At 70.4% G+C, this 114,090-nt stretch carries 95 protein-coding genes and 4 pseudogenes; 45 read left to right on the top strand and 54 right to left on the bottom strand.

What is annotated here, in order from left to right:
• Position 1 precedes the first annotated feature (1 nt).
• The 5 genes from OG510_RS35480 to OG510_RS35460 all read right to left on the bottom strand — a co-directional run bounded on the left by OG510_RS35480 (position 2) and on the right by OG510_RS35460 (position 6,585).
• A complete protein-coding gene (locus OG510_RS35480) occupies positions 2-931 on the bottom strand; it encodes a dihydrodipicolinate synthase family protein (RefSeq protein ID WP_406142124.1) in 930 nt (309 codons plus the stop codon).
• Positions 928-1,923, bottom strand: coding sequence for an oligopeptide/dipeptide ABC transporter ATP-binding protein (locus OG510_RS35475; protein WP_406142123.1), 996 nt, complete (start codon positions 1,921-1,923; stop codon positions 928-930). The genes OG510_RS35480 and OG510_RS35475 overlap by 4 nt, the downstream gene beginning before the upstream one ends.
• Complete coding sequence (locus OG510_RS35470) at positions 1,920-3,965, bottom strand: dipeptide/oligopeptide/nickel ABC transporter permease/ATP-binding protein (RefSeq protein ID WP_406142122.1); 2,046 nt, start codon at positions 3,963-3,965, stop codon at positions 1,920-1,922. The genes OG510_RS35475 and OG510_RS35470 overlap by 4 nt, the downstream gene beginning before the upstream one ends.
• A 1-nt stretch (position 3,966) precedes the next feature.
• Positions 3,967-4,917 carry an ABC transporter permease gene (locus OG510_RS35465; protein ID WP_406142121.1) on the bottom strand — a complete coding sequence of 317 codons (951 nt, stop codon included), beginning with the start codon at positions 4,915-4,917 and terminating at the stop codon, positions 3,967-3,969.
• Between the two features lie 66 nt (positions 4,918-4,983).
• Entirely contained in the window at positions 4,984-6,585 is a 1,602-nt protein-coding gene (locus OG510_RS35460) for an ABC transporter substrate-binding protein (RefSeq protein WP_406142120.1), read from the bottom strand.
• A gap of 122 nt (positions 6,586-6,707) precedes the next feature.
• On the opposite strand from OG510_RS35460, the gene OG510_RS35455 reads away from it, so the two are divergent.
• Complete coding sequence (locus OG510_RS35455; protein ID WP_406142119.1) at positions 6,708-7,451, top strand: FadR/GntR family transcriptional regulator; 744 nt, start codon at positions 6,708-6,710, stop codon at positions 7,449-7,451.
• A 119-nt stretch (positions 7,452-7,570) separates the two neighbouring features.
• The gene (locus OG510_RS35450; RefSeq protein WP_406142118.1) at positions 7,571-8,533 is read left to right on the top strand and encodes an acetylxylan esterase; all 963 of its coding nucleotides are present in this window, start codon (positions 7,571-7,573) and stop codon (positions 8,531-8,533) included.
• A gap of 82 nt (positions 8,534-8,615) precedes the next feature.
• Here OG510_RS35450 and OG510_RS35445 read toward each other — a convergent pair whose 3' ends face one another.
• The 5 genes from OG510_RS35445 to OG510_RS35425 all read right to left on the bottom strand — a co-directional run bounded on the left by OG510_RS35445 (position 8,616) and on the right by OG510_RS35425 (position 14,871).
• Positions 8,616-9,713 (bottom strand): right-handed parallel beta-helix repeat-containing protein, encoded by a 1,098-nt coding sequence (locus tag OG510_RS35445; protein WP_406142117.1) that lies wholly within the window; start codon positions 9,711-9,713, stop codon positions 8,616-8,618.
• 129 nt (positions 9,714-9,842) lie between these two features.
• Positions 9,843-11,693, bottom strand: coding sequence for an exo-alpha-sialidase (locus tag OG510_RS35440; protein ID WP_406142116.1), 1,851 nt, complete (start codon positions 11,691-11,693; stop codon positions 9,843-9,845).
• A 264-nt stretch (positions 11,694-11,957) separates the two neighbouring features.
• Positions 11,958-12,851 (bottom strand): LLM class F420-dependent oxidoreductase, encoded by an 894-nt coding sequence (locus tag OG510_RS35435; RefSeq protein ID WP_406142115.1) that lies wholly within the window; start codon positions 12,849-12,851, stop codon positions 11,958-11,960.
• Positions 12,852-13,006: 155 nt separating this feature from the next.
• Positions 13,007-13,765, bottom strand: a complete 759-nt coding sequence (locus tag OG510_RS35430) for an FMN reductase (protein ID WP_406142114.1) — start codon at positions 13,763-13,765, stop codon at positions 13,007-13,009.
• Positions 13,762-14,871 carry an LLM class flavin-dependent oxidoreductase gene (locus OG510_RS35425; RefSeq protein ID WP_406142113.1) on the bottom strand — a complete coding sequence of 370 codons (1,110 nt, stop codon included), beginning with the start codon at positions 14,869-14,871 and terminating at the stop codon, positions 13,762-13,764. Before OG510_RS35425 ends, OG510_RS35430 begins: the two co-directional genes overlap by 4 nt.
• A gap of 239 nt (positions 14,872-15,110) precedes the next feature.
• Here OG510_RS35425 and OG510_RS35420 point away from each other — a divergent pair, with 239 nt between their 5' ends.
• Both OG510_RS35420 and OG510_RS35415 read left to right on the top strand, forming a co-directional pair.
• The gene (locus OG510_RS35420; RefSeq protein ID WP_406142112.1) at positions 15,111-16,310 is read left to right on the top strand and encodes a hypothetical protein; all 1,200 of its coding nucleotides are present in this window, start codon (positions 15,111-15,113) and stop codon (positions 16,308-16,310) included.
• A gap of 217 nt (positions 16,311-16,527) precedes the next feature.
• Positions 16,528-17,754: a nitrate/nitrite transporter gene (locus OG510_RS35415; protein ID WP_406142111.1), complete on the top strand. Its 1,227-nt coding sequence runs from the start codon at positions 16,528-16,530 to the stop codon at positions 17,752-17,754.
• Here the strand turns inward: OG510_RS35415 and OG510_RS35410 are convergent, their stop codons facing one another.
• Positions 17,755-18,753: a LacI family DNA-binding transcriptional regulator gene (locus OG510_RS35410; protein ID WP_406142110.1), complete on the bottom strand. Its 999-nt coding sequence runs from the start codon at positions 18,751-18,753 to the stop codon at positions 17,755-17,757.
• 198 nt (positions 18,754-18,951) lie between these two features.
• Between OG510_RS35410 and OG510_RS35405 the strand changes: the two genes are divergently transcribed.
• The 11 genes from OG510_RS35405 to OG510_RS35355 all read left to right on the top strand — a co-directional run bounded on the left by OG510_RS35405 (position 18,952) and on the right by OG510_RS35355 (position 30,215).
• On the top strand, positions 18,952-20,325 hold the full coding sequence (locus OG510_RS35405) for an NCS2 family permease (protein WP_406142109.1): 1,374 nt from the start codon (positions 18,952-18,954) through the stop codon (positions 20,323-20,325).
• Between the two features lie 67 nt (positions 20,326-20,392).
• On the top strand, positions 20,393-22,117 hold the full coding sequence (locus tag OG510_RS35400) for an adenine deaminase C-terminal domain-containing protein (protein WP_406142108.1): 1,725 nt from the start codon (positions 20,393-20,395) through the stop codon (positions 22,115-22,117).
• A gap of 336 nt (positions 22,118-22,453) precedes the next feature.
• A complete protein-coding gene (locus OG510_RS35395) occupies positions 22,454-23,518 on the top strand; it encodes a glutathione S-transferase family protein (RefSeq protein WP_406142107.1) in 1,065 nt (354 codons plus the stop codon).
• Positions 23,519-23,618: 100 nt separating this feature from the next.
• Positions 23,619-23,945: a hypothetical protein gene (locus OG510_RS35390; protein ID WP_164266656.1), complete on the top strand. Its 327-nt coding sequence runs from the start codon at positions 23,619-23,621 to the stop codon at positions 23,943-23,945.
• Positions 23,946-24,015: 70 nt separating this feature from the next.
• The gene (locus OG510_RS35385; protein WP_406142106.1) at positions 24,016-24,417 is read left to right on the top strand and encodes a nitroreductase family deazaflavin-dependent oxidoreductase; all 402 of its coding nucleotides are present in this window, start codon (positions 24,016-24,018) and stop codon (positions 24,415-24,417) included.
• 73 nt (positions 24,418-24,490) lie between these two features.
• The gene (locus OG510_RS35380) at positions 24,491-25,042 is read left to right on the top strand and encodes a cupin domain-containing protein (protein WP_406142105.1); all 552 of its coding nucleotides are present in this window, start codon (positions 24,491-24,493) and stop codon (positions 25,040-25,042) included.
• Positions 25,043-25,228: 186 nt separating this feature from the next.
• The gene (locus OG510_RS35375; protein WP_406142104.1) at positions 25,229-26,314 is read left to right on the top strand and encodes a phosphatidylinositol-specific phospholipase C domain-containing protein; all 1,086 of its coding nucleotides are present in this window, start codon (positions 25,229-25,231) and stop codon (positions 26,312-26,314) included.
• Between the two features lie 204 nt (positions 26,315-26,518).
• Positions 26,519-27,583, top strand: a complete 1,065-nt coding sequence (locus tag OG510_RS35370) for a chitinase (protein WP_406142103.1) — start codon at positions 26,519-26,521, stop codon at positions 27,581-27,583.
• A 100-nt stretch (positions 27,584-27,683) separates the two neighbouring features.
• Complete coding sequence (locus OG510_RS35365) at positions 27,684-28,304, top strand: TetR family transcriptional regulator (protein WP_406142102.1); 621 nt, start codon at positions 27,684-27,686, stop codon at positions 28,302-28,304.
• A gap of 40 nt (positions 28,305-28,344) precedes the next feature.
• Entirely contained in the window at positions 28,345-29,112 is a 768-nt protein-coding gene (locus OG510_RS35360; protein ID WP_406142101.1) for an SDR family NAD(P)-dependent oxidoreductase, read from the top strand.
• A 62-nt stretch (positions 29,113-29,174) separates the two neighbouring features.
• Positions 29,175-30,215, top strand: coding sequence for an NAD(P)-dependent alcohol dehydrogenase (locus OG510_RS35355; protein WP_406142100.1), 1,041 nt, complete (start codon positions 29,175-29,177; stop codon positions 30,213-30,215).
• An 85-nt stretch (positions 30,216-30,300) separates the two neighbouring features.
• Here OG510_RS35355 and OG510_RS35350 read toward each other — a convergent pair.
• Positions 30,301-30,699 (bottom strand): annotated as a pseudogene (locus OG510_RS35350) (hypothetical protein); the annotation flags it as partial.
• A 555-nt stretch (positions 30,700-31,254) separates the two neighbouring features.
• On the opposite strand from OG510_RS35350, the gene OG510_RS35345 reads away from it, so the two are divergent.
• Complete coding sequence (locus OG510_RS35345; RefSeq protein ID WP_406142099.1) at positions 31,255-32,694, top strand: PP2C family protein-serine/threonine phosphatase; 1,440 nt, start codon at positions 31,255-31,257, stop codon at positions 32,692-32,694.
• 64 nt (positions 32,695-32,758) lie between these two features.
• On the opposite strand, the gene OG510_RS35340 is transcribed toward OG510_RS35345, so the two are convergent.
• On the bottom strand, positions 32,759-34,258 hold the full coding sequence (locus tag OG510_RS35340) for a hypothetical protein (protein WP_406142098.1): 1,500 nt from the start codon (positions 34,256-34,258) through the stop codon (positions 32,759-32,761).
• Positions 34,259-34,490: 232 nt separating this feature from the next.
• Between OG510_RS35340 and OG510_RS35335 the strand changes: the two genes are divergently transcribed.
• Complete coding sequence (locus tag OG510_RS35335; protein ID WP_406142097.1) at positions 34,491-35,630, top strand: phosphotransferase; 1,140 nt, start codon at positions 34,491-34,493, stop codon at positions 35,628-35,630.
• Between the two features lie 179 nt (positions 35,631-35,809).
• On the opposite strand, the gene OG510_RS35330 is transcribed toward OG510_RS35335, so the two are convergent.
• From OG510_RS35330 to OG510_RS35305, 6 genes are all read right to left on the bottom strand, one after another.
• A complete protein-coding gene (locus OG510_RS35330; RefSeq protein WP_406142096.1) occupies positions 35,810-37,141 on the bottom strand; it encodes an N-acetylmuramoyl-L-alanine amidase in 1,332 nt (443 codons plus the stop codon).
• 244 nt (positions 37,142-37,385) lie between these two features.
• Positions 37,386-37,886: a hypothetical protein gene (locus OG510_RS35325; RefSeq protein WP_164267725.1), complete on the bottom strand. Its 501-nt coding sequence runs from the start codon at positions 37,884-37,886 to the stop codon at positions 37,386-37,388.
• A 334-nt stretch (positions 37,887-38,220) separates the two neighbouring features.
• The gene (locus OG510_RS35320) at positions 38,221-39,420 is read right to left on the bottom strand and encodes a thiolase domain-containing protein (protein ID WP_164267724.1); all 1,200 of its coding nucleotides are present in this window, start codon (positions 39,418-39,420) and stop codon (positions 38,221-38,223) included.
• Positions 39,417-40,463, bottom strand: coding sequence for a thiolase domain-containing protein (locus tag OG510_RS35315; RefSeq protein ID WP_406142095.1), 1,047 nt, complete (start codon positions 40,461-40,463; stop codon positions 39,417-39,419). The genes OG510_RS35320 and OG510_RS35315 overlap by 4 nt, the downstream gene beginning before the upstream one ends.
• Positions 40,463-41,434, bottom strand: a complete 972-nt coding sequence (locus OG510_RS35310; RefSeq protein ID WP_406142094.1) for a Zn-ribbon domain-containing OB-fold protein — start codon at positions 41,432-41,434, stop codon at positions 40,463-40,465. The genes OG510_RS35315 and OG510_RS35310 overlap by 1 nt, the downstream gene beginning before the upstream one ends.
• A gap of 112 nt (positions 41,435-41,546) precedes the next feature.
• On the bottom strand, positions 41,547-42,347 hold the full coding sequence (locus tag OG510_RS35305) for a crotonase/enoyl-CoA hydratase family protein (protein ID WP_164267548.1): 801 nt from the start codon (positions 42,345-42,347) through the stop codon (positions 41,547-41,549).
• A gap of 206 nt (positions 42,348-42,553) precedes the next feature.
• Between OG510_RS35305 and OG510_RS35300 the strand changes: the two genes are divergently transcribed.
• Entirely contained in the window at positions 42,554-44,176 is a 1,623-nt protein-coding gene (locus tag OG510_RS35300) for an acyl-CoA synthetase (RefSeq protein ID WP_406142093.1), read from the top strand.
• Positions 44,177-44,379: 203 nt separating this feature from the next.
• Here the strand turns inward: OG510_RS35300 and OG510_RS35295 are convergent, their stop codons facing one another.
• Positions 44,380-45,591, bottom strand: a complete 1,212-nt coding sequence (locus OG510_RS35295; RefSeq protein ID WP_406142092.1) for an NAD(P)/FAD-dependent oxidoreductase — start codon at positions 45,589-45,591, stop codon at positions 44,380-44,382.
• Between the two features lie 258 nt (positions 45,592-45,849).
• Between OG510_RS35295 and OG510_RS35290 the strand changes: the two genes are divergently transcribed.
• The 3 genes from OG510_RS35290 (at position 45,850) to OG510_RS35280 (ending at position 49,322) form a co-directional block, all read left to right on the top strand.
• Positions 45,850-46,578 (top strand): TetR/AcrR family transcriptional regulator, encoded by a 729-nt coding sequence (locus tag OG510_RS35290; protein WP_406142091.1) that lies wholly within the window; start codon positions 45,850-45,852, stop codon positions 46,576-46,578.
• Between the two features lie 133 nt (positions 46,579-46,711).
• Positions 46,712-48,022 carry a phenylacetate--CoA ligase PaaK gene (gene paaK, locus OG510_RS35285; protein WP_406142090.1) on the top strand — a complete coding sequence of 437 codons (1,311 nt, stop codon included), beginning with the start codon at positions 46,712-46,714 and terminating at the stop codon, positions 48,020-48,022.
• Between the two features lie 169 nt (positions 48,023-48,191).
• On the top strand, positions 48,192-49,322 hold the full coding sequence (locus OG510_RS35280) for an FAD-dependent oxidoreductase (RefSeq protein ID WP_406142089.1): 1,131 nt from the start codon (positions 48,192-48,194) through the stop codon (positions 49,320-49,322).
• 148 nt (positions 49,323-49,470) lie between these two features.
• Here the strand turns inward: OG510_RS35280 and OG510_RS35275 are convergent, their stop codons facing one another.
• Positions 49,471-50,376, bottom strand: a complete 906-nt coding sequence (locus OG510_RS35275; RefSeq protein ID WP_406142088.1) for a class I SAM-dependent methyltransferase — start codon at positions 50,374-50,376, stop codon at positions 49,471-49,473.
• 182 nt (positions 50,377-50,558) lie between these two features.
• Complete coding sequence (locus OG510_RS35270; protein ID WP_406142087.1) at positions 50,559-51,140, bottom strand: helix-turn-helix domain-containing protein; 582 nt, start codon at positions 51,138-51,140, stop codon at positions 50,559-50,561.
• 100 nt (positions 51,141-51,240) lie between these two features.
• Between OG510_RS35270 and OG510_RS35265 the strand changes: the two genes are divergently transcribed.
• Entirely contained in the window at positions 51,241-52,323 is a 1,083-nt protein-coding gene (locus OG510_RS35265; protein ID WP_406142086.1) for an NAD(P)/FAD-dependent oxidoreductase, read from the top strand.
• Positions 52,324-52,376: 53 nt separating this feature from the next.
• Here the strand turns inward: OG510_RS35265 and OG510_RS35260 are convergent, their stop codons facing one another.
• The 4 genes from OG510_RS35260 to OG510_RS35245 all read right to left on the bottom strand — a co-directional run bounded on the left by OG510_RS35260 (position 52,377) and on the right by OG510_RS35245 (position 57,801).
• Positions 52,377-53,906 carry a fatty acyl-CoA synthetase gene (locus OG510_RS35260; RefSeq protein ID WP_406142085.1) on the bottom strand — a complete coding sequence of 510 codons (1,530 nt, stop codon included), beginning with the start codon at positions 53,904-53,906 and terminating at the stop codon, positions 52,377-52,379.
• A gap of 44 nt (positions 53,907-53,950) precedes the next feature.
• Positions 53,951-55,048 (bottom strand): calcium:proton antiporter, encoded by a 1,098-nt coding sequence (locus OG510_RS35255; protein WP_406142084.1) that lies wholly within the window; start codon positions 55,046-55,048, stop codon positions 53,951-53,953.
• 84 nt (positions 55,049-55,132) lie between these two features.
• A complete protein-coding gene (locus tag OG510_RS35250; protein WP_406142083.1) occupies positions 55,133-56,695 on the bottom strand; it encodes an acyl-CoA synthetase in 1,563 nt (520 codons plus the stop codon).
• Positions 56,695-57,801, bottom strand: a complete 1,107-nt coding sequence (locus OG510_RS35245) for an NAD(P)H-dependent flavin oxidoreductase (RefSeq protein ID WP_406142082.1) — start codon at positions 57,799-57,801, stop codon at positions 56,695-56,697. Before OG510_RS35245 ends, OG510_RS35250 begins: the two co-directional genes overlap by 1 nt.
• 170 nt (positions 57,802-57,971) lie before the next feature.
• Here OG510_RS35245 and OG510_RS35240 point away from each other — a divergent pair, with 170 nt between their 5' ends.
• Both OG510_RS35240 and OG510_RS35235 read left to right on the top strand, forming a co-directional pair.
• A complete protein-coding gene (locus tag OG510_RS35240) occupies positions 57,972-59,840 on the top strand; it encodes a serine hydrolase (protein ID WP_406142081.1) in 1,869 nt (622 codons plus the stop codon).
• 165 nt (positions 59,841-60,005) lie between these two features.
• Positions 60,006-60,743 (top strand): DUF4232 domain-containing protein, encoded by a 738-nt coding sequence (locus OG510_RS35235; protein ID WP_406142080.1) that lies wholly within the window; start codon positions 60,006-60,008, stop codon positions 60,741-60,743.
• Positions 60,744-60,838: 95 nt separating this feature from the next.
• On the opposite strand, the gene OG510_RS35230 is transcribed toward OG510_RS35235, so the two are convergent.
• The 9 genes and pseudogenes from OG510_RS35230 to OG510_RS35190 form a co-directional block, all read right to left on the bottom strand.
• Positions 60,839-63,073 carry a protein kinase domain-containing protein gene (locus OG510_RS35230; protein WP_406142079.1) on the bottom strand — a complete coding sequence of 745 codons (2,235 nt, stop codon included), beginning with the start codon at positions 63,071-63,073 and terminating at the stop codon, positions 60,839-60,841.
• Entirely contained in the window at positions 63,055-64,005 is a 951-nt protein-coding gene (locus OG510_RS35225) for an oxygenase MpaB family protein (protein WP_406142078.1), read from the bottom strand. Before OG510_RS35225 ends, OG510_RS35230 begins: the two co-directional genes overlap by 19 nt.
• Positions 64,006-64,131: 126 nt before the next feature.
• Positions 64,132-65,047, bottom strand: a pseudogene (locus OG510_RS35220) (IS982 family transposase).
• Positions 65,044-66,372 (bottom strand): annotated as a pseudogene (locus OG510_RS35215) (NF041680 family putative transposase). The pseudogenes OG510_RS35220 and OG510_RS35215 overlap by 4 nt, the downstream one beginning before the upstream one ends.
• Positions 66,373-66,624: 252 nt before the next feature.
• Positions 66,625-66,762 (bottom strand): hypothetical protein, encoded by a 138-nt coding sequence (locus OG510_RS35210; protein WP_406142077.1) that lies wholly within the window; start codon positions 66,760-66,762, stop codon positions 66,625-66,627.
• Positions 66,763-66,895: 133 nt separating this feature from the next.
• The gene (locus OG510_RS35205) at positions 66,896-67,531 is read right to left on the bottom strand and encodes a hypothetical protein (protein WP_406142076.1); all 636 of its coding nucleotides are present in this window, start codon (positions 67,529-67,531) and stop codon (positions 66,896-66,898) included.
• Entirely contained in the window at positions 67,518-68,813 is a 1,296-nt protein-coding gene (locus OG510_RS35200) for an ABC transporter permease (protein ID WP_406142075.1), read from the bottom strand. The genes OG510_RS35205 and OG510_RS35200 overlap by 14 nt, the downstream gene beginning before the upstream one ends.
• Positions 68,807-69,583, bottom strand: coding sequence for an ABC transporter ATP-binding protein (locus OG510_RS35195; RefSeq protein ID WP_406142074.1), 777 nt, complete (start codon positions 69,581-69,583; stop codon positions 68,807-68,809). The genes OG510_RS35200 and OG510_RS35195 overlap by 7 nt, the downstream gene beginning before the upstream one ends.
• An 89-nt stretch (positions 69,584-69,672) precedes the next feature.
• Positions 69,673-70,008, bottom strand: coding sequence for a hypothetical protein (locus OG510_RS35190; protein WP_406142073.1), 336 nt, complete (start codon positions 70,006-70,008; stop codon positions 69,673-69,675).
• Between the two features lie 712 nt (positions 70,009-70,720).
• On the opposite strand from OG510_RS35190, the gene OG510_RS35185 reads away from it, so the two are divergent.
• Positions 70,721-71,938 carry an IS110 family transposase gene (locus tag OG510_RS35185; RefSeq protein WP_406142072.1) on the top strand — a complete coding sequence of 406 codons (1,218 nt, stop codon included), beginning with the start codon at positions 70,721-70,723 and terminating at the stop codon, positions 71,936-71,938.
• A 2-nt stretch (positions 71,939-71,940) separates the two neighbouring features.
• On the opposite strand, the gene OG510_RS35180 is transcribed toward OG510_RS35185, so the two are convergent.
• On the bottom strand, positions 71,941-72,375 hold the full coding sequence (locus tag OG510_RS35180) for a hypothetical protein (protein ID WP_406142071.1): 435 nt from the start codon (positions 72,373-72,375) through the stop codon (positions 71,941-71,943).
• A gap of 76 nt (positions 72,376-72,451) precedes the next feature.
• Here OG510_RS35180 and OG510_RS35175 point away from each other — a divergent pair.
• Together OG510_RS35175 and OG510_RS35170 are read left to right on the top strand one after the other, a co-directional pair.
• Positions 72,452-73,367 (top strand): annotated as a pseudogene (locus OG510_RS35175) (IS982 family transposase).
• A 32-nt stretch (positions 73,368-73,399) separates the two neighbouring features.
• Positions 73,400-74,146, top strand: coding sequence for a class I SAM-dependent methyltransferase (locus OG510_RS35170; RefSeq protein ID WP_406142070.1), 747 nt, complete (start codon positions 73,400-73,402; stop codon positions 74,144-74,146).
• Between the two features lie 121 nt (positions 74,147-74,267).
• Here the strand turns inward: OG510_RS35170 and OG510_RS35165 are convergent, their stop codons facing one another.
• Entirely contained in the window at positions 74,268-74,570 is a 303-nt protein-coding gene (locus tag OG510_RS35165; RefSeq protein ID WP_406142069.1) for an excalibur calcium-binding domain-containing protein, read from the bottom strand.
• A gap of 132 nt (positions 74,571-74,702) precedes the next feature.
• Here OG510_RS35165 and OG510_RS35160 point away from each other — a divergent pair.
• Positions 74,703-75,559, top strand: a protein-coding gene (locus OG510_RS35160) for an IS5 family transposase (RefSeq protein ID WP_406142068.1) whose coding sequence is annotated in 2 segments (ribosomal slippage) — positions 74,703-75,059 and positions 75,062-75,559 — 855 coding nt in all. Because the reading frame shifts where the segments join, the coding sequence is not laid out codon by codon here.
• A 16-nt stretch (positions 75,560-75,575) separates the two neighbouring features.
• Here OG510_RS35160 and OG510_RS35155 read toward each other — a convergent pair.
• Positions 75,576-77,147 carry a prepilin-type N-terminal cleavage/methylation domain-containing protein gene (locus tag OG510_RS35155; RefSeq protein WP_406142067.1) on the bottom strand — a complete coding sequence of 524 codons (1,572 nt, stop codon included), beginning with the start codon at positions 77,145-77,147 and terminating at the stop codon, positions 75,576-75,578.
• Positions 77,148-77,215: 68 nt separating this feature from the next.
• Positions 77,216-77,809: a hypothetical protein gene (locus OG510_RS35150; protein ID WP_406142066.1), complete on the bottom strand. Its 594-nt coding sequence runs from the start codon at positions 77,807-77,809 to the stop codon at positions 77,216-77,218.
• A 422-nt stretch (positions 77,810-78,231) separates the two neighbouring features.
• Between OG510_RS35150 and OG510_RS35145 the strand changes: the two genes are divergently transcribed.
• The gene (locus OG510_RS35145; RefSeq protein WP_406142065.1) at positions 78,232-79,380 is read left to right on the top strand and encodes a hypothetical protein; all 1,149 of its coding nucleotides are present in this window, start codon (positions 78,232-78,234) and stop codon (positions 79,378-79,380) included.
• Between the two features lie 259 nt (positions 79,381-79,639).
• On the opposite strand, the gene OG510_RS35140 is transcribed toward OG510_RS35145, so the two are convergent.
• The 3 genes from OG510_RS35140 to OG510_RS35130 all read right to left on the bottom strand — a co-directional run bounded on the left by OG510_RS35140 (position 79,640) and on the right by OG510_RS35130 (position 81,675).
• Positions 79,640-80,188: a PadR family transcriptional regulator gene (locus tag OG510_RS35140; RefSeq protein ID WP_203599396.1), complete on the bottom strand. Its 549-nt coding sequence runs from the start codon at positions 80,186-80,188 to the stop codon at positions 79,640-79,642.
• A gap of 135 nt (positions 80,189-80,323) precedes the next feature.
• Positions 80,324-81,148, bottom strand: a complete 825-nt coding sequence (locus OG510_RS35135) for a prepilin peptidase (protein WP_406142064.1) — start codon at positions 81,146-81,148, stop codon at positions 80,324-80,326.
• A 149-nt stretch (positions 81,149-81,297) separates the two neighbouring features.
• Positions 81,298-81,675, bottom strand: coding sequence for a type IV pilin protein (locus tag OG510_RS35130; protein WP_406142063.1), 378 nt, complete (start codon positions 81,673-81,675; stop codon positions 81,298-81,300).
• A 267-nt stretch (positions 81,676-81,942) separates the two neighbouring features.
• On the opposite strand from OG510_RS35130, the gene OG510_RS35125 reads away from it, so the two are divergent.
• The 6 genes from OG510_RS35125 (at position 81,943) to OG510_RS35100 (ending at position 91,015) form a co-directional block, all read left to right on the top strand.
• Complete coding sequence (locus OG510_RS35125; protein WP_406142062.1) at positions 81,943-83,790, top strand: GspE/PulE family protein; 1,848 nt, start codon at positions 81,943-81,945, stop codon at positions 83,788-83,790.
• A gap of 131 nt (positions 83,791-83,921) precedes the next feature.
• On the top strand, positions 83,922-85,133 hold the full coding sequence (locus OG510_RS35120; protein WP_406142061.1) for a type II secretion system F family protein: 1,212 nt from the start codon (positions 83,922-83,924) through the stop codon (positions 85,131-85,133).
• On the top strand, positions 85,130-85,564 hold the full coding sequence (locus tag OG510_RS35115; protein WP_406142060.1) for a type II secretion system protein: 435 nt from the start codon (positions 85,130-85,132) through the stop codon (positions 85,562-85,564). Before OG510_RS35120 ends, OG510_RS35115 begins: the two co-directional genes overlap by 4 nt.
• Positions 85,561-86,085, top strand: a complete 525-nt coding sequence (locus OG510_RS35110) for a type II secretion system protein (RefSeq protein WP_406142059.1) — start codon at positions 85,561-85,563, stop codon at positions 86,083-86,085. The genes OG510_RS35115 and OG510_RS35110 overlap by 4 nt, the downstream gene beginning before the upstream one ends.
• Complete coding sequence (locus OG510_RS35105; protein WP_406142058.1) at positions 86,082-89,906, top strand: hypothetical protein; 3,825 nt, start codon at positions 86,082-86,084, stop codon at positions 89,904-89,906. Before OG510_RS35110 ends, OG510_RS35105 begins: the two co-directional genes overlap by 4 nt.
• Positions 89,903-91,015: a type IV pilus twitching motility protein PilT gene (locus OG510_RS35100; RefSeq protein WP_406142057.1), complete on the top strand. Its 1,113-nt coding sequence runs from the start codon at positions 89,903-89,905 to the stop codon at positions 91,013-91,015. The genes OG510_RS35105 and OG510_RS35100 overlap by 4 nt, the downstream gene beginning before the upstream one ends.
• A 12-nt stretch (positions 91,016-91,027) precedes the next feature.
• Here OG510_RS35100 and OG510_RS35095 read toward each other — a convergent pair whose 3' ends face one another.
• Positions 91,028-92,218, bottom strand: a complete 1,191-nt coding sequence (locus tag OG510_RS35095; RefSeq protein ID WP_406142056.1) for an acyl-CoA dehydrogenase family protein — start codon at positions 92,216-92,218, stop codon at positions 91,028-91,030.
• Positions 92,219-92,453: 235 nt separating this feature from the next.
• Here OG510_RS35095 and OG510_RS35090 point away from each other — a divergent pair, with 235 nt between their 5' ends.
• Positions 92,454-93,293 (top strand): aldo/keto reductase, encoded by an 840-nt coding sequence (locus OG510_RS35090; protein ID WP_406142055.1) that lies wholly within the window; start codon positions 92,454-92,456, stop codon positions 93,291-93,293.
• Positions 93,294-93,558: 265 nt separating this feature from the next.
• Here OG510_RS35090 and OG510_RS35085 read toward each other — a convergent pair whose 3' ends face one another.
• A complete protein-coding gene (locus OG510_RS35085; protein WP_406142054.1) occupies positions 93,559-94,620 on the bottom strand; it encodes a medium chain dehydrogenase/reductase family protein in 1,062 nt (353 codons plus the stop codon).
• A 104-nt stretch (positions 94,621-94,724) separates the two neighbouring features.
• Between OG510_RS35085 and OG510_RS35080 the strand changes: the two genes are divergently transcribed.
• Positions 94,725-95,411 (top strand): TetR/AcrR family transcriptional regulator, encoded by a 687-nt coding sequence (locus OG510_RS35080; protein ID WP_406142053.1) that lies wholly within the window; start codon positions 94,725-94,727, stop codon positions 95,409-95,411.
• 42 nt (positions 95,412-95,453) lie between these two features.
• Entirely contained in the window at positions 95,454-95,669 is a 216-nt protein-coding gene (locus OG510_RS35075; RefSeq protein WP_406142052.1) for a hypothetical protein, read from the top strand.
• Here the strand turns inward: OG510_RS35075 and OG510_RS35070 are convergent.
• A complete protein-coding gene (locus tag OG510_RS35070; protein WP_406142051.1) occupies positions 95,664-96,587 on the bottom strand; it encodes a LysR family transcriptional regulator in 924 nt (307 codons plus the stop codon). The two genes, OG510_RS35075 and OG510_RS35070, sit on opposite strands and share 6 nt — an antisense overlap.
• Positions 96,588-96,657: 70 nt before the next feature.
• Here OG510_RS35070 and OG510_RS35065 point away from each other — a divergent pair, with 70 nt between their 5' ends.
• The 3 genes from OG510_RS35065 (at position 96,658) to OG510_RS35055 (ending at position 98,053) form a co-directional block, all read left to right on the top strand.
• Complete coding sequence (locus OG510_RS35065) at positions 96,658-96,975, top strand: hypothetical protein (protein WP_406142050.1); 318 nt, start codon at positions 96,658-96,660, stop codon at positions 96,973-96,975.
• Entirely contained in the window at positions 96,972-97,718 is a 747-nt protein-coding gene (locus OG510_RS35060; protein WP_406142049.1) for an SDR family NAD(P)-dependent oxidoreductase, read from the top strand. Before OG510_RS35065 ends, OG510_RS35060 begins: the two co-directional genes overlap by 4 nt.
• A gap of 134 nt (positions 97,719-97,852) precedes the next feature.
• Entirely contained in the window at positions 97,853-98,053 is a 201-nt protein-coding gene (locus tag OG510_RS35055; RefSeq protein ID WP_406142048.1) for a DUF1918 domain-containing protein, read from the top strand.
• Positions 98,054-98,238: 185 nt separating this feature from the next.
• Here the strand turns inward: OG510_RS35055 and OG510_RS35050 are convergent, their stop codons facing one another.
• Together OG510_RS35050 and OG510_RS35045 are read right to left on the bottom strand one after the other, a co-directional pair.
• Positions 98,239-100,287: a SpoIIE family protein phosphatase gene (locus tag OG510_RS35050; protein ID WP_406142047.1), complete on the bottom strand. Its 2,049-nt coding sequence runs from the start codon at positions 100,285-100,287 to the stop codon at positions 98,239-98,241.
• 95 nt (positions 100,288-100,382) lie between these two features.
• The gene (locus OG510_RS35045; RefSeq protein WP_406142046.1) at positions 100,383-100,889 is read right to left on the bottom strand and encodes a DinB family protein; all 507 of its coding nucleotides are present in this window, start codon (positions 100,887-100,889) and stop codon (positions 100,383-100,385) included.
• Between the two features lie 475 nt (positions 100,890-101,364).
• Here OG510_RS35045 and OG510_RS35040 point away from each other — a divergent pair, with 475 nt between their 5' ends.
• Complete coding sequence (locus OG510_RS35040; protein WP_406142045.1) at positions 101,365-103,797, top strand: GH92 family glycosyl hydrolase; 2,433 nt, start codon at positions 101,365-101,367, stop codon at positions 103,795-103,797.
• Positions 103,798-103,964: 167 nt separating this feature from the next.
• Here the strand turns inward: OG510_RS35040 and OG510_RS35035 are convergent, their stop codons facing one another.
• The 4 genes from OG510_RS35035 to OG510_RS35020 form a co-directional block, all read right to left on the bottom strand.
• On the bottom strand, positions 103,965-104,390 hold the full coding sequence (locus OG510_RS35035) for a hypothetical protein (protein ID WP_406142044.1): 426 nt from the start codon (positions 104,388-104,390) through the stop codon (positions 103,965-103,967).
• A gap of 163 nt (positions 104,391-104,553) precedes the next feature.
• Positions 104,554-105,225: a DNA polymerase ligase N-terminal domain-containing protein gene (locus tag OG510_RS35030; protein WP_406142043.1), complete on the bottom strand. Its 672-nt coding sequence runs from the start codon at positions 105,223-105,225 to the stop codon at positions 104,554-104,556.
• Between the two features lie 20 nt (positions 105,226-105,245).
• Positions 105,246-106,745, bottom strand: a complete 1,500-nt coding sequence (locus OG510_RS35025; protein WP_406142042.1) for an MFS transporter — start codon at positions 106,743-106,745, stop codon at positions 105,246-105,248.
• A gap of 260 nt (positions 106,746-107,005) precedes the next feature.
• On the bottom strand, positions 107,006-107,209 hold the full coding sequence (locus OG510_RS35020) for a cold-shock protein (RefSeq protein ID WP_164262258.1): 204 nt from the start codon (positions 107,207-107,209) through the stop codon (positions 107,006-107,008).
• 467 nt (positions 107,210-107,676) lie between these two features.
• Here OG510_RS35020 and OG510_RS35015 point away from each other — a divergent pair, with 467 nt between their 5' ends.
• The 3 genes from OG510_RS35015 (at position 107,677) to OG510_RS35005 (ending at position 111,057) form a co-directional block, all read left to right on the top strand.
• Positions 107,677-108,879 carry a S1 family peptidase gene (locus OG510_RS35015; RefSeq protein WP_406142041.1) on the top strand — a complete coding sequence of 401 codons (1,203 nt, stop codon included), beginning with the start codon at positions 107,677-107,679 and terminating at the stop codon, positions 108,877-108,879.
• 294 nt (positions 108,880-109,173) lie between these two features.
• Complete coding sequence (locus OG510_RS35010; RefSeq protein WP_406142040.1) at positions 109,174-110,004, top strand: PP2C family protein-serine/threonine phosphatase; 831 nt, start codon at positions 109,174-109,176, stop codon at positions 110,002-110,004.
• 48 nt (positions 110,005-110,052) lie between these two features.
• On the top strand, positions 110,053-111,057 hold the full coding sequence (locus OG510_RS35005; RefSeq protein ID WP_406142039.1) for an MASE1 domain-containing protein: 1,005 nt from the start codon (positions 110,053-110,055) through the stop codon (positions 111,055-111,057).
• Between the two features lie 39 nt (positions 111,058-111,096).
• Here OG510_RS35005 and OG510_RS35000 read toward each other — a convergent pair whose 3' ends face one another.
• From OG510_RS35000 to OG510_RS34990, 3 genes are read right to left on the bottom strand one after another with little or no spacing between them, the layout of a single operon-like run.
• Positions 111,097-111,666: a cysteine hydrolase family protein gene (locus OG510_RS35000; RefSeq protein ID WP_406142038.1), complete on the bottom strand. Its 570-nt coding sequence runs from the start codon at positions 111,664-111,666 to the stop codon at positions 111,097-111,099.
• On the bottom strand, positions 111,663-113,429 hold the full coding sequence (locus OG510_RS34995) for an MFS transporter (RefSeq protein ID WP_406142037.1): 1,767 nt from the start codon (positions 113,427-113,429) through the stop codon (positions 111,663-111,665). Before OG510_RS34995 ends, OG510_RS35000 begins: the two co-directional genes overlap by 4 nt.
• On the bottom strand, positions 113,429-113,887 hold the full coding sequence (locus OG510_RS34990; protein ID WP_406142036.1) for a MarR family winged helix-turn-helix transcriptional regulator: 459 nt from the start codon (positions 113,885-113,887) through the stop codon (positions 113,429-113,431). Before OG510_RS34990 ends, OG510_RS34995 begins: the two co-directional genes overlap by 1 nt.
• Positions 113,888-114,090 lie beyond the last annotated feature (203 nt).

Raw genomic sequence — 114,090 nt, 5'->3', positions numbered from 1 at the left:
CTCACATCAGGCCGGCCCGGTCGAGGATCCCGGTGATGGCCTTGGCCTCCTGCTCGTCGAGGGGCCGCATGGGCGGGCTCACCGTGTTGTGGGCGATGACGCCGCGTGCCCGGAGCGCGGTCTTGAACGCGCCGAGGCCCGCCGCCGTACCGGACGAGTCGGCCGGGTCGGCAGCCAGGACGATGTCGAACAGCTCGGCCAGCCGGTCCTGTTCGGCCTTGGCGGCGGCCCAGTCGCCGCGGTCCGCCGCGTCCTGGAGGCGGCGGTAGCCGTGCGGGTCGACGTTGCCGAGACCGGGGACGCAGCCGTCGGCGCCGCCGAGCAGCATGGCGTCGACGACGACCTCGTGTCCGGTCAGCAGGGCGAAGCCGGGCAGCTCCCGCAGGTCGATGGCCAGCCGCCGGAAGGACACGTCGTCGCCGCTGGAGTCCTTGACGCCGGCCAGCACCCCGTCCCTGGCCAGGGACATGATGAGCGAGCGGTCCAGTTTGTTGTTGACGCAGACCGGGATGTCGTACGCGAAGAGCGGCAGGTCGACGGCGGCGGCGATCAGCCGGAAGTGCCGGTCGATCTCGGTGGGGTGGGTGCGGGTGTAGAAGGGCGCGGTGGCGACCAGCGCGTCGACACCCTGGGCGGCCGCGGCGTGGGCGCGCTCGATGACCTTGTTGGTGGTGGTCTCGATGACTCCGGCCAGCACCGGCACCTGACCGGCGGCCGCACCGGTGATCACATCGAGGACGGTGGCCTGCTGCTGGTCGGTGAGGTAGGCGACCTCGCCGGAACTGCCGAGGGCGAACAGGGCGTTCACTCCGCCGTCGATGAGGAAGGCGACCAGCTTCTCCAGGGAGTGCGTGTCGACCTGCCCATCGGGGGTGAGCGGGGTGACGACGGGCGGGACGACTCCGTGGATGCCGGGCGTACGGGAGGTCAAGACGTGCTCCTTGCGTGGGTGTCGGAAAGGGCGGCGGCCTGCTGGGGGTGGACGCAGTGCCACTGGTGCCCACCGCCGCCGCCTTCGGTGGCCGCGGGGAAGGCGGTGGCGCAGTCGTCCTCCGCCTTCCAGCAGCGCGTACGGAACGGGCAGCCGGTCGGCGGGTTGGTCGCCGAGGGCACCGGGCCTGTCAGCACGATGCGCTCGGTGTCGGTCAGCAGGCTGGGCGTGGCCGACAGGAGTGCCTCGGTGTACGGATGTGCGGGCGCCGCTGTAACGGTGGAGGCGGCGCCCTGTTCCACGATCCGGCCGAGGTAGAGCACCGCGAGGCGGTCCGACAGGTAGCGCACGGTCTGGATGTCGTGGGAGATGAACACCATGCCGAGGCCGAGCCGCGCGCGCAGGTCCATGAGCAGGTTGAGCACCTGTGCGCGGACCGAGACGTCCAGCGCGCTGGTCGGCTCGTCGGCGACGATCAGCTCGGGCTCCAGGGCGAGAGCGCGTGCGATGGCGACGCGCTGGCGCTGACCGCCCGAGAGCCGGCCGGGCAGCGACCGGACGGTGTGGCCCGGCAGCCCGACCAGGTCGAGCAGTTCCTCCACGCGCTGCTCACGCTCGCGTACGGTGCCGCGCCGGTGCACGTCGAGCGGGTCGCGCAGGATCCGGCCCACCGGCATCCGCGGGTTGAGCGCGGTCGCCGGGTCCTGGAAGACCACGCCGACCGACGAGCCGAACTCCTGGCGCCTGCGGGCCGCGGGCATCTCCCAGAGGTCCTCGCCGCGGAACAGCATCCGTCCGTCGGTGGGCTTCTGGAGCCCGGTCAGCACCCGCGCCAGGGTGGATTTCCCGCAGCCGGACTCGCCCACCAGGCCGACGATCTCCCCCTGTCCGACCCGCAGGGTGGCGTCCGTCAGGGCGTGGACGGAGTCCCGGTGGAACAGGCCGCCGCTGCGGGCGCGGTGCCGGACGTGAACGCCTTCGAGCTCGATCATCGGGCACTCTCCTCCAGCAGCGCCGGGGCCGCCGGGTGGTGGCAGGCGAAGCCGTGGTCCCCGGCGTCGCGGTCGGTCAGGGCGGGCGGGGTGGTACGGCACAGTCCGGTGGCGGCGGCGCACCTGGAGGCGAACCGGCAGCCGGCGCCGAAGTGCTTCGGCGCGGGGACGACGCCCCGGATCTGGTGCAGCCGGTCGGCGCCGGTCTCCAGGGAGGTCACCGAGCCGAGCAGTCCGCGGCTGTAGTGGTGCGCGGGATCGGTCAGCAGCGGGCGGGTGGCGCCCACTTCGGCGATCTGTCCCGCGTACATCACCGCGACGCGGTGGGCGAGGTCGCCCACCAGGGCCAGGTCGTGGGAGACGAGCACCATGGCGAAGCCCAGCTCGTCACGCAACTCAACGAGCAGCTCGACGACTTGGGCCTGCACGGTGACGTCGAGCGCGGTGGTCGGCTCGTCGGCGATCAGCAGCCGGGGGCTGCGGGAGAGCGCCATGGCGATCAACACGCGCTGGCGCTGGCCGCCGGAGAGCTCGTGCGGGTAGCTGCGCAGGGTGCGCTCCGGTGCGAGCCCGACCAGTTCGAGCAGTTCGGCGGGGGTCTTGGTGCCGCCGCGTGAGGTGAGCTGTTTGAGCTGCTTGCCCACCAGGACGGACGGGTTGAGCGAGGACAGCGCGTCCTGGTAGACCATCGCGATCTCGGGGCCGGCCAGGGCGCGGCGATCCGCGGGGCCGAGTGTGAGCAGGTCACGGCCGCGGTACTCGATGCTGCCGCTGACCTCGGCGTTGCGGGCCAGCAGCCCCATGACGGCGAGGCTGGTGATGCTCTTGCCGCAGCCCGACTCGCCGACGAGCCCGAGGGTCTCGCCCTCGTGGACGGTGAAGGAGATGCCGTCGACGACCTGGACGTCGCCGTAGCGGTCAGGGAAGCGGATGGCCAGGTCCCGCACGCTGAGCAGGGCGGGCGCCGCGGCGGGCACGGGCTTGATCCGGGAGGGCGTACGGAGCACCTGGGCGGCCAGCCGGGACAGTGCCACGTCCACCGTGTCCCGGTCCGCGCGCTGCCCGGCCCGGTCCCCCGCTTCGGTCTCGGCGGCGACGTCAACGGCAGGCTCGTCGTCGGCCGGGACGGGTGCGGGGGCGGCGGCGACCGCGGCGGTGGCGGCCGGGTCCACCTGGTCGGCGCGGGCCTGGCCCGGTGCGGCCGACGCGTCGGTCAGGCCCTCGGAGAGGATGTTGAGGGCCAGCACGGTGACCAGCAGGACGAGGCCGGGGAAGAGCGTGGCCCACCAGCCGCCGGACAGCAGGATCTGCCGGCCGTAGGAGAGCACATTGCCCCAGCTGGGCTCGGGGTCCTGCACGCCCGCGCCGATGAAGGAGAGGCTCGCCTCGAAGATGATGGCCTCGGCGACGAGCACGGTGGCGAAGACCATGACGGGCGCCGCGCAGTTGACCGCGACATGGCGCCGGACGATGTAGCCGCGGCGGGCGCCGATGACCTTCTCCGCCGCCACGTAGTCCTCGCCGTACTGGGAGAGGACGTTGGCGCGCACCACGCGGGCCAGCGACGGGACGTAGACGAAGGCGATGGTGAAGATCAGGACGGGCACGCTGGAGCCGAAGACCGTGACGAGTACGGCGGCCAGGGCGATCGGCGGGAACGACATGACGATGTCCAGGGTGCGCATCACCGATTCGTCACCCCACCTGGGCGACGTGGCGGCGAACGACCCGATGACCGCGCCGAGTACGACGGCCACGGCGGTGGCGCCCAGGCCGATCATCAGCGAGTACCGGGCGCCGAACACGACCCGGGCGAAGATGTCGCGGCCCACCCGGTCGGTGCCGAACCAGTGGTGTGCGCCGGGGGCCTGGACGGGCATCCCGGTGGCGAGCGGATCGGGGGCGAACAGCGGTGCGAGAACGGCGGCGAGCACGACGACCACCAGCAGGCACAGGGCGATGCGGGAAGTGACCGGCAGCGAGCGGAAGCGGATGCCGGGGCGGGAGAGCCTCTTGACGAGGCCGAGGCGGCCAGTGAACATGTCACACCGTCCTGATGCGCGGGTTGACCAGCAGACAGAGCAGGTCGACGATGACGTTGACGACCAGGAACGCGATGGCGATCGTGAGGACAGTGCCCTGCACCAGCGCCACGTCTCCCCCGGTGACCCCTTCGAGAATCAGCTTGCCCATGCCGGGCAGGTCGAAGATGGCCTCGATGACGACCGCGCCGCTGAGCAGGTAGCCGACCTTGATACCGAGGACGGTGAGCGGGGTGACGAGCGCGTTGCGCAGCACTCCGCGGATGACGAGCGTCCGGGGAAGCCCGTTGCCGGTGGCGGTGCGTACGTAGTCACGGTCGAGTTCGGTGACCATCGAGGTACGGATCAGCCGGGCCAGCGACGCTGCCACCGGGACGGCAAGCGAGATGGCGGGCAGGGTCATACAGCGCAGCCAGCCGGTGAAGGAGTCCGCCGGGTTGGTGTAGCCGCCGGTCGGGAAGACCGGGGACCGCAGGGCGAACTGCTGGATGAGCAGCACCCCGAGCCAGAACGAGGGCACCGCGACACCGGCCATGGACAGCACGCGGATGAGCTGGTCGGGCCAGCGGTCACGGAAGACGGCGCCGGTCACGCCGAGCGCGACGGCGAGCACCACGGCCAGCAGGAGCCCCAGCAGGGTGAGTTCGAGGGTGAGCGGGAAGGCCACGGAGATCCGGTCGGCGACCGGCTGGCTCGGCGGTACGGTCACGCCGAGGTTCCCGTGGACCAGTTCCTTGAGGAAGTCGAAATAGCGTACGGGCAGCGGGTCGTTGAGGCCGTTGGCCTGGGCGAAGGCCGCGCGTGCGGCGGCGGTCGAACTCTCTCCGAGGGCGTTGTAGGCCGGGTCCGAGGGAGAGAACTGCAGCACCACGAAGACCAGCAGAGTGATGCCGAGGATCATCACCGGCATCATCGCGATGCGGCGCAGCGCGAGCCGGAGGAAAGCAACCATCGTGAGGTTCCTTGCGATATGGGAGGGTGCGGCCGGCGCCGGGTGCGGCCGGCGCCGGCGCTCCGGTCAGGCGCGGGCGACGTCCAGGAACGACAGTCCGGTGGTGGGGACCGGCTTGAATCCGGAGAGTGCGCCGCTGTCCCATGCGGTGGGGAGCTTGCGGTGCAGCACCGGGTAGAGGGGGGCCTGCTCGGCGACGATGTCCGTGGCCTGGGCCCACAGCTTCTTGCGCGCGGTCTCGTCGGTGGCCTGGGCTGCCTGGTCGAGCAGCTTGACGACCTTCTTGGCCTCGGCCGTACCGGACCAGTGGAACCGGGTCTCGGGCCAGGTGCCCACGTAGAACCAGCGCATCAGGAGGTCGACGTCGTTGCCGAAGACCGAGGGGTCGCCGGGCGCGACGAGCACCTCGAAGTCGTTCTGGTCGACCTTGGCGTACTGCGCGGAGGACTGCCCGATGTCGAGGGTGGTCGTGACGCCGACGGCGTCCCAGCACTCCTTGATCAGCGGGGCGATGTCCTGGACCCAGGACGTGTCGGTGAGCAGCAGCTTCACCTTGATGCCGCGGACGCCGGCGTCCTTGAGCAGCTTCTGGGCCTTGGCCTTGTCATATCCGTAGACCGTGGTGGCCCGGTGGTAGTCGGGGTGCGTGGTCTGCAGATAGCCGGACGCGGCGGTCGCGCCGCCGCCCATCGCGGTCTTGATGATCTTCTCGGTGTCCAGGGCGTAGTGCAGCGCCTGGCGGACCCGCTTGTCGTTGTAGGGCGCCTTGGAGCAGTTGAACATCAGGAAGAGGTTCCCGAAGGACTGCGCCGACTCGACCTCGGACTTCTTGGCCAGGCCGGCCATGTCGATGTACGGCACGTCCTCGATGGCCTGGACGCGGCCGGACTGCATGGCGCTGACCCGGGCGGACGCGTCGGCGACCAGGTTCCAGACCATGTCGTCGGCCTTGGCCGGGTAGCGGCCGTTGTAGGCGGCGTACTTCTTGAAGACGATCTTGTCCTCGCGGGTGGCGGAGACCAGCCGGTAGGGGCCGGATCCGACGGGCTTGGCGTCGAAGCCCTTCTGATCGGCCTGGACGATCTTCTTGGGCACGATCTTGGTGACCGATATACGCGAAGGGAACAGCGCGAAGGGGTACTTGAGCTTGAACTCGACGGTCTTCGTGTCAACAGCCTTGACGCTCTTGAGGAACGGCAGGAACTGCGCCATGAGCGACGCGTTCTTCACGTCCAGGATGCGTTCGAAGCTGAAGACGACGTCGTCCGGTGTGACGGCCGAACCGTCGTGGAAGGTCGCACCGTCGCGCAGCGTGGCGTGGTACGTCGTGGCGTTCACCTTGACCGGCATCCTGGTGGCCAGTGCCGGACGGGCGGTGAGTGTCACCGGGTCCAGGTCCACCAGGCCCTCGAAGATGTGCCAGTTGGCCGCGACCGGGGTGGCACCGGAGGAGGTCATCGGGTCGAAGCCGGTGGACAGGGCGTAGGAGATACCGGCTTCGATCGTGCCGCTCCCGGACTTGCCGCCGGTGGAGGACCCCGCCCCCCTGGTGGAGGCGGGGCCGCCGCAGGCGGCGAGCGTTCCCGTGAACGCGGCGGCGGCGCCCACCGCCCCGGCGAGGCGCAGAAAACTGCGGCGGTCGGCTCTGGCAGGTGTCGTCCGAGACACGGGTCCTCCTAGTGCGGGGGAACGGAACAGCGACGGCACCGGACGAGAAAACTTGTCCGATGTCTGATGTCTGATGGCTGGTAACGTGTGAACGTAGCTGGGACAAGGAGAGGGGTCAAGGGGTGGAGAGCCGACAAATCCTGGAAGGGCGTCAGGGGCGTTCCCTGCTGAGACAGGAGGTCAGCGAGGGAATCAAGCGGTACATCCTGGAGAACAAGCTCCGCCCGGGGGACCCGCTGCCCACCGAGAGCGAACTGAGCGCCACACTCGGCGCGAGCCGGTCGAGCGTGCGCGAGGCGGTCAAGACCCTCGACGCACTGGACATCGTCGAGGTGCGGCACGGCCATGGCACCTACGTCGGCAGGCTCAGCCTCTCCGCGCTGGTGGAGGGGCTCACCTTCCGCGGACTGCTCAGCCGCGACGACGACTTCAAGGTCATGTCCGATCTGGTGGACGTACGTGAGCTGTTCGAGCGCGGGATGGCCGAGCGCATCCTCACCTCCTTGGACAGCGACCATCTCCGCAGCCTGTACCGCCTCGTGGACGACATGGAACGCTCCAGGAGCGGCGACGGCACGGGCTTCGTCGAGGCCGACCGGGCCTTCCACGCCCTGCTGGTCGAACCGCTCGGCAACGAGCTGATCGGGCAGCTGTCCCTCGCCTTCTGGGACGTGTACACCATCGTCGTGCCGCACCTCGGCGTGATCACCAGCAAGGACGAGGCCGAGACCGTGGCGAACCACCGCAGGATCGTCGACGCCGCCCAGGCCGGCGATGTCGATGCCTTCACCCGCGCCATCGCCGAGCACTACGCGCCGGTCAGGCGACGGGTGCAGGAGGCCAGGGAGGCCGACGCGGCCAACTGACCTGCCCCGTCCGGCACTCCGGGTCCGTTTCCTCTCCTTGACGAGGGAACGGGCCCGTTCTATGGTCACAACCCTTATGACATCTGACGTCATACATTTGGTTGTGGAGGGCTACCCGCATGCCGCTGACGGATCTCACCCGTGACGAGTGCTTCGACTACCGTTCCGAAGCGACACCCCCGGCGGACTTCGACGCCTTCTGGGACCGCACACTCGCTCGGGCCCCGGCGGCCGGGCCGGTCTTCACCCCCGTCGACTGCGGCCTCGGCCGGCTCCGCGTCCAGGACGTGACCTTCACCGGCTACGACGGCGCACCGGTGCGCGGCTGGCTCCACCTTCCGGCCGGGGAGCCTCAACTCCGCGGCTGCGTCGTGGAGTTCCTGGGGTACGGCCGCGGCCGCGGGCTGGCGCACGAGAACCTGCTCTGGGCATCGGCCGGTTACGCGCATCTGCTGATGGACACCCGTGGCCAGGGCTGGTCGGCGGCGGCAGGTCACACCGTCGACGAAGGCCCCGGCGGCGCCGGCTCGGTGCCCGGCTTCCTCACCCGGGGTGTCGAGTCGCCCGACACCCACTACTACCGGCGGCTGTACACGGACGCGGTGCGTTGTGTGGAGGCCGCCCGCAGCCACCCCGAGGTGGACCCCGAGCGGGTGGTCGTGACGGGCCACAGCCAGGGGGGCGGGATCGCGCTCGCCGTGTCGGCGCTCGTACCGGGGCTGGCCGGTGTCCTGCCCGACGTGCCGTTCCTGTGCGACGTACGGCGTGGGGCGGAGCGCGCCGCGCTGGGCCCGTACACCGAGGTCGCCACCTATCTCCAGCTGCACAGGGACCGCGCCGGGAGCGTCTTCGAAACGCTCTCCTACTTCGACGGGGTGCACTTCGCGGCGAGGGCCACGGCCCCCGCTCTCTTCTCCGTCGCCCTGATGGACCCGGTCTGCCCGCCGTCGACCTGCTTCGGCGCCTACCACGCGTACGCCGGTCCGAAGCAGGTCGAGGTCTATGGCTTCAACGGCCATGAGGGCGGTGGCGAACACCACCGCGCCCTCCAGCTGGCCCGGGTCAGGGAGCTGATCGGCTGACCGCGACGGGCCCTCCCGCTCCCCCGCCGCCGGCCGAGGGGCGCCGCCCGGCCGAGGGGGCGCCGCCGGCCTCGGGGCGCCGTCAGCCGAGGCCCGCCAGCACGTCCGTGACCCGTCCGCTCAGGACGGGCGCGTTCGCCGCCCCGTTGGACTGCGTCCCCACGATCCGGACCGGGGCGGTACCGGTGCAGCTGACCGTCAGATTCGACAGGGTGCACCCCGACAGCAGCCAGCCGGTGCCCGCCAGGTCGTTGGCCCGGATGTCCGTATACCAGAGGGTGTTGCCGGTGAAAGTGGGCGGCAGCAGCCCGTCGACCACGATGCCCGGCCCCGGGTCCTGTGCGGAACCACCGATGGGGAAGGCCGCGTTGGCGCTCCAGAGCGCCTTCGCGCCGCCGTCCGAGTGGTTGAAGGTGTTGCCGCTGAGCGTGCCGTGGTTCCAGTTGTCCGACGTCAGGGTTCCGTACGGGCTGGTGCGCGCGAAGGAGTAGTAGGCGCCGTAGCAGCCCATCACCGAGTTGCCGCTGACCGTCCAGTTGCCCGACGAGTTCCAGACGGCGAGACGGCAGTACGAGAAGGTGTTGTCGCCGAGGACCGAGTACTCGCTCCGGTCGGCGATGGAGACACCGAAATAGCAGCGTTCGAAGCTGTTGCCCCGGAGTTTGCAGCGGTAGGCGAAGTAGTCGTCGGAGGCCGAGCCGGTGACGGCGATGCCCGCTCCCCGCCAGTACGAGAAGTCGCAGTCGACGACCCGGGCGTTGGTGCAGCGCTCCAGCCGGAGCCCGACATGGGCGAAGGAGGCGGCCGAGCCCAGTGGATCGGCCGCTCTGCCGAGGAATCTGATCCCGGTGAGCGCGATGTCGTGCCTGCCCGTCGCTCTCAGGGCGCCGACCGTGTCACCGGTGACCGTGACCGTGGCGCCGTTGCCCACGATGTGGCAGCCGTCGGGCAGTTCGACCGTGGACGACAGGGTGTACGTGGCGCCCGGCACCAGCTGCACCCGCGGTGACGCCGCCAGTACGGCGGCCCAGTCGGCGTCCACGGCCAGGATCGGGAGGCCCGTCGCGGCCGTGGCCGCACGCGCGGGAGCGGCGGGGGCGACGGCGGTCGCGGTACCCGCGGCCGCCATCACGGCCAGCGCCCGTCGGCTGAGCGGCGTGCCGCCCGGTCCTGGATTCATGTCTGCCGCATCTCCTCTGTCGTCTCTGTGGTCTCTGTCATTTCGGCTGTCCCAGTCTTCTCGGTCATCGACCTGCCCTGCACCTGGTCATGTGACGGGTGGTCACGTGACGGGTGGTCACGTGGCGGTTCAGGACTGCCGTGCCCAGTCGGGAGTGAAGCTGCTGAAGACGATGCCCCCGGTGTCACCGATCTCGTAGAGGTCGCCGATCACCCCGTTGCCGAGGACCGCCGTGGTCGAATAGCCGGCCGCACCCGACTTGATCAGCACCTGGTGCGGCCAGGTCACCCCGTCGTCCTCGCTCATCCGCACGGTCAGCTCGTCGCGGTCGGCCGCCGACGCGTTGTTGCTCTGCACCGTGACGGGGGTGAGGGCGGGATACCCGCCTGCGCCGACATCGGTGGGCCTGAGGTACGAGATCTCGTCCGCGTTGCAACCGGGGTCGATCAGGCCGGAGTTCCAGGCCGGACCGAAGGCGCCCGCGACGTTCCGGCCGGCGGCCGTGTCCGCTGCGGTGGCGTACCAGCGGTTGCCTCCGCTGTTGGACCTCAGGTTCTGCACCACCTGGCCGCTGCCGCGCTGGATGGCCTTGTTCTCGTTCACACCGCTCGCCGCCGACGCGCCCGCGTGCCAGGTCGCACCGTGGTCGTCGGAGTAGATGTTGCCCGCGTGGTCGGCCCCGTCCTGGTGGTAGACGATCGGCTGGACGAGACGGCCGTCGGAGAGCTGGATGCCATGCCCGGAAGAGGCGAACATCCCGGCCCACGCGACATTCTTGACCTGCGGGTTCAGATCCACCGGGCTGCTCCAGGTGGCGCCGTTGTCCGTGGAGGAGATCACCCGGATGTGCAGGGCGGTGGGGTCGGTCGCCGAGTTCGAGCCGGCCTTCGAGCCCGCGTAGCCGACGCCGGGTGCGGGCGAGTAGTTGATGAACGCGAAGACCTTGCCGTCCGCCCCGGCGGAACGGTCCACCAGGAGGCTGCTGTCGCCGTACCCCTCGCTGGTGGTTGCCCCGTGCGCGACCGCGGACGCGCCGGTCCAGGTGACGCCGCCGTCGGTGCTGCGACGCATGGCCACCTGGATGTTGTTGCTGCCGCCGCCCAGGTCGCTGGAGCTGTCGATACGGGCGTCGGCCATGGCGATGACGGTGCCGTTGTTGGTGACGGCCATCGACGGGATACGGACCGACTTGGCGGTGCCGGTGTAGCTCTCGTAGCCACTGCCGTCGGCCTTGGCGCGGTTCAGGCCGGTGATCGCGGTTCCCGCGCCGGTGGACGTGTGCGCGGAGAAGAGCGTCTGGGTGTTCATCCCGGGCGTCCCCGCGGCCAGCCCGCAGTGCACGGTCCCGCTCTCGGTACGGTCGAAGCCGGTGGCCGTCGTCCTGATCCGGTACGCGGTTCCGTCGTCGGCCGTCCAGGACAGGGTGTCGTCCGAGCTGCGTGCCGCGACGGTCCGGGTCCAGGGCGAGCCGGAGCGTCCCTCCCACGCCACGGTGAAGGTCTTCGACGTGTCGGACCGGTTGACCAGGGTGAGCTTCAGCCGGTGGGTCGCGGGCAGCGAACCGTCGGCGTCGCGCGGACACTCCGCGCTGATCTGCGCGGCCATCGACCGGCTGCAGTCCAGGGTGCCCGTCGTGGTCCTGTCCAGGCCCTGGGGTGTGGTGGTGCGGAACGAGTAGTCCGTACCGCTGGGCTTGGAGAAGTACAGATCGGTACGGTCACCGGCGGCCACCGTACGGGTCCAGGTACCGGTACCGGCCCAGGTCACCGTGAAGGTGGTCGCCGCGGCGGTGGGGTTGAGCAGCGCCACCCGGATCCGGCTGCTGGTGCAGTCCTGGCTGACCACGGCCGACTGGCTGCCGTCCGCCGCGCCGGCCGGGCCCGTCGTCGCCACCGTGGCCGCGGCGAGCGTCGCCACCACCGCCGACAGGGCAACGACCAGTCTCCGCAAGGCTGCTGGTGCTCTCCACGTCAATGCCATCTGCTCGGACGCTCCTTGGTGCGAGAGGGAGTTGAAGGACGAGGGGGGACAAGAAGGAACCACGAATCACTCGACGCATGACATCAGACGTCATGCGTCGAGTGGTTCGAGACCTTAGGAGCGGGCGGACTGAGGCGTCAATAGGCAGGTGCCGCAGGCCAGTTCCCCAGGACGACGGCGACGGCCCCGCGGTCAGGGCCGCGGGGCCGTCGATACGTGGTGAATGGTCCGTTCGGTGCGTTCTCCGTCCGTTCTCCGGTTCGGTCAGGGCCGGCCGAGGGAGAAGGCCGCCGCCAGCTCGCGCCACTCGGCGCGCGGCAGATCGCTGTGCGGGTCCGCCGTCAGCACCTGGAGCGCCACATGGTCGGCGCCCGCCGCACGGTAGGCGTCCACCCGGGCCCGCGCCGTATCCAGGTCGCCCAGGGCGAAGAGCGCGTCGAGCAGCCGGTTGCTGCCGCCCCCGGTGAAGTCGGCTTCCTCGAAGCCGAGCCGCAGCAGATTGCTGGTGTAGTTGGGGAGTTGCAGATACATCGACAGCGTTTCCCGTGCGACGGTGCGTGCCCGGTCGATATCGGTGTCGAGTACGACCTTCAGCTCGGGGGCGAGCAGGGCGTCGGGGCCGAGGGTGGCGCGGGCCTGCGCGGTGTGCTCGGCGGTGACCAGATAGGGGTGCGCCCCGGCGGCACGCGCCGCGGACAGGTTCAGCATCTTCGGGCCGAGCGCGGCCAGCACCCGGCGGGATGCGGGCACCGGGTCGGACGCGGTGTCCAGCGCGTCGAGGTAGGCGACCATCTCCGAGTACGGCCGGGCGTACTGCGGGGTGAGCGCGTCATGGCTGACGCCGATACCGAGTACGAACCGGCCCGGGTGGTGCTTCTCGATCCGGGCGATCTGCTCCGCGACATCGGCGGCACTGTGCTGCCAGATACTGAGGATGCCGGTGGCGACGGTGATGCGCCGCGTCGCGTCGACGACGGGCACCACCTCTTCCATGGAGGGGCTGCCGCCGATCCAGAGGGTGCCGTAGCCGAGCTCGTCCAGCTCGGCCACGGCCTCGGACACCTCACCGCGGCGGCCGGGGTCAGCGGGGTGCAGGGCCCCGCTCCAGATGCCGATGGTGCCGAAGCGCGCGTGTACGTCAGAGGTCTCAGAAGTCATGGAGACTCCAACCCGCTCCGGTCCGGCCCCTATTCCGGTGTCCCGGCATTCTCCCCCGATCGGCCGAGCGCACCGGCCACTCCCCCGGCGCGCGGGGGCCGGTCGGCACGGGCCGGTCGACGCGGGTCAGCCCCCACGGGGTCAGCCGGCACGGTTCAGTCGGTGCGGAGCCCGGCCAGCTGCTGCGCGAACGGCACCACGTTCGCGTAGATGTCGTCCTCGTCCGCACGGAGTCCGCCCGCACCGAGGCCGTCTCCATGAGCACTGTCCGCACGGGCACTGTCCGCACGGGCACTGTCCGCACGGGCATCCTCCCCAAGGGCGCCGCTCCCGGAGGCACCGTCCGTGCGGACGGGCTCGGCAGCCGGCCGGCCCGCCATCAGCGCGGCCAGTTCCCGCCCGGCCCGCTCGATGCGGTCGGGCAGACTGCCGCCGTCGGCGTCGCCGTCCGAACCCCAGTCCTCGGATGCCGCGTACACGGCGGTCGGGACGACCACCGCCCGCAGATAGCCGAAGAGCGGGCGCATCGCGTGCTCCAGTACGAGCGAATGGCGCGCGGTGCCGCCGGTCGCGGCGACCAGCACCGGCTTACCGGCCAGCGCCGTGTTGTCGATCAGGTCGAAGAACGACTTGAAGAGCCCGCTGTACGAGGCGGTGAAGACCGGCGTCACCGCGATCAGCCCGTCCGCGCCCGTCACCGCGTCGATGGCATCGCGCAGGACGGGGTTCGGGAAGCCGGTCACCAGGTGGTTGGCGATGGCGGTGGCCAGATCGCGTATCTCCACGACCCGGACCTCGGTCTCCCTGCCGTCCAGTGCGCCGGCCGTGGCCTGGGTCAGCCGGTCGGCCAGCAGCCTGGTCGACGACGGCCGGCCGAGACCGGCCGAGACGGCCACCAGTTTCAGGGCGGTCATGCCGCCACCTCCTCGCTCCCGGTCACCCGGCCACCGTCACGCGCGGCGACCAGCGCCGCATGGGTGGGCCCGTCCGGCACCTCCGCCGGCCGGCCCTTCGCGAACTCCTCGCGCAGCACCGGCACGACCTCTTCGCCGAGGATGTCGAGCTGTTCGAGGACGGTCTTCAGGGGCAGCCCCGCGTGGTCCATCAGGAAGAGCTGCCGCTGGTAGTCACCGAAGGAGTCCCGGAAGGTCAGCGTCTTGTCGATGACCTCCTGCGGGCTGCCGACGGTCAGCGGTGTCTGCTCGGTGAACTCCTCCAGCGACGGCCCGTGCCCGTACACCGGCGCGTTGTCGAAGTACGGCCGGAACTCCCGTACGGCGTCCTGCGAGTTCTTCCGCATGAACACCTGGCCGCCGAGACCCACGACGGCCTGCTGGGGAGTCCCGTGCCCGTAGAAGGCGAAGCGCTCCCGGTAGAACGAGATCAGCCGCTTGAAGTGGTCCTTCGGCCAGAAGATGTTGTTGGCGAAGAAGCCGTCGCCGTAGTACGCGGCCTGCTCAGCGATCTCGGGGCTGCGGATCGAGCCGTGCCAGACGAAAGGCGGCACACCGTCGAGGGGCCGCGGCGTGGCGGTGAAGCTCTGCAGCGGTGTACGGAACTTGCCCTCCCAGTCCACGACGTCGTCGCGCCACAGCTGGTGCAGCAGTGCGTAGTTCTCCACGGCGAGCGGGATCCCCTGGCGGATGTCCTGCCCGAACCACGGGTAGACCGGGCCGGTGTTCCCGCGCCCCATCATCAGGTCGACGCGGCCGTCGGCCAGATGCTGGAGCATCGCGTAGTCCTCGGCGATCTTCACCGGGTCGTTCGTCGTGATGAGGGTGGTGGAGGTGGAGAGGATGATGTTCTCGGTGCGGCCCGCGACATGGCCGAGCAGCGTGGTGGGGGACGACGGCACGAACGGCGGGTTGTGGTGCTCACCGGTCGCGAAGACGTCGAGCCCGACCTCCTCGGCCTTGAGCGCGATGGCGACCATCGCCTTGATCCGCTCGTGCTCGGACGGCGCCTTCCCCGTGGTCGGGTCGGTCGTGACGTCGCCGACGGTGAAGATTCCGAACTGCATCGCGCTCACACCTCTCGAAGCCAGTAGTTGAATGTTGAACTGAATCGTACAACGGTCGGCCCCCCGTCCGTATTCCGGCCCCCTGAGCACGGCCGGACGGCGGCGCGCAGGAGGCGACTCAGGCTGCTCGGGCGACTGCCCGACCGCGCGTTCAACCGGGTGAGCCGCCGCACCCTCGGCCCGCCCGGTGCCGTTTGGCACGGCGACAGCACGGACGGTTACGGGCAGAGGGAGTACGGATGCACAGCAGAGCAGTACGGCACGGCGGGAGACTCACCCTGATGGCGCTGGCCGCGTCGCTGGCGATGGCGGCCCCGGCGCTGGCGGCCGCCGGGGCCCCGCCCGACGGCTGGCACACCTGGAACGCGGCCGGGCCCCAGCGCAACGAGGAGCTGCGGGGTGTCGCGGCCCGCGGTCCGGCCGACGCCTGGGCCGTCGGGTACCGCGAGGACGGATCGGGCGTCAGCGTTCCCGTCGCCGAGCGTTTCGACGGCCGGGCCTGGCGGGCGACGTCGGTACCCGGACAGTCCGGGGCGGGTCAGCTCGACGCGGTGGCGCCGCTCTCCGCCCACGACGTATGGGCGGTGGGCACCTGGAACGACAAGTCGGCCGGACAGGACCGCTCGCTCGGCGAGCACTTCGACGGCCGGGCCTGGCACACCGTCCCGCTGCCCGCGGAGCCCGCGAACCGGTCGGCCTACCCGTCGGCGCTCGCCGCCGTACGCCCGGACGACATCTGGGCGGTCGGAGTCACCGCCGAGGACCGGCTCGGCAGCCCGCGACCGCTCACCTACCACTGGGACGGCCACCGCTGGGCGTCCGTCGCCACCCCCTCCACGGGCGGCGACGCCCTGCTGGAGGGCGCCACCCCCGACGGCGCGGGAGGCGCGTGGGCCGTCGGCGTGGCGTACGACGCACAGGGCGCGGGCCACCCGCTGACCGAGCACTGGGACGGCAGGGCCTGGCGGATCGTCCCCGCGCCGCACACCGCGGGCCAGGGCGAGTCGCTCAACGCGGTCACGGCTGCCGGGCCCGACGACATCTGGGCAGTCGGGGGTGGCGGGCCCTCCGACGGGGCCACCCACCCGCTGACCCTGCACTGGGACGGGCACAGCTGGACCCGGGTCGCCACACCGACGGCCGCCGCGAATCTGCACGCGGTCTCCGCCGACGCGCACGGCCGGCTGTGGGCGGTCGGCGAGCAACAGGGCGTCGACACACCGGCGTTCACGCTGCGCTGGGACGGCACGGCCTGGCACACCGTGCCCGCCGACAGCGGTCCAGGCGGCACAGGGGCCTCACTGTTCGGCGTCGCCACCGTCCCGCACCCGAGGCCGGGCGGCCCCACCGCCTGGACGGTCGGCTCGACACTGCCGCAGCTGCAGCCGACGTGGCATCCGGTGATCGAAGGATTCGGCCCCGCACCCTCGGCCCACTGACGCACGGGGTGCGCGCCGCACCAGCACCCCAACCGGCGCGCACCCCTCACGGCATCCCGCCCTTCGGGCGGCCCCGGCCGGCCCGCCCCCGTCATCGCGGACCGTCGCCGCCCGGAGTGACCCCGCCCCGTACAGGGCCATTCGGGTGCGCCGGGTGGCGGCGCCGTCCGGCCCCGCCGAGCCTCGGAAGGGAGCCGTACGAGGAAGCCGGAGGACCATGGGCACCGCAACCGCATCCCCCGCCACGCCGCGCGTACCCAAGGCGTCCACCGCGTCCGCGTACCGGAACCTGGTGATGGCGACGATCGGCTTCACGCTGACCTTCTGGGCCTGGTCGCTGATCGCTCCGCTGGGCAGCGACTACAAGGACCGGCTCGGGCTCAGTTCCTTCCAGCAGTCGCTGCTGGTCGCGGTGCCCGTGATCGTCGGCTCGCTGGGCCGGATCCCGGTCGGCGCGCTCACCGACCGGTATGGCGCGAAGCTGATGTTCCCGCTGGTCACCGCGTTCACCATCGTGCCGGTGCTGCTGTTGATCCCCGCGAGGGACTCGTACGGCGCGCTGCTGGCCGTCGGCTTTCTGCTGGGGCTCGGCGGTACGACCTTCGCGATCGGGATCCCGCTCGTCAACTCCTGGTTCCCGCCCGAGAAACGGGGGCTGGCGCTCGGTGTGTTCGGCATGGGCATGGGCGGGGTGGCCCTCTCCGGCTACTTCACCACCCGGATCGCCAAGCACGGCGTCAACCTGCCGTTCATCGTGGTGGCCCTCGCGCTGGCCGTGTTCGCCGTGCTGGGCGCGTTGCTGATCAGCGACCATCCGGACCGGAAGGTGCCCACCACCCCGCTGGCCGCCCGGCTCGGCGGCGCCGGGCGGCTGCGGGTGACCTGGGAGCTGTCGGCGCTGTACGCGATCGGGTTCGGCGGGATCGTGGCGTTCGGCGTCTATCTGCCCACGTATCTGAAGACCTGGTACCACCTGTCCCCGACCGACGCGGGCACCAAGGCAGCCGGTTTCGCGCTGGTCACCGTCATCTTCCGGCCCGTCGGCGGACGCCTGGCCGACCTGATCCACCCGGCCGTCGTCACGGCGGGTGCGCTCGCCCTGGTGGCACTGATGGCGATCGTGCAGGCTTTCGACCCGCTGCTGAACCCCACAGGCACCGTCTGCTTCCTGCTGATGGCGGCCGGCCTGGGCACCGCGAGCGGCAGTGTGTTCGCCCTGGTCTCCCAGGTCACCCCACAGCCCCAAGTGGGCAGTGTGACCGGGATCGTGGGGGCGATGGGCGGGCTGGGCGGGTTTGTGCCGCCACTCGTCATGGGCGCGATCTACAGCTCGAAGGGCACCTACTCGATCGGCTTCATGCTGCTCTCCGACCTGGCACTGGCCGGGTGCGTCTACGCGTTCGGCCGGATGCGGACGATCCGGCCCGCCACCGCCGAACCGTGATCAGACCGGGCGCGGGCCGGCGGGCCGGCGCCCCGGCGCGGCCGTCGACGCCCGGCGGTGCAGCTCGGTCGGCAGCTCGGTCACGACGGTCCTGCGGCTGCCCGCGCACACTTCGAGCAGCCGGGTCACCGCGAGCCGTCCCGCCTCACCGACCGGGACGCCCAGCGCGGTGACGGCCGGGGAGGTCGCGCCGAGCGCCGTGAGGTCGTCGGCCGCGGCCAGGCTCATGTCATCGGGGACGCGGATACCGGCCGCCTTCAGCCCGTGCAGCAGCCCCAGCACCAGATAGCTGTTGTAGGCGATCACCGCGGTGGCGCCGGACGGCAGCGCGGCCGCGGCCCCGATCCCCGCGTCGAAGGTGGGCGGCAGCGGCCCCAGCACCCGCAGCCGCGCACCGGCGGCATCGGCCTGCTCCGCCATCGCCGACCGGCGCCGCGCGTCGGCCCAGGAGCCGGCAGGCCCGGAGACATACGCGATGTCGCGGTGCCCCAGCTCCAGAAGATGCCGGACCAGCTCGGACGTACCGGACGCGGTGTCGAGGACGACGGCGGGCAGCCGGCCCGAGCGCCGGTCGACCAGGACGAGGGGACGGCGGCCCGCCCGCGCGCGCAGCGCGGCGTCCGGGCCGACCGGTGCGACCATGACCAGCCCGTCGACCTGCTCGGAGATCCGGTCGGCGAGCGCCGCCTCGCGTTCGGCGCTGTACTCGGACACGGCGAGCAGCAGATGGCTGTCGGTCTCCTCGGCCGCCTGCTGGGCGCCGAGGACGAGCGGTGCGAAGAAGGGGTTGGCGAGGGTCGGCACGATCAGGCCGATCATGCCGGTGCGTCCGGTGGTCAGGGCGCGGGCGGCCGGGTTCGGGTGGAAGCCGAGGCGTTCGGCGGCGTCGCGCACCCGCTGGAGGGTGGTCTCCGCGACCATCTCCGGGCGCATCAGCGCCCGCGACGCCGTGGCCTTGGACACGCCTGCCGCACGGGCCACATCGGCCAGCGTCGCCATCGTCGGATCCCCCTCCGTCCGCCGTACGGGCCGGGCTCTTCGCCGCGTCCGTACGGACCGTGTGACCGCAGTGTGACCGATCACGGGGTTCACGTGGCGGCCGGGCCGTGCCATCCTATCCGCAACCGGTCTCTGCAACCGGTTACATAAACCGGTTGCAGAGACCCGGCCTCGCCCCCTCATCCTGCCGAGGTACTCATGCACCGACCCGACGCGCCCGACGTACCGGACGCGCCCGAGCTGGCCGCCGCCCCCGGACCACGCTCCTCGCTCATCGAGCGGCTGTTCCGCGTCCGCGAGCGCGGCAGCACGCCACGCACCGAGGCCGTCGCGGGCCTGTCCATGTTCGTCGCGGCCGCCTACGCGGCGGTGGTCGTGCCCGGCCAGCTGGCGAAGGCGGGGCTGCCGCTCGGCCCGGTCACCACCGCGGTGATCATCGCGATCGTGCTGGCCACACTCGCGATGGGCCTGTTCGCGAACCTGCCGTTCGTACTCGCCCCCGGTCTCGGCGGGGTGGCGCTGCTCGCCGTCACGATCGTCGGCCAGGACGGGGTGCCCTGGGACTCCGCGCTGGGCATGGTCTTCTGGTCCGGTGTCGCCTTTCTGGTGCTCACGGCCCTGGGCATCCGCGATCTGATCACCCGGCTGATGCCGCTCAACCTCAAGTACGCGATCAGCGGCGGCCTCGGGCTCTTCATCGCGCTGCTCGGCTTCCGGGACAGCGGTCTGGTGATCGCGAAGACCGCGGGCAACTCGCTGAGTCTCGGCGACCTCTCGCAGCCGGCGGCCCTGCTCGCGCTCGGCGGTCTGGTGCTGCTGACGGCCCTGGTGACCAGGAAGGTGCCCGGCGCCTTCCTGATCACCATCGCCGTGGTGACCCTGGCGGGCATCCCGTGCGGGGTGACCGAGCGGCCGGGACACTTCTTCGGGGCGCCCGACAGTCCGGGCCCCGTGCTGTTCCACGTCGACATCCTGGGCGCGCTGAAACCGCAGTACTTCCCGTACATCTTCGCCTTCTTCGTCTCGGAGTTCTTCTCCATGACGGGCACCCTGATCGCCGTGGCGGGCCGGGCCGGTCTGACCGACAAGGACGGCAATGTGCCGGGCATCAGGCGGCCGTTCTACGTCGACTCGGGCGCGGTGATCGGCGGCGCCGCTCTCGGCGCACCCAGCATGACCGCGTATCTGGAGTCGTCGGCGGGCGCGGACAGCGGTGGCCGTACCGGGCTCACCTCGGTGTACGCGGCGCTCGGCTTCGCGGCGCTGCTGCTCGTCACACCGTTCGCGACGCTGATCCCTTCGGCCGCGACCGCACCGGTCCTGATGTACATCGGCCTGAGCATGCTGGGCGCGCTGCGCAACGTCGACTTCCGCGACCCGACGGACGCGATCCCGGCCGCGCTGGTCGTCGCGACCACCATCTTCTTCGGCAACTTCGGCACCGGGATCGCCGTCGGCCTCGCCGCCCATGTCCTGGTCAAGGCCGCCGCCGGCCGGTTCCGGGAGATCCCGCTCGGGCTGTGGATCGTGATGATCCCGCTCGGCTACTACTTCTACACACTCGTCCCCTGACCCAGAATCCCCGCTGCCCCGGGCAGGGGCGCCGGGACACCGAAGGCCCGTTGAGGAGCACCACCGCATGAGCACCGACCAGCAGCACCTGCCGGAACCGCACGACGTCCGCATCAGCGGCGGCCGGGTGGTGTCCACCTTCACGGGTGAGGAGTTCGCAGCCGACGTCCTGCTGCGCGGCGACCGCATCACCGGGGTGCTGCCGCCCGGTGCGCCCGGCGACGCACGGGAGCGGGTGGACGCCACCGGGATGCTGATCGTGCCCGGCTTCGTCGACGCGCACATGCACATCGAGAGCTCGTTCCTCACCCCGCAGACCTTCGCGGGGCTGACGCTCGCCCGCGGGACGACGACCGTACTCGCCGACCCGCACGAGATCGTGAATGTCGCGGGCGCCGAAGCGATGCGCTGGATGACCGAGGCCGGGCAGGGCACGCCGCAGACCCAGCTCTGGGGGGTGCCGTCCTGCGTCCCCGCGCTCCAGGGCCTGGAGCACGCGGGCGCCAGCCTGTCCGCCGACGACATCGACGCGATGCTCCAGTGGCCGGGCGTCGTCGCGCTGGGCGAGGTCATGGACTACCGGGCGGTGGTGGCCGACGAGCCGCGGATGCGCTCCATCGTGGACGCGGCGCGCGAGCGCGGGGTCATCCTGGACGGTCACTGCCCGAACCTCAGCGGCGCCGAACTCAGCGCGTACATGGCCACCGGTGTCGACTCCGACCACACCAAGAACCGCACCGAAGTCGTCCTGGAGAAGGCCAGGATGGGCATGCTGATGATGCTCCAGGAGAAGTGCCTGCTCCCCGAGGTCGTCGATGCGCTGCTCGCGCTGCCGCAGCTGCCGCCGCTGTGCCTGGTCACCGACGATCTGGCCGCCGACCACATCCTGTCCACCGGTCACCTCGACCACATCGCACGCGTAGCGGTGCGGGCCGGGCTGCCCGCCGTCGATGTGCTGCGCGCCCTGACCTGGAACCCGGCGCAGCGGCTGCGGCTGTACGACCGCGGGGTGGTCGCTCCGGGCAAGCGGGCCGACCTGGTCCTGCTCCGCGGCGACCTGGCCGCGTTCGACCCGGCACTGGTGATCGCGGGCGGCCGCACGGTGGCGCGGGACGGGAAGCCGGCGTACGCGACGGAGCCGGTCGCCGGTGCGCTGTCCGGCACCTTCGACGTCGAGCCGCAGACTCCGGACGGCTTCCGCTGGTGTGTGGAGCTGCCGGACGGGGTGCACCGCTTCCGGGCGATGCGGGTCAACTCGCGCGACACGTACACCGAGGCCGCGGAGGCCGAACTGCCCGTCCAGGACGGCGAGGTGCAGTGGGAGGGCCGGGTGACCCTGGTCAGGGTGCGCAACCGCTACGGCCGCTCCGGTACGGTCTTCGCCCCGCTGCTCGGCCGTGAGCTGAGCGCGGGAGCGGTCGCGACGACGTACGCCCATGACAGCCACAACCTGGTCACGGTGGGGACCTCACGGACCGCGATGGCCACGGCAGCGGCGGCGGTGCTGGCCGACGGCGGCGGCGTCGCCGTCGTGCACGGCGACACGGTGGCGGCCCGGCTGCCGCTGCCGGTCGGGGGCGTGATGTCCCCGGCACCGGCCGAGGAGATCGCCGCGCAGTCGGGGGCGGTGCGGACCGCGCTGACCCAGTGGGGCTGGGACCACCTCAATCCGTTCATGAGCGTGTCCACGCTGACGCTCGCGGTGTCACCCAGCCTCAAGATCACGGATCTGTCGCTGGTGGACGTGGTCCGCAGGGAGCCGGTGGCGGCCACGGTGCCTGCCGCTTCCTGACCGGTTCTGCTGTCCCGGTTCTTCTGTCCCGGTTCTTCTGTCCCGGTTCTTCTGTCCCGGTTCGTACTTCCCCGCTCTTCTTCCCCGGCTCCTGCTTCCCGGCTCTTGCTTCCCGGTTCTTCCCTGACCCGGGAAGCCGTCCGGCGGTGCCCGCGGCCGTCTTCCGCTGCGCGCCGGGGGTGAAGGGTGTCAGCCTGGAGGGGTCGCGTGGTTCCCGCCGAGTTCGCGCCGACCGGTCGACGGTTCGCGGGGGCCGCGCGGGACGGGCGTATGTACGGGATGTCCTGCGGCGTACGGACGGACACCTGGCACCGGCCAACGGGAAGGATCACGGTGATGGACCACCCCACCGAGAGCGGCACCGGCAGCAAGACAGCAGGCGATACCGAGGGCAACGCCGGATACGGCAGGAAGCCGTTCAAGCGGTCGAGGAGCCACTTCGCCGACCGCGTCACGGCCGACGGCCGGGACGGCTGGCCCGTCGAGGCCGGGCGGTACCGGCTGGTGGTCAGCCGGGCCTGCCCCTGGGCCAGCCGCGCGCTGGTCTCACGCAGGCTGCTCGGCCTGGAGGACGCGCTCTCGCTCGGCATCACGGACCCGATCCAGGACGACCGCAGCTGGCGCTTCACCCTCGACCCGGGCGGCCGTGACCCGGTCCTCGGCATCCGCTTCCTCAGTGAGGCGTACGACGCACGGGAATCCGGCTACCCCGGTGGTGTCAGCGTCCCCGCGGTCGTGGACGTACCGAGCGGCCGGCTGGTCACCAACGACTTCCAGCAGATCACCCTGGACCTCGCCACCGAGTGGACCGCGCTGCACCGGCCCGGCGCACCCGACCTCTACCCGGAGCGGCTGCGCGGCGAGATCGACGAGGTCATGGAGGGGATCTACCGGGACGTCAACAACGGGGTGTACCGGGCGGGATTCGCCTCGGAGCAGGGCGCGTACGAGGACGCGTACCGCGATGTGTTCCGGCGTCTCGACCTGGTGTCCGAGCGGCTGACCGGACACCGCTATCTGGTGGGGGACACGATCACCGAGGCGGACATCCGGCTCTTCACCACGCTGGTGCGGTTCGACGCGGTCTACCACGGCCACTTCAAGTGCAACCGCTCGAAGCTGACCGAGGACCCGGTGCTCTGGGCGTACGCCAGGGATCTGTACCAGACACCCGGTTTCGGCGACACGGTCGACTTCGACCACATCAAGCGCCACTACTACGGGGTGCACAGGGGCATCAACCCGACCGGCATCGTGCCGCTCGGCCCGGACCTGAGCGGCTGGCTCACCCCGCACTACCGGCAGGAGCTGGGCGGCCGCCCGTTCGGGGACGGCACACCGCCCGGGCCGCCCGCACCGGCCGAGGAGGTCCCGGCGGCCGGCCGGCCGCCGCAGTACTGACCGGGACCCGCCGCCGCGCGCCGGCCGGGACCCGGTTGGGCGTCACCCCGGCGCGTGCTTCCAGCGCGCGGCCCAGTGGCCGCGCGGCCACTATGGAACGGTGACGAATTCTCAGAAACTGGACCATCTCGCTCAGGTGACGACGGGCTGGGTCGCGCGCGATCTCAGCTCTCCGCACGGCCGGCTCAGGGACGCACTCGTCAACTGGCGCCAGGCGTTCCCGCCGTCCTTCACCACCGACTCGGCCGGTGCGAGCACCGCGCGGCTGGTGATCGCCCCGCCCGGCCCGGCGCATCCCGAGGACGCGATGCTCCTCCATCTGACGCGCGCCGAGGCGGACCGGCTGATCGGGCTGCTGCACCAGGACACGACGGAGCAGCTGGACAGACCCGGTAGTGTGCCCGCACGCCTGGGCGTCGGCGGCTGAGGCTCCCGGACGGAACGGGCGCCGGAGGATTCCCCGACAACAGAACAACGGAACAACAGAGGGGCCAGAGATGCTGTTCGGCAAGGAGCACGTCGAGCGTTACGTCGCCACCGACGGGGCCGAGGGTCACGCGTGGCAGGGGACGACCACCCTGATCCTCACCACCACCGGGCGCAAGAGCGGCCGGCAGCGCAGCACTCCGCTGATCTACCAGGCGTACGGCGACGACCTGCTGGTCGTCGCCTCCAAGGGCGGATCCGACCAGCCCCCGGCCTGGTACTTGAACCTCCGGGCGAACCCGGAGGTGCAGGTGCAGGTGAAGGGCGACCGGTTCACCGCGCACGCGCGGACCGCGGGCCCCGCGGAGAAGCCGGACATGTGGCGGACGATGGCGGCGGCCTGGCCCGCGTACGACGAGTACCAGAGCAAGACCGACCGGGAGATCCCCGTGGTGGTGCTCACCCGGTCCTGACCGCGGCGGGCCGATGCGCGCGGGCGTAGCATTTCCCCGCGCGCCGGCCGTACGTTCGCAGCAGGAGGAACCGTTGTCCCGCACCCCCGCACCCGGTGTCGTCACCGACACCGCCCGCCTCGTCCGTGATGCCGCCGGGGAGGACCGGGGCGCGCTGTGGCGGCTGGCAGAGCCGGGGCGCCAGCTGGACTCGAACGTGATCCGGCTGGCCCCGGACACGGGGGTCGCCGGACATGTGGAGCCGGACCTCGACGTGCTCGTGTGCGTGGTCGACGGCGGCGGGCAGCTGGAGACGGCCGACGGTCGCCAGGATCTGGCACCGGGCGCGGTGCTCTGGCTGCCGCACGGCGTCCGGCGCTCACTCACCGCGGGGCCTGACGGACTCTGTTACCTCACCGTCCACCGTCGGCGCGCCGGCCTCACCATCGCCTCCGCGCCCGCCGGGGCTCCCGCATCCGCGCCCGCTCAGGGTCCCGCCCCCGTGCCCGCACCCGCATCCGCCGGGTACGGAGGGGGCGAAGCGGCGTGTCTGCTCCATCTGGTCTGTCCCGGCTGCGGGCGCCTCGCCCAGGAGTCGGGCGCGCGGTTCTGCTCCCGGTGCGGTGAAGGGCTGCCCACCGCCTGAACGCTCCACCGTCCGCCCCTTTCGGACCTTCGCTCCTTTCGAGCCTTTCGGGGCGACTTCCCGCACCCGAGTTGCCCATGTCGCCCTCGTCGCAGGGCGATTCCCTTATGTTGCTTGGCATGTCTCCGTCGATTCACCCAGGGCTGCGACAGTCCTGACGGAGAGTCATCCCCCACAGGAGGAAACATGTCAGGTCAACGGTTCAGATACGTTCCGCTCCGGCTGCGCGCGATACTCGTGGGCGCCGCGGCGGCCGGCCTCGCCCTCACCACGGTGGGCGGCAGCGGCGGCGCGTCCGCGGCCGACACCGGTTCGCTGCCGCTCTCGGGAGCCACCACATCGGGCCTGCACAACACCTATGACCCCGCGACCTTCCCGTACCTCGCCCAGTCGCTGGACACCGGTACCTCGATGATCGAGCTGGACGTGTGGGACGACATCGTCACCAAGGAGTGGAAGGTCAGCCACTCCAACCCGCTGGGCAACAGCAACAACTGCGTGACGGCCGACAGCCCGGGCCAGCTCTACACCGGGGGCGCCAACAAGGATCTGGAGACCTGCCTGGACGACGTACGGGTGTGGCTCGGCGCCCACCCCGGGCACGCGCCGCTGGTGATCAAGCTGGAGATGAAGGCCGGATTCCAGTCCGATCTCGGCCTGGGGCCCGCCCAGTTGGACCAGGCGGTCGCCGCGCACCTGGGCTCCACGATCTTCCGCCCTGCGGATCTGCTGGCCAAGCCGGGCGGCGGCCAGTACGCCACCCTGGACGAGGCCGCGACGGCCGGCAACTGGCCCACCCGCGCACAACTCGCCGGAAAGGTCCTGCTGGAGATCATCCCCGGCACGGTCGAGGAGAAGAACCCGACCGACTCACTGTGGACGGACCGGGAGTACGCCGGATACCTCCGCGATCTGCACACAGCGGGCCACACCGACCAGGCCCAGATCTTCCCCTCGGTGCACACCGCCCAGGCGGGCGATCCCAGGTCGCGGTACACGGACGCCTCACTCCGGCCCTGGTTCGTCTTCTTCGACGGTGACGCGGCCGCCTACCTCGGCGGCACCATCGACACCTCCTGGTACGACACACACCACTACATGCTGGTGATGACCGACGCGCAGAACGTGGCCCCGGTCCTGGACGACAGAAATCCGTCCGCGTCCGACGCACAGGCGCGCGTCGCGCAGCTCGCGGCGGCGCACGCGAGCGTCGCCTCCAACGACTGGACGGGGCTCCCCCAGGTGCAGTCGGCAGCCGTGCCGCGCGGCTGACCACCGGCCCCGCGCCCCTCGGTCCGAACTCCCCGCGGGAGCCGGGTCCGAGGGGCGCGGGAGAGCGGCCCGCGGTCGGCGCGATCCCCAAGGATTGGCAATGGTCTAGTCCAAGTCGTTGACGCGCACCCGACAGACGTCGATTCTGGCGGCCACTTCCTCATTCAGGAGACCGACCAGGAGACCCGACCAGGAGACCGACAGATGAATCGCATGCGCATCCGTTCCCTGCTCTGCGGCGTGGCGGCGGCCGCACTGGCCACCACCGGGCTGGCCGCACTCGGCACCGGCCAGGCGGCCGGAGCAACCACGGACAGCAAGGCCACCACCTCCACCGCCGGGACCACGGCCCTCAGCAACCGCTGGTACGCGGCGGCCCCGTACCTCATGCCCACCGACAACAACCCGCCCGACGCCGGGGCCATCATGGACGCCACCGGACTGAAAGCCTTTCAGCTCGCCTTCATCCTGGCGCCCAACGGCGGTGGATGCAGTCCGACTTGGGGCGGCACATCGGCCGTGTCGTCCGATACGGCGGTGGGCTCCGTCATCGACGGGATCCGCGCGAAGGGCGGCGACGTCTCGGTCTCCATCGGCGGGTACGGCGGCACCAAACTCGGCCAGGCGTGCTCCGACGCGGCCTCGACCGCCGCCGCCTACCAACAGGTCATCAGCAAGTACCAGTTGAAGGCCATCGACTTCGACCTGGAGGAGCCCGAGTACGAGAACACGGCGGCCGTCGCGCACGAGATCGGCGCGGCGAAGATCCTCCAGCAGAACAACCCCGGCCTGTATGTGTCGGTCACCACCGCGGGCACCGCCGACGGCACCGGCTGGTTCGGCAAGCAGATGCTGAACGAGGCCAAGTCGCAGGGGTTCACCCCCAACAACTTCTCGATCATGCCCTTCGACGGCGGCTTCAACGGGGCCGCGTCCCAGACGAGCGCGCTGACCAACTTCAACACCATCCTGCAGTCGACCTTCGGCTGGGACGAGGCGACCGCCTACGCCCACGAGGGCTTCTCCGGGATGAACGGGCGCAGCGACACCGGCGAGTACTTCAAGCAGGCGGACTTCCAGACCGTCCTGGACTTCGCCACCAGCCACCACATGGACCGCTTCACCTTCTGGTCACTCAACCGCGACCGTCAGTGCAGCCCGCCGGACAACGGCACCACGTCGGGCACGTGCAGCAGCGTGCCGCAGGCGGACTGGGAGTTCGCCAAGTACTCGGTGACGTTCGCAGGGACGACACCGTCCCGCAGGTGACCACCCCGCACACCTGAGCACCCCAGCACCCCAGCACCCCAGAAATGTCCCATTGGGCCTTATGTCCCAGTGGGACATTTCCGGGTGTACGGTGAAAAGCATGGACGATGAGGGGACAGCCGGAGACCGGCGGGCCCGCAAGGCCCGCCGGACCCGTGAAGCGCTCGCGGAAGCCGCATGCACCCTGGTGTGCGACCGTGGACTCAAGGCCGTCACGGTCGAGGACATCGCCGACCGCGCCGACGTCGCCCGCCGGACCTTCAGCCGGTACTTCTCCAGCAAGGAGGACGCGGTGCTGGACTCCGTACGGGCCGACGGCGACCGGATCAACGCCGCCCTGCGCGCCCGGCCCGCGGACGAGACCCCGCTCGTCGCCTACCGCAACGCGGTGGACGACTGGCTCACGGACGACACCCACCCGGCCTGGCACCGCCGTCCGCGGATCTTCGAACTGATGCGGATCGCGGGCGGGGAGCCGACGCTCTACGCCGCCTTCCAGCACATCCGGGTGGAGGCCCAGGAGGATTCGATCCGGATCCTGGCCGCCCGGATGGGCGTCGACGACGAGCACGACCTGCGCCCCGCCGTTCTGGTGGGAGCGGGTGCGGGAGCCCTCGTGGCCGCCCAGTCCGTCTGGGTCCGCGGCTCCCGCCAGGACGCGCTCCCCGGCATCGTCCATGCCGCCTTCGCCGCACTCACCGGCGAACTGCCGCAGGCGTGACACCCCCGCGGCGCCCCGTACGAAAGGAAACACAGGCACCATGAGCAACACCACCCCCACAGAGGAGTTCGCCGGCCGGACCGCACTGGTGACCGGCGGCGCGTCCGGCATCGGCCTGGCCATCGCCGGCCGGCTCGCCCGCGGCGGCGCCGCGGTCATCGTGGCCGACTACAACGAGGAAGGCGCCCGCAAGGCCGCCGCCGGCCTCGAGGCGTCCGGGGCCCGCGCCACCGCCGTCGCCGTGGATGTCACCGACCCCGCGTCGGTGGAGCGCGCCGTACAGCACGCCACCGACACCTTCGGCGCGCTGCACCTCGCCGTGAACAACGCCGGCATCGGCGGCCCCAGCCTGCCGACCGGCGCGTACGAGGTGGCCGACTGGCAGCGCGTCATCGACACCAACCTCAACGGCGTCTTCTACTCCCTCAAGTACGAGCTGCCCGCACTGCTCGCCGCGGGCGGCGGCGCGATCGTCAACATGGCCTCCATCCTCGGCACCAACGGCTTCGCCGGGTCCCCCGCCTATGTCGCGGCCAAGCACGGAGTCGTCGGGCTCACCAAGACCGCCGCGCTGGAATACGCCGCTCAGAACATCCGGGTCAACGCCGTGGGCCCTGGCTTCATCGACACCCCGCTGCTGCGCGACACCGACAACCCGATGCGGGAGCAGCTCGTCTCGCTGCACCCCGCGGGCAGGCTGGGCACGGCCGACGAGGTGGCGGAGCTGACGGCGTTCCTGCTCTCGGACCGCGCCTCGTTCATCCACGGCAGCTACCACCTCGTCGACGGCGGCTACGCCGCGCGCTGACCGAATCACCACGGCGGGCCGGTATCGGGGACCGGTCCCGCCGCCCAGCTGAGGAGCACACCATGAAAGCAGTCCAGTACCGCACCGTCGGCGCCGCACCCGAGGTCGTCACCATCCCCGACCCCGAGCCCGGACCGGGCCAGGTGCTGCTGAAGGTCACCGCCGCGGGCGTCTGCCACTCCGACATCGCCGTGATGAGCAGGCCCGCCGAGAGCCTGCCGTACGAGCTTCCGCTCACCCTGGGGCACGAGGGCGCCGGCACGGTCGCCGCGATCGGCGCCGGTGTCACCGGCCTGACCGAGGGCGAGTCCGTCGCGGTCTACGGGCCGTGGGGCTGCGGCTCCTGCATCAAGTGCGCCGAGGGCAAGGAGAATTACTGCCTGCGCGCCGATGAACTCGCCATCCACCCGCCCGGCCTCGGCGCCCCCGGCGCGATGGCCGAGTACATGATCGTGGACAGCCCGCGCCATCTGGTGCCGCTCGGCGATCTCGACCCGGTGGGGGCCGTACCGCTCACCGACGCCGGACTGACCCCGTACCACGCCATCAAGCGCTCGCTGGCGAAGCTCACCCCCGGCTCCACCGCCGTGGTCATCGGCACCGGCGGGCTCGGGCATGTGGCGATCCAGCTGCTGCGGGCGATGTCCGCGGCGCGGGTCATCGCGCTCGACGTCACCGACGACAAGCTGGCGCTGGCCAGGACGGTCGGCGCGCATGAGGCGGTGCTCTCCGACGAGCACGCGGCCGCCCGGGTGCGCGAACTGACCGGCGGACTCGGCGCGCAGGCGGTGTTCGACTTCGTGGGTGTCCCGCCCACGGTGGCGCTGGCCGGTGCGGTGGCCGGCGTCGAGGCCGATGTCGCGCTGGTCGGGATCGGCGGCGGCACCCTGCCCGTCGGCTTCGGCGCACTGGCCTTCGAGGTCTCGGTGGCCGCGCCCTACTGGGGTTCGCGCTCGGAGCTCACCGAGGTGCTCGACCTGGCGCGCGCCGGATCGGTTGACGTCCATGTGGAGACGTATCCGATCGACGAGGCGCCGCTGGCCTACGAGAGGCTGCACGCCGGGAAGATCAACGGACGCGCGGTCATCCTGCCGCAGAGCTGAACACCACGGTCGAGCTGTTCAATGTGGCGAGCAGCACGGCACCGGAGGGAAGTCCCGTCCATTCCGGCAGGGCGGGCTGAGGAGAGACGGCGGGCGAGGGAATTGCGCGCTGCATTCGCAGGGCGTCGACGGATTCCGCGAGCAGTTCGTATTCCGTGGTGTCGTCGTTGATCGCGAATCGCATGAGACCACCGCTGGCCAGCACTTCGGCTGCCTTGTCCTGCTGCGGCCCGCCGTCCCGCCAGGCACGGAGGGCGCCCGGTACATCGGGGGCGTCCGCGGGCAGTTCGAAGAGCGCGCGGGCCGGGAAGCAGCCACGCTCGGGGCTGGGATCCAGCCGTTCCGAGATCCACGTCGCCCGGTCCCTGAGCCACCACAGGGCCAGCGGGAGAGTGGGGGCGCGGTAGGTGCCGAGCGGCACTCCGACGCGTCGTCCACCGCAGACTCCGTACGCGGTGACATGGCACAGGAATTCATCGTGCACAGCCACTCCCCCAGGGCAGTTCACGGCCACGGACCCGCTCATGGACCGGATATTCTCCCAGGCCGGAGCGCGCGGGCCTTTCGCTGGTGGATCACAGTTGAATGGAACGGAATTCAACCGTCACAGTCAACGAGTATCTTCACTCCGCGCGCATTGTCACCATAGGGTTCTGGCCATATCTCTGGCATATTCGCTGTCGACCTTGGCCGAAAAGAAGAGCCCCGGCTGGTCGGGGGAGGCCAGCCGGGGCGGTCGGTGTGCGGGGACGGAGGGCCTGCGGCTGAGCGCTCCGCTCCGTTCCCACATATAGGTGAACGGTGAACCAAGCCCGGATGTTCCAGCCAGGCCCGGGTAGGGGATGTGAGCTGCAGCACCCCGCACCACCGGATCCGGCCGGCCCGCCGCCCGCGGGACCCCGGCAGCCGGTGGCATATGCCAGAAGCACCACCGCACCGAGTATTGCCAATTCCCTTACGGGCCTTCGCTCCCTGTGCAACAGTCGTAACCGGTCCATCCCGCAGCTCTGGCCGCGCCGCGCCCGTATCGGAGTACGTCATGCCGTCCCATGTGTTCGCGGACCGTCCCGCCCCCCAGCCGCCCGAACGGGGCACGGTTGACGCCCTCATCACCCGGACCCGCCTGCTGCGCGGGGACATGGACGCCGTACGGCGTGACGCCGCCGCTGACGACGACGATGTACAGAGCCGCTGGCAGCGTGCCCTGTGCGATCTGGCCGTCCACCACCTCGACGACCTGGGCGCCCAGCTGGGGCAGCTCAAGGAAGGGCTGCCGGCCGCGGGGACGGACCCGCTCACCGGTGAGCCCGCCGGGCACGGCGCCCACGCCCACCCCGGGACCGGCGCGCTGCTCGGCCGGGTGGGCAGCGCCGACTGGGATCTCCTCACCGACGAGGTGAACTGGTCGGACGAGCTGTACCGGATCTTCGGCCGGCCGCAGGAGAGCGGGCCGCTCTCACTGGACGAACTGCCCTCCGTGGTCCTGTCCGACGACCAGACACGGCTCACCGCGATGGTCACCGACTGCCTGGTCGACGGCAAGCCGATCGACGGCGAGTTCCGCATCAGGCGGCCCGACTCGACCGTACGCACCCTGCACATGCTGGGTGAGCCCGTCCTCGACAGCGACGGCTGCACGGCCTCGATGTGGGCCGTGCTGCGCGATGTCAGCGATCTGCGGCGCAGCGAGCGGACGGTACGCGAGACGGAGGACTCGCTCCAGCGCCGGGAGCAGATCGCCCGGACGGAGCGCCAGGTCGCCGTGGAGTTGCAGGAGGCCGTACTGCCGCCCTGGCGCGGTCCGTTACGGCTTCCGCGGGGCGGCCCGGCAGCACTCGATCTGGCCGCGCACTATCTGCCGTCCGCCGCGCCTTCCCGTATCGGCGGCGACTGGTACGACGCGATGGCACTCCCCGACGGCCAGTCCCTTCTCACCGTGGGCGCCTTGACAGGGCACGGCGTGGGCGCCACCTCCGCGATGGCGATGCTGCTCGGTGCGCTGCGCGGTATGGCGGTGGCGGGTATCGCCCCCGGCGCGCTCATGGGGCATCTCAACGAACTTCTGGAAGCCTCGGCGCAGCCCGCGCTGGGCAGCGCGGTGTACTGCCGCTACGACCCCGTCGGACGGACCCTGGCCTGGGCGCAGGCGGGACACCCCGCCCCCCTGCTCTTCCGCGGGGGAACGGGGTGCGCCCTCACCCCGCCGAGCGGGGTGCTGCTCGGCTCGATGCCCGGGACGGCGTACGGACAGGCGCGGGAGCAGCTGCGGCCCGGGGACGTCCTGGTCCTGCACACCGGCGGGCTGACGGCACACAACGCGGCGGACGCGTCGGACGAGGACGGACTGCTGGCGCTGGCACCGCGGTTCACCGGTAGCGGGACCGCACAGGAGTGCATGCGGATGATCGTCGAGCAGTACGGTCATCTGGAGCGCGGGGAAGACACCTGCGTACTGATCGCCCGCGTCGGCGAGGCATAGAGCGCGCCACGCCTCCACCAGCAGCCCGCCCCTGAGCCTCCCCCCCCCTGAGCGGCCCGCGCCCCTAAGCCTGCGCGTTCCTGGGGCGCTTCATCTGCTGGGGCATGGCGAGCTGGATCTCCTCCCGCAGTTCCTGGATGCTCCCGTGGCGCGCGTACTGCCCGGTGAGCCGGTACATCTCACGCAGCCGGTCCCAGGTGCGGTGCGACGAGGTCTCCCCCATCGACACCAGCGCGAGCCGGGCGTAGCGGTCGGCCTGTTCGGGGTCGTCCGCGATGAAGCAGGCGGAGGCCAGCGAGATGTAGTCGAAGATCTTCGACCGCTGGCGGCCGTTGATCCGCAGCTCCAGCGCCCGCCTGGCGTGGCGCTGTGCGGTGGCGGCGGCGGACGGCTCGTGGTCAGCGAGCGTGCGGTACGCCAGGGCCTGCATCCCGTGGAGGTCGGCCTCGTCGAACATCTGCATCCAGCTCGGCGCGGGCTCGTCACCGTGGTCCGATACGAACAGCTCCTCGGCCTCGCCGAGCGTGCGCCGCATGGCCTGACCGTGGCCGAGCGAAGCCTGCGCCCAGGCTTCGATGGTGTGCAGCATGGCGCGGGTACGCGGCAGATTGCGGTCGCCGGAGCCGCTCTGCGCGAGCTTCATCAGGTCGAGTGCCTCGTCCGGGCGGCCCAGGTGGACCATCTGGCGTGCGGCGCGGGACAGGGCCTCGCCGGCGCGTGGCCGGTCGCCGCCCTCGCGCGCCGCGTGGGCGGCGATGACGAAGTACTTCTGGGCCGTCGGTTCGAGGCCGACGTCGTGGGACATCCAGCCCGCGAGGACGGCGAGGTTGGCGGCGACACCCCACAGGCGCCGCTGCAGGGAGTCGGGGTGGCGGTAGGAGAGCATGCCTCCCACCTCGTTCAACTGGCCCACGACCGCCTTGCGTTGGAGACCGCCGCCGCGTGAGGCGTCCCAGGCGCGGAAGATCTCGACGGAGTGCTCCAGCGCCTCGATCTCCTGCGACCCGACGGGCGCGGCCTCGTAGCGGTCGAAACCTGCGGGCTCGGCGTGCAGGGGCCGTTCGGTGCGTGGGGCGTCCGAAGCGAGGGCCGGGTCGGTGTGGAGCCAGTCGTGCATGGCGCTGCTGAGTGCGGAGCCTGCGGCAAGCGCAGCGCCTGCGCCCACCAAGCCGCGTCGGTTGAGCATGAGGTCCATTCCCGTGAATTCGGTGAGGACCGCCGCCGTCCGTTCGGGCGCCCACGGGAGGCCGTCCGGGTTCGCTGTCTCTTCCGCGTTCCCGACGGCCTGCCGTTTACCAGCGCGCCCAGGCCGTACGAACCCGAGGTCCTCGATGGTCACGACACGGCCGAGCCGCTCGGTGAACAGGGCTGCCAGCACCTTCGGCACCGGGTCTCGTGGGCTCTCGCCCATGTCGATCCAGCGCCGCACGCGCGAGGTGTCGGTCGCCAGCTGCGGGTGGCCCATGACGGCCGCCTGCCGGTTGACCAGTCTCGCGAGTTCGCCCTTGGACCAGCCGGCCAGGCCGAACAGGTCTGCTAGGCGGGTGTTGGTTTCTCCGGTCACGTCAAGCCCCCAGGTTCTCGGCTGGTTCGACAGTAACCCTGTGTCAGATGCCGTGCGACTATTCGCCAGGGTTCGCCAGGGTCCGCCAGATGGTGTGCCACCCGCGCCGCGTTGTGAGGTAGGAACGCGCCACCCCGACCCGGTGGCCGGACCGTACTCCCCAGGGTACGTACGGGCCACCGGGCGGGCAGCGTACGCAAACCGTCGGCACACGAAGGGATCTGTATCCCCCATGTACACAGCATCGTCCTCCGTGTCCGCCCCATCCCGGCCGCACCGTTCTCTCCCGGCCGGTGGCGGACCGTACCTCGACCCCTCCCACGCCGCCGCGGCGCTCGGCACCGGCCGGGTCCGCCGGGCGGCCGGGCCGGGCGCCCAACCGCTCAGCGGGAGGCTCGACTTGTCCGGCCCCCAGGGCGCTCAGCTGCGGATGGCGATCGCTTCGGTGCACCGTATCTGTCCGGAGTTCAACCCCGTGCAGATACTGCGCCGGAGCAGCCGGTCGGTCCTGCTGGTGGGAACGACCGGGCGGGCGACGGCAGTTGCCAAGTGTCTGATCGACCAGTCCCCCGCCTGGGCGGAGAGCTTCCGCCACGAAATAGCTACATACCGCACGTTCGTGCGGCACCGCCCACCGGTCCGGGTGCCGCGGCTCATCGCCGCGGATCCGGAGAACTGCACACTGGTGATCGAGCGGATGGCCGGACGGGCTGCGGCACTGCAGCGCCACCCCGTGGAGACCCCGCCGCGCGCGGATCTGCGGGCCGTGCTCGGCGCCGTCGGCCGGGTGAACGCCTGGCGGCCGCCGGGTGGCCTCTTCGGCCAGCCCCTCGACTACGCCTCCCGGATCGCCAGGTACCACGAGCTGGGCCTGTTCACCGACCGGGATCTCGGCGACCTCCAGAAGCTGCTGCACGGGCTGGCGCACTCCGGCGGCCGGCAGGGCATGGGCCAGTTCTGTCACGGTGACGCGCTGCTCTCCAACATCCTGCTGTCACCGGCCGGTCCTGTACTGGTCGACTGGGAGCACGCGGGCTGGTATCTGCCCGGGTACGACCTGGCGACGCTGTGGTCCGTGCTGGGCGAGGCGCCGGTGGCGCGGCGCCAGATCAGTCAGCTGGCCCAGGCCGCCGGGCCCGCGGCGAGGGACGCATTCCTGGTGAATCTGATGCTGGTGCTGACCCGCGAGATCCGTACGTACGAGACGGCCGTCCAGCGCACCATCCGTGAGGGCGCGCCGGCCGGCGCGGGCCACCAGCCGCAGCCCGGTGTGCTGTCCCACGGCGAGGAGCAGCGGCTGCTGCTGCGGCGGCTGCACGACGACTGCGCCCTGGCCCGCCGCGCCGTGCGCGCGGCTGTCGGGACCCGCTGAACCGCGGGGACCCGGCACCGGGTTCCCGGGAGGGGGAAGCACGGTGCGCACCCGGTGCCGACACACTGGGTGCGCACCGTGCTGTTCCGGCGCGGGGCCTGGGCGCGCGCTCACCGCACGGGTAGACGCGCGCCGGACGCGCCGTTGGGCAACCGGCGGGGAACGGGCCGGGCGGGTCGTCAGTGTGTGCGCACGATGTCGACGTCGGACGCCTTCACGAAGGCCACCCGGTGTCCGATCTGCACGGTCACGTACGTGGTGGCGCCGGGGAAGTACGTGTGGTCGTACGGGTAGGAGGCGTCGATCGTCGGCGCGTAGTAGTAGCCCGTGGGCGCCTCGCCGCCGCCGGGGTACGCCTGGCCCTGCTTGATCGTGTACGGGAGCGGTGTGCCCAGGTGAGCGGCGGTGAAGTCGGCCGGGTACTCGCTCTTCTCCGGGTAGGCCACCCCGTACACCGGCACATCGGTCCGGCCGGCCTTCGGCTTCACCACATAGCCGGACGTCGGTGTGGTGGTCCTGGTGCGCGCCGGGCTCCGGAACCAGGCTTTCTGCCCGTACCACCAGATCGCGGTCCAGCCGGGTGCGTGTCCGGCGACCACGGCCTGCTGCGATGCGCTGATCTTGCTGCCCCAGTCGGCGATGCAGTTGGTGCCCGGCTTGCCGTCGGTGTGCAGCGCCGGGTCGGAGAAGAGCGGTGACCCGGTGGAGGGCGCGGTGTGGAGGGGCACCGCGCTCGACGCCTGCGCCGGGAGGTCGACGTTCTTCTCGCAGTCCCGGAACTTCTGGATGTTCTCCTTGAACACCGGGCTCACGGTGACCAGTTGGCTGTGGGGCGAGGCGGTCGGGACGGTGGGCCTGCCGACCAGCTTCATGAAGTAGTCCCAGTCCCAGTACGTGCCGGGGTCCCAGTGCATGGCCGCTGTCCCGGCGGTGCTGGTGGGCGGGACGTTGTCGTGGCCGATGATGTGCTGGCGGTCCAGCGGGATGTCGTACTTGGCCGCGAGGTAGCGCACGAGGGCGGCCGTCGAGCGGTACATCGCCGGGGTGAACCACTTGGAGCCGTCGGTCGCGATGCCTTCCTGCTCGATCCCGATGGACTGCTGGTTGATGTACCAGTTGCCCGCCTGCCAGGCGATGTCCTTGTCCTTGACCATCTGCGCCACATGGCCGTCGCCGGAGCGGACCACGTAGTGCGCGGACGTCTGGCTGTGCGGGTCCTGGAAGATCTGCAGCGTCCGGTCGAAGGTTTCCTCGGTGTCGTGCAGGACGATGTACTTGATCTTCCCGGTGTGCGGGCGGTCCGCGGTGTCGTAGTTGCCGTACGTCTCCTTGTCGGCGGGATCACCGGTCTGCTGGTAGGCGGCGGGGTCCCATGTGCAGTCGAGGGTCCGGGGGCACTCGGGCCGGGTGCCCCGGGGGGCCGCCTGTGCCGCCGGGCCCGTCAGGGCGAGGCCGAGGGTGCTCGCGGTGGTCAGCGCGAGCGCGAGTCTGATCCGCTGCTTGGACGTCATGACGGCCCTTCTTGCCGGGAGTTGCGCCGTGGTGATCTCTCGAACGGTATGGGCGCACTCTCTGACCTGAGGTGATGGCACGTCAAGAGCGCCGCACGGGGCGGCTGTTGAAACAGATGTCCAGACCACTGGCATGGCCGATGACCAGCGCGGAAGACGCGGCAACCATGCGGTGGCGGAGACGTGTTACCCGGGTTTTACGTACGCGGGGACCTCCCGCGTACGGCCGGCGGGCGCGCGGGGCTCAGCCCTGCTGGAACATCTCGGCGGGCAGCGGCTTCAGGAGGGCGTACAGATCGTCGGTGATCGGCCGGTCCCAGCTGGCGATGGTGACCAGGACCTTGTCGCTGCGGTCGAACTGGACGCAGGAGATCCGGCTCTCCGAGAGCTTCAGGCGCCGCACGATGAGGAGGTTGTCGCCCTGCATCACCGGCATGTCCTCGGTGTCGAGCACCTCGATGGGCTCGTCGTTCTCCAGGGCCGCGAGGAGCTGCGCCACCTCGAAGGGGATCTGGCCGTCGGCGACCTCGCGGGCGGGCGAACCCTCCGGAAGATTCCCGATGATCATCGCGGGGCCGCGGCCGCCGAAGAGGTCGTACCGCAGGAAGACGCCCTGGCAGGTGCCGTCGGGTGCGGGGAGGAGTCCGGCGCCGAGGTTGCCGGGCCAGTCACCCGGGTCCATGGCCAGGACGTCGAAGTCCGGGCCCGCGGGAGTGGCGGCGCTGCGGCGGCGGAGGAAGGACATACAGCCATGGTACGTGGCCCCGGCGGTCCGCCGAAGCCGGGGCCGGGGCTGTGCGGACCGGTCCTGATCGTCCTCGCGGCCACCCCGCGGGAAAGCCCTGCGAGGACCGGCGGAGACGTCCCGCGGACCGCAGCGGCCCGCAGGCATCGGGCCCCGTGCGCCGGGGCGGGAAACCGGGCCGGGGGCCGGGCGGGCGTCAGGCCGGATCGAAGTCGCCCTCCCGGGCGCCGAGGACGAAGGCCCGCCACTCCCCCGGATCGAAGATCAGTGACGGGCTGCGGCCTGGCGATCCGTACGGGCCACGGTCAGGGCCCGTCGGGCGGTCCACCGGCGGTCAGCCGGTGGGCGGCTCCGAGCCCACCAGCCACATGGAGAAGAACTGCGAGCCGCCGCCGTAGGCGTGCCCGAGCGCCTTGCGGGCGCCGTCCACCTGGTGCTCGCCCGCCGCACCGCGCACCTGGAGCGCGGCCTCGGCGAACCGGATCATGCCGGAGGCCCCGATGGGGTTGGTGGAGAGCACCCCGCCCGAGGGGTTCACCGGCAGGTCGCCGTCCAGCTCGGTGGCGCCCGACTCGGTGAGTTTCCAGCCCTCGCCCTCGGCGGCGAAGCCCAGGTTCTCCAGCCACATCGGCTCGTACCAGGAGAACGGGACGTACATCTCGACCGCGTCGATCTCCCGGCGCGGGTCGGTGATGCCCGCCTGCCGGTAGACGTCGGCGGCGCAGTCCTTGCCCGCCTGCGGCGAGACGAAGTCCTTGCCGGCGAAGAGGGTGGGCTCGCTGCGCATCGCCCCGCCGTGCATCCAGGCGGGCGGCCGGGGCGAACGGGCCGCCCCCGCACGGTCGGTGAGGACCATCGCGCACGCCCCGTCCGACGACGGGCAGGTCTCGGAGTAGCGGACGGGGTCCCACAGCATCGGGGACGCCTGGACCTTCTCCAGGGTGATGTCCTTCTCGTGCAGATGCGCGTAGGGGTTCTTCAGCGCGTTGCGGCGGTCCTTGTACGCGACGAGCGAGCCGACCGTGTCGGGCGCCCCCGCCCTGCGCATATAGGCCCGCACATGCGGGGCGAAGAACCCGCCGGCCCCGGCGAGCAGGGGCTGCTGGAACGGCACGGGCAGCGAGAGTCCCCACATGGCGTTGGACTCGGACTGCTTCTCGAAGGCGAGGGTGAGCACGGTCCTGTGCACCCGCGACGCGACCAGGTTGGAGGCGACCAGGGTGGTCGAGCCGCCCACCGAGCCCGCGGTGTGCACCCGCATCATGGGCTTGCCGACGGCGCCCAGCGCGTCCGCCAGGTAGAGCTCCGGCATCATCACGCCCTCGAAGAAGTCCGGGGCCTTGCCGATGACGACGGCGTCGATGTCCGCCCAGGTCAGCTCGGCGTCGCTCAGGGCGCGCCCGGCCGCCTCGCGGACGAGTCCGGCGATGGAGACATCGTGCCGGGCGGCGACGTGGTGGGTCTGGCCGATCCCGACGACGGCCACCGGTTCCTTGCCGGCCGCACCTCGGCCGTTCGCTGGCTGGTTACTCACTGGGCCTCTCCTTCGAGGACGGCGACCAGATTCTGCTGCAGGCACGGGCCGGAGGTCGCGTGGGCGAGGGCCCGGTCGGACTCCCCGCGCTGGATCCGGGCGGCGGCCTCGCCGAGCCGGATGAGCCCGGCCGCCATGACGGGGTTGGCGGCGAGCGCGCCGCCCGACGGATTGACACGTACGTCGTCGCCGAGCCGGAGCGCCTTGCGCAGGACGACTTCCTGGGAGGTGAAGGGCGCGTGCAGTTCGGCGGTGTCGACGGGGTGCTCGAAGGCTCCGGCCCGTTCGGCGGCCAGCCGGGCGGACGGTGAGTCGGTGAGGTCGCGCACGCCGAGGCTGTGGGCCTCGATGCGGTGGTCGATGCCCCGGATCCAGGCGGGGCGCTCGCACAGGGCGCGCGCCCGGTCGCCCGCCGCGAGTACGACGGCCGCCGCGCCGTCCCCGATGGGCGGGCAGTCCCCGGTGCGCAGCGGCCGTACCAGGTAGTCGCCCTGGGGCCTGGCGCCGGGCAGTTGGGCGTGCGGGTTGTCTGCCGCGTCCCCGCGGCTGCGGGCCGCGACCCCGGCGAGTGCGGGCTCGTCGGTCTCGCCCGTGTCGATCAGCGCCTGCGCCTGGAGTGCGGCGAGTGCCACGGAGTCGGGCCAGAGCGGGGCCACGTAGTAGGGGTCGAGCTGGCGGGTCAGTACGTCCCTGACGGAGCCGGGCGACGACTTGCCGTAGGAGTAGACGAGTGCGGTGTCCGCCTCGCCGGTCAGGAGCTTCACCCACGCCTCGTACAGCGCCCAGGCCCCGTCCATCTCCACATGGGACTCGGAGATCGGGGGCCAGGCCCCGACCCCGTCGAGGGTCATCGTGAAGGAGAAGGCCCGGCCTGCGAGGTAGTCGCTCGACCCGGAGCAGGTGAAGCCGATGTCGCTGGTCTTCAGCCCGGTCTGCGCGAGCACGCTGTGCAGGACCGGCATCACCATCTCGACCTCGGAGCACTCGTCGGTGCGCCGCCGGTGGTCGCTCTGCGCGAAGGCGACGATCGCCACGTCCCGCATCAGATCAGCTCCTTGTACGTGTCGTAGTCGGCGTCCGGCTCACCGGTGGGCCGGTAGTGGTCGGGGAAGCGGGCGCCGTCGGTCCACACCGGCTCGACGCGCAGCCCCATCCGCACCTGGTCGTACGGGATGCCGCCGATCCGTCCGTGCAGGGCGAGGCCGGCGCCGTCCAGGGCGATGTGCCCGTAGACGTAAGGCACTTCGATGTCGAGGCCGCGGGCCTTGATGTTGACGATGCAGTACGTGGTGAGGGTGCCGGCCGGGCCGACCTCGACCCGGTCGGTCGTCGCGACCCCGCAGGTGGGGCAGGCGCCGCGCGGCGGTACGTAGACCTTGGCGCAGGAGGGGCAGCGCTCGCCGACGGTCTTACGGTCGGCGAGCGCGTTGATGTAGTCGCTCTGTGCGCGGCCGGGGCTGTAGACGTAGTCGAGGCGGGCGGGGGCGACGATGCCGGTGACGGCGTCGTCGAACAGTCCGCTGTGCGCGGGCGGGTCGGCGCTCGCGGCGGCCTCGCTCCCGCTCCCGCAGGGCTCGAAGCAGGCGATGTCCGTGATGGCGCCCACGCGTTCGGCCGCCCAGCGGATCCGTACGCGCTGCCCGGAGTGGACGCTGTCGGGTCCCGGGGCGTCGAGTGCGTGCAGCAGGGCGGTGTCGGCGCCGTCGAGTTTCACCAGGACCCAGGCGAAGGGGGTCGCGAGCGGCTGGCCGCGGCGCGGTGACTCGTTCCAGGCCCAGGTGGTGACGGTGCCGGTGGGGGCGACCTCGACCAGGTCGCGTATCTCGTCGGCGGTGACGGGGTCGTACTCGACCGGTGGGACGAGTACCTTGCCGTCGCCGGTCCGCACCCCGAGTACGGTGCGCTCGCGCAGCCCGGTGAGGAAGGCGCTCTGCACGGGTCCGAGGGAGCGGGTGAAGGGGAATTCGACGACGAGGGGGGCGCGGAGCACCTCCGGTGAGGGAGCGGCTGTCATGGGTGGGCTCCAAATTCTCCGCTGCGGGCGGGGGCTCGTCCGGCGGGTGCCGGAGCGTCGGAAGGGGAACCGGTGCCGGGCGGGACCGGCGCGGGGATGCGGCGGGCGGCGGTCAGGCCCTGCGGTAGACGGGCGGCCGCTTCTCGGCGAAGGCGCGTGAGCCCTCCTTGGCGTCCGCGGTGTCGAAGACGGGCCAGCCGCGGTCCAGTTCGGCCTTCAGGCCCTCGGTCTCGGTCAGTTCGGCCGTCTCGTAGACCGACGCCTTGACGGCTTCGACGGCGAGCGGCCCGCACTCGTTGATCCGCCCGGCGATCTCCAGGGCCTTCTCCAGCGCCGTGCCGTCGGGCACCACATGGCCGATGAGGCCGATGGCCGCCGCTTCGGCCGCGGTGTACGGGCGGCCGGTGAGCAGCATCTCCAGTGCGTGGGTGCGGGGGATCTGGCGCTGCAGGCGGACCGTGGAGCCGCCGATCGGGAACAGGCCGCGCCTGACCTCGAAGAGCCCGAAGGTGGCGCTCTCCGCGCCGACCCTGATGTCGGTGCCCTGGAGGATCTCGGTGCCTCCGGCGACGCAGTACCCCTCGACCGCGGCGATCACCGGTTTGCGCGGCCTGTGGTGGCGCAGCATCGCCTTCCAGTGCAGGTCGGGGTCTGCCTTGAGCCGGTCGCGGTACTGCTCGCCCGCCATCCCGGCGCCTGCCAGGGCCTTGAGGTCCATGCCGGCGCAGAAGGCTCCGCCCGCTCCGGTGAGGACCACCGAGCGGACCTCGTCGTCCTCGTCGGCCGCCAGCCAGCCGTCGTAGAGCCCGACCAGCATCGGCAGCGAGAGCGCGTTCTTCGCCTCCGGCCTGTTCAGCGTGAGCACCAGTGTGGCGCCCTCGCGCCGTACGGTGAGGTGTTCCGTACCACCCATGACCGTCCTCCCGTCTCAAGACCTGGGCGCCCTCTGAGGATGTGAGCCGGATCGGCGAGCGGCGCGTAGACAGGTTGCAGGAGGCGGGGTCGCAGTTCAATAGTTTTCTGACACTCAGTCAGATTTCTTCGCGAGGGGCCTTCCCAGTTTCCCCGTGCGGGGCTGTAATGACGCCGGGTCACTGAACGCCGGCGTCAGGAGATGTGGTGGAGTACAACCTTGCCGACCTGTTCGAGTCCGTCGTCGACGCGGTTCCGGACCGCGAGGCGCTCGTGTTCATCGACCATCCCGGTACGGGAGCGGAACGCAGGCTCACCTACGCCGCGCTGGACACCGCGGCCAACCGGGTCGCGCACCATCTGATCGACAGCGGCATCCGCCCGGGAGAGCACCTGGGCCTGCACCTCTACAACGGGGTCGAGTATCTGCAGACCGTGCTCGCCTGCCTCAAGGCGCGCATCGTCCCCGTCAACGTCAACTACCGCTATGTGGAAGAGGAACTGGTCTACCTCTACCGGGACGCGGATCTGGCGGCGCTGGTCTTCGACGGCGAGTTCACCGAGCGGGTCGCGGCCGCGCTGCCCAAGACGGAGAAGCTGCGCCATCTGATCCGGGTCGGCGAGGCCCCCGAGGGCGCGCCGGAGCCCGGCCTGCGCCCGGTCGCGTACGCCGAAGCGGAGGCCGCCGGTTCGCCGGAGCGCGGTTTCGGGCCCCGGTCCGCCGACGACCAGTTCATCATCTACACCGGAGGCACCACCGGGATGCCCAAGGGGGTGATGTGGCGGGCGGAGGACCTGTTCTTCTCCGGTCTCGGCGGCGGCGCCCCGACGGGCGAACCGGTCGGCGCCCCGGAGGAACTGGCCGAGCGGGTGGCCGCGGGCGGTGACGGCATCACCTTCTTCCCCACTCCCCCGCTGATGCACGGCACATCGACCCTGACCGCCTTCATCGCGTTCAACTTCGGCCAGCGAATCGTGATCCACCGGAAGTTCGCGCCGGACGAGGTGCTCCGTACCATCGAGAAGGAGAAGGTCACCAGTGTCTCGCTGGTCGGCGACGCCATGCTGCGGCCGCTGATCGACGCGCTCACCGGTCCGCTCAGCGGCACCGACTGCTCGTCGCTGTTCAGCGTCTCCAGCTCGGGCGCCATCATGTCGGAGACGGTGCGGGCACAGTTCCAGGAGCTGGTGCCGAACGCGATGCTGCTGAACAACTTCGGCTCCTCGGAGTCCGGTTTCAACGGCACGGCCACCCCGGACTCGGGCCCCGACAAGGGGTTCAGGCTGCGGATGAACTCCCGTACGGCGGTGGTCGATCCGGCCACGTACCGGCAGGTGGCCGTCGGCGAGGTGGGCCGGATCGCGCAGCGCGGGCATGTCCCGCTCGGCTACTACAACGACCCGGAGAAGACGGCCGAGACCTTCTTCCAGACCGATGGTGAGCGGTGGGTGCTGCTCGGCGACATGGCGACCGTCGACGAGGAGGGCATCGTCACCGTGCTCGGGCGCGGCTCGCAGTGCATCAACACCGGTGGCGAGAAGGTCTATCCGGAAGAGGTCGAGCAGGCACTCAAGTCCCACCCCGATGTGTACGACGCCCTGGTGGCGGGGGTGCCGGACGCCCGCTGGGGCAACCATGTGGCGGCGGTGGTGCAGATACGCCCGGGGGCAGACGAGCCGAGCCTCGACGCCATCCAGGCGCACTGCCGCAGCAGGATCGCCGGGTACAAGGTGCCGCGGCAGCTGGTGATAGCACCGGAGATCCAGCGTTCACCGAGCGGCAAGGCCGACTACCGCTGGGCGCGCGGGGTGGCGGTCGCCGCCGACTGAACCGTGGGGCTCGTACGACCCGCTGTGGGTCGCCATCGGTGCGGTGTGCGGCGCCGGTGCGCTGCTCGCTCTGGTCATCGTGCGGCCCGCCGGCCGGGACGGCACCGTGGCGGCCCCGCTTCCCCGGTGAGCGGGAAGCGGGTCGCCCTGCCGGTCTGTGGTGGCCCGGTGGTGACTCCGCAGTGGCACGACGGGGCTGGGGCTCAGGCCCCGGCCGCCTGCGTGACGAGCGCCTCCGCCCACGGCGTACGGGCCGCGACCAGGGGCCGCAGGGCGCGCAGCGGACGGATCATGTTCACGCCGACCGCACCGCAGACGTGTCCCCCGCGGGCGAGCAGAGCGGTGAACTTCCGTTCGGCCAGGCTTCCTTCGACGATGTGCACCAGGTCGGCGCCCCGGGTCCTGCCATGGATCTGGACCTTGAGGTCGTACTGGTCGGACCAGACGTACGGCACGGTGGTGAAGGGGGTCGCCGCGTCCCCGGCGAGGATGTTGCGGGCGACCGCGAGGCCCTGTTCGGACGCGTTGGTGCGGTGCTCGATACGCAGCCGCTCCCCGGTCACCGGGTCGGGCCAGGACGCCACGTCCCCGGCCGCCCAGATGTGTTCGGCGGCGCGGAGGGTGGCGTCGCACTCGACACCGTTGCCGAGGCCGAGCCCGCTGCCGGCGAGCCATTCGGTGTTGGGCCGCGCCCCGATGCCGACGAGGACCGCGTCCGCCGCGAGGGTGCGGCCGTCGGCGAGGCGTACACCCGTGGCGCGGCCGCCGTCGGTGGTGACGCTCTCGACGAGCGCCCCGGTCACGGTCCGTACGCCGTGTTCGTGGTGCAGGTCCGTCAGCATGCTCCCGATGTCGAGGCCGACGGCGTCGGCGAGCGGCACCGGCCCGTCGGTCACCAGCGTGACCTCGCAACCCGCCGCGCGCGCCACGGCCGCGGCCTCGGCGCCGATGAACCCACCGCCGACGATCACCAGATGCGGGCGGCCGGCGAGCGATTCACGCAGCGCCGTCGCGTCGTCCAGGGTGCGCAGGAGGTGGACACCCGCGACGCCTTCCGTACCAGGCAGTTCCCGGGGGCGGACTCCGGTGGCGACGACGAGCGCGTCATAGGCGATGGTGCCGCCGTCTCCGGTACGCACCTCCCGGGCGGCCCGGTCGAGGGCCTGGGCCCGGGTGCGGGGGCGCAGCTCGATGTCCAGTCCTGCCAGCGCTTCCGCGCTCCGCAGCAGGACCCGCTCGGCTTCCCACTCACCGGCGAGCAACTGCTTGGAGAGCGGCGGGCGGTCGTACGGAAGGTGCTCCTCCTCGCCCACGAGCACCAGCTCACCGTCGTATCCCGAGCGGCGCAGCCCCTCAGCCGTGGCGAGGCCCGCTGCGGACGCGCCGACGACCACGACCCGGCGCGGAGCGCTCACGCGAGGACCCCTCGCGGTTCGGCGCCGGGGCGCCCGCCCTCGACTTCGGTGGTGGTGCGCATGGCCGCTCCGATGATCACGGTGCCCGGCGCCGCCGCACACCACGGTGAAGTGAACGCTCCGGACTTTACGCCTGTTTACCTACCTGGCCAATCCCGTCCCTGCCCATCCCCGCAGGGGAGTTGGCGCGGGGCTGACCACCACCGCCCCGCCGGCGATCGGCGGGAGCCGGGGCGGCCCTTGTGTCAGGCTTGGCGCATGCCCAGACACCCAGAGCCGCGGCCGGCGGCCGTACCACCGAGCTCCGGACAGCCGAGCTGCGGACCGCGGCCGCCCACCGCGCGCGGCGGGGACGAACGGCAGCGCACGGCCCGCGGTGAGGGGGAACGGCTCCGCAATGCGCGCGGCGAGGGCGAGAGGCTCCGTACGGAGATCATCGAGGCGGTACTGCGGCTGATCGCCGACCAGCGGCGCATGCGTCCGGTGCCGCTGTCGCTGCGGGAGGTGGCGCGGGAGGCGGGCATCACCGCGCCCGCGATCTACCGCCACTTCTCGGGCAAGGACGAACTCACCCGGGCCGCGCTCCGCCATCTCTTCGGGGAACTGCTCGCGGATCTGGACGGCGCGGACCGAGCGGCCGCCGGCCAGTCGCCCGCTGCCCGGCTGGCCGCGCTGGCGCACGCGTACGCCCGGTTCGCCGAGGAGAACCCGACGAGTTTCCGGGTGATGTTCAACGGCACGGGCCCGCACGACGAAGGTCCGGCCGAGGTCGCGGTCCGCTGGCGCACGGCGGTCGGCCGGCTGACGGAATCGGGAATGCGGCTCACCCGCTCCCCGGAGGCCGCCGCCGTGTCGGTGTGGTCGTCGGTGCACGGCCGGCTCCTCCTGGACCGTCCGGCGGGCGGCGTCTGGCAGCTGGGCGATGTCCACGCCTTCATCGACGACCTGACCCGTTCCTTGCCGGCGCCCGCGCTCCCGGACCGGTGACCCGGGCGGCGCCCCTTGTGCACAGCTCCTGACGGCCCTCTTGACGGCCCGGCCCGCTCCTGAATTACTGATCACACACGGGTCGACCGAATGATCGGTCGGCAGGTCGGCCGGTCGGGACGGGAGTGACCACATGACAGCCCTGCTGGACGCGGCGGAACAGCTCAGCCGCGATGAGCTCGAAGCCCTGCAGACCGAGCGACTGCGCACGACGCTCCGGCACGCGTACGAGAACGTGCCGTTCTACCGGGAGTCCTTCGACAAGGCGGGACTGCGCCCCGAGGACTGCCGCACCCTCGCCGACCTGGCCCGGTTCCCCTTCACCTGCAAGGCCGATCTGCGCGACCAGTACCCGTTCGGGATGTTCGCCGTCCCGCAGTCCGACGTACGCCGTATCCACGCCTCCAGCGGCACGACGGGCCGCCCCACCGTCGTCGGCTACACCGAGCGCGACCTGTCCACCTGGGCGGACGTGGTGGCCAGGTCCATCCGCGCGGCGGGCGGCAGGCCCGGCGACAAGGTCCATGTGGCGTACGGATACGGGCTGTTCACCGGCGGCCTCGGCGCCCACTACGGCGCCGAGCGCCTCGGCTGCACGGTGATCCCCGCGTCCGGCGGGATGACGGCACGGCAGGTGCAGCTGGTCCAGGACTTCCGCCCCGAGGTCATCATGGTGACGCCCACCTACATGCTCACGCTGCTCGACGAGTTCGAACGCCGGGGCATCGACCCCAGGTCCACGTCCCTGCGGGTCGGTATATTCGGCGCCGAACCATGGACGGAGGAGATGCGGCGCGAGATCGAGGAGCGCTTCGCGATCGACGCCGTCGACATCTACGGGCTCTCCGAGGTCATGGGGCCGGGCGTGGCCCAGGAGTGCGTGGAGACCAAGGACGGTCTGCACATCTGGGAGGACCACTTCTACCCCGAGGTGGTCGACCCGGTCACGGGTGAGGCCCTGCCGGACGGCGAGCAGGGCGAGTTGGTGTTCACCTCGCTCACCAAGGAAGCCATGCCGGTGATCCGCTACCGGACCAGGGATCTGACCCGGCTGCTGCCCGGCACCGCCAGGACGTTCCGGCGGATGGAGCGGATCACCGGGCGCAGCGACGACCTGGTGATCGTGCGCGGGGTGAACCTGTTCCCCACCCAGGTGGAGGAGATCGTGCTGCGCACCCCAGGACTCGCCCCGCACTTCCAGCTCCGGCTCACCCGCGAAGGCCGGATGGACGCACTGACCGTACGGGCGGAGGCCAGGCAGGACGCCTCACCGGAGATACGGGAAACCGCCGCCCGCTCGGTCACGGCGGCCATCAAGGACTCCATCGGGATCTCGGCCTGCGTCGAGATCGTCGACCCCGAAACGCTCGAGCGGTCGGTGGGGAAGTTCAAGCGGATCGTGGATCTGCGCAACGGTCCTGCGGGCTCGCCGGGTGGTGTGTGAAGCAGAGGGTAGATGGCCCGCCGGGCCCCGCAGGCGGGGATCGTCCGGTGATCTCGTGTAGGTCATCTGTCAGTGGCTGTCGGTCAGTTGTCGGTGGTTCGTCGGCGGGCGCTGGCACCTTTCAGTCACGGCCGCCGGCGACCGGCGGCCCTGACACCGAGGAACCCTTATGCGCACCCCTGTCACAGTCATCGGCGCCGGACTCGGCGGTCTTACGCTGGCCCGTGTCCTGCACCTCCACAGAATCCCCGTCACGGTCTACGAGGCCGATCCTTCCCCGTCGTCGCGCCCGCAGGGCGGGATGCTCGACATCCACGACCACAACGGGCAGCTCGCCCTCCAAGAGGCCGGTCTCACAGGCGAGTTCCGGACCATCGTCATAGCGGGGCGTCAGACGATGCGGCTCGTCGAACCGGACGGCACCGTTCTGCACGAGATCCCCGACGACGGCACGGGCGGCCGCCCCGAGGTACAGCGCGGCGAGCTGCGGCGGATCCTGCTCGAATCGCTCCCGGCCGGCACCGTCCGCTGGGGCCACAAGGTCAGCGGCGTACGCGCCCTCGGTGACGGCGGCCACGAAGTGACCTTCGCCGACGGCAGTACCGTCGCCACAAGCCTGCTGGTCGGGGCGGACGGCGCGTGGTCCCGGGTCCGGCCACTGCTCTCCGATGCCACACCCGAGTACGTCGGCACCTCGTTCGTCGAGACCTTCCTGTTCGACGCCGACACCCGGCACGCCAGTGCTGCGAAGGTGGTCGGCGGCGGGTCGATGATCGCCCCCTCACCGGGCAAGGAGATCTTCGCTCACCGGGAGAGCGGCGACACGCTGCACGCCTATGTGGCACTGTCCAAGCCACTGGACTGGTTCGCCGCTGTCGACTTCGGCGATGCCTTCGGCGCTTCCGCGCGGATCGCGCGGGAGTTCGACGGCTGGGCGCCGGAGCTCACCGCGCTGATCACGGACGCGGATGTGCCGCCTGTGCTGCGCCCCCACCACGCGCTGCCTCCCGAGCACCGATGGGACCGGGTGCCGGGAGTGACCCTGCTCGGCGACGCGGCCCATCTCGCGGCCCCGAACGGCGAAGGCGCCAACCTGGCCATGCTCGACGGCGCGGAACTCGGCAGGGCACTCGCTGCGCGTCCCGACGACATCGAGGCCGCACTGACCGGGTACGAACAGGCCCTGTTCGCCCGCAGTGCCGAGCCCGTCACCTTTGACGGCGCCGAGGTGCACGGGATCGACTCCGAGGACAACACAGCCAGGGCCATGCTGAAGATGATCACCGCGCAGACCGACTAGGGGGTGTCCGGCCGGTGTGCGGAGCCGGATGACGACGTCGGCGTCGGACGAGGAGTTCCGCCGCCCGTGGACGCGGCACGAGGCAGCTCCCTGGCAGTGCCTCGTGCCCCGTGCCCCATGCCCCGTGCCCCGTGGCGGGATCGGGCGTTCAGCGGCGGGCGGCCCACACCGTGCGTTCGGTGCGTACGGCGAGGTCGTCGCGGCGCAGCACACTGTGCGGGCTGTCGGTGTCGAGCAGTCGGTCGAGGGCTGCCAGGTCCTCCGGCACGAGGACATCCGCGGCGTTATCGCGCATCCGCTGCAGACCGCTGAGGGCGTAGCGGCCGACCGCCGGGGAGCGGGACCCGTCGATGTGCACGGTGACCGGGCGCTCGCCTTCGACGGTGAATCCCGCGGCGGTCAGTTTCGGGCCCCAGTCGGCGCCGCGGTGGGGCATGTGCTCGGCACTGTCGCGGTCGACGGCGGCGTGGCAGCGCTCTTCCACGCCCGGCCGTTCCACCGGGGCGTCTTCGGGCAGGAAGCGGGGGAAGCCGGCGAGTTCGACGACGGCGATGAGCCCGCCCGGAGCGAGTGCGCCGTGGACCTGGCGCAGGGTGCGGTCGGGGTCGGCCAGGTGGTGCAGGGAGGCAGAGGCCCACACCAGATCGGGTGTGCCGAGGTCCGGCCCGCTGGTGTCGAGATCGGCCTGGACGGTGCGTACGCGGTCTTCGACACCCAGGGCGCACGCCTTCTCGCGCAGGCGCCGCAGATGGGCGGCCGATGCGTCGACGGCGGTGACGTGCGCGTCGGGGAAGCGTGCGAGGAGGGCGAAGGTTCCGGCGCCGGTCCCGCAGCCCAGGTCGACGATCCGGCGGGGGCTCTCTTCGACAGGCAGCCAGGCGGTGATGGAGGCGATGTGCTCGGCGAGAACTTCGGCGTCCAGATCGAGGATCTCCACCTGCGCATCGGAGTCGTCGTGGCCGTGGCCATCGTGTCCGTGCTGGTGGGAGTGGTGCGGCGCCTCGGGGCTCTGAGCGGCGTGGGCGGTATGGGGGGTGTGGGCGGTGTGAGTCATGCTGCGACGGTAAGCGGGCCATGCGTCACATGCACGATTGCTTGCGGATACGGCAAGAGGATGGCCTCTCCGGCTGCTCAGGACGCATGAACCCGCTCAGCCGGCACGCGAACCACCGCGCCATCGCGGCGCCCACCCCGGCCCGAGCCCCGGCAACCCGTAACGGCAGCCGCTCCCCACCGTCAGTCCTCGCGCGGAGTGGCCCTGTCGCCCTGGTGGCCGCGGCGGGCGTCACGGTCGAAGATCCCCAGGACTTCGCACGGGCCGCCCTCGGCGCCGAGGGCGTGCGGCAGCATGGTGGGGAACTCGGCGGCCTGGTTGGTCTCCGCACGGAAGCGGCGGTTCCCCAGCAGCAGGACGGCGGTTCCGGAGAGGACGACGAACCACTCACGGCCCGGGTGAGCGCGCAGACGCGCAGGGCTCTCCGGCGGCGGGTCCGTCATACGCTGACGCACCACCGTCATACCGGGGTCGGCCTTGACCGGCCAACGCAGCACCCCGTGCGCGCCGTCGATCACCGGACTGGAGATCACGTCGTCGCCGGCGGTTTCGACGAGCTGGTCGAGGGTGGTGTCCAGGGCCCGGGCGAGCGTGAGGAGCTGGTCGAGCGCCAGACGGCGCTGCCCGTTCTCGATGCGGCTGAGGGAGGACTGGCTCATCCGGGCACGGTTCGCCAGCTCCTCCAGGGACCAGCCCTGTGCCGCTCGCAGCGCGCGGATGCGTTTGCGTACCAGGCTGTCCACGTCGTCATCTTCTTGCGTCATAGGCAACAGCGTATGCCTTCGCCGCATACGGTGCATACGGTCGTCCTGTGCGGCCCTGCGACCGGGGTCCGCCCGCACCACGAAGGGACGTAGAACGGCCATGACCGTCAAGACTGTTGAGAACCTGACCGATGCGAACGTCACCGATGAGCACGTGGCCGATGAGCACACGACCGACACGCTGCCGAACGAGACCGTCGACGCGGTGGTGATCGGCGGCGGCGCCGCGGGACTGAACGGCGCGTTGATGCTCGCCCGCTCCCGCCGCTCGGTCGTCGTGATCGACAGCGGCACCCCTCGCAACGCCCCGGCCGCAGGCGTGCACGGCCTGCTCGGACTGGACGGCACCCCGCCGGCCGAGCTGCTGGCCCGCGGCCGGGAGGAGGTACGCCGCTACGGCGGACGGGTGGTGAACGGTGAGGTGACTGCCGCCGCCCCCGCCGCACCGGCCGCCGACGGCGACCTGCGTTTCACCGTCGCGCTGGCCGGCGGGGGCACGCTGCGGGCGCGCCGTGTGCTGGTCGCGACCGGGCTGCGGGACGTCCTGCCAAACGTTCCCGGGCTGGCCCGGCACTGGGGACACGGCGTGGTGCACTGCCCGTACTGCCACGGCTGGGAAGTACGCGACGAGCCCATCGGCGTCCTCGCGACCGGCGTCGCCTCCCTCCACCACGCGCTGCTCTTCCGCCAGCTGACCGAGGATCTCGTCTACTTCACCCACGGAACCGCCCTGGACGACGACACCAGGGCACGGTTCGCGGCCCGCGGTATCACCGTCATCGACACCCCGGTCGCCGAAGTCGAGTCCGACGGGAGCGGCATCACCGGTGTGCGGCTGACCGACGGCCGGACTGTCCCCCGGCGTGTCCTCGCCGTCGCGACCGTCATGCGGGCCCGCGCCGACGGGCTGGCGGGCCTCCGGCTGCCGATGGAGGACCTGCCGGACGGGATGGGCCGCCACTTCGCCTCCGGCGTGGCCGGCGCGACCGATGTGCCAGGGGTGTGGGTGGCGGGCAACGTCACCGATCCGATGGCACAGGTCGGCTCTGCGGCGGCGGCAGGCGCCCTGGCCGGGGCCCGTATGAACGCGGCCCTCGCCACCGCCGATACCGAAGCCGCCCTCACCGCCGCGAGTCCCACCGGTCCCACGAGTCCCTCCGATTCCGTCCGGGCCACGGCCTGACGCGGACAGGACCGCCGCCCGACGCGAGCCCCCCAGAGCACTGGCTGGTGCGCTCAGGCCGGCCGGGGCTCCGCGAAGCGGTCCCGCAGTTCGCGCTTGAGGATCTTTCCGCTGGCGTTGCGCGGCAGGGAGTCCACGAACAGGACCCGCTTCGGGGCCTTGAAGTGCGGGAGGGATGCCCGGGCGTGAGCGAGCAGTTCGGCCTCGGTGACGTCGTCGCACACCACGACCACCGCCGTGACCGCCTCGATCCAGCGGTCGTCGGGCAGCCCGACGACCGCCGCTTCGGCGACCCCCGGGTGGCTGTAGAGCACATCCTCGACCTGGCGTGAGGCGACCAGCACACCCCCGGAGTTGATGACGTCCTTCACCCGGTCGACAACGGTGAAGTACCCCTGCGCGTCGCGTACCGCGAGATCGCCCGAGTGGAACCAGCCGTCGCGGAAGGCTTCCGCGGTCTCCTCCGGTTTGCCCCAGTATCCCTCGCACAACTGCGGCGAGCGGTAGACCACTTCACCCGCCGTACCGTCGGGGACCTCGTCGCCGTTCTCGTCGACCACCGCGGCCTCCACGAAGAGAACGGGCCTGCCGCACGAGTCCATCCGCCCCTCGTGCTCACCCGGGCCCAGGACCATGGCGAGCGGCCCGATCTCGCTCTGGCCGAAACAGTTGTGGAAGGCCAGTCCAGGCAGCCGCTCCCGGAGCCGTTCCAGCACGGGCACCGGCATGATCGACGCACCGTAGAACGCCTTGCGGAGCCCGCTCAGATCGCGGGTGGCGAAGTCCGGGTGGCGGGAGAAGCCGATCCACACGGTGGGCGGCGCGAAGAGGGTGTCCGCGAGACCCGCCTCGACCAGCCGGAACACCTCGGCCGCGTCCGGGGCGTCCAGGATGGTGTTCTCGGCGCCCACCGCCAGATACGGCAGCAGAAAGACATGCAGCTGGGCCGAGTGGTACAGCGGCAGCGAGTGCAGCGGCCGGTCCGTCTCCCGCAGGCCGAGCGAGGTGATGGCGCTGACGTACTCATGGACGAGCGCCCGGTGCGTCATCATCGCGCCCTTGGCGAGTGCGGTGGTGCCCGAGGTGTAGAGCAGCTGCACCAGGTCGTCCGAGCCGGGCGGGTGCTCGGGGGTGAAGGGCCGGGGCGTGCCGAGCGCCGCCAGCAGCGATTCGTCGCTTCCGCGCAGCAGGCGTACGGGGAAGCCGTCCGGGACAGCGTCGGCGATGACGGGGTCCGCGAGCACCAGCGCGCTGCCCGACTGGCGCAGAATGTAGGCCAGTTCGTCACCGGTGAGGTTCTGGTTCACCGGGACGTGGATCAGCCCGGCCCGGGCGCAGGCGAGGAAGCCGATGAGGTACACGTCCGAGTTGTTGCCGTAGGAGGCGACCCGGTCGCCGGTCCGCAGCCCGTACTCGGTCAGGACGGCGGCCGCGGTGGTGACCGCCTCGTCGAGGGCGGCGTAGCTCCAGGCGCGGTCCCCGTACCTGACGGCGGTGCGTCCAGGAACCCGGCGGGCGCTGCGGCGCAGGATGGCGTCGACCGTGCCGGCGCGTACACCTGTCGTGTCGTGGTCCTGTGTCATGGCGTGATCCTGCGGTTCGCCGGGGTGCTGGTCAAGGGAGGCGCTCAAGGGCTGACGGCCAGGAACACGAAGGCGGCGAAGATCGCCAGGTGGATGCCGCCCTGCATCAGGGTCGCCCGGCCGGGGACGATCGTCAGCGCGCCGACCACCAGGGTCAGTGCGAGCAGCACCATATGGGTGGCTCCGAGCCCGAGCAGCAGGGGTCCGGTGAGCCAGACGGATGCCAGCGCGATGGCGGGGATCGTGAGTCCGATGCTCGCCATGGCCGAGCCGAGCCCGAGGTTGAGGCTGGTCTGCACGCGGTCGCGGCGCGCCGCGCGTACGGCGGCGAGCGTCTCCGGGAGCAGCACCAGCAGGGCGATCACCACGCCGACGACCGCGTGGGGCAGCCCCGCCGCTTCGACGCCCGATTCCAGGGTCGGCGAGATGGCTTTGGCGTTGCCGACGACCGCGATCAGGGCGACGAGCAGCAGCCCGAGGCTCAGCAGCGCGGCCCTGCGGCTGGGCGGCGGGGCGTGGCCTTCCTCGTCCTGGATCTCGCCCTCCTGCGTGACGGGCAGGAAGTAGTCGCGGTGACGGACCGTCTGTACGGCGACGAAGAGACCGTAAAGACAGAGCGAGGCGATGGCGGCGAAGGCCAGCTGGGGGCCGCTGAACTCCGGTCCCGGCTTCTTGGTGAACCTCGGCAGGACGAGGGTGAGGGTCGAGAGCGCGGCCACCGCGGACAGGGCGGTGCCCGAGCCTTCCGCGTTGAAGACCGCGAAGCCGCGGCGTACCGCGCCGACCAGCAGGGAGAGGCCCACGATCCCGTTGCAGGTGATCATCACGGCGGCGAAGACGGTGTCCCGGGCCAGCGAGGAGTACTTGGAGCCCCCGTCGGCCATCAGGGTGACGATGAGGGCCACCTCGATGACGGTGACGGCGACCGCCAGGACCAGCGAGCCGAAGGGCTCCCCCACCCGGTGGGCGATCACCTCGGCATGGTGCACGGCGGCCAGCACCGCTCCGGCCAGGCAGAGCGCCACCAGGACGACGGCGAACACCGGCAGCTCGCGGCCCCAGCTGAAGATCAGGGCCACGACGGCGACCACGGGGACCACGGTGGTCCACTGTGCGGCCAGGGCCCGGCTCGGCGCTCTCATGGGGCCATGCTGACGGAGATGATCAGCGGCTGCCCGCCGAGCGCGCCCCGGCCGGGCCCGCCCCTGCCCGCGTACGCGCCCGTGTCAGAGCGGGCGCTCGTGGCCCTCCCAGTACGGCTCACGCAGCCGCCGTTTGTAGAGCTTGCCGTTGGGGTCGCGGGGCATCGCCTCGATGAAGTCGACGCTCCTGGGGCGTTTGTACCCGGCGAGCCGGGACTCGCAGTGGGCCAGGATCTCGGCGGCGAGCGCGTCGCCCGGCACGGCGCCCTCGGCCGGTTCGATGACGGCCTTGACCGCCTCGCCCCAGTCCGCGTGCGGGATGCCGAAGGCGGCGGCGTCGGCGACGGCGGGGTGGCTGAGCAGCGCGGACTCGATCTCCGCCGGGTAGATGTTGACCCCGCCGGAAATGATCATGTCGATCTTGCGGTCGCGGAGGAAGAGATAGCCGTCCTCGTCGAGCAGTCCCAGATCGCCGACGGTGAAGAAGTCACCGATGCGGTTCTTCGCCGTCTTGGCCTCGTCCTTGTGGTAGCTGAAGCCGCCCGTGGACATCTTCATGTAGACGGTGCCCAGTTCGCCGGGCGGCAGCCGGTTGCCGTCGTCGTCGTGGATGGCGAGTTCGCTGATGGGCCATGCCTTGCCGACGGTGCCCGGTTTCTTCAGCCAGTCCTCGGCCGTGGCGAAGGCGCCGCCGCCCTCGCTGGCCGCGTAGTACTCCTCGACACAGTTCCCCCACCACTCGATCATCGCCCGTTTGACGTGGTCGGGGCAGGGCGCGGCGCCGTGGATGGCGTGGCGCATCGACGTCACGTCGTACCGCTCCTTGACCTCGTCGGGCAGCGCGAGGAGGCGGTGGAACTGGGTCGGGACCATATGGGTGTGGGTGCACCCGTGCGCGTCGATGCTGCGCAGCATCCCCTCGGGCGTCCACTTGTCCATCAGGACCAGCGGGTGGCCGATGTGCAGGGCGGCGCCCGCGAACTGGAGTACGGCGGTGTGGTAGAGCGGCGAGCAGACGAGATGGACGTTGCCGTCGAAGGGGCGGATCCCGAAGATGGCGAGGAACCCGCCGAGGTAGGTCTCCTCGGGCAGCTTGCCCGGCAGCGGGCGGCGGATACCGCGGGGCCGGCCGGTGGTGCCCGATGTGTAGTTCATGACCCAGCCGAGTGTGCGGTCTTCGGGTACGGATCCGGGCTGCCCGCCGGGGAGTTCGCCGTAGGGGCGGAATCCCGGTATGGCCCCGACCGCGTACCGGTGGGTCGCGGGCAGCCCGGCCTCGTCAGCGGCCGCCGTGGCCGCTTCGGCGAAGCGCTCATGGGCGATGAGGACCTTGGCCCCGGAGTCGGCGACGATCCAGGCGATCTCGGGTCCGACGAAGTGGTGGTTGACCGGGACCAGATAGAGCCCGGCCTGCGATGCGGCGAGATACGCGGTGAGGAACTCGACGCCGTTCGGCAGTACGACCGCGAAGGCGTCCCCCCGTTCCAGCCCTGCGGCCCGCAGCCCGTGCACCAGCTGGTTGACGGCGGTGTGCAGCCGTCCGGCCGTCCACTCCTCGCCGTCGGGTGCGATGAGGACCGTGCGGCCGGGGTCGGCGGTGGCCTGGGCCCAGAAGCCGTTGGGGGTCTGGCTGTCCGTCGCTGCCATCAGTGACTCCGTCCTGCGATGCGGTTGATCCGGTCGATGGCCCGCTCGAAGCCGCGGGTCAGGTCGTCGAACACCTCCTGCACACCGCGTTCGGAGTTCATCCGGCCGACGATCTGGCCGACCGGGGTGCCGAGCAGCGGGGCGACCTCGTACTTCTGGATCCGGGAGACCGCGTCGGCCACGAGCAGCCCCTGCAGCGGCATGGGCAGGGTGCCGGGCCCGGCGGGATCGTCCCAGGCGTCGGTCCATTCCGTACGGAGCTGACGGGCCGGTTTGCCGGTCAGCGCACGGGAGCGCACGGTGTCGCCCGAGCCCGCTTCGATGAGCTTCTGGGTGAGTGCGCGTGAGTGCATCTCGGCCTCGGTGGTGGTGAGCCAGAGCGAGCCGAGCCAGACGCCCTGGGCGCCGAGCGCGATACCGGCGGCGATCTGCTCGCCGCTGCCGATCCCGCCGGCGGCGAGCACCGGCAGCGGGGACACCGCGTCGACCACGTCGGGGGTGAGCACCATGGACGCGATGTCGCCGGTGTGGCCGCCCGCCTCGTACCCCTGGGCGACGACGATGTCGATCCCGGCCTCGGCGTGGCGCCTGGCGTGCTTGGCACTGCCGGCCAGCGCCGCGACCAGGACACCGTGGCGGTGGGCGCGTTCGATGACGTCGGCGGGTGGGGAGCCGAGAGCGTTGGCGAGCAGCTTGATCGGATAGTCGAAGGCGACATCGAGCTGGTTGCGGGCGACCTGCTCCATCCACCCGGTGATCCGCCAGCCGGAGGCTTCGCCCTCGGGGAACTCGGGGACCCCGTGTTTGGCGAGGGTCTCCTCCACGTACCGGCGGTGCCCCTCCGGGATCATCGCCTCGACCTCGGCCTCCGTCACCCCTTCCACCTTCTTCGCGGGCATGACGACGTCGAGGCCGTACGGCAGTCCGCCGGTGTGCTCCTGCATCCAGTCGAGATCACGCGCCAGTTCGTCGGGGGCGGTGTAGCGGACCGCTCCGAGTACCCCGAATCCGCCGGCCCGGGTGATGGCGGCGGCCACGGCGGGGAAGGGCGTGAAGCCGAAGATTGCGTGCTCGATCCCCAGTTTCTTGCTCAGCTCCGTCTCCATGGGGCGCAGGATGCCCCAGCGGAGCATTCGAGGGAAGAGATTTTCTGATGCAGTGTCAGATTCTTTGCGGCGCCGGAGACACGCGGTGCGAGGGTTGACACCCCTGTACCGATGGCAGAAAGTTTCCGCAGCCGACCGGGCGTCGAAAGATACTTTCAAGGAGTGCTGGGATGAGCGGCAACACCGCGGGCGGGGACATCAGCAGACGCCGGCTGGGCGGCGGAATGCTGGCCCTGGGAGGGGCGCTCGCCCTGGCCTCGCTCCCACTGGGCCCGGCCGCCTCGGCCGCGGGACCGGCCGCGGGCCAGGGGCCCGGGCGCGGCACGAACCCCGGCGCTCCGGGTTCAGGCTCAGGGTCCGGCTCCGGCTCCGGCTCCGGCTCCGGGCGTACGACGCTCAGGCGCGGCACCGCCGAGCAGGCCGGGCTGCTCCCGGGTCAGCTGCGCCAACTGGTCAGCGGCGCAAGGACGTTCCTCGGCCCCTCCCCCACGCACCCGTGGTACGCGGGCGCCGTCCTGCTCGCCGGCCGCGGCGGCACGGTGGCGCTGCACGAACCGATCGGACACGCGGTGCGCTACTCGGCGTACGACGAGAAGTCCGACACCGGCGTGGAGCTCCCCCCTGACCAGCAGATCGCGGCGGACCGGGACACCCTCTACGACCTGGCGTCCGTCTCCAAACTCTTCACCTCGCTCGTCGCGGTGCAGCAGATCGAGCGGGGCGCGCTGAAACTGACCGCGAAGGTCGCCTCGTACCTCCCCGAGTTCGGCGCGGCCGGCAAAGCGGACATGACGGTACGTCAACTTCTTACGCACACCTCCGGGTTCCGCGCGACGCTGGCGCTGTACAAGGCGCCGACGCGGGAGGACAGACTGCGGATGCTGTGGGCCGAGGCACCGATCAACGCGCCCGGCACCGCGTATCTCTACTCCGACCTCAACCTGATCTCGATGCAGCTGGTCCTGGAGAAGATCACCGGCCGTACGCTCGACGTCCTGGTACGCGAGGGGATCACCGCACCGCTCGGTATGCACCGCACCCGCTACAACCCGCCCGCCTCCTGGAAGCCGCGGATCGCGGCCACCGAGGACGCCAGGCAGCCCTGGTCGGGGCTGGACCGCGGGCTGGTCTGGGGCGAGGTGCACGACGAGAACGCCTACAGTTTCGACGGCGTCGCCGGTCACGCCGGGGTCTTCTCCTGCGCCTGGGACCTGGCGGTCCTGGCCCGCACGCTGCTGAACGGCGGCGCGTACGGACCGGCCCGCATTCTGCGGCCGGAATCGGTGGACCTGCTGTTCACCGACTTCAACACCGCGTTCCCCGGGGACAACCACGGCCTCGGGTTCGAGCTCTACCAGCACTGGTACATGGGCGCGATGGCCACCCCGCGCACCGCCGGCCACACCGGATTCACCGGGACCAGCCTGGTGCTCGACCCGTCCACCGACTCCTTCCTGATCATGCTGGGCAACTCGGTCCATCCGGTGCGCAACTGGCGTACGGGCAGCGCGCCCCGGGTCCAGGCGGGCAACAGCCTGGCGCGGGCGGTGCCGGTGCGGGCCCCGCACGGACGGACGAGCTGGTTCTCCGGCATGGCGAGTTCGGCGACCGCCACGCTGACCCTGCCCGCCATCACCCCGGTGTCCGGACGGACGCGTCTCGGCGCCTCGGTGTGGTGGGACAGCGAACCGCACGCCGATTTCCTCTTCCTGGAGGCGTCGGCGGACGCCGGTGCGACCTGGCAGCCGGTGCCCTTCTCCACCACGGCCGGGGGCCGGCGGCCCGAAACCCACCCATCAGGGTCGGTGGACGGCTGGTCGGGGCGCGTCTGGCACCGGCTGGACGCGGACCTGGCGTCCTGGCACGGACGGGAAGTACGCCTGCGCTGGCGGTACACGACCGATCAACTGTATGTGGGCCGCGGGGCCTACGTCACCGACATCGTGGTCGGCGACGGCCGCCGTACGCTCTTCGACGGGACCGGAGCGGCGGACGCGGCCCGGATCGAGGCGTCCGGCTGGGTGCGCTCCACGGACTGATCCGACGTGACGCCTGGTCAGGAGGGTTTGACCTGCGGACGGTCCGCCCGGCGCACAGAGATCCATGTCACATTCGGGGATTCCCCGAAGCTGCAACTGATCCGACATCCTTGGCGTGATAACCGCCGTAGATCACGTTCTCTCGATGCCAGGGGCCCCACACTCATGACCGCTCAGCTGACTCGCGCACCCCGCCGGATCGCCGCTCTTCTCGCCGTCACCGCCATCGGCCTCGGTGCTGCCGCCTGTTCGTCCTCGTCCGACGACAAGGCCGCGGGTGCCAACGACTCCTCGACGGCCGCCTCTTCCGACGGCGCGGCTTCGGGCAAGAGCACGGCCGATGGTTCGGACAGCTCCAGCAGCTCGGACGGTTCGGGCTCCGGCGGCACCGCGGTCAACGGCGGTACCAAGGCGCCGGGCACCTCCTCGTCCACCGGCGGGAACGGCGGCGCTGCGGCCGGTGCCGCGTCGTCGCGCTGCCACACCGCCGACCTGAAGGCGGCCTTCGCCACCGGAGGCGACGCCGCACCGAACATGAAGTCCGACGAGCAGACACGGGCATCGGTGGCCTTCACCAACATCGGCAAGGGCACCTGCACACTGACCGGCTTCCCCGGCGTCGACATGGTCGGCGACCAGGCGTCCGACGGCACCTGGTCGCTGGAGCGCTCGTCGAAGAAGGTCACCACGATCTCGCTGGCGCCCGGCGACACCACCGACTTCACCATCACCCTCGGCGCGACGACGGAGACGGGCTCGGGCACCTTCGAGCCCGGTCTGGTGCGGATCACCCCGCCCAACGAGAAGAGCCAGTTCTCGCTGAAGTGGCCGTTCGGCGGTGTGATCACCAAGCAGGACGGCGCCACCCACTCGGCCACGTACGTCAACCCGATCGGGTCCTGACGCCGGTGCCCTGAGCGGTTCGCCGGGCTCGACGGGCTGCGGGGACCGCTCGGAAACTGCCCGGAGAACGCAGCTGTGAGCCGCCCCGGGGCGGCTCACAGCCCCGGCGCGCTCCGCTGCTGCCGGCGCGTGGCGACCAGCCGGTACAGCTCGGCCGCCTCGTCCCCGCAGCCCAACTGCTCCAGACAGTGCGCCTCGTCGTTGCGGCTGGCCAGCGCGTCGGGGTGGCTGAGGCCGAGCACCCGCTCCCGGGCCTCGGCGACCGCCCGGTAGACGGTGAGCGCGTCCGCCCAGTGCCCGAGCCAGCCCAGCCCGACCGCGATCTCGCGGCGGCTGACCAGGGTGTCGGGGTGGTCGGCGCCCAGCACCTGTTCCCGCAGCGCACAGACCTCGCGCGCCTCGGCGAGCGCTTCGTCCCACCGCCCGAGGCGGCCGAGGTTCACCCCCAGGCCGTGCCGGGCCCGCAGGGTCTCCGGATCGGCCGGGCCCTGGACCCGGGTGCGGTCGCCGACCAGCGCGCCGAACCTTTCGAGCGCTTCCTCGCTGTGCCCCAGCCGGCCCAGGCTGATGGCCACCTCGTACCGGGTCGCGAGTGTGTCCGGATGGTCGGCGCCCAGGGCCTGTTCCCTGGCGGCGGCCACCTCGCGGTAGATCTCCAGCGCCTCCGGCCAGCGCCCCAGCTGCCCCAGCGCGTACGCGACTTCGTACCGGGTCACCAGGGTGTCCGGGTGGGTCGCGCCGAGCACGGCGGCACGCGCCGCGGCCACCTCGCACGCCATCCGGTACGAGTCCTCAAGCCGCCCGAGCCTGCTCAGGTTGAAGGCGAGATTGTGGCGGCAGCGCAGGGTGTCCGGGTGGTCGGGGCCGACGGTGCGCTCCCGGGCCGCCAGCACCGACGCGTACACCTGGTGCGCCTCGAAGTGGCGGCCGAGCTGCCCCAGTACGTACGCCGTCTCCTGCCGGGCGGCGAGGGTCTCGGGGTGGTCGGCGCCCAGCGTCCTGGCCCGGCCGTCGCCGACCCGGGTGAACTCCCGCAGGGCGTCGGCCGCCCGGCCGGTACGGCTCAGCGTGAAGCCCACTTCGTAGCGGCTGGCCAGGGTGTCCGGGTGGTCGGGGCCGAGGGCGTACTCACGCTCGGCCGCCACGGCCCGGTGCACCTCCCCCGCCTCCGCCCAGCGGCCCAGCCTGCTCAGACTGAGCCCGGCGTTGTGCCGGCCGGTCAGCGCGGCCACCAGGCCGGGCGGCGGGGTGGGCCGCTGCCCGGTGGACAGCGCGGGGACCGCGGCGGCGCCGCGCGGGGGTCCGGCGGTCGTCCACTCGCCGGTGAGCGCGGTCGCCCGGTCGGTCGGGGTCGAGGTGACCGTCCATGTGCCGGTGGCCTTGTGGCCGGTGGTCATGGAGCGGGTCCAGGGCGGCAGCGGCGGCAGACTCGGCGGCAGGTGCACCGCGCCCAGCACAGCGGTCGCGGCCAGGCCCGCGGCCGGGGTCTCAGGACCGAGCAGCAGCCCCAGCTCCCTGGCGTCCGCCGGGCGCTCGTCCGGGGTCTTGGCGAGCAGGCCGAGGACGGCCCGGTCGAGGAAGTCGGGGAGTTCGGACCGGTGGCTGCGCGGCGGCTCGGGCACGGTGTCCCGGTGGCCGACGAGCACGGCCCAGGCGTCGTCGAGGTCGAACGGCGGTGCCCCGGTGGCGATTTCGTACAGCACACACCCCAGCGAGTAGAGGTCGCTGCGGTGGTCGATCTCACCGCCGCCGATCTGCTCGGGCGACATGTAGTGCGGGGTGCCCATGGCGATGCCGGTGCCGGTGAGCCGGGAGGTGAAACCGATGTCGTGGCCCAGCCGCGCGATGCCGAAGTCGCAGATCTTCACCGTGCCGTCGGTGAGCCGCATGATGTTGGCGGGCTTCAGGTCCCGGTGGACGATGCCCTGCTCATGGGTGTAGGCGAGGGCGGACGTGACCTGCCGGGCGATGTCGACGACATCGGCCACCGGCAGCGGCCGCCGCTCGTTCGCGTCGAGGAGCTGGCTGAGGTTCTGGCCGTCGAGCAGCTCCATGACCAGGTACAGGACACCCTCGTACTCACCGAAGTCATGGACGACGGTGACCCCGCGGTGCTGGAGCGAGGCCGCGACCCGCGCCTCACGGCGGAAGCGTTCGCGCAGCACCCGGATGAAGGACTGGTCGTGCTGGGGCCCCAGCGGCTTGAGGCACTTGACGGCGACATGGCGGCCCAGCGACTCGTCGAGAGCCCGCCACACCTCGCCCATGCCCCCGCGCCCGATCGGTTCGAGCAGCCGGTACCGGCCGTGGATCAGCCTGGTGTCCGCCATCTCGTGCTGTCGCCCCCGTCGCCTCGCTGCGCCCTCCCCGGCCCGTCCAGTATGGCGTCCGGTGTCCGGAGTTTGTACGGTGCCGGACGGCTGCCGGGGCCCAGCCGCGCCATGGCCCCCAGAATATGGCCAGGTGGCAGCTGCCAGCGCAGCCGGTCGGGGATACAGCGCAGGGCGTTGCCCGTGGCGGTCAGCCGCCGGTCCACGGTCTCCGGGCCGGGCGCCGGTCTCCCGTAGAGCTCATGGGCGTACGGAGGCAGTGCGGCGTACGCGAGGGCGGCCACGTGCCGCCAGATCACCTCGCGCGCCGGAGCGAGCACGGCGGGGACGGGGGGCCTGCGCAGGAAGTCATCGACCTCGCGGGACTCGGCGGTCGCGGCGAGCTCGGGGCGTACGGAGGCGAAGTACGCGGCGAGTGCGGCCCGGTCTGCGGGGACATCGGCCGGGTCGAGCCCGACCAGCCGGGCGCTCTGCCGGTTCTCGTCGATGTAGCGGTCGGCCTGGGCGTCGCTGACGGGGACGCCGGAGCGTCGCAGGACGCTCAGATACGAGTCGATCTCGGCGCAGTGCACCCAGAGCAGGAGGGCCGGCTCGCCGACGCCGTACCGCTCCCCGGTCGCGGGGTCGGTGGCGCCGAGGAAACCGTGGATCCGGCGGACACGCGCGCCCGCCTGCTCGGCGGCCTCGGTCGTCCCGTAGGTGAGGGTGCCGACGAAGCTCGCGGTGCGCAGCAGCCGTCCCCAGGCGTCCCGCCGGAAGTCCGAGTTCTGGATGACGCCGCGGACCGCGCGGGGGTGCAGCGCCTGGAGGTACAGGGCGCGGACCCCGGCGATCCACATGACCGGGTCCGCGTGTACCTGCCAGGTCACCGACCCGGGACCGAACAGCCCGGGGTCCGGATCCGGGTCCGGCGCCCGCGCTCCGTCGCTCATGCTGCTCCGCCGTTCGTTGTCGCCCTGCGCTCCCCCACGTACAGGATGCCCAGAACCGTGGCTCATCTCCAGCTGTACCTTCTGTACCTTGTCTCACGGCGCCTCTAGATGATCGATTCCAAGGGGTCAGTGATCGAAGGCGGTCAGTGAGCGTAGGACGACCTGGCCGGTGCGGTCGTTGTGCCAGATCGCGGCGGTCAGCGCGAGGATGCGCTGCATGACGCGGGCGATCACGCCGCCCGGAGTGCGGGCCTCGGTGCTGTTCGAGGTTGAGCTGGCCCTTGAACGTCTCGTTGACCGACTCGATGACTTGCCTCACCGGCTTGAACAACGGGGCGCCGGGCCGTTCCGGCTCGCCCTTGCGGGCTGGTCGCAGCAGCCGGATGTCCTGCTCGGCCAATTGGTGTTCGAAGTCGCGGCCGAAGTAGTTCTTGTCGCCGATCAGCGTCTGTCCGGGCCGGGCGGCGGTGAGGCCGTGTTCGGCGGCGAGCAGGTCCAGCAGGGTCTCGCGTTCGTCGGCCTTGGCCCCAGTCAGGGCGAAGGCGAGGGGCAGGCCCTGCAGGGTGCACACCAGGTGCAGGCGCAGGCCCCAGAAGAAGCGGCTGTGGCTGGCGCAGTACCCGTACTCGGCCCATCCGGCCAGGTCGGAACGTTTGACGGTCTCGCGGGAGCGTCCGCACTCCACCGGCGTGGAATCCACGATCCACACGTCGTCGCTCCACACGGAGGTGTCGGTGGCCAGTACCCGGGTCACCCGCCGCAGCAGCTCGGCAGCCTTGCGCAGGCGCTTGTTGTAGCCGGGCTGCTTCGGCAGGTACGGGAAGAGATGCCGCAGGTGGGAGCGGGCGTGGCGAAGCCACTTGGCCTCGGAGGTGAAGCCCAGCATGGCCTGCATCATCGCGAGCGTGACCAGCTCGGCATCGGTCAGTTGCGGAGCGATCCCGACCGCCGGACGCCAGGGCGCCAGATGCGGTGATGCCTTCAGCAGGTCGTCGGTCTTCACATAGAGTGCGGTGGCGAGGGAGTCCAACTCTGTCTTCACACACTGACGTTGGGCTCCCTCCCCTTTCGCGCGCAGCCGATCCCTTGGAATCGATCATCTAGGCGGACCCGGGCCGGAGTGAGGCGTTCTGGCTTGGCCGGCTTCTCCCAGGGCCGACGGAGGTCGGCGGCCAGCCGCCGGACAAGGCGGAGTTGGGTGTGGGCGACGACCAGGAGCCAGGTCCACCGGTCTGCGGCCTCGGGAGTACGGATCTACGGGGTGGTCCAGCCGAGCGTCTGCTTTCCGAAACGGAAGGTGTGCTCAAGATCGAATCTCCTGAGGAACACCTGCCACAACCGGTCCACGTCTGCCGGGGTCGCGCCGGTCTTCGAGGACCACAGCCAGACCCGTGGCGCCTCTCGCTCCTTGGAGAGATGCTCGACCTTGAGGCGGACCAGGGTGCCCTCGACGATGGGGAGTTCACCGTCGTGCTCCAGCCAGGCCGAGCGGTGGGTCAGCCTCGGGTGGACCCGGTCCCGCGCCCGGGCCTCGGCCTTGCCATAGTTCACGGTGTCGGTAGCCGTGGTGACCGCCGCTTCGGGCCAGGTCTCGGGTTTGGCGAAGCGCAACTCCGGCCCGTGCTTGGGCGGATGCCCGCCGCAGGGGTGGGCGCGGTGGAACTCCTCGCGCGAGGGGGCCGGACAGCGCATCACCAGGTCCGAGCGGATCCGCCGGACCAGCTCGACCGGGAGATCCCACAGGACCCAGGCCAGGCGGGTGACGTCATAGCCAGCATCCATGACGATCGTGACGTCTGCGTCCCCGGGCTGCCACTGGCCGGCCGCGACGAGCCGCTCGACCACCGCCCTCAGCTGGGCGGCGGTTACCGCGGTCGCGTCGTCCTCGGGCCCGAACCAGAGCACGTCCAGGATCGACGTCCACGATGTGGCCCCGGGCTCCAGGACCGCGACGAAGGAGTACGGCCAGCCCGGGATGAACTGCGAGGCGGACTTCGCCCGCCCGTAGACGTGGCAGAACAATCGGTCCGCCGAGCATGGCGCGTCCGACCGCAGCCACGGCGACACATCGACCGCCAGCACCAGGCGCCCGCCCTCGAACCGGGGCAGCGGCAGCCCAGCGAGCAAGGTCCCCAGCCGCTCGGCGTCGATCCGGCCGCGGTTGAGTGCTCCGTACAACGCTCCGTGCCCACGGCGATGCTCGGGCACCAGCGTCAGACCCACCGGCGATTTCACCGGCCCGTCCGCACACAGCACCAACTCAAACAATTCGTCGCGCCGGGCGGTCAGACATGTATAGAAGGAGTCTCGGAAGCGTGACGCTTCCGCGAACGCTTCCTCGCGGACATCGCGGACATCGCCAGGCAGCAGATTCGCCAGTACGGCCTCGGTCACGTGCGCTCCTTGGTCGGAGCACAGAATCAGGCGAAGGCCGCCCCCACGTCCGGCGAACTCCCTGGTGAGTGACCCCGTTCGGGACGTTGTTCGAGTCCGGAAGAAAAAGAACAAGTTCAGGGCGGCAGGCCAGTTGGCCGGGGCCTGGGCGGTCCGCGTAGCTTGCGTCCCGCGCCACGGCCGGGCAGCCCGGCCTCCGGATGTGAGGCCGGGCGCCGGGCGGCGTCACGCTGTGAGGCTGTACTCCTCGGTCCAGAGGTCGTCGTAGTGGTACAGGCCGGTGAGGTAGTCACGGACCCTCGACTCCCAGTCGATGCCGTGGATCACCGCCAACACGTAGGCGGCGACGGCGGGGCAGACCACATATCCGGTCTGCTGGAACTGGCTGGAGCGGGAGCCCTGCGACGGGTGGCCGGCCCGGAAAAGACGAGCGTCCGACCTCCGAGGAGGCGATGCGCAGCCCGTCTCGTTGGCGGGACCAGGTCTGGGGCCGCTCTCACACAGCGGTTGTTCTTGCTGGAGGCTTTCTCCTGCGGAGCCAGACTTTCCTTCGCCAGGGAGTTGTTGCGGTCGCACCAACTCCGATACTCAGAGCTATGGCGGCAGCTGCCCAACTGAACAGATCGCTGGGAGAACTCGCCGTCCAGTCCCACCAGTAGAGGGGGTACCAGACCAGGAAGAGGGCCGAAGCCAGGGGGATAGCCCAGCTAAGTTGCTGTCCCAGCAACCTGACAGACAGCAGCGAGAGGCCAAGCCAGATCAAGACGGAGCGAACGAAGACCACCCCGTCCGCCGGTCCGACGGCGAGTGTCTCAGCACCAAAAGAGAAGGCACACGCCGCCAGAGTCAGGGAGATACAGTACGCGGCGCGAAACCGGTACATCGTGGGTGTGCCCATTTCTTCATGTGCCGCTAGCGCTCCGTCGAGGGTCGCGGTGAGGAAAACGGCCGACAGAAGTGGAAGCTCATGCCGGTAGGGGACACCTGTGGTAACCCCCCCGCTACCTATGGAGGGAAGCGAGATATGGACACCGCCGAAAAATGCTGATAGAAGGGCAACGAAGGCTGTTCCGGCGAGGATGGCACCGCCCCGGTGAACTCTTGCATAGCGGAGCAGTTCAGGACCGTTCATCAGGACTGCACCAGTTCTCGCGAAGATAGCTACGCTCATGCGCGACCCATTTCCGCTGATCAGCAGGAGACATCCGGGCGGCCTTGGTAGCTTCACGCTGCGCGGCAGAGACGCCTTCTTGGTGGAGACCCTTATCAGCAACCGCCGGATCCTCGCCCATAGCCCGGTATTCGAGCCATAGCTGGATGTTATCCATGGCCATCAATGCTCGGTGCTCGTTGACAGGCGGGCGGCATAGGCCGAACGACTCGGTGAACACCTGATCAGCCATGGCTATCGCCGCAGTGCGTACATGCCCCTCAGCGATATCGAACCCTCGGTCTCCCAGTTCGATACGCCGCAGACCGTACTCATAAAATGTGTCGGGCGCTTTGAATTGATGTTGACCGGTCTCGCCAAGGCGCTGAGCCATTCGGATCAAATCTGGCAGGTACTTTCGGTGCTCAGGCCATACACACACACGCGAGGTACTTTCGTTAACACGATCACACAGAGGCGTATTCGCAGAGGCTGGACGGTCCGCGCTCAGTTCGCCAGCTGCCGGAATCTCGACCAATGCGATAAGAGAGCAGACCAGTGCCCCGACGGCAGCACCCTTGATGTGCCACGATGGCCGCCGGAAAGGGGTTTCACGCTCGGCCCTTCTCCTCCGTGGTGGCGCCGTGACTGCCAGGACCACGAGAGCGAGAGCGAAAAGCATACGAACGACGGTCGGCTGCACCTGCAGGTGAGTGTCCGGCGGCCCCGCGAGGACTTCGAATCTGAACGGTAGAGCCAGCATGCTGATGAAGCAGCCCAGCGCGCAGACGATGGGTGTGAATCCGGCCGATGGCCACCACCGGCCGGCCAGATGTCCCACGGATGCAAACATGATCAGGGTCGCGGCTCCCAACAGCAGGTAGGACGGCCACAAAAAACCTGGCCCTGCATCGTGAAGCGAGACAGCGGCGGCGGTAAGGCACCCGACCCCGTACGCAACGAACCCGAGCGTGAGAGTGGCAGCCAGCCTTGTGGCCTCGATCCGCCAGCCGGGCCGGGCAGCTGACAGTAGGAACTCGGGGACTCTTGCCCGAGAGGAACGTCCAGCCTGCCAGGCGGAAACGCCAGCGAGGATGGGCCCCAGGAAGAGTGTGACGATCTGTGCCGCCACGCTCGCCTCAGGCCACACGCCGATCCAGTACTGTGACCGCCCGAACAGCACCAGCAGGTCCACCGCGACCATCAGTGGAAAGGCGGTGAGAAGAGGGGATCGCCGCAGCTCGATGCGGTATGCCTTCAGCATGTGCTTTCCTCGGTCGGCCGGCTGCTACCCAGAACGGTCATATAGCCGCGCTCCAGCGGGCTGTCTCCCGGAGCTGACGGTGTGGACAATTCAGCCAGTTGCTGTGGAGTACCGCTGTGAACTACCTGGCCGTCGCTCAGTACGAGGACAGCGTCACAGGCAGCGCCTACGTCTTCCACCAGGTGTGTGCTGAGCACGATGGCAGCCCCAGCGCGCGCGAGGGAACGAATGAGGTCACGAAAGTCGAGGCGCTGCGCCGGGTCAAGGCCGACTGTGGGCTCATCGAGGAGGAGCAGGGAAGGGGAGCCGACGATGGCTGCGGCGATCCCGGCACGGCGAAGCATGCCGCCAGACAGTGACTTCATGCGGTCGCGGGCTCGGTCGGCTAGTCCGACGGCAGCCAGAGCCTCTGCTGTCGCGGACTCGGCCTCCTTGGTGGGGACCTCACGCAACCAGGCACAGTAACGGACGAAATCGGTGATGGAGAACGCTGGGTAGTAGCCGAAGTCTTGAGGCAGGTAACCGATCCGACGACGGACCTTCCGGACGTCCCGTTCATTGATGACGGGCTTGCCGAAGAGCTCCAGTTCTCCGCTCTGCGGTGGCGCGATCGTGGCGAGAGTGCGGAACAGCGTGGTCTTGCCTGCTCCGTTGGGGCCCAACAATCCAGTGACACCTGGATAGATGGATAGGTTTAGATCTTCGATTATGCGTCGGTCGCCATACCCCTGAGTGAGCGCCGTAAATCGAGCGACGGAAGAAATCGGCATAAAGAGAGTTCCTTGAAAATGCATGGTGGGCCCACCGTTTCAGTGGGCCCACCACAGCGCTCTTAAACTACCGGCAGACTACTTGGTGCTCACAAGTGGACGTGAGTCTTGTTGATCTTGAACGTGCATTCGTGCGTATTGAACTTACCCACGAATCCGAAAGGCACTACCTTGTAGTTCTGCGTATCGACCTCGGCGCTGCAATCGTAGTCTGCCCAGTATCCGTCCGGTGCGGCCGTCGCATCCTTGCAGTAGCCGTCGCCAGCCGTAGAGTACCAGTAGCCCCGACAGCCGGCGGACCAGCTGCTTTCGTTGCTGGCGCTGGCTGTCGGAACCGTAAGGCCGATAGATACAGCCGCCAAAGCGGCGACGCAACCGACCTTCGCGGCCTTTGTGGCAATTATTCGGTGCACAAAAGAAGTCATTTCCCCCCCTGGGGATAGAAGGTCAAGGGTGGATGTAGTCACCCCTCGACATGAGCACCAGGAATCTAACATGTTCTGCGGCCGTGGGGCATGGGTTTGTGATCCGGTGATGAACTCGCCTGAGCTGTAATTAGATGAATCATCAACGAAACCGGTGTTGTGGCGTGGACTCTGTTTTTCAGAGTTTCGGATAGTTTGCGCCAATGGAGTTGGTGAGCGGACCGGGAATGGGCATGGTTTACGAATCGTGCGAGGTGCGCCCGGCCAGGGGCACCGGCCGGGCGCAGCAGCGGTCAGCGGGAGAGGGGCGGGGCGAGACTGGCCAGGTGATCGATGCCCACGCCGTGCACCTCAGCGGTGATGGGCGAGGTGTCCCGCACGCGGGCGACCGGATCAGCGGCCGGAGCGATGTACCCGAACGGGCCGACCCTGCCGCCGAACGTGAGCCCCCGTTATGTTTTCCGCGGCTCCGCAATGGGGCCGCTGGCCTCCGGGCCCGGCATGACTGTTGCCCCCTGTCGAAGGCATGACCTGGGGGGTGGTGTTCACCGGGCCCGAGAGGTGTCCGTCGGAGACGCTGATCAGAGGTCCGGCCACCGTCCGGCCCGGCGCAATGCCGGACAGTTCGCGGGCGGCAGGTCTGCATAACGTGGATGCGCGAGCACGACACCCAAGCCGAGGCCGGCACCGTCAACACCCCGGAAAGGGAACGATGTCCGAGATTGAAAATATCGGCGTATTCCTGGGCCTGGACGTCGGCAAAAGTGCCCATCACGGCCACGGACTCACCCCGGCCGGGAAGAAGGTCTTCGACAAGCCCCTGCCCAACAGCGAACCCAGGCTGCGGGCCGTGTTCGACAAACTGGCCGCGAAGTTCGGCACCGTCCTCGTCGTTGTCGACCAGCCCGCTTCCATCGGCGCCCTGCCGCTGACCGTCGCGAGGGACGCGGGCTGCCGCGTCGCCTACCTGCCCGGCCTGGCCATGCGGCGGATCGCCGACCTCTACCCGGGCGAGGCGAAGACCGACGCGAAAGACGCCGCCGTGATCGCGGACGCGGCCCGCACCATGCCGCACACCCTGCGCTCGCTGGAGCTGACCGACGAGATCACCGCCGAACTCACGGTCCTTGTCGGCTTCGACCAGGACCTCGCCGCCGAGGCCACCCGCACGTCCAACCGGATACGCGGCCTGCTCACCCAGTTCCACCCCAGCCTGGAGCGCGTTCTGGGTCCCCGCCTCGACCACCAGGCCGTCACCTGGCTCCTGGAGCGCTACGGATCCCCGGCCGCCCTGCGCAAGGCCGGCCGACGCAGACTCGTGGAGCTGATCCGCCCGAGAGCCCCGCGCATGGCCCAGCGACTGATCGACGACGTCTTCGACGCCCTCGACGAACAGACCGTCGTGGTCCCCGGCACCGGCACCCTCGACATCGTCATCCCTTCTCTGGCCGCCTCCCTGACCGCCGTCCACACCCAGCGCCGGGCGATGGAAGCCCAGATCAACACCCTGCTGGAGGCTCACCCTCTTTCCCCGGTCCTGACGTCGATGCCCGGCGCCGGCGTCAGGACCGCCGCAGTCCTGCTGGTCACCGTCGGCGACGGCACCAGCTTCCCCACCGCCGCCCACCTCGCCTCCTACGCCGGACTCGCCCCCACCACCAAGCAGTCCGGCACCTCGATCCACGGCGAACACGCACCCCGAGGAGGCAACCGGCAACTCACACGGGCGATGTTCCTGTCCGCCTTCGCCTGCATGAACGCCGATCCGGCTTCCCGCGCCTACTACGACAGGCAACGGGCCCGCGGCAAGACCCACACCCAGGCCCTCCTCCGCCTCGCCCGCCAACGCATCAGCGTCCTGTTCGCCATGCTCCGCGACGGCACCTTCTACGAATCCCGGACACCGAAGGGCGTCGAGCTCGCCGCATAACCTCAGCAACCCCGAACCACCCCAAACCCGGCAGGAGTGCCTTGACGAAAGACATAGAGGCACCCCCCCCGGTCTTCCAGTTGGTCAACCGTCGTGTACTTCACGAGGTGTGCGGCCAGACGGCGCCCCAGACGGGTACGCACACCCCGCACGGGGAACCGCGGAGTCTGCTCGGCGGGCACAGGCAGGAAGTACGGCAGCACCCGCTCAACGGCGCTCACCGGCCCGGTGACGGACAGGTCACACACGGGGTTCGCGCCGACGAGCGTCACCACGTACCGCACCCCCGCACTGCCCCATGCCACGGTGCTGCTGTTCGGCTGGACCCTGGCGAGGTTGTACGTCGCCACGCCCTGGGCACGCACCGCGCCGCCGATCACGTCGAGGTGGAGCAGCCGTTGGCGAGTGGCTTCGGCCCGCTGCTGTGCGTACGCCACGGCGGTCTCGTCGTCTAGATGATCGATTCCAAGGGATCGGCTGCGCGCGAAAGGGGAGGGAGCCCAACGTCAGTGTGTGAAGACAGAGTTGGACTCCCTCGCCACCGCACTCTATGTGAAGACCGACGACCTGCTGAAGGCATCACCGCATCTGGCGCCCTGGCGTCCGGCGGTCGGGATCGCTCCGCAACTGACCGATGCCGAGCTGGTCACGCTCGCGATGATGCAGGCCATGCTGGGCTTCACCTCCGAGGCCAAGTGGCTTCGCCACGCCCGCTCCCACCTGCGGCATCTCTTCCCGTACCTGCCGAAGCAGCCCGGCTACAACAAGCGCCTGCGCAAGGCTGCCGAGCTGCTGCGGCGGGTGACCCGGGTACTGGCCACCGACACCTCCGTGTGGAGCGACGACGTGTGGATCGTGGATTCCACGCCGGTGGAGTGCGGACGCTCCCGCGAGACCGTCAAACGTTCCGACCTGGCCGGATGGGCCGAGTACGGGTACTGCGCCAGCCACAGCCGCTTCTTCTGGGGCCTGCGCCTGCACCTGGTGTGCACCCTGCAGGGCCTGCCCCTCGCCTTCGCCCTGACTGGGGCCAAGGCCGACGAACGCGAGACCCTGCTGGACCTGCTCGCCGCCGAACACGGCCTCACCGCCGCCCGGCCCGGACAGACGCTGATCGGCGACAAGAACTACTTCGGCCGCGACTTCGAACACCAATTGGCCGAGCAGGACATCCGGCTGCTGCGACCAGCCCGCAAGGGCGAGCCGGAACGGCCCGGCGCCCCGTTGTTCAAGCCGGTGAGGCAAGTCATCGAGTCGGTCAACGAGACGTTCAAGGGCCAGCTCAACCTCGAACAGCACCGAGGCCCGCACTCCGGGCGGCGTGATCGCCCGCGTCATGCAGCGCATCCTCGCGCTGACCGCCGCGATCTGGCACAACGACCGCACCGGCCAGGTCGTCCTACGCTCACTGACCGCCTTCGATCACTGACCCCTTGGAATCGATCATCTAGGCTCGCGCGAATGACATCCAGGACGAACGAGAGCGCGATCGAGCAGTGGGACTCATCCGCCACACACGAGGTCATGGACGCGACGGCGAAGGACGGGGACTTCGCCAAAAGGCACCTGGTGAACCCCACCCTGCTGCGGCTGCTGGGCGACGTCCGCGGCCGGCGGGTGCTGGACGCGGGGTGCGGGAACGGGTACTTCAGCCGCATCCTCGCCGAGCGCGGGGCGCAGGTGGTCGGAGTCGAGCCGACGCACACCATGTCCGCCTTCGCGCGGGAGAAGGAAGCCGGGCTGAGGCAGGGCATCACCTACGTCCAGGCGGATCTGGCACATCTGCCTGACCTGGGCGGTCCCTTCGACGCGGTGGTGTGCAGCATGGTCCTGATGGCGATTCCCGACTGGAAGCCAGCCATGCGCGCCTGCGTCGACGCGGTGCGTCCGGGCGGCCGCCTGGTCTTCGCCGTGGTCCACCCGGCTTTCGAGCAGTTGTTCAGTACGTGGCGTGAGCACGGCGCGTACCGGGTGGAGCGGTACCTGGAGGAGTACGAGATCGTCAGTCCCGTCGCATCCGATTACCACCGGCCGCTCTCGGCCTACCTCAACGAACTGGCCTCCCTCGGCTGCCGCCTGCGGGAGATCGCCGAGCCGGGGCTCGACCCGGCGGTAGCAGCGGAGACCAGGCGCACCACTCCAGCAATCGACAGTTACCTCCACCTGCCGAACTTCCTGTTCTTCTCGGCGGAGGTGACCGGTGGGTGACTACGGGCATGGGTGCGGCCACCATGGTCATGAACGTCTGTGACGACGTTTCAGGACCAGGTGGCCGTAGCAGCCAAGACAACCGAGATATCCGTGCCGGGCATGGCTGCTTCCACTGCTGCTACGCCGACGGCGACTTGAGCGGCGCGATGATCGGCGCGCCGTCCTTGTCGGTCATGAAGTCGCGATGGACCGGCTTCTTGTCCGTCGGCTCGGGGAGGTTCGGGCACGCGATGCCGTCGCCGTCCCGGTCGAGTCCGTTCGGGTCGAGTGCATCCGCTCGCAACACCGCTTGCGCGTTGGCCTGGGTCTTGAACGCGTCGCAGGTGACCACGTGCCCCTTGTGCACATAGGGGGCGACGTCGAACGGATGCTTCGGAGGGCTGCTGTCACCGCACGCGGTCAGCGTGATCGCCGCGATCACGCTGACCGCCGCCGCGATGGAGGTACGACGCCCGGGTCGTAGCCGGCGGTAAGGGCCCTTGTGAAGGGTGCGTGGCTGGTCCGGCATGGTCCTAGGCCGTGTCTTCAAAGCTGTTTTAGGTGTTGAGGGTTCATGTCGGTTGTGGTGCGTCATGAGCTGTCGGATGCTGAGTGGGCTGTCCTGTCGCGGTTGTTGCCGAGTTCGGGGACGGCGGGGCGGCCGCGGTCGGATGACCGCGTGGTGCTGAACGGGATTGTGTGGAAGTTGCGCACGGGGTCGGCCTGGCGGGATGTGCCGGAACGCTACGGCTCCTGGCAGACGCTCTACACACGTTTCCGCAGGTGGGCACTGGATGGCACGTTCTCTCGCATGCTGCGGGCTCTGCAGGCGGAGAAAGATGCGGCCGGGGACATCGACTGGCTGGTGTCGGTCGATTCCACGATCGTGCGGGCCCATCAGCACGCCGCCGGCGGCAAAAAGGGGTCACCGAGGGGGACGAAGCGGGTGATCACGCCCTCGGCAGATCCCGAGGCGGACTGAGCACCAAGCTCCACCTGGCCTGCGACGGACACAGCCGCCCACTCGCCTTCGTTCTGACCGGCGGGAACGTCAACGACTGCACTCGCTTCGAGGAGGTCCTGGACGCCATCTGCGTTCCCCGCATCGGTCCAGGCCGGCCACGCACCCGGCCCGACCACGTCATCGCGGACAAGGGCTACAGCTCCCGTAAGATCCGCGCCTACCTGCGAAAGCGCGGCATCCGCCACACGATCCCCGAACGCATCGACCAGGCCAGCGGCCGCCTACGCCGAGGCTCACGCGGCGGCCGACCACCGCGTTTCAACAGGGAGGTCTACCGACTCCGCAACGTCGTCGAGCGCTGCTTCAACCGGCTCAAACAATGGCGCGGCCTGGCCACCCGCTACGACAAGACCCACGAGTCGTTCCAGGCCACCGTCACCATCGCCTCAATCCTGTTATGGATCTGACCTTTGAAGACACACCCTAGGCCGATCCTGTCCGGAAGACCGCGACGGTTCCGTTGTCCGGATCGACCGCGTACACCTTTCCTGTGGTGTTGTTCGCGGCCAAGGCGCCGAATTTGCGGCCCTTACCGAGCGGCGGTTGACTCAGCAGCGTGCCACCGTCGGCCACCCCGAGGCCGCCCGGCGCTGCAGAGTCTTGTAGTTGTGCCACGAAAATCCTGTTGAAGTTGCTCAGCAGGGTGAGCCTTTGCCCTGAAATCCCGGGGGCATTTGTCGGTGCGCAGACTAGTGCTTCTCCCGTGACCTTCGTCCCGACGATTCGATCGACGCGACCCCCCTTACCGCCGCAGTTCACTCCAGCTCCACCCTTCAAGTAGGCGTAGACCGAACCTGCCGCGGGGCTGTAGACCACGGAGATGGGAGCGTAGCCCGCCCCCCACGGGTCGTTGATCGCTGTTGAACTGTGATCGCTCGGGTTGATGGCGATCGTTGTTGCGACGGCTTGCCGCTTGGCCGAGGGATCCCCTGGGTTCGGAACGCACCTCTGGGCAAGGAGGTAGACGAGGTTGCGGGCAGGATCGACAGCGGTGATACCAAGAGCGGAGTTTTGAAGGAGGACGTTCCCGGCGTTGTTGCCACAGCCCGACTGTGCCGGGAAATCCGCTGCGATGTCGGCCTCATGGGTCTGCGTCGAGATGGCGAAGAGACCGATGTTGGCATCATCTCCCTTGCCGAAACCCTGCTTTACGAGATACACCGCGTGGTGCACGGAGTCAAAAGAGAAAGAGGCATCGAGGGCAACTCCGAGACCGGGCAATGTGATCGCCTTCGCCGACGAGCTGCCGGCCGCGATGTAGGCCACCGCCGAGGTACTTGCAGAGCCACCACCGACATAGACCTCCCCGTTCTCGGGAGAGACGGCCAGACCAGTGACGGTCGTTGCAAAGCCGCTGACGTGGGTCACTTGATCGGCGTTCTTCGTGTCGATGATCGCGACGCCGCCCTTACCCCCGACGTAGACCCTCCCCGTGCCGGGGTCGACGGCGATGCGGGTTGGGCTCGACACAGCGCTGGAAACATCAATCGGTTTACCGATCGCGGCGTCGGTCTTACCGTCGATCACGGTCACGTCGTTGCTGCCTTGAGCCACGACGTACACGCGATTGGCCTTCTCATCGACAGTGAGGTCGACCGGGGTCGTGCCCGCCTTGATTGCGTCCGCTACGTTCTCCGTCGGTGCGGAAGTGTCATTCAGCGTGAACGACGACTTTTCGCCTCGACCACACTTGTTCTCCGCGCCGACCATCACCGTGTTGTAGACCGGGTCGCCGGAGAGCAGCCCACGGTCTTTCAGATCATCGGCTGTCCCGAAGTGTCCGTACTTCGCGCAGTAGGACTCTTCCGCTGTGCGCAGCGTAGCCGCGTCTGCGGCGACCGCGCTCTTGTGGCCCTTGTCACCGATGCCCTTGACGGAGAACACCACGATGGCGGCGAGGACGCCAAGAATCACGATGACCACGAGCAACTCGATGAGTGTGAAGCCGTCCTGGCTTCTGGCGCGCGATGCGAACCGGCGATGGTCCGATGTCATGGCAGTCGGGGCTTCCTTCGATCGATGGGTCACGTTCAGCCCGAGCACACGCGCGCGCCCTTGCCGCGTCACGGTGTTCCTTGTCGTACGGGTTTGACGTCCTTCGGTCCCGGCAGGTCCGGGCAGGCGATGCCCTTCCCGCCGCCGTCGAGGTGGTTCGGGTCGGCCGGCGCGAAACGCAGGACGGCCTGCGCGTCCGCTTGGCTGGCGAAGTCCGGGCAGTCGTAGGCGTCATTGCCGTAGCGCAGGAAGTAGCGAGCGTCGAAGGGCCGCTTCCGCTGCGGGCAGAGCGCGCTGCGCGTGTCGCCAGGACGGCACGTGAAATGCTGTGCGGCGGCAGAGACCGGTTTGGTGTCGCGCGGTTCGGGCAGTCCACGGCACGCGACGCCGCCTCCGTCATCAAGGTGGTTCGGATCGCTGGGGTTGGCCCGCAGCACCGCCTGCGCATCCGCCTGACTGGCGAAATAGATGCACCCGTAGGAGTCGCCGTGGAAGACATACCCCTTTGCGTCAAACACCTTGCTGTGTGGGCAGAGCGCGGTGCGCTGGGTGCCCGGCGTGCACCACTCGGGGTCGGACTTCCGCGCTGAGGCGTCCGCATCCGACCCACCGCGCACCAGCACCACGACGACGAAGGCCACCGCGACCACCGCGAGACCCAACCCGCCCCACCTGGTCGTGCGCGAGCGCCAAAGTCTGCTCAACAGTGCCATTGCATGCCTCTGCCCATCGTGCCGCCAGCCCCTCCCATGCGTCCTGCGGCGAGCCGACAGCACGCGGCCGCCGGCCCGTTGCAGGCTGGATAGGTGCATTACATCCAGAGCGGGCAGGGTTGTCAATCATTGACTACTGAGGTGCCGAGTGCGCACCATCTAGGCGTGTGAGGCACCGTCATGCCGGGAAATCACGCGGATGTCCAGGAGTTCTCGGACATCTGCCCGCTCCCGCCGGCAGGGTGCCCGTGCGGCAGCCGCCGCCAACCGGATCAACGTAGGAGTAGCAGATGCAACTCAGACCCAGACACCCACGGAGTGGTCCGAACTCCGGCTTCACCGCGATGCGCCGGGTACGGAACGCGTTCGCGGTGGGTGCCCTCGCGACGGCGCTCATCACCGTCACAGCATCAACAGCGTTCGCCTCGACGGATTCGCAGGTCGGTATCGCGAACAACATGTACCCCGCGGCGAAGGACATGAAGGGTGCGATCGAGTCGGGTGGGTCGTTCACGCCGTTCACGGCGAATGGCGCATCACAGATCGGCGGGTTCTGGAACAAGCCGACGATCGATACGTCGACGATGCGAGGGATCACGTCGGGAAGCCTGCGTCAGCAGCTGAAGGGCACCGGCCCTTACACCACGTGTGATCCGTCCACGTCGGACAACTGCGTCGATGGGCCTTTGCACATTGACGCGTTCCTGTCGGCGGACGAAACCAACGCGGACGCAGTCATCCCGACCGCGGATGGCGGGACGTGCACGGCGAGCGGAAGCGTCGAATGCAACGGCGCGGTCTTGAGCAAGCATCCGGTGGCGATCGGACACCTGGCGATCTACAGCTGCAGCGGCAGCTGGGCGGGCGCGGCTCACGGTGATGACCCGTCAAACGCCGGGACCCCGCCGCTGGCGGCCGGCGCGGACGCCGATGGCAGCGGTAACGGCAAGGCACAGTCGCCTCGCTGTGATGCGTCGCCGGTCTCCGGCGGCGCGCCCACGACGATACCGGGAGTGGTGAGCTGGCTCGCGACGAGTGGGCACCGCATCGCGGTCGCCGACCCCGCTTCCGCGCCGTTCGGTGCGGCGTCCAAGCAGGCGCTGATCCAGAACGGGTTCACGTGGACCACCAGCGGGGCGGGTCAGAACGTGTTCACCGGAAGCGCGTGCGACAGCGCGGGTACGGCCTGCAAGGTGCGCCTGGAATCAGGGATCAGCCAGGTACGTGGCGCGGTGACGGCGAACGCCGGCGGGAACACCCAGCTGGGTCTTGTCGCCAAGTCGAATGTCATGCACGTGAGCTGGACGTCGAGTTCGCTGAACGGCACCACGGGCGATGACCCCAACACGTGGACCGACGTCGATTCGAGCGCATACTCCGACTACGGGGACATCGAGCAGTACGGCGTCGCCCTGACCGGCGGCAAGTCCGGCGCAGCGGATGCCTGGACCAACCTGTTCACCACCACGTGGGACACCGACAGCACCATCCAGACGACTCTCGCCTCCTACGGCTACTAGGCGGTCCGGATGACTGGGCAAGGGGCCATCGCCCTCTGCCCAGAAGATCCACCTGCTCACGCCTCGCTCGCGCCGTCACGATCACCGACACCGGGGTCGTGAACGGCACAAGCGGCCCAACGGCAGTCCGGCAGTTGCTCAAGAACGCTGATGTGCGTTGCGGGCTCGGCGATCGCCATCGCAATGGCCGAGCCCGTCTCACCGGTACACGCGCCACGCTGACACGGACACCGCGGCCAGGACCGTACGAAACGTGACGTCAGCCGGTCTTGACCGCCGGCTGCGTCGAGTCGACGTCGACGGCGTCGAGAAACCGGCGCGCGGCACGGACGTGTTCCAGCCGCCAGGCATAGATCGCGCGGACGAGGTAGTCGCCGGCGTGCTCCTTGGCGCGCAGCGACTCCTCGATCTCGCCGATGACGGCCCGCTGGCGCTCGACCAGGCGAGCCGGGCTGCTGTCGCGACGCTGGAGCAGCAGAAGCTTGCACGTGAGCTCGGCGCGGATGTCGAACAGCTTGACCACCGGTTCACTGAGCCACCGGCTGACCGCCATCTTCGCCGAGCGGGTGGTGGCGTAGATCATGCGCTGCGGTCCGCGATCGCTTTCCTCGGCGCCGACCGGCGTGATCAGTCCGCGCTCGACCAGCCGCGTGATCGACCGGTAGACCATGGGTCTCGAGATGTACCAGAACTCACCGATTTCCGCGCCCTCCGCGGTGAGGGCTGCGATGGCGAAGCCGTGGCTGGGGCGTTCGGCCATGAGTGCGAGCACGATCCACTCGGCGAGTGGCAGATCAGGTTGTCCCATAGTTACCAGGGTAGGCGGTCACCGGTGGTGTTTGCTGCGGCACCCACTCGGCTCATGGCGCTGTAGTCCCCGAAGCACCGTCGCGGGTCCGCCGGTAGCGGCAACCTGCCCGCGACCGACGTCCGGCCCGGGTGATTATGACCAGTGGCGGACCATTGCGGGCGGCGCACCCATCACGTACAGGCCACTCACGCTCTCGTACCAGTGGACGACAGGAGCGCCGACGAGGATCGCGGCGACGGCACCGGCGGCGAGGAACGCACCGAAGGGGAGGCGGGTGTGGCGGGTCGCTCGCCCCGCCGCCATGAGCGCGATGCCCACCAGCAACCCGGCGACGCTGCCGGCCAGCAGCGCGAAGACGAGATGCCCAGGACCGAGCCAGCCCAGCCCGGTGCCGAGCAAGCCGGCCAGGCGCACGTCGCCGAATCCGAGCCAGGCCCGCCGCACCCGGTGCAGGGCGAAGAACACAGCGAATGCGCCCACTCCGCATGCCGCGGTCACGCCGAGCCGATGCCACTGACCGGTGGCCGCCGCGGCCGCGAGCAGACAGGCGGCGGTGAGCCCGAGGGTCGGGTATATCAGCCGCCGAGGGAGCAGGAACTGTTCGGCGTCACAGGCGGCAAGGGCCAACAGCCCCGCAGTGAAGACCAGTTGGGCCGGTAGAACTTCCGACCGGCCGAAGCGCAGCGCCTCGGCGATGAACAGGGTCGCGGTGAGCGCTTCCATGAGCGGGTAACGCGCGGGGATGGGTACCGCGCAGGCACGGCAGCGCCGACCCAGCAGGAGCCAGGACACGATGGGGATGTTGTCCCGGGCCGCGATCGGTGTGGCGCATCGCGGGCAGGCGGAGCGGGGCCGTACGACCGAACGGCCGGCCGGCACCCGGGAGACGGCGACGTTGAGGAACGACCCCACCGCGAGCCCCAGCAGACCGATAATCACGACAAATATGGATGACATGCGCGCAATGGTGCCGTACCGCGCGTGCTGGTCCCTACCCGCTTCCGGCGAAGCCGCCGACCGCGGTTCGCCAGGTGGCGCTTGCGATGCCACCCGGTGAACTCGGCCGACCGAGGACCGCCAGCCGGCGGCGCCCGGTGAGGCCCCTCCTATCCGACGCCGACGCAGGGCCTGCCGGACGTCGGCGTGACGTCATACCCGGTGTCCTTGTCCTTCAGCGTGACGTCGTACAAGGTGGAAGGAGTGGACAGGAACCCACCATCCGCCAGCGCCTTCATGTCGCCGTACGTGCTGTGACCGTTGGCGAGGTACGCCTCTTCCGCAGTCTCGATCGTGGACTTGTCTGTCTTGCACGCCGACTCCTGGCCCTTGTCGTTGATGCCGCGGACGGAGAAGACGACGACGGCGGCCAGGATGCCGAGGATCACGATGACCACGAGAAGCTCGATCAGCGTGAAGCCGGCTTCCGCGGTGTCGTTCAGTGCACGTATTCGCTGGCGCAACTTGCCTTGCAGGTAAGTGAACATCTTTCTCCATCTACGGCGACCCGGTGCAAGCAAAACCGGGTGATAGTAACAGCCTGATTAATCAGCCGTAGACTACTTAGCGAGCATGGGACTTACAAGGGGCATCTCAGGCGCATGCGGCGAGGGCATCGCAGATGACAGCGCCTCGATGTGCAGTAGTATGCAGCTGACTAATCAGCAGCTGACGGTACTGCGGGTGCGGATGCGCTCCCGACGCATGCCCGGCCGTTGTTCTCGATGTCCGGATGCACGAAAGGGGTGGGTTCCTTGGCGAATCGTCGGCTTCTCCGGCGCCGCGCGGAGACGACAAGTCCTGCGAGCGAGGACAGCACCCTGCCCGATGGTGCGCGGGGCCCGGCGCCGTCTCCGGCCCCGGTCGACGAACCGGTCAGGGACGCGATGTCCAGCGCGGCGCAGTCGTCGCCCGCAGGGCAGAAGCAGAAGCAGCCGCGCCTCGGGGAACTGCTGGTGCAGCGCGGGCTGCTCACCCCGGCACAGGTGGACGAGGCGCTCCTGCAGCAGTCGACGTCGGGCAAGCGAATCGGCACGCTGCTGGTCGAACTCGGCATGGTAGACGAGCGGTCGCTGATCGAGGCACTGTCGGTTCAACTCGACTTCCCGGTCGCCGACTTGCGCCAGAGCGAACCTGATCCCGAGGCGGTCGCCCGGGTGCCGGAAGCGCTGGCCCGCTCGCTGGGCGTCGTCGCGGTGCGGCGGGCCGACGGCACGCTGCTCATCGCTGCGGGCGACCCGGCTGACCCGCGCGTGCTCGACGAGATCGGCCGGGCTGTCGCGCCGGATCAGGTGCAGTTGGCGATCGCGGCTCCCTCGGACATCCGGCGCTCGATCGACAGCACCTACCGGGCGCTGGCCGGCGTCAGCAGCCTGGTCGAGGCGTTCGAGGCGACCGAGACCGGCCGCCACGCCGGCTCCGGTGCCAGGGTGGTGAGCGAGGACGCGCCGGTCGTGCACCTGGTCAACCTCATGCTGACCCAGGGCCTGCGCGACCGGGCCTCGGACATCCATGTCGAACCGCACGCCGACCGGGTCCGGGTCAGGTACCGCATCGACGGCGCGCTGCATGACGTGCTGAGCCTGCCGGAGAACATGGGCCCGTCCCTGGTCAGCCGGATCAAGATCATGGCCAACATGAACATCGTCGACCGGCGGCGCCCGCAGGACGGGCAGATCGCCACCGAGATCGACGGCAGGTCGGTCGACATCCGGGTCGCGACCACGCCCACCATCTGGGGCGAGAAGGCGGTACTGCGACTGCTCGACAGCAACCGCACACTGCTGCGGCTGGCCGAGCTCGGTATGCCCGCCGCGACCTACGAACGGTTCTCGTCCCTGCTGCGCTCCCCCTACGGCATGGTCGCCTGCGGCGGTCCGACCGGCAGCGGCAAGACGACCACCCTGTACGCCACGCTCGGTGAGCTCAACCAGAGCGAGCGCAACATCACCACCATCGAGGACCCGGTGGAGTACGTGGTCCCCTCGGTCAACCAGATCCAGATCAACGACCAGGCGGGCGTCTCGTTCGCGACCGGGCTGCGCTCGATCCTCCGGCAGGACCCCGACGTGATCCTGGTCGGCGAGATCCGGGACGCGGAGACGGCTCGGATCGCGGTCGAGTCCGCGCTCACCGGCCACTTCGTACTGTCGTCCATCCACGCCGCCGACGCCTGCTCCGCGCTGCACCGGTTCGCCGACATGGGCATCGAGCCGTTCCTGATCACCTCCACGGTCGCCGGGGTGGTCAGCCAGCGCCTGGTGCGGCGGATCTGCGACCAGTGCCGCGAGCCCTACCGGCCGGGCGTGGACGAACTGGCCTTCTTCGCGAAGGCGGGCGGCTCGACCGACGCCGGGTTCTGGCAGGGCCGGGGCTGCAACTTCTGCTCCCGGACCGGCTACCAGGAGCGGATCGGCGTCTTCGAACTGCTCGTGATGAGCGACCCGGTCAAGCGGCTGCTCGTCGAGCAGGCGCCGGTCGACAGCCTGCGCAAGGCCACCCGCGAGCAGCACATGGACAGCCTGCTGGACGGAGGCGTCCGTCTGGTGGAGGAGGGCGTCACCACCATCGCCGAGATCATGTCCAGCGTGTACGTGGTCTAGGACTTCCGTCCGGATGCCGCACCCGACACCGACGACGCGCGCCTCCGGCACCCGAAGCCAACTCAGACAGCCGACGCGAACTCCGACACCCGACGCGAACCTCTGACACCGGAAACCAGGAGGGCACCGGCATGGCCACCTTCAAGTACGTCGCGGTCGGCCCGGACGGGAAGCGGGCCACCGGCGTGCTCACGGGTTCCAGTGTCGACGGCGTGACCGACAGCCTGGCCCGGCAGGGCTACGACGTGGAGTCCGTCAAGGCCGCGAGCCGCAACCTGCTGCAGCTCGAACTCACCGCGGCGAAGATCAACCTGGTCGAGCTGAGCAACTTCTCCCGCCAGATGGGCGCCTTCATCAAGGCCGGAGTGCCCATCCTGGACGCCCTGGAGATCATCCGCGCCGAGACCAAGGACAAGAAGCTCGGCAAGGTGCTCGTCGACGTCATGGACTCGCTGCGATTCGGCGAGAGCTTCGCCGCCGCGATGGCCGTTCACACCGCGGCGCTCCCACCGTTCTACATATCCGTCCTCCGCTCGGCCGAGGCGACCGGTGAACTCGACGTGGTGATGGCCCAGTTGGCCCGCTACATCGAGCGCGACGTCGAGGGCAGGCGCAGTATCCGCTCCGCCCTGACCTATCCGATCCTGGTGATGGGTCTCGCCGTCGCCGTCGTTCTCGTCCTCGTCATCTTCGTACTCCCCCGTTTCAAGGTGTTCTTCGAGTCGTTCCATGCCGAACTGCCGTTGCCGACCCGGATTCTGCTGGGCTTCACCGACTTCGTAGCGGCCTGGTACCTGGTCATCATCGGCGTACTCGTCGCGCTCGTGGTGGGAGTGGTCGCCGGTCTGCGGACCGAGCGGGGACGGGTACTGCGCGACCGCTTCCTGCTGGCGACACCGGTGGTCGGCGATGTGGTCCGCTTCATGGTCATCGAACGGTTCTGCCGCATCCTGACCTCGATGATCAAGGCGGGGGTGCCCATCACGGAGGCGCTCAGCCTGGCCGGCTCGGGCGCCAACAACCTGGTGTACGAACGGTCCATCGGAACGGCCCAGATGGAGATGCTCGAAGGCGGCGGCATCTCGCGGCCGATCGCCCGCACCAAGCTGTTCCCCGGGGCGGTCACCCAGATGATGCGTGTGGGGGAAGAGACCGGGACCCTCGACGACCAGCTCGAGAACGTGTCGGAGTTCTACGAGAAGGAGTTGCAGCACAAACTCAAGCGGCTGACCAGCCTGTTCGAGCCGATCGTGGTGATCATGATCGGGGCCGTCGTGGGGTTCGTGGCCGTCGCCCTCATCTCGGCGATCTACGGCGTCTACAACCAGGTCAGCGTCCAATGACCGGCCCGGCACGCCGGCCGCGGCTCCGACGCGGCGAAGAGGGCGAGACCCTGGTCGAGGTTCTCGTCGCCGTGGTGCTCATGGGCATTGCCTTCGTGACGATTCTCGGGGGCATCGGCACCGCGATCATCAGCTCGGTCACACAGCACAAGGTGACCAGCGCCGACTCGGTGATCCGCAGCGCCGCCGAGAAGGTCGTCAGCGACCCGTATGTGTCCTGCGCCAGTGGTTACGACACCCCGACGCCGCCGGCCGGGTACACCGTGACCGTCTCGATCGAGTACTGGGACGGGGTGGGTACGTTCGGCGGGACCTGCCCGACCGCCGATACCGGAGTGCAGAAGGTGACACTCACCGTGCACTCGACCGGCCCACACCCCGTCGGGAACGCGACGCTCGAAGTGGTCAAGCGGGAGTCGATGCTGTCATGACGACACAACAGCCCACCGTGCGGCCGGAGTCGGGGTTCACCCTGACCGAGTTGCTGGTCACGATCGTCATCGTGGGCATCATCGGGGCGCTGCTGCCCAAGGCCATCATCCTCGGACTGCGGTTCACAGCGGGCACCGAGAAGCGAGTGGCCGCCACCAGTGCGGAGGGCACGCTCAACCGCTACTTCTACGGCGACGTACAGAGCGCGGACAACGTCACGACCGGCCCCGCATGCGGTGTCACCGACGTGATCGTCCACCTGAGCCGGCCCGGCGCCGACGTCGTCTACACGTACGACCGGCCGACCGGCGCCCTCAACCGGGTGAAGTGCACCGACGAAGGTGTCGTCACCACATTGCTGGGCCGGTTCGACAACGCCACATCGACCCACCCGGTGGTTCTGAGCTGCGGTGCCGAGACCTCGTGCACCCCGCCCATGGAGGTAACACTGACCGTGCAGAGCGACCCCGCCGCGCCCGCGACGGCCCTCACCGCCGTCCGACGAGCGAGCTCGTCATGACCGGCCGCCCGAATCCGCGGCGCCCGCGCGACGACGAACAGGGCGCGACACTGATCCTCGCGCTGGCCTTCGTCGTCGTCTTCAGCCTGGTCACCGTGGCGGTCCTGTCCTTCGCGGGCACGGGACTGAAAGCCGCGGGCGTGTACGTCGACCAGGGCAAGCGGGGCTACAGCGCGGACGGTGCCACACAGCTCGCGATCAAGAACTTCTCCGAGGGCAGCCCGTGCGCCGACTACACCGCGCCGCCGCTCAACGGCCGCCAGATGATCGTCCACTGCGACCCCCTCAACGCGTCTCCCGCGACCACGCGCGCGACCCAGCCGCAGGACGCGCTGCGCAGCCTGGGCCGGGCGGCGAAGGACGGCATCAACGCGACCACACACGGCCTGCGCGTGCAGGGCAGCGTGTTCTCCCACTCGGACATCACCACCGGCGCCGGCGCCTCGATGGTGGTGGCGGGCGACGTGTCCGCGGTCGGCGACTGCTCCAGTGCCGTGTCACAGACCCAACTTCCCCCGACCCAGGCGCCGTACGTGCACGACTGTGCCAACGACACCCCGTCGGCTCCCGCCGACGAGGTGGTGGGCGCCGACCCTGACTACACCCCGCCCGCCACGGCCGTCCCGGTCCGGCGGACGGTGCCCGCGTGCCCCTCCCCCGGTTCCTGGCTGGTGCGGTTGCAGCCCGGCTACTACGACGACGCCCGCGCCCTCACCCGCCTCACCGGTGGCGACTGCCCCAACATCGTCGTGTGGCTACAACCGGGTATGTACTACTTCGACTTCACCTTCACCGGCGGCACCGCGGTCTGGACGGTCGACGACCCCTCGGTCAGCGTGGTCGGCGGCACGCGGGCAGGCTGGGATCCGGGGGCCGCCACACGCCCGGCCGTCCCCGACCCCGGCGGCTGCGACAGAACGCGGCCCGAAGGCGTCCAGGCCATGATGGGCGGCGGCAGCCGGTTCCAGGTCGACCGTGGACACGTAGAACTGTGCGCCCCGGTGACCCCGGACGCGCAGCAGGTGGCGGTGTACGGGGTCCAGCCGCCGAAGGCGTCGCACACCCTGAAGCCGACAGCAGTGGTCACGAACGCTGGTTTCGCCAACCCGGGCCAAGCTCTGACCGGTGGCGAACAGCCGACCCTGCCCGGGTGTTCGCAGCCGACGGGCACCGCGAGCTGCACCGCCGACGCTGTCCTCGACCCGGCGAAACACCGGTCGGCCTCGATACAGCTCGCCGGCTTCACCCCGCAGGTGCCGCCCGGCTCGGTCATCACCAGCGCGAAGCTGCGTGTCGAGCACGAGGACGACGGTGACCTCACCGCATCCGGCGCGGTCAAGGCCACCGCCGCCGTCGGCGGGGACACCTGCCGCACCGACGACCTGCCCCGGCACACGGCCCCCGCCACGGATCCCGCGATCGACCTGCTGGGCGCCTGCGGGCTCATCGACCCGGCGCGGCTCACCGGTCTGACAGTGGACTACGCCGCCACCCTGGACGCCAACGGCACCTCCGCGACGGAACGCCTGGACGGCGTCTGGCTGGAGGTCGCCTACCGCACACCGACCACGTTCAAGCCGACGGCCGTGACCGCATCGACGGGGTTCACCGCTCAGGGCACCGATCCCGGCAACGCCCTGGAGATCGGCGAACAGCCGGCACCGTTGGTGGCCGGGGCCGATCTGACCGCGGCGGCCCCGTCCGCGTCGATCACGCTGGCCGGGTTCGGTCTGCCGCCCGTACCGCCGGGGTCGACGATCGACTCCGCCGTCCTGCGGGTGGCCCATCGGGAGACCGTCGACACGGCGGCGCCCAGGATCGACGTCACCCCCGGGGGCGGTAACGGCGGTTGCGGCAAGCTGCCGCTCACCGCGCGGGCCGGCCTGGGCGACGACCGCGTCGACCTCAAGGCATGCGGCATCACCGGCCCCGCCCAGCTGACGGGCCTGACCGCGACCTACACCGCCGGGCTGAAGGCGGGCGGCACCGCGGGCGCCGATTCCCTGGACGGCGTATGGCTCGAAGTCGTCTACGACCCGCCGCCGCCCCGGCCGGCGACGAGCGCGGAGTCGACGACGTTCAGCCCCGCGGCCGACGCCAGGGCGATCGACGGCGCCAACACGGCCCGCGCCGACCTCGACCCGGTCACCAGGCCGACCGCCACCATCGACCTCGGCGGTTACGACACCCCTGCGGTGCCGCCCGGTTCGGTCCTGGACGGGGCCCTGCTGCACGTCGCGCACCGCGACGATCCCGGAGCGGGCGGCGGACCGCCGCCGAAGGCCACTGTCACCCTGACCGGGCCCGGCATACCCCACTCCTGCACCACCTCGCAGAAGCTCGCCACGCACCAGGACGCCCTGGCCACCGACACCCTGGACCTGGTCGCCACCTGCGGACTGACCGACCCCGACCAGCTGACCGGCCTGGTGGTGACGTACACCGCCGCCCTCGGCGCGGGCAGCACCACCGCAACCGATCAGCTCGACGGCATCACCCTGGAACTGGCCTACCGGCCTCCGACCCCGGTACGGCCCACCAAGGCGGTCAGCACCGCGACACCCACCGCCGCCGCGTTCCTCGACCCCAAGAACGCGCAAGCGATCGACGACACCACCTCGGCCTCGACGCTCGCCAAGGCCACCCCGTCGGCGTCGATCCGGCTCGGCGCGTTCACGATGCTGCCCCTGCCGGCGGGGGCGGTGCTCGACAAGGCCGTGCTGCGCGTATCGCACCAGGACGACGACACCACCCCGGCGCCGCCCACGCCGCCGGAGCCACCCACGGCCGCGCTGACCGTCTCCGGCACCGGCACCGCCTGCGACACGGACCACGCCCTGACCGCCCGGGAAGGGGCACTCGGTGTCGACGTGGTCGACCTCGGAGCCTGCGGGGTCACGAAGGACGACCAGTTGTCCGAGCTCGCTGTCGACTACGCGGCGAAGTTGGGCAAGGGCAGTACCGACGCCACCGACCGGCTCGACGGCGTCGAGCTCGACATCGTGTTCCGAGCCCCGTCCATCAGGGCCCTGTCCGGCTGCGTCACCGAGGGCGGCGGCTGCGCGGTGCTGAAGTCGACCGACGACGCGGACACGGCCACCGGCCACAGCCGTCTGGTGGTCAACGGCACCGTCTACGCTCCGACCGCTGCCGTCGATCTGTCGATGAGCCAGGTCAGTTCGCAGGTCGTCACCCGCGGCATCATCGCCCGCACCATCGGTCTCGGCATCAGCCCGGCCGCCGGATACCTCCGGCCGGTGATCGGAATTCCACCGGAGCCGGTGCTGTTCACGACCTATCCGGCCGTGATCGCGAAACCGGCGTCGGTCACCGCGATCACCGGGTTCACCACTCCGGCCCCCGGCGCGCCCGTCGACGTCACGGACGCCACCATCTCCGGGGGTGGCCGGGCGTCCCTCACGCTCGGCGGCTACGCCCAGCCGCCACCGGCCACCACCGGACCGCTCGACCATGTCGTCCTGCAGGTGGCGCACCACGACGACGGCGACGTGAAGTCGGTGAAGATGTCGGTGGACTTCACCGGCAGCACCTGTACCGGCGTCAACTCCCTTGACGTGCCGGTCCGTTCCGGATCGGACGACCCGGTGGCCGACCAGGTCGATCTGGCGCCGTGCGGCCTGACCGGAGCCGCCCAGCCGGCCGGGCTGACCGTGACCTACACCGTCACCGCCGGGAGCGGCGGCGCGACCGAGCACCTCGGCGGCACCCGGATCGACCTGCTGTCCGGCCCGCTCGTCCAGGCCGCCGTGTCCTTCGACGGCCACACCAGCACCGTCAAGCAGTGGACGGTCCTGCCATGAGCACACACGCCACCTTGGAGACCACCATGCCCGGGCCGAGTTCCGCGATCATCGACCACCTGCTCGGTGAGCTGTGGGAGCGGGGCGGCAGCGACCTGCTGCTCACCGCCGGATCGGCGCCGTTCCTCCGCGTCGACGGCGCCCTGCGACCGGTCGAGGGGGCCGCGCTGACCGAGCCTGAGGTCGACCGCCTGGTGACCGGGGTGCTGGGCGGGGCACTCACGGAACGGTTCCGCCGGGAGAAGCAGGTCGATTTCGCGTTCAGCTGGGGGGAGAAGGCCAGGTTGCGCGGGAACGCTTTCGTGCAGCGCGGCGTGTCGGCGCTGGCGCTGCGGATCATCCCGTTCGAGGTGCCGTCGTCCGAGCAGCTCGGGCTCCCCCCGGTCGTCATCGGGTGGGCGGGCATGCCGCGCGGGTTCGTGCTGGTCACCGGGCCGACCGGGTCGGGCAAGTCGACGAGCCTGGCGGCGCTCCTCGACTACGTCAACACGCACAGGCCGGTGCACATCCTCACCATCGAGGACCCGATCGAGTACCTGCACCGGCACAAGCACTCGGCGGTCAACCAGCGGGAGGTCGGCACCGACACCGACTCGTTCCCCGCCGCGCTGCGCTCGGCGCTGCGCGAGGATCCCGACGTCCTGCTCCTCGGCGAGATGCGCGACCCGGAGAGCATCTCCGCGGCCCTGACCATCGCCGAGACCGGGCACCTGGTGTTCGCCACCCTGCACACCAACGACACGTCGCAGACGCTGGACCGCATCGTCGATGTGTTCCCGGCCGAGCAACAACCGCAGATCCGATTGCAGTTGGCGCACACCCTGGTCGGCATTCTCAACCAGACACTCATCCCCCGGATCGGCGGGGGCCGGGTGGCGGCCTTCGAGGTACTGGTGGGCACGTCGGCGATCCGCAACCTGATCCGCGAGGGCAAGACCCGCCAGATCCGCAACATGGTCTCGACCAGCCACCGTGACGGCATGCAGACCCTGGAGACCAGCATCAACGCTCTGGTCGCGGCAGGCACCATCGCCCACGAGGAGGCCGTGCTGCACACGGCCCACCCGGAGGACATCCAGCGGCCCCACGTCCCGGTCGGCCGCGCCTGACGGTCCGGATCACTAACGCCGCACCCGCGGCATCCCCAGCCCGATCCAGGAGATGATCTCCCGCTGGATCTCGTTGTTGCCGCCGCCGAAGGTGAAGATGACCGCCGAGCGGTAGCCGCGCTCCAGTTCGCCGTGGAGTACCGCGCCCGCCGAGCCCTCCTTGAGGGGGCCGGCCGAGCCGATGACCTCCATCAGCCAGGCGTACGCGTCCCTGCGGGCCTCCGAGCCGTACACCTTGACCGCTGAGGCGTCCTGCGGGGTGAGCGTGCCGTTCTGGACGGCGTTGACCATCTGCCAGTTCAGCAGCTTCATCGCGTCGAGCCTGGCGTGGGTGCGGGCGAGCCGGCCGCGTACCCAGCCGAGGTCGATGACCCGCCGGCCGCCGTCGATCTCGGTCTCCGCGGCCCACCGCTGGACGTTGTGCAGGGCCCGGATGGCCATGGTGCCGTGGGCGGCCAGGGTGACGCGCTCGTGGTTGAGCTGGTTGGTGATCAGCCGCCAGCCCTTGTTCTCGTCGCCGACCCGGCGGGATGCGGGGACCCGGACGTTCTCGTAGTAGCTGGCCGTGGTGTCGTGCGAGGCCAGCGTGTTGATGAGAGTGCAGGAGTAGCCGGGGTCGTCGGTCGGCACCAGCAGCATGGTGATGCCCTTGTGCGCGGGGGCCGCCGGATCGGTGCGGACGGCGAGCCACACCCAGTCGGCGGTGTCGCCGTTGGTCGTCCAGATCTTCTGGCCGTTCACCGTGTAGTGACCGGTGGTCTCGTCGCCCTCGCGTACGGCGCGGGTCTTGAGCGCGGCGAGGTCGGTCCCGGCGTCCGGCTCGCTGTAGCCGATCGCGAAGTCGATCTCGCCCTTGAGGATCTTCGGCAGGAAGTACGACTTCTGCTCGTCGGTACCGAACTGCATGATCGTCGGGCCGACCGTGTTGAGCGCCATCAGCGGCAGCGGCACACCCGCCTGCGCCGCCTCGTCGAAGAAGATGAACTGCTCCATCGGGGAGAGCCCGCGCCCGCCGTACTCCTTCGGCCAGCCGACACCCAGCCAGCCGTCGCCGCCCAGACGGCGGACGGTCTCCCGGTAGAAGCGCTTCTGGGCCGCCGGGTCCGCGTACCGCGCATAGGCGTTGTCCGGTACCAGGTCGGCGAAGTAGGCGCGCAGCTCGGTACGCAACTGCTGCTGTTCGGGGGTGTATTCGAGGTGCACGGCCCCTCCTCGGTGCGGCGTCGGATCGAGGGGCACAGTAGAACGTGTTTCATTCTTTTGGAATGGCCATGACCGTCCTGTCTTCGCCGCGCCTCTGCCAGGAGCCTGCTGTGCCCCGCATGGGGGCGGCTGTGCCGGGCAGCCGATGCGACAGGGGGCTTCCGCCGTTGCACCCTGGACCCAGGGTGCGGCGCGGGCCGCCCCTGACCGAGGCATCATCCGGACGAGGCAAGGAATGATTGTGAACGCGGTTCCCACCATCAGCCTGAACAACGGCGTCCAGATCCCCCAGCTGGGCTTCGGTGTGTTCCAGATCGAGCCGGCCGACACCAGGGCGGCGACGCTGGCCGCCCTGGAGACCGGATACCGGCACATCGACACGGCCGAGATGTACGGCAACGAGAAGGAGGTCGGCGAGGCGGTACGGGACTCCGGTCTTGCCCGTGAGGACGTCTTCGTCACCAGCAAGCTGAACAACGGCTTTCACGCCCACGACGACGCGCTCAAGGCATTCGACCGTACGCTCGCCGAGCTGCGCTTCGACTATCTCGACCTGTTCCTGATCCACTGGCCGCTGCCGGATGTCGGCGACTTCGTCGAGACATGGCGGGCCATGGAGGAGATCTACCGCTCGGGCCGCGCGAAGGCGATCGGTGTCTCCAACTTCCAGCCGCACCATGTGCGCCGGCTCCTGCAGGAGACCGAGATCGTGCCGGCCGTCAACCAGATCGAGGTCCACCCCTATCTGGCGCAGGACGAGGTCCGGGCGTTCGGCGCCGGTCACCGGATCGCGACCGAAGCGTGGTCGCCGATCGCCCAGGGCAAGGTCCTGGACGACCCGACGATCACCGGTATCGCCCGGCGGGTCGGCCGTACCCCGGCCCAGGTCACGCTGCGCTGGCACATTCAGCGCAACGACATCGTGTTCCCGAAGTCCGTCACGCGCTCGCGCGTCGAGGAGAACTTCGCGCTCTTCGACTTCGAACTCACCGAGGCGGACATGGCCGCCATCACCGGCCTGGACCGCGGTGAGCGCACCGGCCCCGACCCGGACACCTTCAACTACGTCCCGTGACGCGGTGGACCGGCCGTGGTGCGGGGCTCCTGGGACCACCGGGGACCCGGCGGGCCCGGGGGCCGGGCCGTCCCGCGCCCGCCGGGTCCCCGGTGACCGCCGGTCCCCCGGGGCCCATGGTGACCGCCGGCCCCGTCGGTCCCGTAGGCCCCGCCAGCCTGGTCGGCCTCGCCGGCCTTATCAGCCTTGTCGGCCTTGTCGGTTCCGCCGGTCCCCCGGCAGCTGCCAGGACCGCCGGGCACCCCACAGCAGCCACGCGCGGGGGCTACGGCACCGGGGTCAGGACGACCTTCCCCGAAACCGTTCCCGACTCGGCCAGCCGCAGCGCTTCCGCCGCGCGGTCCAGCGGGATCCGGGCCGCGACCGGTGCGGTGAGCGACCCGTCGGCGAGCAGCTCCAGCACCTGGATCAGGTCGGTCCGGGTCCGCGCCCGGAACGCCTCCACCCTCCGCCTGCCCGCCCAGAGGTTGTAGAAGGTGGCGCGGCGGCGGTTGGGCAGCAGATTCCACAGGGCCAGCCGCCCGAACAGCAGGAGCACCGGCAGCCGGGCGGATCCCGGCGTGTCACGGGTGACCGCGGTGCCGTACGACACGAGGGCGCCGCCCGGCGCAAGCAGCCGGAACGAGTCGACGATGCCGGCGCCGCCGACATGGTCGAAGACGGCGTCCACACCCTGCGGGGCGGCGGCCCGCAGCCGGTCGGCCAGACCGGGCGCCCGGTAGTCGACAGGCACGACGCCCAGGGCGCGCAGGGCCTCGTGGTGGCGGGGCGATGCCGTGCCGATGACCCGGACGCCTGCGAGCAGCGCCAGCTGTACGAGCGTCGAGCCCACGCCGCCGTTCGCGCCGTGCACCAGCACGGTCTGCCCGGCCCGCACCCGGGCGGTGCGGTGCAGCATCTGCCAGGCGGTGATCCCGTTGACGACAAGGGTCTCGGCCTCGGCCGGGTCGATGCCGCCGGGCACCGGAATCAGATCAGCTGCGGTGACCGGCAGGCGGTCCGCCCAGCCCCCGGTCTTGAGCAGCGCGGCGAACCGGCCGCCCACCAGTCCGCCGTCCACACCGGGCCCGGTCTCCACGACCGTGCCCACCACGTCGTAGCCGGGCACGAAGGGGTACGGCGGCTGGTCGTAGTACTTGCCCCGGCGCATCTGCTGCTCGGCGAACGAGACACCGGTGGCTTCCATCTCCAGCAGCACCTCACCGGGCCCGGGGACAGGCGCCGGCCGGGTCCGCACCTCCAGGCCCTCCGGCTCGACGATGCCCGGCAGGACGACCTCGGTGACCGTGGCGTCCTTCGGGGAGCGGGTTCTATCGGTGTTCGTCATCGCGCCACCGCCTTCCGTTATTGCTTCAGCTTTTCGTTATAACCTCTTACTGCAGAGTGAAGCTGTTACGATCGATTGTCAAGCGCGGCATGAAAGGACCCCGTATGAGCGAAGAGAGCACGCCTCCCAGCACGCCCCCCACGCCGATCGACCGACGCGCACGCCTGCGGGAGCAGACCAGACGGGAAGCCAAGGACATCGCCCTGGAACAGCTGGCCAGGACCGGACCTGCCGGTATCTCGGTCAACGCGATCGCCAAGGCGATGGGCATGACAGGTCCGGCGCTCTACCGCTACTTCGCCAGCCGCGACGAACTCCTCACGGCGCTCATCGCCGACGCGTACACCGACCTCGCCGAGGCACTGACCCGGGCCGGCGACGAGCCCGGAAGCGCCGCGGCGTCCACGGACGGGGGCGCCCCGGACGACACCGCGGCCGACAGCACGGCGGGCGGTTCCGGGCAGGCCCGGGGAGCGCGGCTGCGCAGGTTCGCGTACGCCTGGCGGGCCTGGGCGAAGGAGCACCCGGACCGCTATCTGCTGATCTACGGGACCCCGGTACCGGGCTACACCGCACCGGAGGAGACCCGGGTCATCGCGAACGGGATGCTGCGGAGCGCGGTGGCCGCCTGCGAAGAACTCGGCCCGGCGGACACGGCGGAGGACCGGGCACTGCGGGCCTGGACCCGGATGCACGGCCTGGTCGGCCTGGAGGTCGCGGGCCACTTCGACGGCATGGACTTCGACGTGGACCGGCTCTTCTCGGCGGAGGTGGAGAGCCTCATCCGGTGAGGAGCGACCGGTCAACTCGCCTGGCGGGGACGTCTGTTCGCGATGACGATCCGCCGGGCCAGTGCCCCCAGGTCGGGCCCCGACTCCTGGCGCAGGCCCTCGCTGAGCACCATCACCGCCGACGTGACCGCCGCCCCCGAAGGCATCGCTCTCGCCTCGGCGGAGCCCGAACGGCACGAGCAGGCCGAACGCCTGCTCGGCCTCACCCTGGACGGGACCCTGGGCGGGCCCCTGGACGGACTGAAAGCCACTTCATGAGCGGGCCGCCTCCGGCAGGCGGCCCGCGTCGTCAGGGCCGGGCTGCCCGCCAGATCCGTCCGCGGGTGCGCGGGTCGCCTGCCGGCGCGACCCGAGCACGGCGGCCACGAACGACGCGACCAGCGGCCGGCGGTCGTGCTCGTTCCAGGCGAGCACCAGGCGGCTGGGCGGTGCGTCGGCCACCGGGACACGGACCAGGCCGGGCGGTGCCGGTTCCACCAGCGAGCGCGGCAGCACCCCGATCATCCGGCGCACCGTGATCATCTGGAACAGCTGGACCACATCGGCGACCTCGGGGCCCGTGCCGTCACCCCCGGGGACCCCCTTCCACCGCGGCAGTGTCTCGCCCGCCAGATCGGACATGCTCACCGTGGCGCGCCCGGCCAGCCGGTGCCCGGACGGGACGATGGCCACCCGGTCCTCGGCGAGCAGCGTCTCGTGGTCCAGGCCGTCCAGATCGTCGAACGGCGCATAGAGCAGCCCGACATCGGCCCGGCCGTCGCGCAGGAAGTCGGTGCGGTCGGCGGCGCCGCTGAACAGGATGTCCACCCGGCGGGCGTCGGGCTGTTGGGCGTACTCGGCCAGGATCCCGGACAGCAGGCCGGCGTCGCCGCCCGGCTTGAGCACGAGACGCAGACGGGCCTGGGTGTCGCCGGCGCGCCGGGCGCTCTGGACGGCGGCACTCACCGCGTTGAGCGCATGCCGCCCGTGTTCCCGCAACGCCTCCCCGGCGGAGGTGAGTTCGACATGACGGCTGGAGCGGATGAACAGCTGGACGCCCAGCCTGGTCTCGATCCGCCGGATCGCCTTGGACAGCGCAGGCTGGGCGATCGAGAGCCGCGCGGCGGCCCGGCCGAAGTGCAGCTCGTCGGCGACGGCGATGACGTACTCCAGCTCCCGGGTCTCCAGTTCAACCATGCCTCCAGGTTATCGCTGAAGAACGAATGGGTCTTGGACGCAGGTGGCGTACGCCGTCAAGGATGGACGCATGATCAACCACACCATGATTGTCTCCTTCGACCAGCCGCTGCCCGACACCGAGCTCGATCAATATCTCGCAGACATCGAACGGGCCATGCTCGAATCCGGTCTCGTGCAGTCGTTCGCGGCCCGGCGCCATCTCCCCGTCCCCGGCGAAGAGGCCATTCCGGCGCTGATCGCGACCGCGATCGTGCAGGTCGCGCTCGCCGACACCGAAGCGCTGGCGGAGGCTTTCGCCTCGCCCGCCCTGCACGAGGTCATCGGCCGCTGGCAGTCGCGGCACTCCTACCGGGTCGCCTGGGCGAACCACGAGGTGCTGGCATGAGCGCCGGTTCCCGGAAGGCGGGACTGGTCACCGGGGCCGGCAGCGGGATCGGCCGTGCGACGGCGCTGGAGTTCGCCCGCGGCGGCGCCGCGGTCGCCGTGCTCGACATCGACGAGCGCGCTGCGGCCGAGACCACCGAGATGATCAGGCGGGCCGGCGGGGAAGCGCTGACCGCCGCCGTCGACATCGCCGACGAGGACTCCGTGCGGGCAGCCGTCGAGCGTACGGTCGCCGCGTACGGCGGTCTCGACTTCGCCGTGAACAACGCCGGTATGGCCTCGCACCACCGGCAGCTGGACCGGCTGCCCCTGGACGAGTTCGAGCGCGTGGTCCACGTCAATCTGGCCGGGACCTTCCTGTGCATGAAGTACGAGCTGCCGCTGCTCGGCGGCGGTGGCGCGATCGTCAACATCGCCTCCAACGGCGGGCTGTACGCGATCCCGCACGCCCCCGCCTACGTGGCCGCCAAACACGGAGTCGTGGGGCTCACCAAGGCCGCCGCGGTGGACTACGCGCCGGAGAACATCCGGGTCAACGCCGTCTGCCCGGGACCGACCCGCACCGCCGGGTTCGACACCGTGGCGGCCGGGACCGACATGGTCGCGCGGCAGACGGCCATCACGCCGCTCGGCCGGCTGGCCGCGCCGGAGGAGGCGGCGGCAGCGGCGGTCTGGCTCTGCTCGGACGCCGCGTCCTACGTCACCGGGATCGCGATGTCGGTCGACGGCGGGCGGCGGGCCTGAGACACGTCACGCCGGGCCTCCGCGGCGCGTGAACGGGTGAATGCGCCTCGGCTGAACGTGTCCGGCGAGGTGACGCCCCGGTCGTGCGGTGAAGGTGAAGTCGGCCCTGACCCCCAGTGAAAGGAATCGGTGCGATGCAGGCCAGCGAGGGAGACCGCCTTGTGGTCCACGGCCGGACCGTGGGCAAGAACGACCACGTGGTGGAGATCGTCGAGGTCCTGGGCGCCAACGGCACACCGCCTTACCGCGTGCGGGCGGAGAACGGACACGAGACGATCATGTCTCCAGGTCCCGACTCCGTCGTCGAGCACCGAAGCACCGGCGAAGAGGGCTGAGCCGGTCCTGACGCCCCCTTCGGGACGGGCCGTTGCGGGCCCGTCAGCGGCCTGATCCAGGTGCGGAAGCGGAGCGGGCTTGGTGCGACGGCCTTGGTGCGACGGCCTTGGTGTGAACACAGTTGTTTCGAGGAGCTGTTGCTCATACCAGGGCCCACCAGGCCCGTGAGCGCCGCCCGCTCAGCTCAGGCTTCGGCCCCGGGCTCGAACTCGCACCAGACGGCCTTGCCGTCACCGCGCGGTTCCACACCCCACCGGGCCGACACCGCGTCGATCATCATCAGGCCGCGCCCCGAGGTGGCCGCCTCACCGGGGGTACGCCGCCGCGGCCAGGCGCTGGACCTGTCCTTGACCCAGAGCCGGATCCGCCGCACGGGCTCCGGCAGCACCTCGAGCGTCAGTACGGCGCCGCCCTCCGTGTGGAGCAGCACATTCACCAGGAGCTCCCCCGCGGCCAGTTCCACGTCGTCCACCAGCTCTTCGAGCCCCCACGCCTCCAGCGCGCCGCGCAGCACAGCGCGGGCCTCGGCGAGCCCTTCGGGGTCCGCCTGGTGGATGTACTGATGGATACGGGGCGCCTGCGGGGTGCCCGGGTCGGGCGCCCGGCGCAGCACCAGCAGTGCCACGTCGTCACTGGTGCCCCAGCGCTCCCAGAGCCGGGCCGCCAGGTCGTCCGCGAGCGCCTCCGCCTCGTCGGGTCCGTGGCGCACCGCGTCGGCGAGCGCCTCCATCCCCACACCGATGTCCGTGCCGGGCTCCTCGACCAGGCCGTCGGTGCAGAGCAGAAGGGTCTCGCCGGGCACCAGGTCGAGCTGGGTCTCGGGGTACTCCTCCTGCCCGAACTCCGTGCCCAGGCCCAGCGGGAGGCCGCCGCGTACGTTCGGCCAGCCGACCCGCCCGTCGGTGTGCCGGATCAGCGGTCCCAGATGCCCGGCGCGGACCGCCCTGATCGCACCCGAGGCCAGATCGACCTGGGCGTACGTGCAGGTGGCGAAGCGGTCGGTGTCCAGTTCGGCGAGGAAGCGGGAGGCGCGCGCCAGCACCGTGCCCGGGGTATGCCCCTCCCCCGCGTACGCGCGCAGCGCGATCCGGAGCTGGCCCATGATGGCCGACGCGTGTGTGTCATGGCCCTGTACGTCACCGACCACGATGCCCACCCGGCCGCGCGGCAGCGCCACGACGTCGTACCAGTCCCCGCCGACCTCCCTGCCGCTCCACGCCGAGTGGTACCGCACGGCGATCTCGGCCGACGGGAATTCGGGGATGCGCCGCGGCAGCATGGCGGACTGGAGCCCGGTGGCGAACTCCCGCTCCTGGTCGAAGAGGACAGCGCGCTGCAGGGACTGGGCGACGATGCCCGCAAGCCCCAGACAGAGGTTGCGGTCCTCCGACGAGAAGCGGCTGCGGCCCCGATAGAAGAGCGCCAGACAGCCGATGGAGCGGGCCTGCGCGATCAGCGGCAGGAAGGCCGCCGCGTCGAGCCCCATCCGCTGGACGTACGGGCGCAGCCGTGGGAACTCCTCCGACAGATCGTCCAGCGAGGTGACGAACCGCGGCTGCTGGGAGAGCACCGCGTCGGCCAGCGGCAGCGAGTCGTCCAGCCGATGGCGCCTGAGGTCGTCCAGGACATGCATCGAGTCCCCGGCGAGCGCGACGAGCTCCAGTGCGCCGCCCGCGACCAGACCGAGGACGAGCCCGTCCGCGTCGAAGCGTTCAAGGCCGTCCTCGCCGGTCAGCACCGCGGTCACATCGTCCACGGTGACCGCCCTGGACAGCGCGTCGGTGGTCCCCTGGACCATGGTGGTCAGCCGGCGCCGGCCGGCCTCGGCGGGGTTGACGGTGGCGAATTCGGTGAGATCGGTCGTCGCGTTGCGGACGATTCCGATGACGCGGTACGGGACGTCCCGTTCGTCGCGCAGGATCCGGCCTCGGGTATGGGTCCACTGCCGGATCCCGTTGCGGCGGCGCAGCTGGAAGTACACCCCGTACGAGGAGCGGCCGCTCCGTACGGCCTGTGTCAGCGCCACGTCGAGCCGGTGGCCCTCCTCGGGCGGGATACGGCTGCCCAGGGACTCGGGGCGGCCGTCGAACTCGTCGGGGCGCAGATCGAACACCGCGAGACCGGGCTCGTCGAACTCCAGCTTCCCGCCGCGCAGGTCCCAGTCGAAACTGCCCATACGGTTGAGGGCCAGCCGCTCGCCCGGCCCGATCAGGGGTAGATCTCGTCCTGCCATACGGTCGCTCCGGAGGAGGGCTGAGGTGCCCAAAGCTTAACTTTTCGCAGAGGGCCCCGCATCAGGGCTGCCGCCCGCTCCCCGTCCCGGCCGCGCTACCTGCGTTCCAGCGATCCCCGGACGAAGGCGGCCTGGCCCACGTGCTGCATGTCGTCGCCGATGACGCTGATCAGCCGGACACCGAGCGTGACCGGCGGCGACCACGCCTCGTCCACCACCCGGTCGAGCGCGGCGTCGTCGAGCCCCCGGACGAAGTCCACGGTCTGCTCGTGGACCGCGTCGTAGTAGCCGGTCAGCAGAGCGGCGTCAGCCCGCACCTGGGCCACCTGCCGGGCGCTCTGGCCGTAACCGGTCTCCGTGTCCGTGAAGGGCAGGCCGAAGCGGTCGGCCCAGCCCTGCGTCAGCCACACCTGGTCCTGTCCCGACGCGTCCGCCACATGGTCGTCCTGCACCCGGGCCAGATGCCAGACCAGCCAGGCGATCGAGTTCGCCCCGCTGTCCAGCTGCGCGCCGAGGTCCTCGGCCGAAAGGCCGTCGACCGCCTCATGCACGGACTCCTGGATCCGGCCGAATGCGTCTGCCAGCACATCTGCGGTGTTCATCCGCTGCTCCTCGGCCGTACGGGTGGGACCGCACCGGTCGGCCGTGTCCGGAACGGTTTGCCTGGCTGCCTGTCCTGCTTGTCTGTACTGCTTGCCTGTCCACCTTCGCCGGTCACCGGCCCCGGCAGAGTGTTCGACACGCGCTCGGCCGCACAAGCCGGTCCGGGCCTCTTCACCCCCCGTTCACCGAACAGGCTGCCCGTGTCATGTCCCGTACCGCCCGGGCGACTTAGGCCGACCGGTAAACGGGGGGTGGCGTCACGGATCTGGGGCACGCGCCTCGCGGCGTTGTCGTCAATCACCATGGCTCCGCCATGCCTCAATCCTCCGCCTTGCGATGCACGCACCCCAGATCCGCTCCTTCTCCCACCCCCCGTCTACCGGTCGGCCTTATGATCGCGTCGCCCCTGCGTGACGGATGACGACCGGCCGGCGCACGGGGCTGTCCACCCGCCCCCGCCGGAAGGCCCGTTCCATGCTCTTCGGAAGACCACCCCGTTCCCGCAGCAGAACCCGCGCGTCGGCCGCGGCAGTGGGAGTCGTCACCGCCCTGGCGGCCGCTCTGCTCGCGCCCTCGGCCGAGGCCGCGCCCCTGGTGCGGCAGCCCACCGCGTACGTCGACCCGCTGATCGGCTCGTCCAACGGCGGCAACACCTACCCCGGGGCCACCGCTCCGTACGGGATGATCGGCTGGTCCCCGACCAGCACCAACGGCGACCAGACCAACACGGCGGCCGCCAACGGCTACGACTACAACACGACCCGCATGCGGGGGCTCAGCCTCACCCATGTCAACGGCGCCGGATGCGCCCCGGGCGCCGCGGGCGACGTACCGATCATGCCGTTCGTCGGCGATGTCACGTCGTCACCGTCCGCCGACACCAAGGACGCGGTCTACGCCTCCGGCTTCAAGCACGAGAACGAGAGCGCCACTCCGGGCCGTTACCGGGTGGGCCTCGACTCCGGCGCATCGGCGGATCTCGCCGTCAGCCCGCGGGCCGGTGTGGCCGACTTCGCCTTCCCGGCCGGGAAGCCCGCCAGTCTGCTCTTCCGTGTCTCCAACTCGCTCAACGGCAGCGAGGACGCCCATGTCGACATCGACACCGCCCACCACAAGGTGACGGGCTGGGTGCTCACCGGCGCCTTCTGCGGCCGCCGCGCCAACGGAGGCACCAACAACCGCAAGAGCTACTACAAGCTGTACTTCAGCGCCTCCTTCGACCGGGCCTTCTCCTCGCACGGGACCTGGAAGGACGGGACGCTTTCGCCGGGCTCCGTCTCCGGTTCGGGCGGCGAGGGCTACGCGACAGGAGCGGATCGCGCGGGACGCGGTTCGGGCGGTTATGTCGGCTTCGACACCTCGTCCGACAACGATGTCAGAATGCGTCTGGGGATCTCGTACGTCAGCCTCGGCGGCGCGGAGACCAATCTGCGCCAGGAGATCGCGCCCCACGCGAGCGTCGCCGATGTCGCACGCGACACCAGCCGGTCCTGGGACCGCGAGCTGCGGGCGGTACGGATCGGCGGCGGCAGCACCGCCCAGCGCACCACTTTCTACACCGCGCTCTACCACTCGCTGATGGAGCCGAACCTGATCAGCGACACCGACGGCCGCTACCCCGGCATGGACGGGGTCCCGCACCGGATCGAGCGGGGCCAGCGGGCGCAGTACAGCAACTTCTCCGGCTGGGACCAGTACCGCGCGCAGATACAGCTGCTGGCCGCCCTGAAGCCGGAGGTGGCCGGTGACTTCGCGCAGTCGCTGTACAACTTCTCCCGGCAGAACGACGGTGTGTGGGACCGCTGGGTGCACATCAGCGGTGCCACCCATGTGATGACCGGTGACCCCACGGCGGCGACACTGGCGACCTTCTACGCCATGGGCGTACGGAACTTCGACTACCGGGGCGCCTTCGACTCCCTGGTGCGCCAGGCGACCGTTCCCCGGCCGGACGACCTGTCGGACGCCGGGTGCCCCGGTCAGTGCACGGGCCAGCGCCCCAACCTCGCCCAGTACCTGGTCTCGCACTACGCGCCGCAGGACGTCTGCCACTGCTGGGGCGGCGCCGCCGAGACACTGGAGGACGCGGTCGCCGACTCGGCCCTGGCGAAGTGGGCGAAGCTGCTCGGCCGGACCGACGAGGCGGCCCAGTTCACCGCACGCGGCGACTGGTGGCGCAATGTCTTCAACCCGCAGGCCACCGAGGGCGCCGGCTACATCCAGGCACGGAACGCGGACGGGTCATGGGTGACGCCGTTCGACCCGGGCAGCGACCTCGGCTTCGCCCAGGGGACCAGTGCGACCTACAGCTGGATGGTGCCGCAGGACGTCCAGGGACTGGCCGCCTCGATGGGCGGGCGTACGGCAGCGGCCGACCGGCTCGACGGCTTCTTCCACACCGCGGACGGCGCCTGGTCGGTCAAGGGCGGCGACGCCCTGCGCTACGACCCGACCAACGAGCCGGGCATCCACGCCCCGTGGCTCTACAACGCGCTCGGGCAGCCCTGGAAGACGCAGGCCACCGTCCGGCAGATCCTGAACACCGTGTACGGTACGGGGCCTTCCGGACTGCCGGGCAACGACGACCTGGGCACCATGTCCGCCTGGTACGTGTTCTCCGCGCTGGGCCTGTATCCGCAGACCCCTGGCAGCGCCTCGATGCTGGTCGGCGCCCCGCTGTTCCCGAAGGCGGTCGTGAGCCGCGCGGGCCGCGGCGACATCACCCTCAGCGCCCCGGCGGCGGACGCGTCGCACCCGTACATCAGCGGGCTCTCCGTCAACGGCCGCAGCAGTGACCGTTCCTGGACCGACGCCCGGCTGATCACCTCGGGCGGCAGCCTGGCCTACCGGCTGTCCGACCGGCCCGACACCACCTGGGCGACCGCACCCGGCGGCCTTCCGCACTGACCACCCGGCGGGCCGTCAGAGCCCGGGGCCGAGGCTGCGGCCGCCTCGGCCCCTGGGCGACCGGTCTTCGGCGTCCCCGTGTTCGGCGTCCCTGCCGGCCGCCGGGGAGGTACGCGGAACACCGGACCGGGTCCAGCCGGGCCGAACACCGGACCGGGTCCACCAGGTCAGGCCGGCCTGCCCAGTGACCAGCCGGACACATCGGCGAGCCGGCCGCGCCACAGCGGAAGCGTCACCGTGTTCACCGCACCGGCCACCAGCGTCGCGTCGCGCAGATGGATCCACCGGGGCAGCCGGTGCGCGCCGTCGTCGCCGTGGAGTTCGCCGATCGCCTGGTCGACGGTCTCGGGGAACCCGGCCACCACATCGGCGCCCGACCCGCCCAGCTCCCGCAGGCTCTTCGACCAGTCGGCCTTCCACGCCTCGTGGGCGATGAGGTCTCCGTACAGCACACCGCCCGGAACGTTCAGCGTGACCGGCAGGCTCGCCCGCAGCTGCTCGCCGAGCAGCCGGACGAGCAACTGGAGCTGCAGATCCGGGACGGGCTCGGTGACGGTCGGTACGGGGTCGCGCTGCTCCGGGGAGCTGTTCATCCACATGTCCTCTCGTGAGGCGGCCGGGCCGCCGCCGGTGGGCCTTCGCCACCACACGGATGGTGCCATCCGGGGGCCACGCCGCCGCCCGGCGGGGCCACCCGCACCACTGCCGCCTGCCCCACCAGCGCCGATCCAGCGCCTGCCCAGCGGAAATTCCCGCTCAGCTCTCCCCGTCGCCCTCGTCCGCCGCGCTTTGGGCGACCTGCTGGAGTGTTCTCCCGGTACGGACCGAGCGCGCCCGGCGCGGGTCCGTGGTGCCGCCGCCCTCCCGGGGCGCCGTCCGGGGCACGCCGGTCCGGTCCCGCGCCGTGCCGGTCTTCTCCCTCGCCTTGATGAGCAGCCATGCCTCGGGGTCGGTGCTGTCGCCGCCGCCGTGGAAACGCGTCAGCGCGTACTCACCCCGCAGCTTGGCCCCGTCCAGCCAGAAGGTCGCGTGGCCGCGTTCGATGGACTCCCCGAACGGGACGGTGTGTCCCCGGCGGTCGTGGCTGAGCGGCCGGTAGGTGCCCTCGTCCCAGACGATCACCGTGCCACCGCCGTACTCGCCCTTCGGGATGACCCCTTCGAACTCCCGGTACTCCAGCGGGTGGTCCTCGGTCGGTACGGCGAGCCGCTTGTCCTTGGGCTCTGTCGACGGCCCCTTCGGCACGGCCCAGGACTTGAGTACGCCGTCCACCTCGAGCCGGAAGTCGAAGTGCATCCGGCGCGCGTCGTGGATCTGCACGACGAAACAGGGTGCGTCCCCCTCTCCGGCCGCCCCGCCGCGGGGCTCCGACGTCGTCCCGAAATCCCGCTTGCCGCGGTACTTGCCCAGCGGTTCGTCGCCGCTCATGTGCGGTGCCTTCCTCGCGTTCATACGGCGGGGGCGCTCGGCGGCGCGGCCGGCCGGCCGGTGGGCTTCGTCCACTGGGAGAGCGGGCGCGCGATGTCCTCGAGCGACTTGCCCTCGGCGTCCACCGCGAACAGCACGGCCACCACCCCGGCGGCGACCATCAGCGCGGCGCCGATGCAGAAGGCCACGACGGCGTCCGAGACCACACCGCTCGATGTCAGACCGGAGAAGATGAGCGGCCCCGAGATGCCTCCGGCCGCGGTGCCGAGCGCGTAGAACAGGGCGATCGCCATGGCGCGGGTCTCCATCGGAAAGATCTCACTCACCGTCAGATACGCCGAACTGGCCCCGGCCGAGGCGAAGAACAGCACCACGCACCAGCACACCGTCATCGTCGCCGCGTTGAGCCATCCCTGGTCGAAGAGCCAGGCGGTGACGAAGAGCAGCAGCCCCGAGAGGATGTACGTACCCGAGATCATCTTCTTGCGCCCGACGGTGTCGAAGAGCCTGCCGAGCAGCAGCGGGCCGAGGAAGTTGCCGAACGCGATGACCGCGAAGAAGTACCCCGTCGTACCGCTGGACACCCCGAAGAACTTCACCAGGATGGAACTGAACCCGAAGGTGATGGCGTTGTAGAGGAACGCCTGGCCGATGAAGAGCGAGAAGCCGAGCGTCGCGCGCTTGGGGTAGGCGCGGAAGAGCGTGCGGCCGATCTCGACGAAACTGATGCTTCTGCGCTGCTCGATGGTGATGGCCCGGCCCGCTTCCGGCAGCGGGGTGCCGGTCTCCTCCTCGATCTCCTTCTCGACTCCTTCGACGATCGCGTTCGCCCCGTCGGACTGACCGTGGATGAACATCCAGCGCGGGCTCTCCGGCACATGCCGCCGTACGAGGAGGATGACCAGGCCGAGCACGACGCCGAGTGCGAACGTGAGGCGCCAGCCGATGTTCTCGGGGAAGATCCCGGTGTCCAGGGCCAGTACCGAGAGCAGGGCGCCGCCCATCGCGCCGAGCCAGTAACTGCCGTTGATGATCAGGTCGACCCGGCCGCGGTACTTGCTCGGGATCAGTTCGTCGATGGCGGAGTTGATGGCCGCGTACTCGCCGCCGATACCGAAGCCGGTGAGGAACCGGAAGAGGAAGAACCACCAGGCCGAGAAGGAGAGCGCGGTCATCGCGGTCGACGCCAGATAGACGGCGAGGGTGATGAGGAAGAGCTTCTTCCGGCCGAACCGGTCGGTGAGCCACCCGAAGACCAGCGCGCCCGAGCAGGCACCGGCCACGTAGAGAGCGGCCCCGAGCCCGGTGACCTGGGAGTCGCTGATGGGCAGTCCACTGCCGCTCTCCGAGAGGCGGCTGGCGATATTGCCCACCACGGTGACTTCGAGACCGTCGAGAATCCAGACCGTGCCGAGCCCGACCACGATCATCCAGTGCCAGCGCGACCAGGGCAGCCGGTCCAGCCGGGCGGGCACCTCCGTGGTGATGGTGCCGATGGCGGGGCCTCCGGCGCTGCTCATCAGATTCCTCCTGCGTACGGCGGCTCCGGCGGCAGCCGGGAAACATCGCTGCCCAGGAGATCATCCATACAAACAGGGGCGCCTGCCCGCGGAATACGCCCGTACGGCCCATCGCGCGCCGGAGCGCGCTCCGGAGTGGCGCCGTTCAGCCGGGCGGCGGTCTCCGGGCCGGCGGCCGTTCAGGGGCGAACACTCCGTGAAGATCCGGAAACGGCAGTGCCCGCCTCCGGCACAGGCCGGAGGCGGGCACACCCGCCGGGTCAGGCCGGGACGATGTTCTCCGCCTGCGGGCCCTTCTGGCCCTGCGTGATGTCGAAGTTCACCTTCTGGCCCTCCTGCAGCTCGCGGAAGCCCTGAGCGTTGATGTTGGAGTAGTGGGCGAAGACGTCCGGGCCCCCACCATCCTGCTCAATGAAGCCGAAACCCTTTTCCGCGTTGAACCACTTAACGGTGCCACTGGCCATGATTGCCCTCCAAGGGGACTCGAAGTCGGCTCCCGCACTTCGCGGGGGCCGGAGGTGATCGCCCTGGTCCTCGGAGACGCCGAACAGCAGACCCGCCCGTGCATGTACGCACGGGCGAGAGGTACTTCGGAACCACGACAGCTGGGTGAGACGCTACACGGCCGAACGCGCGGCGACCCCGTCGGCTCATCCGTTGAGCCCCTCCTGACGCACATCCGGCCGTTTCATTGCGTTCGATATGACGATCAATGTCCTACTCGCCCCCGCCTCGGGGCACCCGAAAGTGCGTATCGAGATCAGAACAGAAGAAATTCGCGCTCCGTCGCGTCGCGCTCGTTCACGCGCCCGCAGAACCGTCATTCATTGGCATGGACCTGATCATATGCTTTCGGCTACGCTCCGCTGCGGCACACTCTGAGAGCGCTCCCAACGGGGCGCGCCCGGACGCCTGCTGTTCCATCCCCACGATGCTGGAACAACAGAAGGGCCAGACCTTGAGACGCAGCACGCTCACCCGCACCGCACTGTCCGCATTTCTCGTGCTCGGGACGTGGGCGACAGCCGGACTCGTCCCGGCATCCGCCGCCGATTCCCCCTCCCACTCCTCCTCGTCCGAATCCTCCGCGCGCGCCGCACAGCCGGCATCCGACGGTCTGCTTTCGGCCATGCGTAAGGACCTCGGCCTGACAGCGAGCCAGGCCCGGGCGCGTCTGGCCTCCGAACGGAACGCCACAGCACTCCAGAGCACGGCGCGCCGCGCGGCCGGATCCTCCTTCGGCGGCGACTGGTACGACGCGAAGAGCGGAAAACTGACGGTCGCCCTGACCGGCGGCGCCAAGTCCGGCGCGGTCCGGGCGACCGGCGCGGCCGTCACACTGGTGAAGCACAGCGCCCGTGAACTCGACGCGGCCAAGAAGCGGCTGGACAAGGGCAACGCACCGGCCGGTGTCAGCAGCTGGCATGTGGACCCGAAGGCCAACCGGGTCGTGGTGGACGTCGTCGCCTCAGCAAAGGATGACAACGATGTCCAGGCGTTCGTCGCACGGGCCGGGAAGACCGGTGCCGTCACGGTGAACGAGGTTCCGGCTGCGGCCAGGACCCTGTCGGCGGGCACGGTGGGCGGAGACCCGTACTACACGGGCAACGTCCGCTGCTCCATCGGCTTCTCCGTCAACGGCGGCTTCGTCACCGCGGGGCACTGCGGGCAGCCGGGAGCCGCGGTCAGCGGCTGGGACGGCTCGGCCGTGGGCACCTTCCAGGGTTCGTCGTTCCCGGGGAACGACTACGCCTGGGTCAGCGTCGGCAACGGATGGTGGACGGTCCCGGTGGTCCTTGGCTGGGGCACGGTCTCCGACCAGCTGGTCCGCGGCTCGGCGGCGGCTCCGGTGGGCGCGTCCATCTGCCGCTCGGGCTCGACCTCGCACTGGCACTGCGGGAACGTCCTGGCCACCAACGAGACCGTGAACTACAGCGAGGGCGCGGTCAACGAGCTGACCAAGACGAACGTCTGCGCCGAGCCGGGCGACTCCGGCGGTTCCTTCATCAGCGGCGACCAGGCGCAGGGGGTGACATCCGGCGGCTGGGGCGACTGCACCGGCGGCGGGGAGACCTGGTTCCAGCCCATCAACGAGATCCTGAACCAGTACGGCCTGACGCTGACCACGGCCTGAGGACGGCAGCACGGCCCTGCACCCGGCCGGGTGCGGGGCCTGCCGCGGCGGACGTACGCCGGCCGGTCCGCCGCGGCGAGCACGCCCCTGGGGACGACACGGCCCCGTACCGGCCCGCACACCTGCGGGGGCTGCGGAATCCGCGCTCCGGAAATAAGATGCAGGTAACGGTCTCCGGACCCCCACGGGCCGTGATCGTCGGAGAGGAGAGGCCCGACAGGCCGGCACCCGGTCTGCCCCGCGACCACGGGCCCCCGGTCGCGGCCCGGGAACAAACGCACCGCGGAGCCGCTCATGAACCGGCGTCGTCCTCCTCGTTCCGCAAGCGCCGACGAGCTCCTCACCACGCTCCACGAGCTCACCGCCCAGGCCCGGCGGGAGGTCGAGCTGCACCAGGCGCGGGTGGAACTGGCCGAGGCGCTGCAGCGGAACATGCTCCCGGCCCACCTCCCCGGCCTGCCAGGTCTGCGTACCGCGGCCCGCTACACGCCGGCCCGCAGCGGGCTGGACATCGGCGGCGACTGGTACGACGGGTTCCCGCTCCCGGACGGTTCGCTCGGGTTCGCCATCGGCGACGTCCAGGGGCACGACGTCGAGGCCGCCGCCTTCATGGGCCAGATCCGGATCGGTATGCGGGCCATCGCCACCACCGCGTCGGACCCCGGCGAGATCATCGGCCGGACCAACAACCTGCTGCTCTCGGTGAACTCCACGCTCTTCGCGACCTGCACCGTCCTGCGCTTCGACCCGGTCACCTGGGAGATCGACAGCGCCCGCGCCGGACATGTGCCGGCGGTCTGGGCCCTGGCGGACGGACGCACCGGCATCATCGATGACGCGGGGGGCCTGCCGCTCGGCATCGCGCCGAAGCAGCGCTATCCGGTCACCCGGCGGCGGCTGACGGGGCGGGGCGCCTTCGTGCTGATCACCGACGGTGTGATCGAAGGGCCGTCGTTCTCGATCGAGAAGGGTCTGGACGCCGTCATGCGCAGGGCGAGCGCCCTGGCCGGCAGCAGTGCCGGGGAACTGGCCGACGAGATCATCAAGGCCGCCGTCCTCACCGGCCATGAGGACGACGCCGCCGTTCTCGTGCTGTGCCACGACAGCGCGCCCGGCAGGACCTGAGCGGGACTCGCGTGTCTTGGCCGCCGGGGGCTCGGGGCACGGTGTCTGATGGACGCCGTGATCCGCAGCGAGACAGCCCGGCAGGCGACGGCAACCGCCCTGCGTATCCTCGCCGTCGCGGTCGCGTACTACGTGTCCGGCCGGATCGGGCTGCTGCGGCAGGTGACCGTCCGCGGTGCGGTGGTCACGCCCCTGTGGCCGCCGACGGGTGTCGCGGTGGGCTGCCTGCTGTACTGGGGGCTCCGGGTCTGGCCCGGTATCGCCATCGGGGCCCTGCTCGCCGTGGCGTGGACCGCCCAGTCCCTCGACTTCGGCGACATCGGCATCATCGCGGGCAACACGCTCGCCCCGGTCTGCGCTTTCCTGATGCTCCGCAAGGCGGACTTCCGGATGGATCTGTCCCGGCTGCGGGACGGCACCGCGCTGGTCTTCCTCGGAGCGCTCGGCGCCATGCTCGTCAGCGCGACAGCGGGGACGAGCCTCCTGCTCCTCGAGAACAAACTCCCCAAGAGCGGCTACTGGCCGGTGTGGTTCGCCTGGTGGGCCGGGGACGCGGTGGGGGTCCTGATGGTGACGCCTTTGCTGCTTCTTCTGCGCAGGCTCCGGCTGCCCCGCCGTACCGACCGATGGGTGGAGGCCGGTGCGCTGGTGATCGCCGCCGCGATCGTGGTCCCGGTGGCGACCGGGAGCCACTACGCCCTGCTCTTCCTGGTTTTTCCGCTGCTGATCTGGGCGGCGCTCCGGTTCGAGCTCGCGGGCAGCGCGCCCTGCGCGCTTCTGGTGGCCGTGCTCGCGGTCATCGCGGCGACCGGCCGGGCGGGGTCCTTCAGCAGCCTCACGCTGTTCGAAGCCATGATCAACCTGACGGCGCTCAACGGGTCGGTGGCGCTGACCGCGCTGCTGCTCGCCGCGATCGTCACCGAGCACAAGAACGTACGCCGCCGTATCGAGCGCGCCTGCGAGGAGCTGGCCGATGTGGTCGAGCAGCTCCTGCCGGGCGAGAAGCGGCGCGGGTGGCCCTCGTCGGACACCCGCCGGCGCGACAGCGGCTGAGGGGCGGGGCCCCTGCCGCCGGCGCGCCGGACGGCCGGCTCACTGTCCGATGGCCGCGACCCACTTCTCGGTGCTGACGACGTCCGCCTGGCGGGGGAACACCTTCTCCGTCAGGACCCGGTGCACCTCCGCGTCACCGTCGGCGCAGCAGTCGTCCAGCACGGTGAGGCCGAAGTCCAGGTCGGCGGCCTGCCTCAGGGTCGAGAGCACCACACCGCTGGTGGCGATCCCGGTGAGGACGAGGCTGTCCGTCCCGCGGGCCCTGAGCACCATGTCGAGGTCGCTCCCGGCGAACGCGCTGACCCGCTTCTTGGTGACCACGATGTCGCCCTCCTCGGGCGCCACATCGGGGTGGATCCGGGCAGTGGGGTCGCCATCGGAGAATCCCGCGCCCGCACCCGCGCCCGCGAGAGCGCTGAACGACTTGTTGCGCGGGCTGACCTCGGGGTGTCCGGTACGGAAGCCGACCACCACGTAGATCACCGGTATGCCGGCCGCACGCGCCGCGCCGATCGCCCGGCCCACCCGCGCCAGATACCCGGGGTCGTTGCCGATGCGCTCGACGATGCCCTGCTGGACATCCATCACGAGAAGGGCGCTTTTCGTCATCTCTTCTTACCTTTCACAGTGTTGCCGGGTTTCGGGGAGGTGTTGCCGGGTTTCGGGGAGCCGGCGGAGCCGCCGGCCTGCCCGGCCTTGTACTGGCGGCCGCGCAGCAGCGACGCCAGCGCGGCGACCAGTGCCATCACGGTGGCGGCGCCGAAGACGGTGACGAGTCCGTGGTGGAACGGGCCGGAGACGAGTCCGGGGAAGAACTCCTTGCCGGTCAGGGTCATGACGTTGTGCTTGGGGAGCCTGTCCAGCACTCCGCTGGGCTGGAGGAGGTGGCTGATCGGGTTCTTGCCGAGGAACGTGGCGAACAGCGTGCTCACCGGCGGCAGTTCCGCCACCTGCTGCGCCGTCCCGCTGGGCACCCCCTGCCCCTGCAGACCGCTGCGCAGCGCGTGCGGCAGTGTCCCGGCGAGTCCGGAGATCATCAGGGAGAACGAGAGACCGATCGACAGTGCGGTGCCCGAGTTCTGGAACGTCGAGCGCATCCCGGAGGCGACTCCACGCTGCTCCGGCGGCACACTGCCCATGATCGCCGAGGTGTTCGGGGCGGAGAACATCCCCTGACCGAGGCCGCTGAGCAGCAGCAGGGCCGCGAATTCGGGGTACGAGAAGTTCACCGGCAGGAGCAGCAGCCCGATGAATCCGCAGGCCACGAGAAGGAGCCCGGTGGTGGAGAACAGCCGTGCGCCGTAACGGTCCGACAGGAAGCCGGACACCGGTCCCGCGATGAGGAATCCGATGGTCAGCGGCAGCATGAAGATGCCTGCCCACAGCGGGGTGCTCTCGAAGTCGTATCCGCGCAGCGGAAGCCAGATGCCCTGCAGCCAGATGATGAGCATGAACTGGAGCCCACCGCGGGCGATGGCGGTGAGCAGGGCCGCGAGATTCCCCGCGGCGAAGGCACGGACCCGGAACAGGCCGAGCTGGAACATCGGTTCGGCGACACGGGTCTCGATGAGACAGAAGGCCACGAGCAGCAGCAGGCCGCCGCCGAGCCCGCCCAGCACCATCGGGTTGGTCCAGCCGGTCGGGTGGCCGCCGTACGGCTGGATTCCGTAGGTGATGGCGGCGAGCAGGATGCCGGCTCCGGCCGTGAAGGTGATGTTGCCCGCCCAGTCGATACGGCCCGCTGTGCGGGAGCCGGTCTCGCGCAGGCTGCGGTACGACCAGATCGTGCCGAACACGCCGATCGGCACGCTGACCCAGAACACCGCGCGCCAGTCGATGGTGGCCAGCAGACCGCCCGCGAGCAGACCGAGGAACTGCCCGGCCAGGGCGGTGATCTGGTTGATGCCGAGCGCCATGCCGCGCTGCCGGGCGGGGAACGCGTCGGTGAGGATGGCCGCCGAGTTGGCGGTCAGCATCGAGCCGCCGAAGGCTTGTACGACACGGAATCCGATCAGCCACAGCGCGCCGGAACCGCCCTTCAGCGGATCGAGCGAGAGGGCGAGGGAGGCACACGCGAAGATCGCGAAGCCCATGTTGTACATCCGGACCCGGCCGAACATGTCGCCGAGTCTGCCGAGCGCGACCACCAGCACCGCCGAGACCAGCAGATAGCCGAGGATCATCCAGAGCAGATAGCCGATGTTCCCGGGGGCGAGCGGATCGAGTCCGATGCCCCGGAAGATGGCGGGCAGGGAGATGATCACGATCGAAGCGTCCATGGTCGCGATCAGCACGCCGAGCGTGGTGTTGGAGAGCGCGATCCATTTGTAGCGGTCGCTCACTTCGGCGTTCCCGCTCCGTGTCGCCGGCATTACAGCCGCTCCGCGAGCCGGTCGAGCAGCGGCACGACCGCGAGCAGCCGTTGCCGTTCAGCGGGCGTGAACTCCTCGTCGAGTACCTCGGTGAGCCGCTGCACGGATTCCGAACGGCGGTCGATCAGCACCTTGCGGCCGGCTTCGGTCACCTCTATCACCGCGCGCCGGCCGTCGCTGGAGTCCGGCCGGCGGGTCACCAGGCCGCGCTCCTCCAGCGCGGCCAGCGTGGACGCCATGGCCTGGGGGCGCACCCGCTCCAGTTCGGCGAGCGATCCGGGGGAATCCGCCCCGTCCCGGCTCAGCCGGGAGATCACGGACACCTCGGAGAGTGTCACGTCACCGACGCGGTGTGCCTGCCTGAGCCGGCGGGCTATCCGGGCCACCGCCAGCCGTATGGCCGCCGCAGCGCCGGCGGCTTCCGCCGGTTCCGCGCTCTCGTCCGTCGTGTCGGTCACGCCATCGCCCCCGCTGTCGTCCGGTCCGCCGCCGGTGTGCCGGCTTCTCCGCTCCTGCCAAGTACTAACAATAGGCTTATCAATCCATCATAACCACTGGGCTCGCTCCCCTCTCCGCTCACCCGGGACAGCCGTTCGGCGCAACACGGCGCCGACCGGCCATCCAGCCGCCCACCTGGTGTTTTGCGTGCGGGATTCGGTAT

Origin of the sequence: Streptomyces sp. NBC_01089 (assembly GCF_045162975.1) — a bacterium.
Taxonomy (GTDB): Bacteria; Actinomycetota; Actinomycetes; order Streptomycetales; family Streptomycetaceae; genus Streptomyces.
This window is presented reverse-complemented; position numbering and strand designations above follow the sequence as displayed.

Bases quoted from the DNA above. Each gene is read 5' to 3' on its own strand.
- OG510_RS35475 (WP_406142123.1), bottom strand. From the start codon at position 1,923: ATGATCGAGCTCGAAGGCGTTCACGTCCGGCACCGCGCCCGCAGCGGC.
- OG510_RS35470 (WP_406142122.1), bottom strand. From the start codon at position 3,965: ATGTTCACTGGCCGCCTCGGCCTCGTCAAGAGGCTCTCCCGCCCCGGC.
- OG510_RS35465 (WP_406142121.1), bottom strand. From the start codon at position 4,917: ATGGTTGCTTTCCTCCGGCTCGCGCTGCGCCGCATCGCGATGATGCCG.
- OG510_RS35450 (WP_406142118.1), top strand. From the start codon at position 7,571: ATGCCGCTGACGGATCTCACCCGTGACGAGTGCTTCGACTACCGTTCC.
- OG510_RS35445 (WP_406142117.1), bottom strand. From the start codon at position 9,713: ATGAATCCAGGACCGGGCGGCACGCCGCTCAGCCGACGGGCGCTGGCC.
- OG510_RS35440 (WP_406142116.1), bottom strand. From the start codon at position 11,693: ATGGCATTGACGTGGAGAGCACCAGCAGCCTTGCGGAGACTGGTCGTT.
- OG510_RS35435 (WP_406142115.1), bottom strand. From the start codon at position 12,851: ATGACTTCTGAGACCTCTGACGTACACGCGCGCTTCGGCACCATCGGC.
- OG510_RS35430 (WP_406142114.1), bottom strand. From the start codon at position 13,765: ATGACCGCCCTGAAACTGGTGGCCGTCTCGGCCGGTCTCGGCCGGCCG.
- OG510_RS35425 (WP_406142113.1), bottom strand. From the start codon at position 14,871: ATGCAGTTCGGAATCTTCACCGTCGGCGACGTCACGACCGACCCGACC.
- OG510_RS35420 (WP_406142112.1), top strand. From the start codon at position 15,111: ATGCACAGCAGAGCAGTACGGCACGGCGGGAGACTCACCCTGATGGCG.
- OG510_RS35415 (WP_406142111.1), top strand. From the start codon at position 16,528: ATGGGCACCGCAACCGCATCCCCCGCCACGCCGCGCGTACCCAAGGCG.
- OG510_RS35410 (WP_406142110.1), bottom strand. From the start codon at position 18,753: ATGGCGACGCTGGCCGATGTGGCCCGTGCGGCAGGCGTGTCCAAGGCC.
- OG510_RS35405 (WP_406142109.1), top strand. From the start codon at position 18,952: ATGCACCGACCCGACGCGCCCGACGTACCGGACGCGCCCGAGCTGGCC.
- OG510_RS35400 (WP_406142108.1), top strand. From the start codon at position 20,393: ATGAGCACCGACCAGCAGCACCTGCCGGAACCGCACGACGTCCGCATC.
- OG510_RS35395 (WP_406142107.1), top strand. From the start codon at position 22,454: ATGGACCACCCCACCGAGAGCGGCACCGGCAGCAAGACAGCAGGCGAT.
- OG510_RS35385 (WP_406142106.1), top strand. From the start codon at position 24,016: ATGCTGTTCGGCAAGGAGCACGTCGAGCGTTACGTCGCCACCGACGGG.
- OG510_RS35375 (WP_406142104.1), top strand. From the start codon at position 25,229: ATGTCAGGTCAACGGTTCAGATACGTTCCGCTCCGGCTGCGCGCGATA.
- OG510_RS35370 (WP_406142103.1), top strand. From the start codon at position 26,519: ATGAATCGCATGCGCATCCGTTCCCTGCTCTGCGGCGTGGCGGCGGCC.
- OG510_RS35365 (WP_406142102.1), top strand. From the start codon at position 27,684: ATGGACGATGAGGGGACAGCCGGAGACCGGCGGGCCCGCAAGGCCCGC.
- OG510_RS35360 (WP_406142101.1), top strand. From the start codon at position 28,345: ATGAGCAACACCACCCCCACAGAGGAGTTCGCCGGCCGGACCGCACTG.
- OG510_RS35355 (WP_406142100.1), top strand. From the start codon at position 29,175: ATGAAAGCAGTCCAGTACCGCACCGTCGGCGCCGCACCCGAGGTCGTC.
- OG510_RS35345 (WP_406142099.1), top strand. From the start codon at position 31,255: ATGCCGTCCCATGTGTTCGCGGACCGTCCCGCCCCCCAGCCGCCCGAA.
- OG510_RS35335 (WP_406142097.1), top strand. From the start codon at position 34,491: ATGTACACAGCATCGTCCTCCGTGTCCGCCCCATCCCGGCCGCACCGT.
- OG510_RS35330 (WP_406142096.1), bottom strand. From the start codon at position 37,141: ATGACGTCCAAGCAGCGGATCAGACTCGCGCTCGCGCTGACCACCGCG.
- OG510_RS35325 (WP_164267725.1), bottom strand. From the start codon at position 37,886: ATGTCCTTCCTCCGCCGCCGCAGCGCCGCCACTCCCGCGGGCCCGGAC.
- OG510_RS35315 (WP_406142095.1), bottom strand. From the start codon at position 40,463: ATGCGGGACGTGGCGATCGTCGCCTTCGCGCAGAGCGACCACCGGCGG.
- OG510_RS35310 (WP_406142094.1), bottom strand. From the start codon at position 41,434: ATGACAGCCGCTCCCTCACCGGAGGTGCTCCGCGCCCCCCTCGTCGTC.
- OG510_RS35305 (WP_164267548.1), bottom strand. From the start codon at position 42,347: ATGGGTGGTACGGAACACCTCACCGTACGGCGCGAGGGCGCCACACTG.
- OG510_RS35290 (WP_406142091.1), top strand. From the start codon at position 45,850: ATGCCCAGACACCCAGAGCCGCGGCCGGCGGCCGTACCACCGAGCTCC.
- paaK (WP_406142090.1), top strand. From the start codon at position 46,712: ATGACAGCCCTGCTGGACGCGGCGGAACAGCTCAGCCGCGATGAGCTC.
- OG510_RS35280 (WP_406142089.1), top strand. From the start codon at position 48,192: ATGCGCACCCCTGTCACAGTCATCGGCGCCGGACTCGGCGGTCTTACG.
- OG510_RS35275 (WP_406142088.1), bottom strand. From the start codon at position 50,376: ATGACTCACACCGCCCACACCCCCCATACCGCCCACGCCGCTCAGAGC.
- OG510_RS35270 (WP_406142087.1), bottom strand. From the start codon at position 51,140: ATGACGCAAGAAGATGACGACGTGGACAGCCTGGTACGCAAACGCATC.
- OG510_RS35265 (WP_406142086.1), top strand. From the start codon at position 51,241: ATGACCGTCAAGACTGTTGAGAACCTGACCGATGCGAACGTCACCGAT.
- OG510_RS35260 (WP_406142085.1), bottom strand. From the start codon at position 53,906: ATGACACAGGACCACGACACGACAGGTGTACGCGCCGGCACGGTCGAC.
- OG510_RS35255 (WP_406142084.1), bottom strand. From the start codon at position 55,048: ATGAGAGCGCCGAGCCGGGCCCTGGCCGCACAGTGGACCACCGTGGTC.
- OG510_RS35250 (WP_406142083.1), bottom strand. From the start codon at position 56,695: ATGGCAGCGACGGACAGCCAGACCCCCAACGGCTTCTGGGCCCAGGCC.
- OG510_RS35245 (WP_406142082.1), bottom strand. From the start codon at position 57,801: ATGGAGACGGAGCTGAGCAAGAAACTGGGGATCGAGCACGCAATCTTC.
- OG510_RS35240 (WP_406142081.1), top strand. From the start codon at position 57,972: ATGAGCGGCAACACCGCGGGCGGGGACATCAGCAGACGCCGGCTGGGC.
- OG510_RS35235 (WP_406142080.1), top strand. From the start codon at position 60,006: ATGACCGCTCAGCTGACTCGCGCACCCCGCCGGATCGCCGCTCTTCTC.
- OG510_RS35230 (WP_406142079.1), bottom strand. From the start codon at position 63,073: ATGGCGGACACCAGGCTGATCCACGGCCGGTACCGGCTGCTCGAACCG.
- OG510_RS35225 (WP_406142078.1), bottom strand. From the start codon at position 64,005: ATGAGCGACGGAGCGCGGGCGCCGGACCCGGATCCGGACCCCGGGCTG.
- OG510_RS35205 (WP_406142076.1), bottom strand. From the start codon at position 67,531: ATGAACGGTCCTGAACTGCTCCGCTATGCAAGAGTTCACCGGGGCGGT.
- OG510_RS35200 (WP_406142075.1), bottom strand. From the start codon at position 68,813: ATGCTGAAGGCATACCGCATCGAGCTGCGGCGATCCCCTCTTCTCACC.
- OG510_RS35195 (WP_406142074.1), bottom strand. From the start codon at position 69,583: ATGCCGATTTCTTCCGTCGCTCGATTTACGGCGCTCACTCAGGGGTAT.
- OG510_RS35190 (WP_406142073.1), bottom strand. From the start codon at position 70,008: ATGACTTCTTTTGTGCACCGAATAATTGCCACAAAGGCCGCGAAGGTC.
- OG510_RS35185 (WP_406142072.1), top strand. From the start codon at position 70,721: ATGTCCGAGATTGAAAATATCGGCGTATTCCTGGGCCTGGACGTCGGC.
- OG510_RS35170 (WP_406142070.1), top strand. From the start codon at position 73,400: ATGACATCCAGGACGAACGAGAGCGCGATCGAGCAGTGGGACTCATCC.
- OG510_RS35155 (WP_406142067.1), bottom strand. From the start codon at position 77,147: ATGACATCGGACCATCGCCGGTTCGCATCGCGCGCCAGAAGCCAGGAC.
- OG510_RS35140 (WP_203599396.1), bottom strand. From the start codon at position 80,188: ATGGGACAACCTGATCTGCCACTCGCCGAGTGGATCGTGCTCGCACTC.
- OG510_RS35135 (WP_406142064.1), bottom strand. From the start codon at position 81,148: ATGTCATCCATATTTGTCGTGATTATCGGTCTGCTGGGGCTCGCGGTG.
- OG510_RS35130 (WP_406142063.1), bottom strand. From the start codon at position 81,675: ATGTTCACTTACCTGCAAGGCAAGTTGCGCCAGCGAATACGTGCACTG.
- OG510_RS35120 (WP_406142061.1), top strand. From the start codon at position 83,922: ATGGCCACCTTCAAGTACGTCGCGGTCGGCCCGGACGGGAAGCGGGCC.
- OG510_RS35115 (WP_406142060.1), top strand. From the start codon at position 85,130: ATGACCGGCCCGGCACGCCGGCCGCGGCTCCGACGCGGCGAAGAGGGC.
- OG510_RS35110 (WP_406142059.1), top strand. From the start codon at position 85,561: ATGACGACACAACAGCCCACCGTGCGGCCGGAGTCGGGGTTCACCCTG.
- OG510_RS35105 (WP_406142058.1), top strand. From the start codon at position 86,082: ATGACCGGCCGCCCGAATCCGCGGCGCCCGCGCGACGACGAACAGGGC.
- OG510_RS35100 (WP_406142057.1), top strand. From the start codon at position 89,903: ATGAGCACACACGCCACCTTGGAGACCACCATGCCCGGGCCGAGTTCC.
- OG510_RS35090 (WP_406142055.1), top strand. From the start codon at position 92,454: ATGATTGTGAACGCGGTTCCCACCATCAGCCTGAACAACGGCGTCCAG.
- OG510_RS35085 (WP_406142054.1), bottom strand. From the start codon at position 94,620: ATGACGAACACCGATAGAACCCGCTCCCCGAAGGACGCCACGGTCACC.
- OG510_RS35080 (WP_406142053.1), top strand. From the start codon at position 94,725: ATGAGCGAAGAGAGCACGCCTCCCAGCACGCCCCCCACGCCGATCGAC.
- OG510_RS35075 (WP_406142052.1), top strand. From the start codon at position 95,454: ATGACGATCCGCCGGGCCAGTGCCCCCAGGTCGGGCCCCGACTCCTGG.
- OG510_RS35070 (WP_406142051.1), bottom strand. From the start codon at position 96,587: ATGGTTGAACTGGAGACCCGGGAGCTGGAGTACGTCATCGCCGTCGCC.
- OG510_RS35065 (WP_406142050.1), top strand. From the start codon at position 96,658: ATGATCAACCACACCATGATTGTCTCCTTCGACCAGCCGCTGCCCGAC.
- OG510_RS35060 (WP_406142049.1), top strand. From the start codon at position 96,972: ATGAGCGCCGGTTCCCGGAAGGCGGGACTGGTCACCGGGGCCGGCAGC.
- OG510_RS35055 (WP_406142048.1), top strand. From the start codon at position 97,853: ATGCAGGCCAGCGAGGGAGACCGCCTTGTGGTCCACGGCCGGACCGTG.
- OG510_RS35050 (WP_406142047.1), bottom strand. From the start codon at position 100,287: ATGGCAGGACGAGATCTACCCCTGATCGGGCCGGGCGAGCGGCTGGCC.
- OG510_RS35045 (WP_406142046.1), bottom strand. From the start codon at position 100,889: ATGAACACCGCAGATGTGCTGGCAGACGCATTCGGCCGGATCCAGGAG.
- OG510_RS35040 (WP_406142045.1), top strand. From the start codon at position 101,365: ATGCTCTTCGGAAGACCACCCCGTTCCCGCAGCAGAACCCGCGCGTCG.
- OG510_RS35035 (WP_406142044.1), bottom strand. From the start codon at position 104,390: ATGAACAGCTCCCCGGAGCAGCGCGACCCCGTACCGACCGTCACCGAG.
- OG510_RS35030 (WP_406142043.1), bottom strand. From the start codon at position 105,225: ATGAGCGGCGACGAACCGCTGGGCAAGTACCGCGGCAAGCGGGATTTC.
- OG510_RS35025 (WP_406142042.1), bottom strand. From the start codon at position 106,745: ATGAGCAGCGCCGGAGGCCCCGCCATCGGCACCATCACCACGGAGGTG.
- OG510_RS35020 (WP_164262258.1), bottom strand. From the start codon at position 107,209: ATGGCCAGTGGCACCGTTAAGTGGTTCAACGCGGAAAAGGGTTTCGGC.
- OG510_RS35015 (WP_406142041.1), top strand. From the start codon at position 107,677: ATGCTGGAACAACAGAAGGGCCAGACCTTGAGACGCAGCACGCTCACC.
- OG510_RS35010 (WP_406142040.1), top strand. From the start codon at position 109,174: ATGAACCGGCGTCGTCCTCCTCGTTCCGCAAGCGCCGACGAGCTCCTC.
- OG510_RS35005 (WP_406142039.1), top strand. From the start codon at position 110,053: ATGGACGCCGTGATCCGCAGCGAGACAGCCCGGCAGGCGACGGCAACC.
- OG510_RS35000 (WP_406142038.1), bottom strand. From the start codon at position 111,666: ATGACGAAAAGCGCCCTTCTCGTGATGGATGTCCAGCAGGGCATCGTC.
- OG510_RS34995 (WP_406142037.1), bottom strand. From the start codon at position 113,429: ATGCCGGCGACACGGAGCGGGAACGCCGAAGTGAGCGACCGCTACAAA.